The organism is Vibrio aquaticus, assembly GCF_003970385.1.
GTDB lineage: Bacteria > Pseudomonadota > Gammaproteobacteria > Enterobacterales > Vibrionaceae > Vibrio > Vibrio aquaticus.
Genome location: NZ_RXZH01000001.1, coordinates 1 through 115,343, shown reverse-complemented (window position 1 = coordinate 115,343; position 115,343 = coordinate 1). Strand labels below are relative to the sequence as shown.

The window sequence follows — 115,343 nt, the reverse complement described above, 5'->3', positions numbered from 1 at the left end:
TCTCCTCGCTCGCGCTATACAGGCTTTCTATGACATTCCAATCGTCTTGAGTTTGGGCATTAATGTTCTGATTAGGCTGTTCAAGTACCCACCTAATCGTCTCTTCATCTAATGAGTAAACCGCCAAATGGATTGGGGCAACCCCCGTTTTTTGCACCTCATCAATCTTTGCCCCCAGTGCCGAAAATAATTTCGCAGACAGAGCTTCACCCGACTCAAGAGAAATTGAAAGCAGTGTTCGTCCGTCTTCATCGACTTGATTTATGTCTCCCCCATAGTGAACAAGCATCTCCACGGCATTTAGACCTGAGTAATAATAGGCTGCAAAAATAGGGTACATGCCGTATTCATCATCAAATGTGTTGATGTCTGCACCACTCGCCACCATCGATTCCGCTTTAGTAAAGTCGCCATCGACAAGTTCATCTAACCAACTCGCAGATGCACAGAATGAAACTGTGATGAGTAAAAAGGAAACAAATTTGGTGATGTGATTCATGCTTCAATCCTTAAAGTATGTGAATCGTGGCTTAAAACACGGCGAAGTCTGTATCTAAATTGTAACTTCGAGTTGTTGGTTTCTGTTGGCCATTGGTAAGCCTCTGAACTTCTGCGTATGTGTACGTACGAAGCTCTGAAGTACTAATACGCCCATCTTGATTGGCATCAGCCGCCTTGTTCTTCAAAGCATCCAGTACCGCTGAAGTAAATACCCCATTAGCTATATTGCTTTTCTCTAACGCAAACTCGTATCCCCCCGAAGCGCTGATGACGACGGCACCAGTAGAGGCCCTCAAATCAACAAACGAAGTTTGAAGCTTTTGATACGACTGCTCTAAACCATCTTGGGCCGTTGGCTTACGAGATTTAACCTTAAAACCACGCCCGGTGACTCCTGCAGTAAGTTTGGTGTTGTTTAACGATGCGAATTGGTTCACTTCACCCGAATGACAGGTATCTAGCATCAAGAGCTTGTACCGAGAGGGGGAAGCGGCCAATAAATCGCTGATTGTTTTATAGCTAATACCGCGATTCTCTGGATTCTCCGGCGTAATATCGTGCGAACCAAAATAGTAATTGTCTTGGCTATCTAAAAACCCATGCCCTGCAAAGAACACGATCACACGATCATTTGGCTTAGCCTGACTTAGGAAGGCGTTCACCTTACCCATCGATTCTTGGACGACTTGCTCATCATATAAGGTGAGTTGCTCAACCCGATGAAACTCTTCACTTTGCGATAAGAGTGTACTGAGGTCTTCGGCATCTTTTTTCGCATAGTTAAGATTGAGCGATGACTTCTGATAATCAGAGACACCAATACTCACTGCGTAAAGGGTAGGCTTTTGTTGAGGAGATACCCGATAGTAACTTAGGGTTTGGCTGCGAGTTTGCTGGCCCTGCTCGTCTAACGCATAGACTCTGATAGTATTAAGGCCACTCGAAAGCTCTATCTTGATGTGACCACTACTTGCTGAGATCGCTCTGCCTTGCCCCCCATACAGAGGGGTTTCATTAACCGTGACGTGTAGCTGCCCTTTCAATAGCAGGTCGCTTTGCCAATCGAGTGTAACGGTATCCTTTTGCACAAATGGCCGACTGCCCGTTACCTTAAATTGATAGTCCGATTTGGTTTCAAATGAAAGCTTAGGTGAGAACCCTGGCACTCGGCTCTGACGTGCCCTAACAATATCTTGCCACATTGACAACTGTTTCTCGGAGGCAAAGCTAAGCCTCTCAAGCACAAGGTCTGGTCTATTCAGCCACAAGTCATAACGGCGATAATCAAACAAGGTCTCTTTGTTGATGAAACTTGCTTGGTGAATCCCTTTTGGTGTTCCCCAGTAATAGCCTTCTGGAGTACTGGCAACCATCTCATTGTCTTTATCAACCACCAGCGTCAACTCTAACTTACTCTGCCTATTGCTAATATCATGCTGTAACAATGGGACCGAAACCCGTAATTGCGGATGAAGAGGGGGTAGGCTGGGAGTGTTCAGCTGCCAAAACTTAATCTCACCCATCTGCGATGCCGTTCCGATAATACTCTCACTCACTTCGAATATTGCGATCACTCGGCCACTATGGGCGGTAAAACTTTCAGTCAACACACCAGATTCAATATTTCGGATGGTGACCATACCTGAATCGTCACCAAGCCATAACTGCCCTGCGTTGCTCACCCATTGCGCTGTTGGTGTCCCCCATGTCGCTTCTAATGTATCTTTCTGTTGCCCATCTCGATCAAAACGGCTAACCAGTGGAATACTGTTGTTGTAGAACGAGCCAAGCTCATACAAACCCGTAGAGAGAAACTCACCTTCTTTACTTGAACGAATCAACGAGCGGTGTGGTGCATTGCCATAGCCAATCTGTACGATCTTATCCGTGTCAGAGAAAGCGAGTCGGCTTTTTGCCAACATAACGACATAGGTGCTTCCTTTAGAATCTAGCGTTAGCAACTCATAAACGCGTTCCCCAAAGTCTTTGATTAATAATTCTTTTCCGGTAGAAATCGTATGCTTGAAAAGCTTACCACTGTCATCAACGTACAAAATTCCATCATCAATCCATTGAACGTCCGTCAGATTTTTTGTAATGCTAACTGGAGGAAAACGTTGGTCTAAGCTGGTGACCATCGTTATGTTATCTGCCATGAGCAACATCCGATCTTGGTTCACTGATACCCGTTTAGCAATAAATGGTAACTGCGTAACGCCCGTTTCAAACGTGGCTAAATCAACAATCCGAATGTCTGTACGATTGGCAAGGATATCGTTGGAAATCAGGAATAGCCCTGATTGGTATTGGAACACATCATCAAGGTGAGAAACTTTGGAGGTAATCCTGTCCACTACCTCTCCATTCTTGCTGTCGAGCAGCTCGATAACGGGTTCAAATCGACCTTGGTTATTACGCTTCCCACCAACAAAAACAAGCTCTTGTTCATCCGCCACATCTTGAGCTCTGCTGCTCACTAGTAACCAACTATTAGCGTATTGAGTTATCCACTTCCCGTTTAAATCGAACACACCGCTTCGCGTGATGACATATTCACCATCGTCACTAAAGTTTAATTGAGTGGCACTGAGCTGACTGGCTGTTCCAGTTTGGTAGTCTAGCACTCCGCATTTGCGCAGCTCTTGTGTACAATAGATCGCTTTAGGTTGATTTGGATGAAGTGTCAGGGAGTCAATAGTAATGGAGTCTGTTGTCTTAACGTCATCACCCCATAAGTTCTCGACCTTAATCGACTCTAAAAATTCGAATTCAACGTCCGGTTTTTCACACCAAGCTTCGGTGAAATCTGTTTTGGAACCACAAGGTTCGTGACTGATTGATAGTTGATAGAGATTTAATTCCCCATCCTTACTGATGGTCAGTACGCGTCCATCATTATTAGCTGCAACTTGTTGTGCCGACTGCAACTGCTCTTTCAATGTTATACGCGAGCGATAACCTGTATTAAGAAGTTCTAACTCTCTGCTGTCATTAAGAACTATGGTGTAACGGCCAAACGCAGCCGCTGATTGTACCGAACGTTCTGGGTCAAAGTCGGCAAATTGACCAAAGGGGATAAAGCGTCCTCCTATAGGGATATAGTTTTGAACAAGCCGATTCTTATCGACAGATGCGAGTGTTTTTCCATCCTCTGACAGCGTTAACTGCGCGCCACTTGAACGTTTGGTAAACAGAGTTTTTCGCTGAGCCAGATCCCAAAACGTTAACCAGCTCGTTTCTGAACCTGTCCCACCTTGACTGATGTACGCCAGCAACCCCGCTTCTGGCATAAACTTCATTGCAGTGACATCACCTTGAGGATGCACACTGATGATTGGTTCTGGGGAGAAAGCACTGATCGATTGACTGGAGTATGAATAACTCAGCCTTTCAATGACGTAGCCCGTGACCCAATTTGGAGCGCCACCCAAAGAAACATCACATGAAAAAATCACATCGGTGATTTTGCCACTTTTGGTAAATGCGCTAATTTTATACTCGCAAGGGCTAAGAAGTTGTTTATCACCAAACTGCTCTAACGCTATCGTAAACTCTGCTACTTGAGCACCCCATTTTTCCGTCACTCGACTTAAGGTAACTTTGGCGCTTTTACCGAGTTTCTCACTCAATGAATCCGGTAAAGAAACTGGCTGGTTTAGGTTATAGGCTTGAAAGGATAACGCTTTAGATAGGGTGCTATAAAAACTATTTTCGTTGATGGTATTAATAAAGCGGTCTCGATCTTTATCATCATAACCATCAAGAATTTCCTCACCTGGGTCTTCTTCAATGACTTTCCAGCCTGACTCTGACAAGCTCACAACAGCGCCCGACCCCATCAGCCTATTATGTTCAAACTCCATATTGAAGTTCTGACCTTTTCCCCGATAGTTCTCTAGATACTTCACTTCCCACCGTTGCTTTTCATTCTGCTCTGGTGGTTTACGTAACACAAATCGTACAAACCCTTCTTCTTGTACTTGGTGGTAACGATTATGTTTTCCTTCATGTTCACGTAGAGTCAGTTTTTTGCTGTGTAACGTTAAATAAGACTCTCCTACTTCAAACGTAGCCTGAGGGATACTGACCGTTTGGGAAGCAAACACACACACTGGAGCAAACGACATTAGCCCCCATACTCCTATACCAAAACCTCGGTTAGCCTTGTTTGCTGCTGTACCCATTTTGCTTCCTTGTCTTTGTTAGATAAATCAGCGTAACTACGCTACACAATCAGCCTACATATCACTCGTTCAAACACTTTATTTCGAGGTCGGAATCTCCGCGCATGCCGAAATTTTGATAATCACCAGCACGAACGGCACTGCTCTTCTGACAGGTCAAATCGAGCGTCTCTTCACTCAGTCGAACCGAAGTTCTAGGAATCCAAACCAAACCAATTCTGCGCAATTTTACCAATACCCGGTTTTTATCTTGATCTTGCACCTTGATCGGTGGAGACGGTATGTTATCCGTAGCTTGAATAACCCAGTCCCCCGTAAACGTTTGGTATTCAACAACAGGCTCTAACCACTCCTCGATCACTAACGCTTTCACGCTAAACGACAAACAAAGCAATGCCAGAAGTACAAAAACTATAGGTTTACTCCTCATGAGTATCTCCTTCCTCAGAGACACCGTATCGCTCATCGACTTGCTGCAAGAGCTGAGTTCCAACCCAGCCTAACGCCAGTATCGAGATCCAACTAGAAGGTGCGTAATTGAATAGACCAAACACAATGCCAAGCACTAGTACAATAAAGATAGCGCTCATCAACCATAATCGTTCATTCACAGGTATTAGCCATGGGTAGCAATGGGCATAGTTTCGGATTGCTACCAACAAGGTGATATAGAAAAGCCAAATTGTGAAATTTACATGGTCGACATTGTCATCTTCGCGTGTATATCGGTCGCCAAAAGTGATCAGGTTGTCTAACGCCATCGCATGGAAAAAAACACCAGGTAACGCGCCATGTACAGGAGATACAACATAATCATGAATGCCTTCAATTTGTCCTCCAACCAGAACAAGGGTGTTCTCTAGCATCTCACTAACACGTTCACGATCTTGTGGGTTCGGAGAACGTACTAGGGTCATCAATTCATCAGCGTAGAGTACTCTCTGCGGAGGGCATAGCTGCAACGATTCTTCCTCTTCTAACCACGGAAGAATGTTTTCAACAACCGACATGACCACGCGTTGCATCACATCAAAGACACGACCAAGCTGCCTACACTGTTGGCTTCGGTGCGGTACCATCACAGTTGCAGGGTTTGCGTTCCACCTCACACTCATGGGGGCTAAGTAGTTGTTTGGGTTGGAATCACAACGTGTTTTCTGACAGTACTCTTGGTACAACTGCATGGCGGCGGTGGGCGAACCTTGAGCGACGAATAAGGGGTAGAGATCACCTTCACCTTGCCAACCATTGACCGCAAGTTGGGCGACTTGTTTTATTTCTTTCTGCACAGTTTGATCCATAGACGAATCGACCGTACCACGCGCAAAATAGAGCGGCACAAGGGTCTTCTCTTGCATTGCTTTGAGTTTGGCGAATGCTCGAGGGTAGCTTACATCGAGCGATCGTTGCTTCATCCACATCACGTCATAAAACACAGCCATTGGTTTGTGAGTCATAATGGCCGAAAGCAGGTTCACTTGATCACTATAAGCTAACGGCCAGTCGTTAGACTCCCATAAATATGGGTAAAGGTTGTCGATTGACCGATCATTAAACAGGACAACAAGAATATTAGGTTCACTAACCGAGGAATCATACTGGCCCGACACCAAACGATAGATCGCCCTTTCCCCTGCTCGCTCACTCGCACTGCCTAAGCCATAAGGATCGCCATAAATCAACCAAGCCCCTAGAGTCGCCATAAACAACCACTGAGCGATAAACGTAAATCGTAGATAGAATCGTTTGAGCCAATGGTGAGCCCCTAACATTGTTCTCATCCGTTATCTCAACCTCACCATCATTCAGTTTTCAGCCGGATAACACTGATGCTCGCATTGCCAGACGACTTATCGCGTTTAACAAACGCACGTTGCATGGGTAAATCTCCGAGAGCTTGCGCGAAGACATCTTGGTAACTGTCACTGCTAGAGCGTGATTTGCTGGTAGTTCTCTGCTCAAAAACACTGCTGTCTAATGGCTCTTGCTGAAGATGAGCTAAAGACGTCTGAGGCGCATCTCGACTTGAAGGAATCGCAATCACAACAAACTGCTCCTCCCCTTTACTCTCTTCATTGCTCACTGTCCCTTCGAACTCTGCGAACTCTCCAGCAAAAAGTCGGCCGCTGAATCCAATCTCTGGGAAAATCTGGGTAATCCCTAATCCGCTATCAATGAACATCACCGTTAAATCAACAGGCTTTCGGCTTTTGTTAACGAAGCTCATGTAGAGATCATCTCCGTCTTTTGCCGCGATGAGTTGGTCAAGACCTAACGGATTGTCATTCAAAAATACTTCTGACATAACACTTGAGGTGCCCGTCATTTTGACGGCCAAACGTTTTAGATTATGTGCCCGAATAACCCTTTGCAATCCATTATTGAGTATAGCTAATGGCGTTTGTTGAGCAACATCCAAAGACAGGTATGTGTCATTACCGCGGGTAGGTTGACATTCCGTTTCACTAACCAGCTCACAGGGCAAATCCACATCACTCACGGTAAAGAAATACACTTTATTGTCTGTAACATAGAGGGAGATGTCCGCAGGTTGATCTGAGTCCACCCAATCGATGGTTCGTTGTAAGAACAGGTTTTCTTCTAATTGTGTTTCAAGTGCTGTTTGCCATGCCTTGGGTGGCGCTTTCTGCCATTTAAACCTAACTTTAGCGGGATAAGCCGGACTGTGTAGTTGAGCAAACGCCTTTTTAGTCGCGAACTCACCCGTTTTGAGCGACGCCTCACTGCTCGCTATTTGGCTATCAGTGACTTCAAGCACCGCTAAAGGTTCTTCTGAGGCGACATCCGCAAAAACTTCGACAACCGCTCCCTCTTCAAAACCATTCAACTGCCCGGCTTGAATGAAATAACGCCCTTTCTTCTTGCGAACTGGATACCGTGTTACGACATCACCGTCTCGGTGGAAAATCGGTTTGTCTAGGGATTCGCCTTCAAATAACGGCGTCGTTCGATACCAAGGTAAGCCGTTATAAGCAGACAAAATCCCCTGAGCCAATTGGCGATAACTCATATTGGGATTCTGACTGATCAAGGAAGTCAATGTGTAGGTAAATAGGCCCTGTGGTGAAGGTCTGTCACCATTCGGCAGTGCCATTTCTGGCGCTTCTTCATTGCTCTGAGCCGCGCCAAAACTGATCAAACTTCCTGCACCTTCGGCTAGAGCAACTGGTTTAAGTATTTCAATACTGTCATGCTGTTCGGGAATTGGACCCGCAGTAGGAGTTCCAGCCTTGAGCTGTTCAAAATTCACATTTCTTGATCGAAACTCTTGGCCGTTAACACTTCGTGTCATGGTTCCAGAGTGACAAGAATCGAAGATCGACCATACATCCGCACCTTTATTGCGTAAACGGTTCGTGAGAATATGCACTTCGTTATCAGTTAGACTATTCGGTACTTCCCCTTTAGCTTTCGACCACAACTGGACGTCTCGTGGCAAAAAGATTTCGTCTAAACCATCTGATGATTCACTTTTATCTTCGTTTCCTTGTACAGGTTGCTGACTACCATGCCCAGAAAAATGAAGATAAACAAAGTCACCTTTGGCCAGTTGATTCTCTATTTCAGTGATCGCATCAATGATGTTTTGTTTGGTCGGCAAAGGTGCGCCCTCAACACCATCAGCCAGCACTCGAATGTTCTTTTTATCGACCCCTTGCTGAAGTAGCATATTTTCGATTCTAACGGCATCATATTTGGGGCCGTTTAATGATAGAGTTTCGTCCAAATTTGGGTATTCAGACACGCCTACCACAACCGCATAATAGGTTGTGGCCCAAGCGCTTTGAGAGAACAGTATCCATAAAGCAAGCAATGCCACACGCATGAAATCTTCCTTGTGTTCATTAACGATAGGTGCAGACACTCCATCTGCACCTAGCTTTTAGTTCGTTAACAAGTCATAAGCGTTGTAAACCGAGCCATAGTTCTTAATGGTTATAATAAAATCACCATCAAAACGAGGGACCCAGTAACAATAGGTGGTATCTGTTGCGTCTGTATCTTCGCAGATCAGGTTTCCATTATGGTCATAAATATGAAGGTCAATATCCGTGTCTCCATCGCCAATTACCGCGACTTCTGCCACTTCTCTTCCATAAAAAGGAACAACATATGTATCTACTGCACCCGCTTCAACGCGGTCTGAGTGAATCGCATTACCTCCGATTCGACCTCTGGTCGATAGATTTTCAACTTGCTTGATGAGTGACGCATAAGCATCATTGTCGCCCGACCATTCTTCAGCATATTCAAGAAGTGTTTGCGCATCGTAACGAGCACGCTCTTGCTTGGTTGATTTAGTCCCACCTTCGGACTTTTTCTCTCGATCCTTTTGTTCAACACTATTCAGTTTTATCAATTTTGCTGATGTTATAAGCAGTAAAGGATCTTTATCTTCAACGCCCTTCATCGCTAAGTTATTTGCGACAATCAGGTTAGAGATTGTTGAATCTGGAGCTACCTTAGATTCTTTATCTATATTTTCTTCTTGGTCTGCAAGCGCATTGGGTGCGAGCACTACAGCCATTGCCAGCCATGCGATTTTAAACTTCATTGTTCCCCCTTATATCCTTGTTATATAGCCGATATTTATACTGCCACGTACGTAAGCCACTCTTAGTATAGTCACATAGACGACATTCACATCGTGATTTATTATAAATGCATCAATAATCTGTACGAATTGATAAATAAACTCATGCACAACCTTTTAGGTAAAATCAAGGAGAATGGAACATGTCCCATCGTCAAGTTAACTCTTCAAGACACCCCCCTTCCAATGTTTGGCGTAACATGATCCTGATACCACTTCTCTTATTCTTCTCATCAAACGTGGCAAGCCAAGAGTGCCAACCCTCAGATCAATTAGCAGAGCTATTACTGGGGAATGGAAATGTCAAAATCATTGATCAAGATGAGTCACCTTTCGCGTTAGCTAACAGCACGGAGCAACGTGACATGGTGCTATGGTTAACTAATGAGCCTATCGGGGCCGTGAAGATAGAAGCTCAAGGTAAAACACCCCTAACTGTGGTGGCTTTGCCCTGTCAAGCGGCGACTGTGGAGCTACAACAAGCTCTGATCGCAACACGATCTATAGTGGGCAACAGCATTGCTCTTTCGGACCGTAGCCACTTTATGAACGATCTGGGTTTATCGTTCGATCAAATTGTTCAAATTCAACATCATGCTTTTGAGTTGGTCGGGAAACAGCAGCCAGATGCCCTCTATGAAACCATTGGAGAGCTCGCGACATACTTAGCTTCTACGCCTAAACATCTATCCCGAAGTGTGTCTGAAAAGCCATTCCACATTCAAACGGTTTACTACGCAACGACTCGCTCTGTAGAAACGGAGCAACAGGGTGTTTTTTACAACGGTGATAGAGATATCCAGACTCCATTACACGTAGGAAAAGCTAATGTCTCAATTCCACGCAATCATCAAAAGGGTCAAATCGAACAGCCGTTACTTTCCTTAAAATGGCTAAAACAAGCCGACTCTCATGTTCTAATTCAATCCGTCAACGAATTAAGTCTCGATGATTATTGGCAATCACTACCGATAGAGAGTGGTAAGGGACAATGGCAAGATAGCGTTATCATCTACGTCCATGGTTATAATGTTGCCTTCCAATCAGCCATTAAACGTACCGCTCAAATGGCTTATGACTTCGATTTTTCGGGGGTTCCAATCCTTTTCTCTTGGCCTTCTAACGCATCATTACTTGATTATGCTTCAGATCGTGAAGACGCGATTTGGAGTGCGACATATTTCGCCCAATTCTTAACTCAACTAAAGGGGCAACACCCCAATGCGAATATTCATGTCGTCGCGCATAGTATGGGCAATCAAGTCTTGCTTAACGGATTAAACGAACTGGCACTAAGAAACCCAAATAAAACACTATTTAAGAGTATTATTCTTGCAGCGCCGGACGTTGATAGCCAGTGGTTTACCTATCAAATCGCACCGAGGATTCTCACACTCGCCTCTAACTGGGCGGTTTACACATCAGAAAATGATGGTGCTTTGATCGCGTCTGAGAAAGTGAATCAAGCCAAACGATTAGGTATGCCAGTTAGTTTGGCTGAGGGGGTAGATGTCATCGATACCAGCGGACTGAATGCTGCACCGTGGAGTATTCCGGAGTCACATTCATATTATGCAAATAAGCTCCCTGTCATCGAAGATCTCGTGTCTCATTTACGAGGTATTCCACCTGAAAAACGGGCACTTATTGAAGCGAATACCCAGCAAGGAAACTACTGGCAGTTGATTGAAGATGAGTGACGCTCCGTGTCGCATAAAGCGTTCAACTGCGCATAAGTGCAATAATCCACACCCACCATGCTAGGCAGTGCATTAGACCAGCCACAAACACTAGAACATAAGCTGTGGCTTCTTTTGTTGAATTCTGTCTCCATAAATGCAGCAACCAGTAGATGGGTAACGCAGGGATCGCGATAAGAAGAGAAGGAACCAGAACACCGCTCATACCCGGCCCTAATGTTACGAAAATAATAGTGTTTGCAATAAGCGTAATGGCAAGGAACAGTATGACTTTATTCCGAATATATTTCCGCTTTACATAAAGCCCGATAACCATCAAATACCCGATTATCGCGAGACATGGCAAGAACGTCAGCCCAAACTCAGACACTAATGCACTCGGAAGTAGGCCCCAAAGATTCATACACCACCACTCAACGATTATTATTCAACTGTACTTAAACAGATTGGTTTAAGAATACACAAATAATAAAGAAAAACAGCGGTATTGCTACACACTGTTTTTCTTGAGGGGTTACTTTAACTCATTCTCTATCGGCAGAACTTGTTTTACGTAATCTCCGGGGGCAGAGCGTAAAACAGGGAACTGTTCACTACCGACAGGGAATGGCTCGACTTTTTCCTTATCGTTGAAGGTTAACAACCATTCGTCCCAGTGTTTCCACCAAGATCCGTTGTTGTGCTGAGCATTCGTCAACCATTCATCCGCGCTGTCATCCAAGTTGTCACTTGTCCAGTAACCGTACTTCTCTTTACTTGGATGGTTAACAATACCCGCGATGTGACCAGACTCACCAAGCACAAATGTCTTATTACCACCAACATTCAATGCACCGCGATACGTGCCTTGCCACAATGCTATATGGTCTTCTTTGGTAGAGACAAAATAACTTGGAATTTTGATCTTATTGAGATCAATCCATACACCGCCAACTTTTACCCCTTTGTCTTGAACCAACTTATTGTTCAAATACAGCTCTCTGAGCATAAAGTTGTGAGTTTGTGCTGTCACATTGGTGCTGTCGCTGTTCCAATAGAGTAAGTCAAAATCAACAGGACTTGCCCCTTTTAGGTAGTTATCGACATAGTAGTTCCAGTACAGACTGTTCTCACGTAGCAGACTAAAGGTCACGCTTAATGAACGACCATCCATGTAACCTTTGGCATTGTTCTGCGCTTCAATCGCACCAATGATGGTATCGTTAATGTATGCGCCAACCTCTCCCGGCTGCGAAAAGTCCAGTAAGGTCGTGAAGAAAGAAGCACTCTTAATGCGCTTCTTCATTCGCTTGGCTGCATAGTACGCAATGGTGCTGGCCAATACCGTTCCACCAATGCAATAGCCTGCTGCATTGATCTGCTCTTGGCCGGTGATCTCTTCTATCGCGCTAACGGCTTTTGCAACGCCTTCTGTCACGTAATCACCAAATTCAACTTCTCGCTGCTCAGCGCCTGGGTTTCTCCACGAAATCATGAAGACAGCATGCCCTTGCTCTAGTAGCCAACGAACCATCGAGTTCTTTTCACGTAAATCAAGGATGTAGTATTTGTTGATAAACGGAGGAACAATCAGTAGCGGTGTAGCATTAACTTGTGGTGTTAAAGGTCGGTACTGAATCAGCTCAAACAATTCATTTTGATAGACAACATCACCGGCTGTGTTTGCCACATCTTCGCCAAGTCGAAACGCATTGTTGTTCGTCATGCGGATCTTAAGAATATCGGCGCTGGCTTCAGCATCGGCTTTGAGTTGCTCTAAACCCGTTAAGAGATTCTGACCATTTTGTTCCAGCGTCAATTTAAGTAACTCTGGGTTGGTCGCAATGTAGTTGCTTGGTGATAAGGCGTTGATCGCCTGACGTGAGAAGAAGCTAATACGCTCTTTGGCTTTTTCATCAAGGCCTTCAATACTGTCGATCGTCTCAAGGTACGTTTTGCTAAACAATAGATAGGATTGCTTGATGAAGTTAAAGAAGACGTCTTGTTGCCACTCCTCATTAGAAAAGCGCTTGTCTCCTTTTTCGGCTTTAACAACGTCTTCACTGCTGCCAATCAATGCGACATTTTGCCAAATCTCAAGTTGTTGCTGCCACCACTCTGCTTGGATTTTAAGCATCGCGGCTGGTTGATTTGCTGCACTCTCGAACAACTTGGTTGTGTCTTCAAGATTGATCTCTTGCATTGCTTTGTTTAAGGGAGTGTTTGCGGCTGCCCTGCTGAGTTCTAGATCTTCCCACCACTTTTGATTGGTTTCTTGGAGCTTAACAAGGTAGTCCGAAAAGAAGTTTTGTAACATGGTCTGACTCCTACGATCGGAAAAAAAGGCCGCCTTTCGGCGGCTAAATATGCAGTGTTATGCAGGAGTCACTGTCTTAAGGTTTTCCGATGTCATTTGTTCTACGTCGTCTTTAAACTCTTTCGCGACCGATTGCAGTTTATTGCTGTCGTCCATCATTTGTTGAGAGAGTTTGGTTAGAACACCCAACTGTTGGCTATTGAATGCCGTGAGTGAGGTAACGTCTTTAATCTCAGACGCCGCTTTCATTTGCGTTAAGCCCATTTCACTGTAAGTACGCATTGCGTTTAGCTGAAGTTCCGTTAGTACTTCTACGTTCTTAGTCACCAATTTGTTGAACTTTAGGTATGGTTCAAGGCTCTTTTCTGTTTGGTCGCTGAATGTTTTGAAGAAATCTGTGTACATGAGTAATACTCCTAAGTTAATTCCGTTTAGTAGATAGGTTATAAGTTACTTAATTGATTTAACGATCATCGCTGTGCCCATGCCGCCACCGACACAGAGTGAAGCAACGCCGTACTGCTCTCCTCGTCGATTAAGCTCATGAATCAGCGAGACCAGGATTCGGTTACCAGACGCACCCAGCGGATGGCCGAGCGCAATTGCACCGCCATTTACGTTGGCTTTGTCCATAATTGTCGCCACTGACACGTCGTGCTTCTCAGCCAATTGGTGAATCACACCGAGAGCTTGAGCAGCAAACGCTTCATTCAATTCATACAAATCTAAATCTTCGATAGATAAACCGGCCTTTTCGAGAGCAATACTGACCGCTTCAACAGGACCTAATCCCATAAGCTCAGGCTCTAAACCAGACTGACCATAACTTACGATTTCAGCAATTGGCTCTAACTGGTGCTGCTTGACGGCTGATTCGCTCGCGACAATAACGGCACTTGCGCCATCATTAAGGCCCGAAGCGTTACCCGCAGTCACTGTACCTTCACGGTCAAACGCAGGACGCAGTTTTTGCAGTCCACTCAATGTGACTTCAGGTTTAGGATATTCATCCGTATCAAATACGATGGTTTCACGTCGTTTTTTCACGTCAACTGAAACAATCTCTTGATCAAACTTACCCGCTTCAATGGCCGATACCGCTTTCAGTTGGCTGCCCAGAGCGTACTCATCTTGCTGATCTCGAGTAATCTGCACTTCTTTGGCAATGTTCTCTGCCGTCACACCCATGTGATATTGGTTATACACATCAGTTAAGCCATCATTGATGAGTAAGTCGGTAAGATTCATGCTGCCCATTTTGTGACCATCACGAATACCTGATGGAATGGTGAAAGGGATTTGCGACATCACTTCCACACCCGCAGCAACAACAATTTGTGCATCGCCCGCCTTAATATGGCTGGCTGCATCCATCACCGTTTTCATGCCGCTACCACAGACCATATTGACCGAATAAGCAGGCACATGATGAGGAATGCCAGCGTAGATAGACGCTTGACGACCAACGCCCATGCCTTGACCCGCACTAACAACGTTACCAACAATCACTTCGTCCACAAGACTTGGGGCAACACCACTTTCTGACAACGCGGCTTTGATGGCGATTGATGCGAGATTACCTGCCGATACATCTTTTAACGTGCCGCCAAATGAACCAATCGGTGTACGTTTAGCACTAACAATAAATACTCTTTCCATGTTCTTATCTCCTTTTAATGCATGTATAAGCCGCCGTTCACAGAGAGTGTTTCCCCTGTGATATAAGCGCCTGCATCACTAACAAGATAAGAAACTGACTGAGCGATTTCTTCTGGCGTCGCTAAACGACCCATCGGTATTTGAGCTTTAATCGCTTCTAGCACCTCTGGTCGCATCGCTTCAACCATTGGTGTACCTGTGTAACCAGGTGCAACTACGTTGACCGTTACACCACTGCGAGCACCTTCTGCCGCTAGCGCTTTAGAAAAGCCAATCATGCCCGCTTTCGCTGCTGAATAGTTTGTTTGACCAAATTGGCCTTTCAAGCCATTTACTGAAGAGATGTTGATGACTCGGCCGTTCCCCTTTTCGCACATTGCTGAGAATAAAGGCTGAGTGACGTTGAACACACTATTGAGGTTAGTTTCAATAACCTCTTTCCATGCATTTGGAGTCATCTTCTTGAAGGTACCATCGCGCGTAATACCCGCATTGTTGACAATAACATCAACGGTTCCTTCTTCCTCAAGCAGAGAAGCCAGTCTTTCTGCACATTGCTCTGTATCTGTCACATCAAGTTCAAATAGGCGAACCTGATCTTCATTAAATCGTTTTTCGTTAAACCAATCTAATGCACATTGATAATTACCGGTAAAATAGGTGGCAATGACCCGATATCCGTCATTTACCAATTGTTCAGAAATCGCAGATCCTATTCCGCCTTTCGAACCCGTGATCAAAGCAATTTTATTCATTAAAGGACTCCATTCTATACAGCAATATTTACAAGCAATAAGTTTTATTCACAATATGCTTATTAAGCATGAGCAAATGATATTTTTATTACGACCTTCCAGTAGCCGCCTGTTATTTAAAACTAACGGGTAAATATTACACTTCAAATATTTTCTGAGCCTAAGTGCATAAAGTTGAACAAGATCTCATACAGAATGAAATGTTATGACCTTGTTAACTTTTAGCAAGCCCTTGTTATTTAAGGAATAATCCTTATAGTCGCTTTAATCAATAAAAGCTAAACTTCTAATTTAAAACGATTTTTATTCCATTTGCGATGAATTACACAAAACTCACGAGAAGAAAGTTATCAATTAAAATCGATTATCAATTGCATCAATTTTAGTGAGCGAACTGTTATTTACCATTAAAACTTTAGTTTTATTAATAATATTTAGATTACCAATGCCAGTAATTAAATCGTCATAAGTTAATGATATTAAGTCCATTGATTCATTTTTTCTCACCCATACTTTCGTCGAAGACAAACACGCGAGGAAGTCGCTTTACTCCTGCTTAATATAAAGAATTTTGGATACAAAAAAGCCCGGAAAATTTCCGGGCTGGCATGGTTTTTATTGAATGTACTGTTAAGTTAGCTATTACATTATTGATTGATGATTTCGATGTTTTGAGTAGGCGACTTAATCGTTTCATTTAGCAGGCCTGCGTACAAGCCATTAAGAGCTAGCAACTGTTTATGGTTTCCTTGCTCGACGATCTCACCCTTTTCCAATACGAGTATCTTGTCAGAGTGCCTTACGGTACTCAGCCTGTGAGCAATTGCGATTACCGTCTTATCATTAAACAGTCGTTGCATCGCTTTTTGAATCAGAGATTCAGTGATGGAATCGACTGAACTCGTCGCTTCATCTAACATCATCACTTGGCCACCTTGTGCAACAGCGCGAGCAAATGAGATCAACTGAGTTTGCCCTACAGACAGGTTCGAACCATTCTTTTCAATTTTGAAATCATATCGCCCAGGGAGCTTATCGATAAAACGATTCGCGTATACATACTCAGACGATTGTTCTACATCCTTGCTCTCTATCTCTGGTTTGCCTAAAGCGATATTAAACTCGATACTCTCTTCAAATAAATGTACCTCTTGCATCATTAGCGAGAACAGGTGCATGGAGTCCTCTATAGCAATTTCAGACAACTCGATACCGTTTAATAGGATACTGCCTTCGTAGTTTAAATAAGTTCTAGAGATCAACCTAAGTATTGTCGACTTCCCTGAACCTGTTGACCCCACCAACGCTATTTGATGACCTTTTTCGAGTACAAAGGAGACATTATTTAATACGTATGGGGCGTCGTCCTTGTAACGGAAGCTCACATTACGAAACTCCAGTTTCTCGAACTGTGTTAGTTGACGTTTCACATCCTTAGTTGGCAATAACTGACGCCCTTCTTCCGCTGTAGGTTGAGCGAAGAGCTCTTCAATATGATCGAATGCAGCGAATGAACTCTGTATTGAGGCAATTTGAGAGGTGAAGTCACGTATCGGAACAAAGACTTTTTCCAAGGTATTGATAAATGCAATCAGAACACCAAGTGTCAAAGCGCCTTGTATCACTTGCTCTGAACCGTACCAAATCAGTAGAGCGATCGTCACCGAGGTGATACCAGAGATAAACGAAAACAGAATCGCATCATATTTATTGATCTTCTTCTGCGCATGCAAAAACTCATCAGTGTAGCTTTTGAACTTCTCTTCTACTTGTTCCTCTGCTCGATACATTTGAACGGTTTTCATGCCAAACAGGACTTCCTGCAAAAAGCCAACGCCTCTTGCTAATGCCGATCGAGTCAGTAGATACAGCTCTCGTAATCGATTTCTCACGTATATCGTTAAGTACATCACCGGCGGCATAACAATTAATACGATCAGAGTCAGTTGCCAATCAATCAAAAACATCATCACCAGCAAGGCAATGGTGTTCAACGTATCCTTCACTAAGCCCACAACCGATTGGACAAACGTCTCTCCGATGGTTTCTAAGTCACTGGTCAGCCGAGACAGCGTGACACCAATAGGCGTACTATCAAAATAGCTGCGGGGTAACTTTAATACGCGATCAAATAGAACACTGCGCATGTCAGTAACGGTATTTTGCCCCGTTTTTCGTAAGTTGTATGAGTAAGTAGTATCAACAACATAACTCATCACCAGAACCGCGACTAAATACGAGACATACTCAAGCAAGCCTCCCATGTCTCCTTGACTGAGGTGAACATCGATTATTTGTATGATCAACCAAGGAAACAATAAGCTCGTCAGCACAGTGAGCGGTAACATCGCGATGCCTAAAATCGCTGACTTTTTATACTTCTTAGCGAACTTAAAGAAGTGTTTAAGATATTTGACGTCGACACCTTTTAACATGCTGCTGCCTCCGTCTCATTTTGTTGAAGTTGCCAAGTTTCTAAATAGTAATCACACGTTTTGAGCAACGTTTGATGATCCCCTCGGGCAATAACTTCACCGTTATTCAAAACAACAATCTCATCCATATATTCAAGTGCATTAACACGGTGAGAGACAACCAAAACGGACTTATCGCCTAAATGTTTGAATAGATTCTCTAAGATTTTTCTCTCTGTTTCGTAGTCAACGGCAGAGAGTACGTTATCCATAATGATCAACTCTGCAGGCTCTAGAAGCGCACGAGCAATACTGAGCCTTTGCTTTTGCCCGCCAGACAACATAATGCCTTTTTCACCCACTAGAGTTTGGTCACCATGTTCAAAACGAGACACATCACCGGCCAGCTGACTGAGTTCTAAGACTTCATCGACTTGCGCTTTAGCCACCTTACTTTGACTACCAAAGCGGATGTTGTCTTCAACCGTTGCTGAAAACAAGTACGGGTCTTGAGTCACTGTTTTGATATAGCGACGCAAGTCCGAGCGAGAAAAAGAGGTTATGTCTCTATCGCCAATAAAGATACTTCCTGCGGGTACCTCAAGATGATGGTTTAAGCAGTTAACCAACGTCGTTTTACCTGCACCGATCCCACCAAGTACCCCGACTTTTTTTCCTTTCGGGATATCAAAGCTAACATTGGACAATACATTTTCATCATCCGCATCGTATTGAAAACTCAAGTTACGAACAGAGATGGTTTTCCCCGTGAGCTGTTCGACTTCAGGCGAAGAAAGTTTAATTTCATCCAACTCTGACATTTCAGCGTTCAAGATTGTTTGAGCGCTTTGAATGCCGACAATCCCTCGCTGGTAAATAGTCGCAATACGACCCAACTGCATTAGTGGCATAGCAAGTAACACTGAGTAAGTCAGAAATGCGGTTATCTCACCAAGAGTTAGCTCTTGCGCCATCAACATGTATCCACCTAGACCAAGAATAATGATCTTCATTAGGTCATTGGCGTAATCCAAAACTGGCATAAAGTAGACTTGTATACGCATGATTCTCATCCGGCAGCGCAGCAATTGTTGGTTTAACTTTTCTATCTCTGCTTTCACCCAAGGAGACATGCGCTGGCTCTTAATCAAGTCAATTCCTGACAAGTAATTCATCATTTTAGCCGACAGGTTTTGTAGCCGACTCATGTGCTCTAGGTGCAAAGTTTTCATGCGCGTAAAACCCACTCGAAATATGACGAAAGCAATAGAGATAGGAATGACAGAATACAAAGTCAGCTCAGGAGAAATACGCCACATATACAGAGGGGTTAGTGACAGTGCTAACAAGGCATTAAAAAACTGCAAAAATCCGACGCCGAATAACAGTCGAATTCCGTTAAGGTCATTATTGATAATTGAAATAAGGCGACCAGAGGCAAACTGCTGATGAAAGCTACTCGGTAAACGATTGAGCTTTTGAAGCAATGTATTTTTGAGTGCCGCTTCTGTAATCCTGCCAGGATTCAGTGCATAGATGCGAGATAAAATGCGTACGACCACCATCGCTATCGACATAGCGACCACAACACCAACGTAATTTTTAAGCTGCGCATGGCCTGTCACCGACGCATCGTCAATCAAATCAATCGCTAGTTGAATATAACGTGGGATTTCGACCTGAAGCCAGTTAACAAGAAAGATAAATACAATCGCAAGCAAATACGATTTACGATTCATGCGCACGTAATGCGCGAAAAACTCAGTTTTGGTCATACGACTCGTTCTTTCTAGAAAATTTTATTATGCGATTCAATTTAGCATTTCAGTACGAAAAGGTGGCGAGCACACGATAGGAAACGCGTTTAGGATAATGCTTACAGTGTTGTTTGAAGCTGACGATTTTACTCTCTTCAGCATGAAAAATCATCAGTTTGAGACGAGTTTACCCGTTCCCCACACACAAAAAACGTGATGAAAAAAGCCCGGAATAAATCCGGGCTGGCATTAAACGAATCGGTTTCAATCCTTGAATTATCCGGCAGTGGATGGTTTGATTCGATAGAAAATAGCGAATAAGACCGGTACAACAATCAGTGTGAGTACCGTAGCGAAACCTAAGCCCGCCATTATAGTTATCGCCATTGAGCCAAAGAAAGCATCGAATACCAACGGTATCATGCCCAAAATTGTTGTCAGTGCTGCCATACTCACTGGGCGTACGCGTGAAATTGCACTGTCGAATACCGCTTGGTAAGGATCTTTACCCGAGTCTAACTCACTGTTTATTTGATCCAGCAGTACGATGCCGTTTTTCAAAATCATGCCACTTAAGCTTAATAAACCTAAGAATGCAGTAAAGCTAAACGGCATATCGGTCGCGAGTAAGCCGATTGAAACGCCAATAATCGATAGCGGCACAGTCAGCCAAATCACTAATGGCTTTCTAAATGAGTTAAACAACAACATTGTGATGATAAACATCAACAAGTAACCCATTGGCAGTGAACCGAACAGAGCCTCTTGTGCATCTTTAGACGATTCATATTCACCGCCCCAAGTAATCACATAACCTTGCGGTAATGGAATCGCTTCAACGTGAGGTTTGACGCGGCTAAATAGGCTGGCAGGTGTTTCGTGCCCAAGTACATCATGGTCAGCCAACACGGTTAATGTGCGTTTACGGTCACGACGTTGGATTAAAGGCTCTTGCCAATCAAGCATTACGCCATCGATCACTTGCTCTACCGGCACGTAGCTTTGTAGTGTCGGGCTCCAAATCTTCACATTCGCTAACGATTCAAAATCAATACGCTCTTGCTCTGGAAGACGTGCGATGATCGGCAGCATATGTGTACCATCGCGAAGCAAGCCAATCGGCGTGCCGCCAAAAGACATCTGCAGCGTATTCGAAAGATCTTCTTGTGAAATGCCTAAACGGCGCGCTTTCGATTCATTAAACTGAGGCACAAGCTCTTTGGTACGTTCACGCCAATCATGACGAACGTTTCGCGCCCCAGGATCTTGAAGTAAGACATCCTCTACTTGCAGTGCTATGTCACGCAGAACTTGCGGATCTGGGCCCGTGATACGAGCTTCAATCTTAGAAGCCGGTGACGGACCAAACTCCATCAACTTAAACTGGAAGGTCGGTTGATTATATTTGACCGCTAGGGTTTCATCCAACTTAGTCAGTAGCTCGAACATGGTTTCACGGTCAGTGGTTCTCACCTGAAGTTGAGTATAGGCCTCATAGCTTCTTTCTGGCTGATACGTTAAAGCAAAACGCTGTAAGCCTTGGCCTGTGGTTGTTGATACAAACTCAACGTTATCTTGCTTACGGATAAATTGCTCGACCTTACTGGTTTCTTTCAAGGTTTCACGAATGTCCGTCCCTTCTGGCATCCACATATCTACGTAGAACATAGGCGTATTAGAAGGTGGGAAGAACTGCTGCTTGACCATACCAAAGCCCGCAACTGCAACCACCAATAGACCAAACATGCTTGCTACAGTGAACCAACGGAAGCGCAAGGCAAACTTAAGGCTTGCGCCAAAAATAGTAAATAAAACACCTTTGTAGGGATCGTCTTCTTCACCCTCTGACACTTTGTCTTCTTCTTTTAGAAACAATTCCGCTAAGAACGGAGTCAATGTCAGCGCGGTAATCCAGCTTAGGAACAATGAGTAACACAGAACCCAGAACAACGAGCCCATGAACTCACCCGTTGCGTCCTCTGAGAGACCGATAGGAGCAAATGCGGTGATCGCGATAACCGTTGCACCTAACAATGGCCACTGAGTTTGTTTTACGATATCCAGCGCCGCTTGAAGCTTGGTTTTGCCGCGTTTAAGGCCGACCAAGATACCTTCCACAACAACGATGGCGTTGTCCACCAGCATACCCAGTGCAATGATCAAGGCACCTAAGGAAATTCGGTGTAACTCGACATCGTTTTGCTTCATTAATATAAACGTGCCCATTACCGTCAGTAACAAGACAGCACCGATAATAAGACCACTACGTAAGCCCATTGCAAACAGCAGTACAATGATAACGATAGCGACAGCTTGACCTAAGCTGACGATGAAATCATCCACCGACTTTTCAACTTCAGCCGATTGGTTGTAGAAGTAGTTGAATTCAACGCCTGCTGGGCGAATAGACTCAAGTTGAGAAAGTTCTGCCTCTAGATGTTTGCCCACTTCAACCACGTTGACACCAGCACCAAAAGAGATCGCAAGGTTAATGGCTGGCTTTCCGTTAAACGTAATCACGTTCGATGGTTTTTCTTGAATTCCACGGCTGATCGTTGCAACGTCTTTAAGGCGAATAAGATTACCCGTGTCACGACCGTGAATAATCAGCTCTTCAAGCTCTTGTTCTGAGCTCATGGTTCCGTTTGGACGAATCGTTAACGTTTGACCATTCACCATCACTTCACCGGCAGATTGAACGCTGTTTTGCTGATTCAACAATCCAACTACAGTGTTCATATCTAGGTTCAATGACGCGAGTCGTTCTAAAGAGATTTCAACGAACAGTTGCTCTTGTTGATCACCTGCAATCGCGACTTTACCTACGCCATCAACCAGCTCTAGCTCTCGACTCAGATAATCGGCATAACGCTTGAGTTCGATGTAATCATAACCATCACCAGTGATCATCAGCATGATGCCGTAAACATCACCGAAGTCATCAATGATTTGAATTGAGCTTACACCACTCGGCAGATTTGGCTTTAGGTCATTGATTCTACGACGCATTTCGTCCCAGATTTGGGGTAGCTCATCTGGGCCATACTCCATCTCCATGCTGACCATGATTTGAGACATGCCGTTTGATGAAGTCGAAGTAATCTTGTCGATGTATGGCAGCTTACGGATCTCTTTTTCCAAAGGATACGTCAACTCCTCTTCCACTTCTTTTGACGTAGCGCCCGGGTAGTTGGAAATAATCATGGCATCTTTAATCGTAAATGCTGGATCTTCCAAACGACCTAAATCCATGAATGAGGTGTAGCCACCCACCGCTAGGATAACGAGAAACAGCCAACTGATGACTTTGTTTTTGATTGAGTATTCGGCAATGCTCACTGCTTCACTCCTTTAATTTCCATTCCTTCACGAAGCTTTCTCAAGTTTGAATTGATGAGAACATCGCCCTCTGTAAGACCGGCTGCGACCAAAGCGCCAGTACCCGTGATTTGATCGACAGTGATTGGGTAACGGTGCGCAGCACCATCTTCAAGCTTCCACACATGAAACGACTGTGTCTCTCTACCTGAATCAATGGCGGTCATTGGCAATTGATACGCTTGGTGGGTATTAAGCCCTGCTTTAATCAGATCGACCGTCACTTTTGCGCTTGTGCCCGGTAGAACTTTCTTATCGATTTGAGCCATTTTTAGCCAAACTTGATAAGTCTGGCTGCTTGGGTGTAATTCGCTGGTATGTTCTAAATAGCTCAACGAATAACGCCCTTCATGCCCTGAAAAGATTGCCGTTGGCTGATTTTTTTGAGCGTGACTGTTTGGGCTTAACATCGCCAGCACAGAATCAGACACCTCAATTTTTACGTAAACCTGATCATCCTGATAAATCGACACGACTTGTTCGCCTGGTGTTACGTTTTCAAACTTTTTCTTATCAACAGACGAGATAATGCCGCCAAACGGGGCTTTAAGCCGCATGTAACGCATCGACGACTTTGCGAGCCCGAGATTGGCTTCCGCTAGTTGTAAACTGGCTTGTAACTCATCGAGCTCTGCGCTTGAAATCATCTTGTTTGACTTTAGCTCTTCGCCACGTTTCGCTTGTTTCAAGGCCAATTCAAAGCGAACTTGGGCATCAATAAGCTGCTGTTTGCTCTTAGAATCATCCAAAATGGCAACCACCTGTCCTTTCTCAACCTTATCGCCTTCTTTCACCAAAATGGATGCGATTTCACCTTCCAGTCGAAAAGCGAGAGGCGTTAGCTCTGCAGGCATTACCATGGCGTTAAAGTTTCTAAATTGGCTTTCTGCGGCTTCTGCTACCGTAAATGTATCTACCATCAGTGGAGCGGATTGTCTGTGTTCAACTTCGGGCATACAGGCTGCTAACACTGACACACAAGCGAGCGTTAGAGGCATTTTAATAATATTGCGCACCTTAAATTCCCTCTTCTTTTTGCCATGCTTTCACTTGCTGACCGGCCATTAACTTCTCAACGCCCGCTTCAACGATCAAATCACCCGCTTTTAATCCATCAATCACCTTACCTTTGTCATCAAGGGCGACTTGAACAGCTGACAACGTGTGTGACTCTTGATCAAAACGATATAGAGAACCTTGTGTATCGGTTTTTGAAACCCAAGCGGTTTGGGTAATTGAAACACCACCAGCATTGCTTTCATTAAGGAGTTTTACTTGTCCAGTCATGCCCGGCAGTAAATTAATTTGGCTTGGGCGATCAAACGTAACGCTAGCGCTATAGCTGTTGGTGTCTTGATCTGCCTTGGTCGAAATTTCTTTGAATGTTGCAGGGATCTGCAAATCTGGATGGCTGTCTAAAACCACATGGACCGTTGAATTTGAAATATGCTCAAGTCCGTACTGCTCGGCATAACTGACAGGAACAGTAAACACCACATCCATAACGCTGTTGCTGATGATGTTCAGCACAGGCTGGTTGGCACCCACAACTTGATGTTCATTGCTAAACGTCAACGATACTACGCCATCAAAAGGAGCAACAATCTGTGTGTAGCTTAGGTCGGTTTCAGCTTGGGACAAGGCTGCTTGAGCCGCTTTGTACTGCGTTTCTGATTGATCGTAGGTATCGACACTGATGAGCTTCTTCTCATGTAGTTGAGCCGCGCGTGTAAACGCTGTTTTCGCCAAGTTGTATTCAGCGAGTCGAGCTTGATACGCCAAGCGATAGTCCGTTTGATCTAATCGAGCCAGCACATCGCCAGCTTTGACTTCACTGCCCATCTTGATAGTGAACTGTGCGATTTCGCCCGCAACTTGAAAAGACAAAGAGGCTCTATCCGTTGCATCAACATTGGCAATGAATGCGTCATAACGTTGGGTTGACGAGTTTGGGATTTCAATCAGTTTTACCGGCTTAACAACCGGTTCAGAAACTTCGGAGTTCGCTTGGTTACACCCTACTAGTGCAGTGGCAAGTAACCCAAGTGCTGCCATGCGAATAGTTGGTTTTATTCCATTAGTTGATGTGTTCATTCTCAATCATCTTGCTTTGCTACACACTCGTGCAGTATATGAACTTAATGAGCAAGATCAAGGTTTATTTACCAGGTGTGCAATATAATTTTTTAGTGTGCTATGCTGTTAATTCATATCCATGATGAAATGACGTGCATTTTCTGGTAGAAAGAAAGCGTTAGGAACAATCGAATAAAGTTATGACTGAAAAAAAGCAAGGGCGAAGAAGCGCACAAGACGCAGAAAAAACTAAATGCGAAATTATGCGTGTGGCGACCGATCTCTTTAGTGAGCTTGGCTACGAGCGTGTCTCGCTTAGAAACATTAGTGAAAAAGCGGGCGTCTCACACAGTTTGATCCGTCATCACTTTGGCAGCAAAGAGCAAATCTGGTACGCCATCAGTGACGGACTTCATCTGTATATGGAAAAGTACATGCGAACCATCATTGCCAATATGCCGCAAGACGTGGGATCGAATGTAAAGCTCTACCACTTTTCTGTTCGACTCCTTGCTCACATGCTGGACTGCAAGCAACCTATTCAGATCATCGCTGATGCCGTGCGCCAAGAAGACGCCCTATTTGATTATTTCATTGATAATTCGGGTGAAATTGAGCATCTGGTTAACAGCTTAGCTGAGCATTACAACGAAAACCATCCGGATACACCAGTAAGAATCTGGGAGATAAAATGGCAAATGATGATGTTTGCTCATGGCGCTGCAAGCTTAACCCCTTTCATGAAAGAAACGTGGGCCGATGAAACCAGTGATACCGACGTCTGCTTACTTAGACATTGGGAAATGTTCAACAACATGATGGCTTGTCGTTTCCAAGTGCCTAATGAACATATCTTACGCCCAGAGAAAGTGGCGGATTTAGTTTATGAGATCACGTGTGATCACGAGCTTCTGACGGAAGAGTAAGCTTTAGTCATCAAGCCGTGAGCTAAGATCTAAAAAGCGAGCTTCTAGAGCTCGCTTTTCTTTTTACTATTTGCAAAAAGTCTCGATGTACAGCGCTTCAACTTTTTCTCTCGCCCACTGTGTACGACGAAGAAATTTCAAAGACGACTTAATCGATGGATTGTTGTAGAAACAGTTGATTTGAACTTCGGCATCAAGCCCTTCCCACCCATAATGCTCTTGCAGGCGCACGAGAATTTTTTCTAACGTTAAACCATGTAATGGATTATTTGGTTGGTCTTGGCTCATTTGGGTGGTTCCTACTTAGTGTGAGCGCGGAGTCTAACAGATAAATCGCCGCAGTTCAGGTATTGACGGTTAAGAGACTCTATCCGCTGGGTGATTCACCCCATCGTTAGTGACAACGTCACCTAAATCAAACGGATTGACTCCTTCTAAACAACCAATGTTGAACCCATACTCAGTAGGATTAGAACGGCGTTGATGGTGTGTGTAGATGCCACAGTTTGAGCAGAAGTAATGCTTCGCCGTGTTGGTGTTGAATTGATAAAGCTTGAGTACATCTTCGCCCGACAGTATTTTAATACCACTAAGATCAACCGAGCCCACAATAGCGCCTTTTCTTCGACATATTGAACAGTCACATCGTCTCGGATTTTCAATCCCATTAGGTAGCGTTAACTCTAAAACAACCGAGCCACAATGGCAGGTCGCTTTATGTTTTGATTGAATCTCTGTGTTACCGACTTTCTTAATCATCATCTAACTCCCTTTGTTCTATTTGCTATAACTGCTTTTCCATAAGAAGAAGCGCCCAGATTTCTCCTTCAAACGATCGTGTTCCCATTTCTCGTGATGTCTGAACAAAGCCTAACGATTCGTAACAGTGCTTCGCCACTTGATTGTGTTCAAAGACCGCGAGCGACAACAAGCGAACCTTAAACTCTGCTTTGGCGAGTTTAATCAACTGGCTTAACATCGTTTTCGCAATGCCTTGTCCGCGGAATACGTTTGATACAAACACGCGACAAATGCGAAAGTGAGTATCTGACTCTTTGTAAAGTTCTACGTAGCCAGCGGCTTTCCCTTCGACGTCAAAAACGAAGGGGTGAACCTGTGGTTGAGAGCAGTGTTGTCTGATTTGATTAGTATCCAGTGGAAAGTCAAATTTTGGCCCACCCCACAAATAGTTGAGTTGCTCGGAATCTATCCAACCAATCAGCAAGTCATCGTCTTTTTCTTCAAAGGCCCTTAGTGTCATTTTATCCTCAGGTTAGCGCTGCTTCATAAATGCCACTGCCAGGCCAGACGATACGAACGTAAGCCCCGCACCAATATTTAACCCAGATACCAATTTAGGTTTGTTTCTAAACCATTGTGATAGCTGTGACGAGAATACTCCCATCAAACTAAAGCCGATGGCAGTCAGCATGGCAAACCAAACACCATAGCCGATCATTTGCGTGGTGACAGAGCCTAGACTTGGATTAACGAATTGAGGAACAAAGGCAAGAACAAACATGCCCGGCTTGGGATTGAGCGCTGCAGACAAAAATCCCGTAAAAAAGATCACTTTAAGCGATTGCTTTTTTGCGGGCTCTAATGAGAACAGATTTCGAGAGCGCAGCACTTTAACGCCCAGCCAAATTAGATAGGCTGCCCCCACCATTTTGACAACGTAAAAAGCGATTTCAGAGGTTTGGATAAGCAGAGTCAGGCCTAAACTAGCTGCAAGGACGTGGAACAAAATACCAGCCCCCGATGAAGCACCTGACATAATCGCAGCGAGTCGCCCTTGACTCAGGCCTCGGCCAATTGCGAGTAAATTATCAGGGCCGGGAGAAATGACCAGTAGTAGACATGCCAACGTATAGGTAACGAAAACCTCAAGTGGAAACATATAACCTCCTTGTTAGATGAGTCTCGCTGTGAACAACGAATGCATTCGTAGCCATTGACTTATAAACTACCCCAGAACGATTAAAAGTTCTCCAACAAAGTGACCTAAATGTTGAGAATTAGAACACTGAAAGCACATAAACTCCCAGACTAAACGTGTTTTCTTACCACTACTCAGGTCTGTCTTCTGGGTTGTCCCGATACCAGGCTTCAAGGAGTTCTCTTCCATAGATGACTTCCGTTTGCATGTGCATATACAACAGAAAAGCAGCTAACAAAAAGCTTATCCCGTTTAACCACATTTGGGCCCTTTTGCGCTCAGCATCATAGAAGAACATGCTGACACCGACGAGCAAGAAAGGATAAGACCCCATAAGCAGCAACAACCAGCCAAGGTAGCTTGAAATTGCCATTTCCGTCATTTCACCAGTCATTATCGCCATCCTATTGATAACTAAAACCTCTGTGGATATTAAAGGAACCAGTTAGTTATTCGGTGTTATCAGACGAGATTTCCGAGGCACTTCAAATTGGGTTTCAGAACTGCTGCATAGTGCTCTTTTTAGGAACGTTGGGAATTGCTCTTAAACGCTTTCAATACGATACTAAGTTTTAACCATTTTTAGCTTTATCATTTTAATACGATACGTATAATCCCTGCTCATTTTCTTACATCCCAAGTAAAGAGTATCAGCATGTCTAAGCTGTTTTTTAAAGGTCGAATTGAAACTCGACAAAACCACGTACTGTCAGGCTATAACGTTAATCGTGACATCAAAGCAGGGACAGAAGAAGCACCTATACATATCGTTGTGCCGACAGAAGTACGTAAACAAGAAGTCGAAGCCATCGCTCAAGAGCATTCGATTATCGCAAACATCACTGTAGATGAAAGCCAAGACGAAAACACGCTCGAGCTTGATACACTCTTGAACAAAGCAAAAACAACGGTATTTGAAAAGAAACCAAACAGAAACGATCCTTGTAGCTGTGGTAGCGGCAAGAAATACAAGAAGTGCTGCGCTTAGATTGCTCATACCGCCCTCACACGGCGGTATGACACTCTCTTAAGTAGTGAGGAACGCTGTAATATACCCGAACCTAACGCACCGCAAACACAAAACCCAGCGATAGAGCGAAGAATGCCAAGCGTTACGAGCCTGTGTTAACCGCTTTTGTTATGAGTTTACCTGAGTAAATCGCTTAGATAGCACCTCTGACTTGCAATAACCCAGTGCTAGAGGATAAGCCTGATTACTTTCTGAGACATAGAAAAGCGCTGGGAACCCACTGACTTGTAATTGAGCGGCTAGATGTAAATGCTCCTGAAACTGCTGCTCTATTTCTTTCGATTTTAATTTGAGTTCAAACTCGCTGTCACTCAAATTGAGTAACTGAGCGCAGTCAATCAGTGTTTGATTTAACGACGGATTTTTTGCTTCAGAGTAGTATGCAGATTGAATAGCCTTGACCATTTTCTCGGAGCTACTTGCTGCCATGTTCTCTGCGGAGATCACCGCCCTACACGCTTGATACGTTGAACGATAAGGTGTGTTCAATTCCCAGTAACTATGATTAAACGTTACGTGAGATACCTTCTCTATTTGATGCCAATAAGAAGAAATGGTCTGCTTGAGGTTTTCATCCATAGGCTCGTTATTATCAGGAGCCAGACCACCCATTATCCAATCGACTTCTGCTGTAGGGTGCTGTTCCAAGAAGTGTTCTAACTCGGGCTGAAAGGCAAAACACCAAGCGCACATCGGATCCATGACATAGATAAATCGCACAGTATTACTCTCCTTTTTGTGGCAAGACCTCAGACAAATGAGAATGAGCTACCCAATACCACCCCTGCATCTTACTTTAAACAAAAAGCGCTACGCCGCATACCGTTAAGCTCTTCCCTAAAAAGGTCTTATTTATGATGTTCTTTACCACGTAGGTGCTCGGCATACTTTTTGGAAATGAGTTGATGTATATGAAGCCCTGTTTTACGAACAAGATACCAATCTATAGCAGCTAAAACGACTAAGCCTATTATAGTTCCCATCTAAAACTCTCCTTGCACATCGAGTCATCACTCTATCAAACCACTGATAAATTCGATAAGACAGAAGACAATTTTTGTAGGGTAACGATGATTTTCAATGAAGTTAGAATCTATTACGGAATAAAAACCGCATTTCTGATGCAGATATTATGCGGTGATAAGCCAAAACGTGTGCTAACCAGCGATGTGCAAATCATTTAAATACACCATAAGAACGCCACCCCGTAACAACTTTGGCATTGTCAGAATGGTGGCCAGAGTCCTCAAAGCATCGGTATTCTTGGGAGAAGGTACACGACTCCATCACGTTAACGCTCCAGTCTTAATAGAGTTCTTATTCAAATCCTGTTACTTTTGAGCAACGAAATACAGGGAACGGGCTCCACATGAAACAGAAAACAAAGCACGCCTTAGTCGTCGAAGGTGGCGCAATGCGAGGGATATTTGCAGCTGGCGTTTTAGACGGCTTTATCGACCACGGCTACAACCCTTTTGATTTTTGTATTGGTGTCTCGGCTGGTTCAACCAATATCGCCTCTTGGCTTTCAAACCAACGGGGTCGAACCTATACCATCATCGCTGACTATTCTTGCCGCCCTGAATTCATTAACTTCCGCCGTTTTGCCAAAGGTGGACACTGGCTCGATCTCGATTGGTTATGGGATTACATAGCGATACATAACCCCTATGATATGCAAGCCTTTGCCAAGCAGCCTATTCCCTTTCATATCGTTACCACCGATGTCTCGACTGGTGAACCCGTGTATACCCTTGGGCATGAAAGTAATTTAGAGATGATTCTAAAAGCGTCGTGTTCACTGCCTATGGCTTATCGTACGCCAATCAATGTTGAAGGAAAAACACTGATTGACGGAGGTGTCGCAGACTCCATTCCCGTACTGGAAGCCTACAACCGAGGCGCAAAGGAAATCACCGTGATCCTTTCACAGAAGCCGGGCTATACGAAGCGACCGCCAAAAGCGCCTTGGTTATTGCGTCGACTAATGAAAAACACGCCCCACCTCGCTGATGCAATGGTCAATCGATCCGAGCAATACAACGAAACCTTAGAGTTTATTAACAATCCTCCTCAAGACTGCACTGTTCACGTTATCGCCCCAGAAGATAACTTCGCTGTAGGAAGGCTCACAACCAACAAAGCCAAACTCGATGCTGGGTATCAAATGGGCTTAAGCGCCGCAAAGCAGGCCGTCCAACAAGTACGATAACATTCAAACATGGCGATGGAGGCCGTAAAGCCGGAAACGAGCCCCACTTAAGGTAACGGAGCAAAGAGTAGATATACCGATAAATACCCCATCATTACGGCGACAAGGCCATCAAGAACGCGCCACGCATGTGGGTTACGAAACAAAGGAAGCAACACTTTTGCGCCGTAGGTAATAGCAATAAACCACACGACACTGGCTGACATCACACCCACGGCAAATTTCCACTTTTCTGCTCCGGCATACGGCATCGATAAGCTGCCAATCATAAACACCGTATCAATATACACATGCGGATTTAGCCATGTTAGCGCAAGGCAGGTAAAGATTACCGTCTTAAGCCTCGGTGGCTCATCGCTAGACGGATCCAATTGGCTATTGCCGATCCACGCTTGTTTAGCCGATGAAAATGCAACCCAAGCCAAAAACACCACACCGGCATAACGGACGATATCCATCAAATTTGGCCAATGGTTCACTAACTTTCCTAACCCTGCGATACCCGCTGAAATCAACAAGATATCGCTTAGAATACAGATAGCTGCAACCGCAAACAGATGCTGCCTTAGCAAGCCTTGTTTAAGTACAAATGCGTTTTGTGTACCAATACACGCAATCAGCCCCATACCTGTTGTGAAGCCTGTAATGGATGATGCCATGAACAACCCTTTCCTTTTGATGATTTCGTTTAAGCTGCAGTGTGTGGGTTTTATAAGATTTAGAAAAACGATATATTCTTAATCAAGTTAAGAAATTCTTAAGATGGATTTTATGAGTTTACTCTCCCCGCAAGTCGTTGCCTTTATCGCAGTCGTTGAAGAAGCCAGCTTTGAGCGAGCAGCTAAAAGGCTTTCAGTCACACCCTCCGCTATTTCACAGCGGATCAAGCAACTTGAAGACCGAGTTGGGCAGTTGCTCATCATCAGGCAATCTCCTTGTAAACCAACCCCTGCGGGCAATAAACTGTTAGCTCGCGTAAAACCGATGTCGGTTCTGGAATCTGAAGTGATGGATGATTTCCTGCCAGATGATCCAACCACAAATCGTTCGACCAAGTTTGCCATCGCCGTTAATGAAGACTCTTTCTCGACTTGGCTCCTCAATGCGTTGGCGCTGCTGCATCAACAATATGATTATCAGTTTGATGTTCGTCTCGACAATGAAGATTTCACCTTGGAGCACTTAAAGAATGGGCAAGTTATTGGCGCATTGACCTCTGAACGTAAAGCACTGCAAGGCTGCGTGGTGCATGAACTTGGGAAAATGCGTTACCGCGCAGTGGCCACACCTGCCTTGTATGAGCGCTATTTTAGTAACGGGCTCACTGTAGAAGCGTTTCAACAAGCACCAATGATTGATTATGACCAAAAAGACTTTTTGCAAAAACGCTTCATTAGGACAGTGACCGGGCAAGAGATTGATCCCCTCAATGTTCATTACCTTCCGAGTGCATCGGGTATCGTTGAGGCGGCTAGGCTCGGAATGGGTTGGTGTGTCACCCATGAAGGGCTACTCGGTGATTTAATCGAGACCAAACAATTGATTCATATTGCTCCTGATAACTCGTTGTATGAACCCTTGTATTGGCAACACGCAGGAATTCGCTCACGAGTGTTATCTCAGATCACTGAGTCTTTGGTTACAGAGTCGTCTCGGGTTTTGTATTCCTAAAATTTACCGTTCGATTCCTTTCCTCTTTAACTAAGTCACTACAAGTTTCATAATTAAATAAAAACATAAATATATTGACACTTTCTGATGGGTAAAAATCAGTTCCTGCGGATATACTGAATCCGAACTTAGACAAGGGAACACATCATGAAACTAATCACGAAAACAGTATTGGCAGTCGGTCTGCTTGCATTTGGCTCAGTTCAAGCATTCGAGCTTACAAGTAAAGACATTCAAGAAGGTTATCCGATGGCGAAAACCTTTGAATACAACGGCTGGGGTTGTAAGGGCGATAACCAATCTCCTCACCTCTCTTGGAAAGACGCACCTGCAGGCACTAAGAGTTTTGCAATCACAGCCTATGATCCTGATGCGCCGACAGGCAGTGGCTTTTGGCATTGGGTCGCGTTCAACATTCCAGCAACAGTGAACGAACTACCACGCAGCGCAGATATTCAGAAGCTGGGCGGTAATGAAGCTCGGATCGACTACGGCACGGTTGGATTTGGTGGCGCTTGTCCTCCAGAGGGAGACGGCATGCACCGCTATCAATTTACGGTGTGGGCGCTACCAAGTGAAAAGTTAGATCTAGGTGAAACCACACCACCAGCCGTTGTCGGTTTTACTTTGAATAGCATGGCGCTCGGCAAAGCCACACTTACTTCAACGTATGTGCGTTAAGAATCATTAATTAAGGGGGAATGATGAGCCATCAATACAAAGTCTCTATCTTTCGAGCAGAACAATCTCAGAAACTTAGAAATGTAAAATTGCATTCCCCTAGCCTTATTCAAATCATCACTGGCAGTAAACGCCTGCATTGGCGTGATAGCGCTTTAGATGTGTCTCACTCAGAGCTAATATTCTGTCAGGCATCAGAATCGTTAAGCTTTGAAAATCTGCCTCAAAAAGGACGTTTTCTTTCCCGTGTGTTCAGTCTGTATCTTGTACCAAGCGAGGCGATGATCGAACTGAGTAAACGGAACGATCAAAAAAGGCATTGTCCGGTATTAAAATCCAATAGCGCCTTAGAAGCTACGCTCAATGCCCTCTACTTATTTGAGCAACATAAGATGAGTAAAGAAACACAGTCTTACTGGGTCAATGGTCTGTATCAACAACTGGCGGAACAAGGCGTATTGCATGGCCTATTCAGTAACGTAAGTACCACGTTTACTCAGCAACTAAGCCGTTATTTGGCAAACGACCCAAGTAGTGAGCATCCGTTAGAAGAGGTTGCTAAGGACTTTGCGATCAGCCGCTCTACTTTGATCAGAAAGCTCAAACATGAAGGAACACAATACCGACAAGTGTTAGTCGATGTGCGGCTTAATCATGCTTTGGGTTTGATGCAAGATGGGCAAAATAACGTTGCGCTACTTGCTCAGTTATGTGGTTATCAGTCTGAAGAACGCTTTAGCCAACGTTTCAAAGGAAAGTTTGGCCTTACGCCGAGTGATTACATCAAAACGGTGACTCAATAAGCGCTTACACGTCCTCTACTTTAGTAAGTAAGTCATTTGAACTCGCTTTTTCTGATTTATAAACTATGTTGCTATCCAAAGCAAAGAGTAGTAGCCTTTGTGCAGGCCGGTTGGATGCCTACCTCGCAAAAACGATAGTACCAACGCATAGAAAATTTATAGCAAGCATGTCACTTGCATATCATCCCGTCACCGATAGCGAGTAGGTGGAGTAAAAGGAGGACGATATGTGCCATCAAAATAATTCCGATCTTCAACTTTGGCTTCGAGAAGCAAAAGTCTTACAAAAACTCGCCCAATCGACGTCACTGTCTGACGCATTGCCTGTGCTGAGGCGTTTACTCAATTCAAACGTGTTAACCAATATCTCGTTGGTTGAACTCAAAAAGAACACTTCAATTATCCAACGTAAGCATTTGTTGCAGATGTTGGCTGCGGAAAATGGTGCCAACTGTTGGGCTGACTTCAAGCGAAAAGTCGTAACTGCTCCCGAGGGCTCAATTCTACCCAATAGCATCGAACTGCGTGATGGGGGCTACCCCGTGCATTGGTTTTCCAATACCACGGAAGCCACCGCCTACTCTGACCGTCATGGTGGCAAAGTGGTTAAGTTAGGTAACCAAGCAGCCGTAGTGCCACAGCAATGGGAACAATAACGATCATTGTGACTAACGGTCGCATGCCAATCATGGATAGTTTGAAAAGGATTGAAACATGGCTAGGTTAATTCTGGTTTGTGGCCCTACTGGCGCAGGTAAAACCACCTACTCGATGGGATTGTGTAAAAAGATTAAGGCCGTTAAGTTTTCTATCGACCCCTGGATGCAGACACTGTTTGCAAAAGATATGACCTCACTGGATTTTTCTTGGATGATGGAACGAGTGAACCGTTGCCATGATCAAATCTGGGAAGTGAGCGAACAAATTCTTTCATTAGGTGGAAACGTCGTACTTGATCTGGGTTTTACTACCAAATCGCAACGAGACATCTTTGTAGATAAAGCTCTCCGTTTAGGCATAAGCGCTGAGCTTCACTATCTTGATGTGCTGACTGAGACTCGACGACAAAGAGTCGCTAAACGTAACATCGAAAAAGATCCAACCGTCTACGCTTTCGAGGTTACAGACATGATGTTCAACTTTATGGAACCGAAATTTGAGGTGCCTGAAGAAAGTGAAGTGGTGAATGGATGTAAGATAGTCGAATAACATCGAGCAATAAACAAAAAAGCGAGCCACTTGGGCTCGCTTTTCACTTTCTCACTTAAAACGCTATTACAGAAGTTCTACCGACTGCTGTGCGATTACAAACTCTTCGTTGGTTGGGATAACCATCGCTAATGCGTCTAGCATTTCTGATTTTGCGATTACGCCAGCGTTACCGAAACGTGCCGCTTCGTTGCCTGCTTCATCTTCAACAAAACCGAGAAGTTTTAGGTTGTTTAGGATTTCACGGCGAATTGGTAGCGAGTTTTCGCCGATGCCGCCCGTGAAGATCACTGCGTCTAAGCTTGAAAGTGGGATTAGGTAAGAACCGATGTATTTTGCAACACGGTACGTGAATACCTCAAAGGCTAGCTTAGCGCCCTCATGACCAGATTCCATCGCTTCCAGGATGCCTCGAGCGTCTGATGTAAGACCAGAAACACCTAAGAAACCAGACTTCTTGTTCAGCGTTTCGAAAACTTTTTCAGTCGTCCAACCTTTCTTGATTAGGAATTCAATCACGCCTGGGTCTAGGTCACCAGAACGTGTACCCATCATAAGACCTGCTAGTGGAGTAAAGCCCATAGATGTATCAACCGATTGACCGTTTTCAATCGCACACACTGATGCGCCATTACCTAGGTGAACTGAAATGAAGCTTGATTCTTCGATTGGCTTGTTGATCATCTTCGCAGCTTCACGGCTTACGAAGTAGTGGCTAGTGCCGTGGAAACCGTATCGACGGATGCCGTATTCTTTGTAAAGTTCATTTGAAATCGCACCAGTGAAGGCTTTTTGAGGCATTGTTTGGTGGAAAGCCGTATCAAACACAGCGAACTGAGGTAGGCTTGGGAAAGCTTCCATCGCTGCTTGAATGCCTTTTGCGCCTGCTGGGTTGTGGAGCGGTGCCAGATCAGACAAGTTTTCAATTTCTGCTAGAACATCTTCGTTAATACGGACCGTTGAAGTGAACTTTTCACCACCGTGAACGATACGGTGTCCCACAGCAACAAGATCTTGAGTGAAACCTAACGTTTCCATTAGTGCTACGATTCGATTAATAGCATGCTGGTGGTGGTTATCTGGTGCATCAATGGCTTCTTCTGTTTTTTCGCCTTGATACTTCCAGCTAATTACCGCTTCTGGCAAACCAAAGCACTCACCTAAGCCACTAACAATTGCGTCACCAGACACTGAATCGATAACAGCAAATTTTAGTGATGAGCTACCAGAGTTGATGACCAGCACAAACGAATTCGACATGGGTATGTTCCTGTTTCAGACTATGTAATGAAGCCAAACGCTTCTGTTGTAATACTGCGCCCATTATTCAATATTTTTTGAATGTTTCAACTTTTATTTGAAATGTTCAACAATCTAAATAATTTTTATTGATCTACAGCAAGGGATGATTTAATTCACCCGCAAAAATTCATGACAAGCTTATAAATTAGAGTTTATTGGCTAAAATTGACATTAGCGTATGTCTACGCTTGCTTCTCTAGCTGTTCCAATTACAATTAAACAATACATCATCCCGAAAGAGTAAATGAGTTGTTCTCACTAGCAGCATTACTAATCGTCACAGGCATCGTGTTTTTATGTCTCGGACTCAACAACGCCAGAAAGATTTGCGTGAAAACAAAACGTAAAGGATGGCAACTTCTTAGTGCGTTGATTGCAAGCTTTATTGCTGGTTACTCCCTTGTTTTAGGCTCTCTCTTGCTTGATGGCAGTGTCGACCCTGTACTGTTTGTGCTGTCTGTTATTCTGTTTTCGGGCAGTCTTTTCGTCTTTATCGTTACGAAATTTAGTTTAGCAACCATTGAACAGTTAGACGCTCTAGCTAAAGAAGAAAAGTACAATTCTCTACATGACTCATTAACCGGGCTCCCTAACCGTAAACATTGTATTGAAACGATAAATGTCTTGATTGAACATCATGTGCCCTTTCATCTCCTGTTACTCGATGTCGTCAATTTCAAGCAAGTTAATGATGGAATGGGACATTTTTCCGGCGACCAATTACTTATCCAAATCGGAAAACGGATGGAAAACCACCTCGCCCGTGGTGATTTTCTTGCACGCATCGGCGGTGACGAATTTGTGATCATTCTGCCCAAACGAAAAGAGCGCGCTTCAAAAGAGTTCGCTCGAGCGATTAACGCATCATTAAAACAGCCCTTTTTGATTAACGGCTTTGAGCTCACAAGCGGCGCTAAAATTGGCATTAGTCATTATCCAGACCAAGCAAACGACGCCGATCAAATCATCAATGCTGCTGATATGGCTATGTACTGGGGCAAAGCTGCTGAGCACGACGTAGCGGTTTTCTCTTCGGAAATGTATCAAAACAACCGCAAAAGGCTGTCGATTTCGAATCAGATTGATCACGCACTAGAGCACAATGACATCAATGTATATTATCAACCTATTGTTGGTGCCAAAAGTAACAAGGTGGAAGGTTATGAGGCTCTGATTCGTTGTTATGATGAACACGGTGAGATGATTAACCCCGCTGAACTGATTTCGGTTGCAGAGCAGAGCCATAAAATCACATCGATCACTCAGTGGATGCTCGACAAAGTAGCGCAAGATATCAAAACCCTCCGAAATCAGGGACTGGCCCACTGCGCGATCCACGTCAATCTATCCGCTAAAGACCTCATGAGCCAAAACATAGAAAACCAACTCGGGCAGCTGGCCTCTAACGATCCTAACTTCGCCAATATGGTTTGCTTAGAAATCACTGAAACCACGGCCATAAATCGTTTACGCAGCCCAGAGAAGTTACTCAAGAGGCTCAAAGAAATGGGTTTTCGAATTACTTTGGATGACTTTGGGACGGGTTACTCGTCTCTATCATTACTGAGAGACTTACCCGTTGATCAAATAAAGATCGATAAATCCTTCGCTTATCAACTAGACCAGAATGAAAGAAACTTTTCGATTGTTGAAAATGCCATTTCTCTGGCACACGGATTGGGTTATACCGTTGTTGTTGAAGGGATTGAGTCTCGAGAGGTAGAAAGCTTAGTGAAGAAAAGTGGCAGTGACTTCATGCAGGGTTACTACTACAGCGCAGCGCTACCGTTAGAAGACGTTATCAGTTGGACGTTAAGCCGTGACAATATTGGCTACGCATCGCCTTCAAAAACGGACATAAAAAAAGCTGCCCCTTAAGGGCAGCAAAATGCTCAAAAAACAAATGGAAAAATTAAAACTGGTAGGCTGCTGAAAGCTTAAAGTTACGCCCTGGTTCATAATCATCGGCTCTCACGTCACCCACTGCCCCCGTCTTAGAGGCATGAGAAGCGTAAGTCGCGTCAAAGATGTTATCGATGCCAAATGTGACTGATAAGTCTTCAACCTGAGATGGAATCCATTGCGCGTACAAGTTGTGTACATCGTAGCTTTCTTTTACTGGCGCTCCATCAAGTACGTTGTCCTCTTCTAGCACCACAATCGATGTCCAACCGAAGATCGTGTCAATTTCATCGGCTTGATAGTCGAGCGTTACAGCAATGCTATCACCTACGTCTAGGCTTCGTGCTGATCGACCCACCGTATCTAACACCGGGCCACCGTTGGTTTTGTCTTCATTATCCGAACGTGAATACGACACCTTAGATTGGAAGTTTTGGTAACCATAACTCGCACTCAACTCTAAACCACTGAACTCAACATCGCCTAAGTTGTAGATCTGATAACCTGCACTTGCAAAGTCATACTCTGAAACGATGTAGTCGTCGATTTCAGTTTTGAATACCGTCAAGTTTGCACTTAGGAAGTGTTCATCAATCTGCTTATCAAAGCGAATACCACCTTGCGTGTTTTGGCCGGTTTCGGCTTTAATGTCATCCGCTAGGTATGCCACCGTTTGATACTTGATGAATGACTCAAGTAACTCAGGGCCTTTGAATAGACTGCGAGTGCTCGCAAAGAGCGTCCAGTCCTGCGCTACGCTCCACTCACCAGAAAGTGACCACGTCACGTCACCAAAGTCGTTTGTGCCTGTTTCGGCTTCGCGTTTAAAGTCATCAAATCGAATACCGGCAGTTACACTTAGGTCAGATGTTAGGAACAGTTGGTTTTCAACAAACACAGCGGTACTTTTCGCAGTTTCATCTGCGTACAGCACTCCGCCATAAATGCTCTTACTGTTCTTATCCATATAATCACCGCCATAAGTCACGGTATTATCAAGATTCGCCACCTGGTAATCAGTCTGGAACTGAACGTTTAGGCCAGTATTGCGGTTCTCTGCACTATTGACTGACAATCGGTCTGTTGGCCAGCGGCTGACAACATTAGTTTCATCACGTGTAATTTCTGTCTTGCTGCTGTATAGCGCAACTTTGCCTCGGTTTGTGTCACCTTTCAGCTCATACGACAAAGTTATCGTATCTCGGTCATAGTCTGTCGAGATCAGCTCATCTTCCGAGCGAGATTGGTTGGCATCCACCGACCAATCTGGACGAGGATTATAGTCGCCGCTGTCGCGATATAAGTCATAAGCCAGTTCAAATCGGTGTAACTGAGAGGGTTCAAATCCAATTTTACCGAGCACGTTATAAGTGTCGCCTTCAACACCAATCGTTTCTACTCCACGACCATCTTCGAAGTTGTCTCTACTTAGCATATGTCCATACAGCATCGCGTCGACCTGCTCACTCAGTAGGCCATAGACGGTAAGCGATCCTTGTTGACTAGCGTTAGACGCATACCCCCCATAAACGCGAGTTCCAAACTTTTCATCGTAGCGAAGCAGATCTTTAGCATCTTTGGTCTCAAACAACACCGATCCACCTAGCCCATTTTGCGTCACTGAGTTGTTACCGACTTGAATGTCAGCACTTTTTAGAATGTCAGGGTTAAGCGTTAAGTTACCAATATGATGGAACATATTGGCGTGCTGAGACGCACCATCCAAACGAATGTCTAAGTCCGTTTCCCCCAAACCACGAATGTTGATACGTTGGTTGACACTATGCGTACCGCCTACATCGACACCTGGGATATCTCTCAACAAATCAGACATATGATCCGCTTGCTTAAGCGACATGTCACCTGCTCCAAGAGACTCTGAGTTACTCGATACTTTCGTACCCCATACCACGACATCTTCTAAATATGTGGTGTCTTGAGCCTGAGCTTGTGCCACCAGCGCTGTGCACACTGCGACTGCCATTACAGATAAACGTTTGGGGTGCTGCTTAACCCTTTCCATGCTGCATTTCCTAAATGTAAATGATAATAATTCGCAGGTATGATATGGTGCAGAACGATTGACGAAAAGGACAATAGGTTATGCAGAAATGCTGATCGCTTATGAGGAAACACCGCATGACAACCGACACGCTTTCTAGCCCTCGATTAAAGAAAGTCGCGATTACTCAAAGAATTGAGGAGTCAGAACGCCAACTCATTGTCGGTGAAACTCGGCAAGGACGCTCAGCGTTAGTCGAAGGAAAGTTCATCTCTCATCGGATTGGTAACGATATCTCAATTCATGGATGTGATGGATTAGAGCTTCAAGACTCGCACGTTGTTTCGATGGCGCCAGCCTCAATCATCATGACGATTCTCATCAAAGGAGAGCTTGAGTTCGCCTATGATGACTTAGAATTTCATATCGGCCCTAATAGCCTGAACCGTATTACCTTGGTCAATCTTGCGCAGCCCTCAAGTTTCAGACGCAAGATCAGTAAAGATAACAACGTCTTTAAGCTCAACATTATGATGAACAACCAATGGGTCATGAGTCGAATCAATGGGAATTGCACTGTCAGTCAGTTTGTCGCACAACATAAGAACTCCCTCCAACTGCCCTTAAGTGACGAATTCAACAATTTAGTCGCTCAAGCATTCAAACTTCACAAGGTCGAAACGTTTCTCGAAAAAGTGGCGTTAGAGTCTATCGCTATGCAAATCATAGAGCTTGCGTTTAGCCACTTAGAATCCAGTCAGATTGAGTCGCCTAAAGAAGCCCAACAAAAAATGAATCTCACCTCAATTGAAGAGATTATTTGCTACATTGAGGCCAACCTGAGTGAGTCACTCTCCATAGCCGAACTAGCAAATAGATTTGCGATGAGCAGATCTAATCTACAACGTAAGTTTAAACAGCAAGTCGGATTAACCATCAATGGGTACATTCGTAAAAGACGTTTAGAGGTCGCTAAACAACACCTAGAAAAAGGCTTGGTGACAATCACAGAAGCGGCTTATGAGGCCGGTTACAACCACCCTGCCAACTTCACTAATGCATTTAAAAAGGAATACGGTGTGCCACCTTTTAACATTTCTAGTGCCAATGAGTAAGCACGTCGCCTGTTAAATCAACTTAATAGAGCAATCTTTATCATTGATCTCAGAGATAGTAACACTCCATTTACAACCCCAGTAAATAACTGATTATTCGATTATTTTTTAACACGCACGCGACATATTCAGCGTGCTTATTCTAAAAAATAGCAAATCATAAAAAAGACTAATGTAACGAATCGTTTCAATCCTAAGCTACTGAATTTACGCAACTTAATTCCAATTTGAACGTTTTACCTTATTTTGTAACCTTTATGTTAAAAACCCATATAGAGTCTGCCACATCGTTAAAACACGAATGACAAAAAGCCTGTCGGCTCATATATATGGACTTTACTATGAAAAAAACGATCTTAGCTGCTGCTATCGCGACTCTTTCTACTTCTGTTTATGCGGTTGAACTGTACAACCAAGAAGGTACGACTTTCTCAATTGGCGGCCACGTGTCTGCAAACCTAAATGGTTCTGAGCAAGGCGATACAGATATCGGCACTAACTCTCCACGTATCAACTTTAATGCGACACAAGATCTTGGCAATGGTTTCACTGCTGATGCAAAAGGTGAATGGGCGCTTAACTACCTAGATGGCGGTGACAATGCATTCACTACTCGTCTTGGTTACGTTGGCCTAACACATGATCAGCTTGGTCGTGCAGTTGTTGGTACTCAGTGGGCACCATACTACGATGTTGCTGGTGTAGCGGATATGCCTATCGCTTACGCGAACGACTTCATCTACGACAACCACGGTGCTCTAGGTACAGGCCGTGCAGACAAAATGCTAAGTTACCGTAACGGTTTTGAGTTTGGCGAAGCGGGTGCACTTTCATTCGGTCTTGGTTGGCAAGGTGCGAACGATGAACGCACAACTGAAGACAACCAAACAACAGGCATCAAGTACGATGATCGTATTCAAGCAGCAGTAAGCTACTCTATTGCCGGCGCTACATTGGGTTACACATACAATACAGGTGACTTCGCAGATTTCGGCGCGTCTAAGAGCACAGCTGAATCGCACCTAGTATCGGTTAAATACGGTACTTACGGTAAAGGTCTTTACCTAGCGGGTGTTTACGCTGATAACGAGAACATGAACAACATCGGCACAACTCTTCTAGCAGAAAGTAACGCATACGAAGCTCTAGCGTCATACGCATTGGATAACAGCCTAAACCTAATCGTTAACTACGAAATGGTCGAAGGTAAAGTGTCTAAGTTCTCGCAAAAAGAAACAGCACGTGAAGAACTAGCACTGCAAGCTGAGTACAACTTCACGCCTAAGTTTGTTGGTTACACTGCGTACCAGTTTGACCTAAACGATGCAAACAACAACCAAACAGATGACAAGTGGCTAATCGGCGCTCGTTACTACCTATAAGCTATTACTGTCCCAATTGCTGAGTTATTCAGCACCGCCCACCTCTTTCGAGGTGGGCTTTTTATTTTCAATCGCCTCATGGTAGCGAAAATGCTGCAAAACTCGTTACAATAGAGGTTAGACACTCTAATCCCTATTTTGACTTGAGCTTGAGGATCGACACATGAACATCGGCGCTGTATCAAAGCTGACTGGACTATCGAGTAAGTCTATTCGACTTTATGAAGACAAAGGGCTGATTACGCCTCCTAACCGCAGTGATTCGGGTTATCGCGAATATTCGGATCAACACGTACAAGAACTCAATCTGATTTCACGAGCTAAAAATGCCGGTTTCTCTCTTATCGAGTGCAAAGAGTTTGTGCAGCTTGCTTCGAATCCAAATCGAAAAAGCAGTGAAGTAAAAGCGAAAGCGAAAGAAAAGCTGTTGGAAGTGGAAGTGAAGATAAGAGAGCTCAGAGAGATTGAGCGACAACTCAAAAGTTGGGTATCTTCTTGTCCGGGCGATTCTGGGAGCCAATGCCCGATTATTGAAGATCTCACGAAGTGATAAAAAAATGCCTTGAAGATATTCAAGGCCTTTCGTTTATTAGTAGTAGGTACACATACGTTTACCATCGACTTCAATGATGTTAAACGGTGTCTCGTAGATGCTTTCTAGAATGTCAGATTGAATCACCTCTTCCACTTTACCCTGTGCAACTACCTTGCCTCTTTTAAGAGCAATGATCTTATCGGAATAACAAGCGGCAAAGTTGATGTCATGAATCACTACCACAACCGCTTTATTCATCTCACGAGCTAAACGACCAACATTGCGCATAATTTGCAGTGAATGTTTAATATCTAGGTTGTTTAGTGGCTCATCCAAAAAGACATAATCTGTGTCTTGAGCCATCACCATCGCAATGAAAGAGAGCTGTCTTTGACCGCCACTTAGCTCATCTAAATATTTGTTCTGAATATCGACAAGATCCAAATATTCAATCGCCTGGTTGATGATCTGGTTATCTTCCTCATTCAGCTTACCTTGCGTGTAAGGAAAACGACCAAACGAGATCATCTCACGTACCGTAAATCGCATCGTGATATTATTTGCTTGGCGCAACACCGCTAGACGCTTAGCGAGATCTTTGGTGTCCCATTCGCTCAGCTCTTTGCAGTCAATGTACACCTCACCTTCATCTTTGCTGACTAGGCGACTCGCCATTGATAACAGGGTACTTTTACCCGCACCGTTTGGGCCAATAATCGAAGTTACTTTGCCTTTCTCAAACTCCGCACTTGCGCTATCGACCACTTTTGATTGACCAAACGCTTTGGTCAGGCTTTTTAATGAAATCATAGAAACCTAGACAATTTTGTTGCGCAGCAACATGGTTAAGAAATAGATGCCGCCGACAAAGTTAATCACGACACTGATGGTGGTAGAAAAGCCAAACAGGTTTTCTACGATCCATTGTCCACTCAATAGTGAAGCCACCGAAAGCAATGAAACGCCAATCAGCAAGACTCGATGTTGGAATGACTTAAACAGCTCACGAGCCAGGTTGGTCACCAGTAAACCAAAGAACATGATTGGCCCGATTAACGCCGTCGAAATGGCAATCAGCGCAGCGCTTAATATCAGCACTTGTAGGGTCACTTTCTTTACGTCGACACCCAAACTGGTTGCGTTGTCTTTGTCTAACCAGAATACATCTAGCGTACGGTGTAAGCGGAACAGCAAAAAGCTAATACCGAGGAGAAGCGGCGCACATAGGTAGACGAGCTCCACTTTTACATTATTGAAGCTAGCAAACATGTTAGCTTGAACCGCAGCAAAATCGTTCGGGTCTAACAGCATAGTGAAGAACGATGAGATGCTTGAAAACAACTGACCGAGTATGACGCCCAACAGCAGTAGCACCATCAAGTTTTGTCGCTCACCTCTGAAATAGAAAGCAAACAACAGCACAGAGAAGCCCAGCATTGCGCCCACTGACAAGCCGAAGTTAAGGTATGCATTGAGTGCAAAGCTGCTCATACCACCAAACAAAACCACAACCAACACTTGGGTGAACATATACAGCGAATCAAAGCCCATAATACTAGGCGTTAAAATTCGGTTGTTGGTGATGGTTTGAAACACCAATGCCGATTGCCCAATTGCAATGCCTGCGATGACAATTGCGAGTACTTTAGGCACTCGGCGTGACAGAAAATACTGGTAGTTGTCTGCGTTTAAACCAAGACCAATAAACAAAAAGCAGAAGACACTCGCCGTCACCGCTAACAACACGAGTTTGGTTCTATCTTGCATCTTTCTGCCCTTTCAAGATAAAGAAAATAAACACAGAACCACCTAAGATGCTGATAATGGTCGAAATTGGAATTTCATAAGGGAAGATGATCAAACGGCCTGCCAAGTCACAGCACAATACAATCAGGGCACCTAGAATCGCCGTCAGTGGAATATTGCGTCTTAAGTTATCACCGAAGAAATGGCTAACAAGGTTTGGCACAATTAAGCCAAGAAACGGGAGCATGCCGACAATCATCACAACAGAAGCAGACATCACAGAAACCAGCAATACACCAATGATCAGTACCTGTTGGTAGTTCAAGCCAAGGTTGGTCGCAAAGTCTTTGCCTAGACCCACCGCTGAAATACGTGCTGCATAAAGGTAACTGAAGATCGCAAATGGAATCGCTATGTAAAGCAACTCATAGTCACCTTGTAAAAGGTTGGCGAAGTTGGCCACTGTCCAACTTGAAAGGTTTTGCAGCGCGTCGTACTTATAGGCAATGAAGGTTGCCAGTGAATCAACGACGTTACCGAAAATAATCCCGACGAGAGGAACAAAAATGGCGTTTTTGAACTGAATGCGATTGATGAACTGAACAAACAGCAGCGTACCGGCCATTGCAACACCGAACACTAACCAAAGCTGCTCACTGCCAAACAAGACTAAGCTCAAGATGTAGCCCAGCATGGCACATTCGATCGTGCCTGACGTAGACGGGGACGCAAATCGGTTTTGGCTGATTTGCTGCATGATAAGACCCGCGATACTCAGCCCAGCACCTGCAAGTAAAACGGCAACCAAACGTGGAATACGACTGGTAAAAAGAAGATGCCAGTGCGCCACATCACCAGCTAGCAGCGCAGCGAAATTGAGCTGACCTACTCCAACAAACAACGACGCTAAACTTAATACCACCAGCGCCAATAATAACTTTTTCACTTTTGCCTCTCAGCACAAAAGCCTCAAGAGAACTTGAGGCTTATACTTAGTTGTTTTTATTTCTGCTATTAATTCAAGGCTGAAGCCGATTTGACGTCAGAAATCATCTGCTCTGTCGCTCGCATACCAGAGATAGACAAATACCATGCGTTAATATCTAAGTAAGCCATTTTCTTGTTTTGGTAAGCGTCAGTTGCTTTCACCAAATCATTTTCAAAGTCACGTTTCACCGTGCTTGGTTTTCCCTTATTGATCAGTACATCTTTATCGATGATCAGTAGCGTGTCTGGGTTCTTTTCGCGAATAAATTCATAAGAAACCAGGTCACCATGACGGCTCTCTTTAATGCCTTTTACTGTTTCAGTAAAACCAAAGTCTTTGTAAATCGCAGAGAAACGAGACTGAGTGCCAAATGCAGTGATGTTGCCACCCGCGCTCATCACTGTAAGTGCGTCAGTGTTTTCGTTCTGGTTCGCTTGGCTGATCGCCTTGAACTCGCTGTCTAGCTGTTCAATTTTGTTTTCTACGAATGTCTCTTTTTCAAACACTTTCGCCAGATTACGCCATTGCTGCTGAGTGCTCTTCCAGTAACCTTGCGTTGCATCCGATGCGTAAACGATCGTTGGTGCGATTTCAGACAGCTCTTTGTACTTAGAAGCTGCGCGCGTGCCGATGATGATAAGATCCGGTTTCTGAGTGTAAATCGTTTCAAAGTCTGGTTCGCTTAAACTGCCTGCCGAGACAAATTTGTAATCACGGTATTCAGCTAAATAGTCCGGGAACATGCTTACTGTTGAAACCGCCACAGGCTCTACGCCAAGTGCTTTAACCGTATCGAGTGGACCTAAGCCGATGACAACGACACGTTCTGGATTTGATTCAACACTGGTCGTCCCTTGCATGTGTTCAACTTCGACCATTTTTGCTTGTACAGAAAACGTCATTAGACCTGCAAGAAGCGCAACTGCTGATACCTTCATTATTTGACTCCATAATTACAAATGCAATGCATTATCATTTAGATTTGTAACCAAGTCACTCTACATTTACGTTTTTTACATTCCGCACTATTTCTCCGGTCTTTCTATCTCCTTGCGCTGTACAAAATAAAAAAAGGGAGGCAATCAATGCCTCCCTCTACGTTGTTTGTTATCGTGACTTCTGTTAGAAGAAATCGATAGAACCACGACCATTACTGTTTTTTGGCTTGTCGCTTTTCTTCGTATCTTGAGTTGGCTTAGATTTCTTACCTGGGTTAGATGTCTTAGCTGAACTAGATTTCTTAGCCGATTTGCCCGCTTTTGAGTTCTTCTGCTTGTTTTTATTGTTGCCTGCGTTTTTCTTCGACTCATTGCGTGACGCTTTTGGAGCCGTTACTTTCTTTTCGCTCGGCTTGGTTTCTTCCTGTTCTGTCACAGGCGCATCGCACACAACAACGTAGTATTCTTGGTTAAACTCAAAGAAGTCACCGTCATACATTTTACGGCGCTTACGAGTTTCTAATTCACCGTTAACGGCCACATAACCCTCAGCGATAATGTGTTTTGCCTCACCGCCACCACCGACTAAGTTTGCAATTTTAAACACTTTATAGAGTTCAATGGGTTGCGAGGAAACCTCGATCCCAATCGCTTCAATCTCTATCTCTTCGCCTTGTTCATAGTCTTGGCTCATACCACACCTTGGGTCGATTCAATCACAAAAACCAGAGTCTAATCTCAATACTCGGATAAATAAACTAAAGTTATCAATAAGAATAAAATACTTCTAGGACATAACGGCTTGAAATGGATTCTTCTAACAACTGCGTTCACATCTGGTGTTAGCTACGGCTCCACACTCACCCCTGTCACAATCTACGGGGATGACAGTTATGCGCCATACAGCTACAACTCGTTTGGTCAAGCAAAAGGCATTTACGTCGATATCTTGAAAATGGTGTTTGAGAAAATGCCTGACTATAACGTGACTATAAAGCTGGTCCCTTGGAAGCGAGGACTGAAAATGCTTGAGGTGGGCCAAGCGTTCGCACTCTTCCCCCCTTACTACTACGACGATAAACGCTTTTACATCTCGCCCTATTCAAAACCAATTTTAAAAGAAGAAGTCACGGTCTACTGCAATAAAGCCATAGCACACAACAGCAACAGTAACTGGCCCAGTGATTACCTAGGATTAACCGTAGGCATTAACGAATCTTTTTCCCTTGGAGGACGTGAATTTTGGATTGCAGCAAGACGAGGAGACATCACCGTTAAGGAGGCAAAAGGTAACCAAGCCAATATTATCAATCTATATAACAAACAAACGGCCTGTTATATGAACGATCGTTTGTCTATTCTTTGGGAGATAAAGCAGCTTACGCAAACTGGAATGATCTCACCCGATTGGGAAGTCACCTCTGGCCCAGTCATTTCCGGAGAATACGGTTATCTTGGCTTTACAAATGTAGGTATAGAGAATTTTCCCTACAAAAAAGCCTTTATTACTCAATTCAACCAGCAATTGGAGCAAGTCAAGCAGAGCGGTAAGATCGAGGCCATAATCAAACGCTATTCGATTGAAAAGTAGACGCTTATTTACGATGCTCTGACCCTTTTTCCTTTTTGGAAAATATGCCTTTCCCCCTATTCCGTCAGTTATGTCTTACATTTACCTCGTTCAACAAATTCAGATAAAAAAGAAGGTAAAAATGACATCAAGTAAAGTGCTTATCATCGACAGCCAACCTATCATGCGTGAAGCGATCAGCCGTATCATTGAAGAGTGCACAATTTCAAGCCAAGTGTTTCAATCAGAATCAGCGTCGTTTGGTCTACAACTGCTTCACAACCATCAAATTGGTCTAGTCATACTCGATGTCGATCTGGGCCAATCTGACGGTTTTGAATTTGCACGACGCGCACGAGCTCATGGCTACAAAGGTAAAATTCTGTTTATCTCGACCAGCAAGCACCCAATGTATTCTGAAACAGCGCGTAAACTTGGGGCCAACGGTTATGTGTCAAAGTTTGAAAGTACCGCAGTGATTAAAGAGGCGATTGTCAGTGTGATTCGTGGTTTCTCTGTGTATAAGCGTGAAGAGATCAAACCAGCCAATCGTACTACGGCGCTGTCTAAGCGAGAAACGACTGTCTATACCTATCTTGTAAAAGGTTACAGCAATAAGCAGATCTCTGAGCTACTGTCGCTAAGCTCAAAGACCATCAGCACGTACAAATCACGCATTTTAGAGAAATACAAAGTCGATTCGATTGTTGAACTTATGCGTCTTGAACAACACGTTACGATTGATACTCCTGAGCTTAGAAGAGACGCCGCTTAAGTATTTCGGCCAACATGGTATGCAGTGGATTACCGTGATTCACTAACTTGTAATTCACGACTACCGCAGGTGGATGGTCGAGTTGAAGGTGCTCAGGGAGGAGCGTTACATCCAATGATGTTCTTGCAGTTAGGTGCCGAGTATGTGGAAATAGCGTTGCACACTCTAACTCTTTCAGCACATCAAATAGACAGGTAATATTATCGACCGTTGCGATTTTGTTGATGTGAACGCCATTTGATTCAAGCGCTTTCTTCGCCACCGCTTTTTGTTCCTGCCATCCTTTCATCTCTAACAAGACATAAGGCATATTGAGCTTTTCTTCTACACTTCGATTGCTGTATTTCTGATCACATACGATCGCGCTGTAATATCGGCCTATATGTTGCTGATAAATCGTCTTACTTTGTTCATCATTAAAATACTGCACCCCCACATCAATATGGTCGTCTAAGAGGCTACTCACCGAGGTATCATTCCACGTCGTGATGTGGATCTGTGATTTAGGGAATGTTTCAAGCAGTTCCAGTAGCAGCTCTTTCCCCATTAGATACTGAGCAAGTGAAGGCAACGCTAAAGTGATCGGCTTGTCGTACTGCGTCGGGTCAAAATCTTCGTGCTGAACCGCTTCAGAGATCAAGTTCAACCCAGAGGTGATTTTAGGTAACAACTTCTCTGTGTATTCGGTCGGCTCAAATTCATGCGCACCACGAACAAACAACGGGTCTCCAAGTTGTTCACGTAGCTTGGCTAAATGTTTACTGACCGCACTCTCGGTTTTGCCTAGCTCTTTCGCGACAGGTTTCAGCTGCCTATGTTTATTCAACAAAGGCAGTACTTTCAATAAATTGAGATCAAGCTGAGACTTCATTCCCACTCCGGGCGACTAATTCCATCGTATTTCCATTAATTAAATCAAATAAAACAAGTTGTTGCACGACCGGATGCGTATCTTTGTTAAAGATTTAACAATCAAGACGATTTATGACTTCTCATATTGTGATTTATAAAATATCAAGACTTTTGTTTGTTTGATGAGCTGCAGTTAATATTTTTTCATCATACGCACCAGTTACACCGTAATTTGGTAGCGAATGGGCACTATTTAAGGTATTAATCTATCTAACACTAATGCCGTAACCATTTTTAGGTAGTTCAACCACAATGTCTCAACCGATCAGTACAATTCAACCTAGGCCGACGTTTACCTTGGTTCCTGAATCCAGTGTTGAACATAACGGATCAAACGAGAGTGTTGGCTTAACCGGTGCTGAATTAGATGCTCTGATGGACAACCAATTTCGTCATATGATTGATGTGATGAACGACGGCATTTTCTATATGGCAGACAGCGAATACGTCTGCTTCTATAACCCCTCTTTCTACTCAAAGTTGGGAATCGATTCTGGTATCTCTTGCCTCAATGATTGGCTCAACCTTGTCCACCCTCTTGACCGTGACTCATTGAAAGTTCAAGTCGATGATCATATTCAAGACGATGAATCACTGGTTAAAACGGAATACCGCATTCGCTCTACATCCGGTCAATATATCTGGCTAGAAGGCTCGGCATTAACGAAAACCGTCAACGGTAAACGCTTTATGATCGGGTGCCACAAAGACATCTCTGATAGAAAGTTGATGGAAACCTATGTCGAGCAGGCATCATTTAGAGATGGTCACTCTGGCTTGGCTAACGAACAAAAGCTGGCGTTAGATTTAGATGGCTTGGATGCCACTCAAAGCTATCATCTAATGTATATCCAGCCCGGCGATACTCGTTCCCATCAAACGCTGCATGGCTCTGAAATCATGCGAGATATGCTAGCCTACCTCAATAGTGCGCTCAGTGAACTGCCGGATGAATTTATCGACATGTATCGTATTCAGTCGCACGACTTTGCGATTCTTGTCTTTGGCGAATACGATGAGCAATCTCTACACGATTTGGGTGAGCGAGTTTTCCGCGCGTATCAGGCCTCCATTAAGTCTATCGATTTCCTGTACGGCACAGACATCAGTATTGGTATTTACCCGAATATTTCTCAGCTTGCAAGCAAGATAGATGTTCTCAAAGTTGCCGCTCGCACTAGTCAATTTGCGAGCAATCAAAACGATCATTCTATTCGTGTTTATTCTGGCTGTACTAAAGCGAAAGTCGATCGTCATTTCTACATCGAGAAAGAGCTTGGTAACGCCCTGATCAACAAAAAACTGTCCGTTAAATTTCAACCCATCATTTGTGCTAAGACCAAATCGGTGGCCAGTTTTGAAAGTTTAGTGCGTTGGAAAAGCGAAGTTCATGGAGAAATCTATCCTGATGAGTTTATTACCGTTGCGGAAAAAAACGGCCTGATCTCTGAGCTCGGTTATTTTGTTTTTGAAAGTGCGTGCCAGTTTCTGAAGCAATACCAAGCTGTCCATTCGAATACTGCTCGTGTGAACATCAATGTTTCTGTGTTGCAGTTACTTAGCCAGTCGTTTCCAGACAAACTGATGCAACTGAGTGATCATTACGGCATTGATCGAACCTCTATTGTTTTAGAGTTAACTGAAACCATTAGCCTTGATGATAACAAGAGCGCTAATACCCAATTGAATCGCCTTAAAGATCTCGGATTCCGTTTATCGTTGGACGACTTCGGCGCGGGTTACAGTTCCTTAAATAGCTTTTTCGATTTGCCTCTTTCTCAGATTAAAATCGACAAATCGATCGCATGGCGTTCCATTGAAAACCCTGCCACATTCGAGTATTTGACCTTTATTACGAACCTTTGTAATGACTATGCTATTGATATTGTGATTGAAGGTATTGAAGATGCGGCTATGCAACGTTTGTTTACAGATATGGGCGCGTCTTATTTGCAAGGCTACTGGTTCTCCAAGCCTTTAACCATTGCCAGTGCTAGCTACTATACCAAAGTGTAACACCTCACCTCTCCCTCAAACCCAAGTCTCACATTTGAGATATATTCACCCCAAGAATAATTAGATTTGACTCTCCGTCTCATTTTATAGAAAATCCCATCAAATTTATAAAGGTGTCATCTTTTCGTTCATATTGACCTAAGGGTATTGGTTATTTTGAGCGACAAAGCGTATCACGGAGCGATACATCATTCGGTAGTTTGCCTGATGAGACAAGGACAATAGTACAGTTACCATTGCTCCGGAGATTCAAGTGCCTGTTCCATTTCGTCATCTAATCCATACCTTAATAACCTGTTCTGTGTTCGCTTCACCTCAGCTCATGGCTGCGGAAGTAAACCCTCTTTGGTTTCCAAGTACCGACATCAAACTGCCAAAAGTAACTACTGTTAATGCGCTTGATAACGGCTTGAGATATGTAATTTTGCCCACCTCGCGCAGCTCTAAAGAAGTATCGATTCGAGTACGTGTGGCTGCGGGCGTAGCACAAGAAACAGAGCTAACTCCCTCAGCACGTATTGCGGTTCTAGATACAATTCTTGGAACAGAATGGAAAGTCTCGACCGACTACCAACAAACCGTATTTAGCCTTGATCTCAATGAAGCGAGTGCCAACGACGTCGAACAAGCTCTTCACAGCCTAATGCAGGGCCTAGAGAAACCTATAGGTAACACTGAAGAGCCTAAGTTTGCCCAAGCCGCAGAAACGTCATTGGTCGATATCGATCAAATTATGACTCAGCAGCATTTAGAAAGTGTTTCTTATGGCCGATCTATTGCTTCTTTTGATGTGGAGTCAGTGGATCAAAACGCACAAAATGATGCGCAGCAGTTTAAAACTCGTCATTTTGCTCCACACAATGTAAGCATAGTGATCGCTGGCGGTATTACTCCTCGCCAAACGGCTAAAACGGTTCAGTCGCAATTTGGCTTATGGCGTGTTTTGGACGAACAACAAGAACACTTGCCAAGCCTTGATTTTCACGTTGAGAAAACGCACGTAGAACAGACATTAGTTTCTGTTGCCACACTCACTCACCTAGGTGGAAATAGTGACAGTAAGCTATTAAGAAAAGAAATCCTTAAAGCAACATTGGCTAACAAAATGCTTGAGCGCCGTATTCAGAACACGTTTGAGCAACAGCAAATTGAAGGATTGGTCAGTGTCGAGAATCAAGTATTGTTCAATCAAAACTTACTTTCTCAAGTGCGTGTGACTGGATTTAACGAGACACAACAAGAACTGGCTAATCAGATTATCGAGAGTGAAATTAAGCGCACGGCAGCGTCAGGTTTCAAACAAGCCGAGTACGAAATGGTCGTTAGTCAGGTTCGCAACCAGCTAGAGAAACAAACTCGCCTGCACAATAAAGAGAGCTATACTCGCTCGCAAGCAGACCGCATGGTGAAAGCAATTCACGAAGGCACGGTGTACACCGACCCTTCTTACGATCTCGATTTGCTTAACTTCCATGTAGCCCACTTGAACGAGTTTGATATTAGTAAAGAATTCGAACTCGTTTGGGGAACCCAAAGTTCAGCCACGTTATAAAGAATGGAAAGCGCCAAAGATTATCTTTGGCGCTTTTTAATTAAAGCAATGACAGTTCGACAAGCTGTTTGGTATAAGCTTGCTTGGGTTGCGTAAAGAGTTTGTGGGTATCTCCCTGTTCTACAATTTCCCCTTGCTTCATCACTATCGTGTAATGGCACAAAGAACGAACAACGCTTAGATCATGGCTGATAAACAAATAGCTCAGTTTGTATTTCTCTTGTAATGACTTGAGCAGATCCAATACCTGAGCTTGTACCGTGCGATCGAGTGATGATGTTGGCTCATCAAGTAAGATAAACTCGGGCTTTAGAATCAATGCCCTCGCTATTGCAATACGTTGGCGTTGGCCGCCAGAAAACTCGTTTGGGTATCGGTGTCTTGTCTCAGGATCTAAGTCAACTTCTCGCATCACCTCGCAAATGCGTTGGTCGATCTCGTCGTCAGTCAATTCTTGATGAACTCGCAGTCCTTCTCCAATCACTTGTGCCACCGACATTCTCGGATTCAGCGCTGAAAACGGATCTTGGAACACCACCTGCATTTTGCTTCGATAAGGCAACATTTCAGTGCGATCTAAACCTTGAAGTTCCGCGCCTTGATAGCTGACTGAGCCCTCTGATTTAAGCAGTTTCAAAATCGCCATTCCGGTGGTCGACTTACCGGAACCACTTTCACCAACTAAGCCTATCGAATATCCCTGTTTGAGGGTAAAAGCCATGTCGGTAACCGCCTTGACATGCGATACCACTCGTTTAAACAATCCGCCAGTGATCGGAAACCACACTCGTAAATTGTTGACGGTTAGAAGCTCTTCAGCCTGTTCATTCACAGGTACTGGAGAACCGCTCGGATCAGAATTAATCAGCTTAGTGGTATAAGGGTGTTTCGGTGACTGAAACAGCTGTTGGCACTCTCCCTGCTCCACCAGCTTTCCGTTTTGCATAACGGCCACACTATCTGCAATACGGCGAACAATACTCAAATCGTGGGTGATAAACAGCATGGCCATGCCGAACTCTTGTTGGAGCTCTTTCAATAAGTCTAAAATCTGCGCCTGAACCGACACATCCAATGCGGTTGTTGGTTCATCGGCAATCAGCAGCTCGGGTTCATTGATCAGCGCCATCGCAATCATCACTCTCTGACGTTCACCACCCGATAATTCATGAGGATAGGCATTCACTTTTTGCTCTGGATAACGGATACCCACCTTGCGAAGCCACTCAACAGCCAAGCGCTCAGCGGCTTTTTGCCTCATCCCTCGGTGAATCGATAATGTTTCTACAAGCTGCTTACCCACCTTATGAAGCGGATTGAGTGAGACCATAGGCTCTTGGAAGATCATCCCGATTCTTCCTCCTCGCACACCTCTCAGTTGCCGTTCAGAACAGCTCAGTATGTCGATCTCATCAAAGGTAATCGACCCCGATAGATAATGAGATGAGCCTTGAGGCAGAAGTTTTAAGATGGCATTCGCTGTCACCGATTTTCCTGACCCACTTTCACCAACAAGGGCAAGCGTTTCACCTTTTTTAATCGATAAGGATACATCGTGCGTGACGGCCTCGATGCTCTCTTTACGTCCGAAGCCAACGGAAAGACCATCAATGGTTAATACTGTTTTAGTCATGGTTATCGTCCTTGATGATGTGGATCAAACGCATCCCGAACCGCTTCACCGACAAAAACTAATAGGGTCAGCATCAAGGACAAGACGAAAAAGGCTGAGAAGCCAAGCCAAGGCGCTTGTAGGTTCGCTTTACCTTGCGCTAATAGTTCACCTAAAGAAGGAGAACCCGCAGGCAAACCAAACCCTAGGAAATCGAGAGAGGTCAAGGTAGTCACCGAGCCCGACAAAATAAACGGCATCATGGTCAGAGAAGCCACCATCGCATTCGGCAGCATGTGACGCAGCATAATACGCTTATCGGAGACTCCCATCGCTTGGGCGGCTCTCACGTAATCAAAATTTCGGCAACGTAAAAACTCTGCACGGACAATACCCACTAAGCTCATCCAACTGAACGCCACCATAATTCCGAGTAGCCACCAGAAGTTTGGTTCAACGAAACTGGAAAGAATGATCAGTAAAAAGAGAGTTGGCATGCCTGACCACACTTCGATAAATCGTTGACCTAATAAGTCGAGCCAGCCTCCGTAGTAACCTTGAGTTGCCCCGACCGCCACGCCGATAACGCTCGACACAATGGTAAGAACAAAACCAAACAACACGGAAATTCGAAAACCGTAAATCACGCGCGCGAGTACATCACGCCCTTTGTCATCCGTCCCTAACCAGTTAACACTGTCTGGTGCAGAAGGAACGGAGCCATTAATATTAAAGTTAATCGTATCGTAGCTGAATCGGATCAATGGCCAAATGATGTGACCTTGTTCTTCAATGAGTTCGATAACATATGGGTCGGTATAATCAGCTTCGGTTTCAAACTCGCCACCAAATTCCGTTTCAGCGTACTGTTGGGCAATAGGAAAATACCATTCGTTTTGATACTCGACTAACAACGGCTTATCGTTGGCGATGATCTCAGCAAACAATGAAACCACAAAAAGCACCGAAAAAATCCACAGTGACCAAAATCCACGTCGATTGGCTTTAAACCGAAGCCACCTCGCTTCATTAAGTGGGTTTCGTACCTTGTTCTTTTGCATTAACGCGCCTCAAAATCGATTCTTGGGTCAACCCAGGTATAAGTCAGATCGGAAATGATGCTGAGTATCAATCCCAATAGTGTCATGATGTACAGCGAACTAAACACGACTGGGTAATCGCGCTGAATGGTCGATTCAAAGCCAAGAAGCCCTATTCCCTCTAACGAAAACATCACTTCAATCAGCATCGAGCCAGTAAAGAAAATGCTGATGAAGGCAGCAGGGAAGCCGGCAATAATAATGAGCATGGCGTTTCTAAACACGTGCTTATAAAGAATATCGCGTTCATCCAGTCCTTTCGCTCGGGCGGTAACGACATATTGCTTGTTTATTTCATCAAGGAAAGAGTTTTTGGTCAGCATGCTCAGTGTGGCAAAGCCGCCAATCACCATGGCAAATATTGGTAACGCCAAGTGCCAGAAGTAATCAATAATTTGTTCATACCACACCAGTTGTTCGAAGTTGCTTGAGACAAGACCACGTAAAGGGAACCAACTAAAGTAATTACCACTCGCAAACAGGATGATCAAAATAATCGCAAACAAGAATCCCGGAATCGCATAGCCGACAATCACGACCGCGCTAGACCAAATATCAAAACGGCTACCATGATGTATCGCTTTGACTATCCCTAGTGGAATCGAAATCAGGTAAATGATCAACGTACTCCACAAGCCCAACGATATCGAGACGGGTAAACGCTCAACAATCAAGTCAATCACGTTACCGCCTTTAAAGAGACTTTCGCCAAAATTGAACGTGGCGTAGTTCTTTAGCATGTCCCAGTAGCGCTCAAGAAGAGGCTTATCAAAACCAAACTGCTTCTTGATCGCTTCGACCACTTCTGGATCTAAGCCTCGTGACCCTTTGTAACCTGCAGAACCGGCTTCATCACCACTGCTTAAGTCTACTTCACTGCCACCACCCGCAAAACGCTCCATGATGCCTGAGGTATGCCCTTCAAGTTGGGCAATCGCCTGCTCAACAGGCCCTCCCGGAGCAATTTGGATAATGAAAAAGTTTATCGTAATGATCGCCCACAGCGTTGGGATAACCAGCATCAGGCGTCTAAATATATAAGCTGCCATAACCCCTCTTTTAGCGGCGCTTCTCAGGAAGTTCGCTGGCTTTTTCTTTCGATACCCACCAAGTGTCTAAACCAAGATCATACTTAGGTAAAATCTCTGGTCGCTCAAACTTATCCCACATAGCGACGCGATACTGACTCACATGCCACTGAGGGATGATGTAGAAATTCCATTGCAATACACGATCGAGCGCTCGCCCTAACGTCAATAATGCTTGAGAGTCTTGCTGTTTCTTGGAGATTTCCATGGTGAGGAAGTCCACAACTGGGTCAGTGACACCCGCTGTGTTATAGGTTGAATCTAGGTAATTTGAGTTCCAAACAATCATCAAGTTTGGACTTGGATAAGCGTTAGCACTGTATGCTGATGACACCATGTCGAAGTCTCTATCACGCAGACGTTTGATGTATTGCGTGGTATCAATGGTGCGTATCTTCATATCTATCCCCATACGCTTGAGGTTTTTCTGCACAGGAATCGCGATACGTTCGGTGGTCGGGCTGTAAATGAGTAGTTCAAACGTCAGAGGCTCGCCAGTGGCTTTGTTGGTCATTACCTTATTATTTAGTTCCCAACCTGCTTCTTTAAGTAACGCAAATGCTGTCCGCATCTGGCTTCGGATTCGACCTGAACCATCTGTCATTGGCGGTTGGAACTGTTCGGTGTAGAGTCTTGGCGGCAGCTGTTCCTTGAATGGATCCAGCACCTTTTGTTCTTGCTCTGACGGTGTTCCTTTGGCTTCGTAATCGGTGTTTTGGAAATAGCTACGGGTACGAGTGTACTGACCGTAGAACATATTTTTGTTCATCCATTCGAAGTCCATCGCATAAGTTAACGCTTCACGAACTTTCGGATCACTGAATTTGTCTCGCTTGGTATTGAACACAAACGCTTGCATGCTCTCTGGTTTCTCATGGGCAATCTCTTGCTTTGATATATAACCCTTATCGAAGTTGACGCCTGTGTATGAATTGGCCCAGAATTTAGCGGAGTTTTCGAGCCTGAAATCGAACTCCCCAGCCTTAAATGCTTCAAGCATGACTGTGTCATCACGGTAGTAATCGTATTGAACGGTTTTGAAATTGTAGCGACCGACATTGACAGGAAGGCTGGCTGCCCAGTAATCGTCGACTAACGAGTACGTGACGCTTTGGCCAGATTTATAATCAGTAATTTTGTACGCTGAGCTGCCAACTGGAGGCGAAGAAAGTGGTTCTGAAAGGCTTTTATCATGCCAAAAATGTTTAGGTAGAACTCGAGTACCTTGAGTAAAACTAAACAGCTTTTCACGATTAGGGTTCACCATTTCAATTCGAACGGTGAGGTCATCTTTGGCAACAACGGATTTAATATCTTGATAGTAGACGCGGTACTGAGGCACACCTTCTGCCATAAACTTATCGAAAGTGAACGCAACGTCATGGGCTGTGATGGGTTGACCGTCATGGAATCTGGCTTTGGGGTTAATATCAACTTCAAGCCACATATAGTCGTCAGAATAACGAACACGTTCTGCAATAAGTGGGTAGTACGCGTCGATCTCATCACTTGGCGAGAACATTAGGGTGTCATAGAGCTCCCCTGTTGCCGCTGCGGCAACACCGCGTGATGCAAAACGGTTGAAGTTGTCGTAGGTGCCTACTCTACCGTAGGTGACCTTACCGTATTTAGGCGCGTCAGGGTTGACGTAGTCGAAGTGGCTAAATCCGTCTGCGTACTTTGCGTCTCCGAACCCAACCAGACTCGTGGTTTCAATCACTGCTGCATAAGCACCAAAGGTTGCACTGGTGGCGACTAACCCACCTAACGCCATTCTGCGCCACTTTCCCATAAACCGTTCCCTCAGTTGTTTTCTCAGCTCTCAGACAATATATTATTAATTCAATTACTTGGAAAAGTATAGAAGTCTGTAGCAGTTTGTGCGAAGCAATTTATGTGTTCGGTTGTTTCCGCTCCCTAAGATAACTGTTTTACAGCCTATAAACAGGATGCTATCCTGATGATATTACGCCTTAAACGGATTTTGAAATGATTCAATCAAATGGCTTATTTGAATTTGGCCAAATCGAGCTCAATGAACGAATAGAAATGTTGTCTCTAAGTTCAGAGACTCACCATCAATGGAAGTCGAAACTGAGTCAAAGTGAAGAAAAGCTTTTACGCGATAACATTTACCCTGCCTTGTTGAGTCACTTTGATCAAAGCGACACGCTAAGCCTCGTTGTTGGGCACTTTGCTGTTCATCAGGCGATGGAGCAATATTTCGATATTCTATTCAATCAGAACCTCAATCAAGACTATATCGATAGCATGACAAAGCATGCACTAAAGCTTGCCAATCATGGCGTAACGCTTAGCCTTTACTCCATCATTGCGTTTGAATTTAAGCGGCTAATTGTCAATCAATTCAGCGCGATTGTTCACTGTGAAAAAGCGATCGATTTACTTAACCGACGCATGCAGTTAGATATGATGCTGGTCATCGACTGCTTGCATCATAAAGAATTAGAAGACATTAAGCGCTACGCGTCACTGATGGACGTAAAAGACAGCCTGACTGACCTTTACACCTACAATACGTTTGTAGATGAAATGGATCGCATCATCGCACATTGTCAGCGTACACAATCCTCGGCTTTGTTACTGAAAGTGAATATCAAAGATTTGTCCGATATTAATGCCACTCATGGCTACGATGCTGGCAATGAAATCTTGCGTGCGTTTGCTCACTCAACTCAAGAACTCATTCGCAAATCAGATCTACTGGCTCGTGGTGAAGATGACAACTTTTTCCTTATCATGCCAGAGACGTGCAACAACGAAGCAAAACTGATTTGTGAACGCATTATCGAAGACTTTGAGCAACATTCAGAGCTGCCCGCGACGTTACGTTTTGGGGCAAGTTCGTTTGACCCGAAAAAGCGCACCTCTGTCGAACAAATGTTGTTTCTAGCCAACGAGCATTTGGATTTCGCTAGAGATCGTTCAAAGATCACTGACAAACATGAAGTCAGTGTTCATTTTTCTAACGAAAACAACATCATTCGGCTTATCAAATAGCAAAAAGCCAGCGACATTCTCGCTGGCTTTTACTTTCGAAAGTAAAGGTTAGATCATTTCTTTGGCGATAAGGTGCAATAGATAAGTTTCACGTTCGATACTCATGCCTTTTTTGTCACTCTCTGCCATGGTTTTCTCGTTATGAGCAATCGCTTGATGAATGTTCATCCATACCGCTTTCATCCCATTTTTGATTTCGTAATCTTCATAGTTAGTTTCGCCAAGTTCGCGATCAATTTTGCAACTATAGCAGTACGAAATCATGTGCATTACGTCAGCATCATCTTTATACCAAGGACGAAATTCTTCAAAGATACCAAACGGCTTAATCCCATGAATATTCTGTGCACCGGTTTCTTCTTCAAGTTCTCTTACCATTCCGGCGATAACGTCTTCGCCTTCATCTAAACCGCCACCTGGGATCGTGTAGTCATGGTAACGCTCTGTGTAGAGTAAAAGGATATCTTCGCCGTCAACAACAATGGCTCTTGCTGCATTACGTTTAAAGATAATCTTGTCGTCTAGATGCTCAAGATCAGGGTGTACAGTAGTCTTTAGATGTCTCATACGTTCGCTAGTGTTGATCAATACGCGGCGATTCTAACACTAGCGATACGATCGATTCCAATCGGATTCACGCTACGAAAGTTAGGCGAGTTTAAACTTGCCAATCATATTCATGAGATCTTCCGACACATGACTGAGCTCTTTGCCAGAACTCGCCATTTGAGCCGATTCTGACGATACCGACCCAGCCATGTCACTCAAGCTGACTACATTGCGGTTTATGTCTCCGACCGTCACCGTTTGCTGCTCAGCGGCAGTAGCAATGTGCTGAGCCATTTCTTCTATTTTGAGCACTTCTTGGTGAATGTTCTTCAAAGTCGTCCCTGCTTGAACAGACATATTTGATGCATCATCTGCTTTTCCTGCGCCGACATTCATCGCTGAAACGACGTTTTCTGCACCCGTTTGTAGCTTTTCAACGATCGTTTGGATTTCTAGCGTTGATTCCTGCGTGCGTTGAGACAGTGTTCTCACTTCATCCGCAACCACGGCAAAGCCTCTTCCTTGCTCACCGGCCCTTGCCGCTTCAATAGCCGCATTTAACGCGAGAAGGTTGGTTTGCTCCGCGACGCCTCGAATGACCTCTAAAACCGTATCGACATTTTTGGCATCCGCGGCGAGTTGTTGGACAACTTCTCCAGCAGAGTTGATTTTTGCTGCAAGTTCATTTGCCTGTGTAACGTTCTCTTGGATAATCGACTGACTACGCTGTGTTTCTTCTGAGGCAAGACGGCTTGCATCATTTGCTTCAACCGTTCGACCTGCCACTTCTTCGACCGTAGCCAACATTTCAGTCATGGCGGTCGCGAGCATATCGACGTCGTTTTGCTGCTGATTCAAACTGTCATCAATATGATTGACCGAACTCGTCAGCTGGGTTGCTGACGCCGACACTTGCGTCCCCGCATCATGAATATTCAGCATAATAGATTGGATCGAAGCCACGAACTGATTGAAGTATCGCGAAAGGTGAATGAGCTCTTTGCTACCTTCTTCTGGTAAACGTTGAGTTAAGTCCCCTTGCCCTTTAGCAAGATCTTTCATCGCAACCAAGGTTCGCTTCAAAGGAGAAGTAATGGTTTTAATAAAGAAGCCGACAACCACCGACAAGACAACTAAAATACCCACGGCATATCCTAAAGATGTCACTTCCGAGCGGTAAGTCACGGCTTGAAGCGCCTGCATATTCATCCCTGAGCCAATCATCCAACCCCATGGCTGAAACATCACTGCATAACTGGTTTTAGGATCAAGGGTTTCCTTGTCTGGGTTCTTCCAAAAATAGTCGACAAAGCCGCCACCATTCTGAGCAACACGGTAAAGATCTTTAACGAAGAACTTTCCATTACTGTCCTGCAATTCCATGATATTTGTACCAAGCAATGACAACACCCCAGTAGCAAGCTGTACGCCTTCCTTGTCACCAACAAATACATAGTTATCACCATCAAAGCGCATTGCACCGATTGCTTCTAATGCTTTTGCTTGCGCTTCATTTTTCGAATACGCTCCGCTCTCACTCATATCATGAAAATGCCCAATGACCCCAACGGCACTTTCCACCATCGTTTCTACACCGTGCTCATAGTTTTCACGCATATGTTGTCGTTGCGAGTTTATATTCAGTAAAGTGTTCGCCAATAAACTTAGAGCGAAAAGCCCAAGAATAGACCACGCCCTTGTCGCAATTGACACTTCCTTTAGTTTATTCCACATATCCATATTCCCTAGCCATGTCTTATTTTGCTCACTTACAAATAGCTCCCTCTGTTTGTGCCCACAGAGGTAAGGTGTGCAAGTCTTGTTTATACAAGCTAGCAGCCAAATCAACACGTTGCTTACCATATATATGAAATAAGTATCATTTATTTGGTATTAATAGATATGATATTTTAAGCACTTGATATATTCGTACCAACACCAGAAAGCGGAGCATAATATTCTGGTCAAAAATGAGACAAAGTGACGCGATTTTCTTGAGCGTGCTTCTGCTCTTTGCGGCGAAATAACTTAGGTCTATTCGTTCTTATTCTAAAATAGCCTTGATAAATTCATGGTTTATTTTTATCTGGAATCGGTATTCAATAGTGAATATTACTCTCCCGGCTATCTTTGAGAGGTTTTTATGATAGATGTCGCCGTATTCAGTTCTAAGTCTTACGATGAAGTTTCTTTTTCTCATCAAAATGAACAACATGGGTTCACGCTCCATTTCCATGAGTTTCCGCTAAACATTAAGACCGCCAAAATGGCGCATGGAAGCCAAGTCGTTTGTGCTTTCGTTAATGACGACCTTTCTGCTGAGGTGTTAGAAGCACTCTCTGAGCAAGGCGTTAAGCTCATTGCAATGCGATGCGCAGGGTTTGACCGTGTCGATTTAGAGGCCGCGAAAAAGCTTGGTATGCAAGTCGTCCGTGTTCCTGCTTACTCGCCAGAATCGGTTGCAGAGCATACGGTTGGCCTAATGATGAGCCTCAACCGTCGCTTCCATAAAGCGTATCAGCGCACCCGTGACGCAAACTTCAACCTTGAAGGTCTCGTTGGTTTTAACTTCTACGGTAAAACAGTCGGCGTGATTGGTACCGGTAAAATCGGTATTGCGACGATGCGTATTCTTAAAGGTTTGGGCATGAATATTCTTTGTCACGACCCTTATGAGAACCCAGCGGCTATCGAGATGGGCGCGACTTACTGCTCTAAAGAACAGCTGTTTAAAGAAAGTGACGTTATCACGCTTCACTGCCCGATGTTCAAAGAGAACTACCACTTACTTGATGAAGCGGCATTCGATCAGATGAAAGATGGTGTGATGATCATTAACACCAGCCGTGGTGGCTTGCTAGATTCGGCTGCTGCTGTGGAAGCGTTGAAAAAAGGTCGCATTGGTGCGCTAGGTCTTGATGTTTATGAACATGAAAAAGATCTGTTCTTCCAAGACAAATCTAACGATGTAATTGTTGATGACGTATTCCGTCGCCTATCTGCTTGCCATAATGTTCTGTTTACAGGCCACCAAGCCTTCTTAACCAATGAAGCATTGGGAAACATTGCGGAAACAACGTTGGGGAACGTGGACGCTTTCGCAAAAGGCGAACAGTCAGGCAATGAGATCATCGAATACTAAGTAGCTTGTCTCGCTTAACCCTTATAAAAAAAGAGCCCCACAATTGGGGCTCTTTTTATTTCTCTATTTTCTTAGTGCGTTCAGCTTAGTCTGAGCAATCCCATATATGGTATCAATCGGGTAACTGCCCTCTTCGGTTGGCGTACCGGCTGGCTTACCGGTAAAGAGTTCAATTGCCTCTGTGACATGGTCAATCGCCCAAATATGAAACTCACCTTTTTCTACGGCTTTAACAATATCAGGACGTAGCATCAGGTTGTGCATGTTCGAACGTGGAATGATCACCCCTTGACTGTCATTACGTCCTTTAATTGCACACACATCAAAGAAGCCTTCTATCTTCTCGTTCACACCACCAATCGGCTGCGATTCACCAAATTGGTTCATCGAACCTGTAATCGCAATATCTTGTCGGTTAGGCTGTTTAGAGAACGCTGACACAACAGCACAGAACTCGGCCATACTTGCGCTGTCACCATCAACCCCACCGTAAGATTGCTCAAACGTAATGGTGGTATTCAGTGGCACTTTGGCTGTTTTACCAAATACCGATGATAGATACGCCGATAAGATCATCACCCCTTTCGAGTGAATGCTGCCGCCAAGATCGACGCTACGCTCAATATCGATCACATCGCCTTCACCATAACAAGTCGTTGCCGTAATGCGGTTTGGTGCCCCGAACATATATTCACTGGTACTCAAAACCGACAGAGCATTGACTTGCCCCACAGCCTCACCTTCGGTATGAATCAAAGTTGTGCCATTGATGAAGCCTTCCATTACACTGTCTTTTAGTCGGCTCACACGTTGCTCTTGGTTAGCAAGCGCATCTTCAACGTGGCTCAGTCGAATCATATTTGAGTTCGCTTGTTTCGCTACGTAATTTGACTCTCGTAGAAGGTTAGCAATGTTCGCCGAATGCAGTGAAATCTTATTCTGGTCTCCGGCTAAACGAGAACTGTGCTCGATGATTCGTGCGATCGCTTTACGATCGCAATGCAGCATGTTGTTATCGTTCACCACGCTTGAGATGAATTTGGCGTACTGCAACTCAGCGTCAGCATCGCGCTTCATTTCATCTTCAAAATCCGCCGTGACTCGGAACAGCTCGCTGAACTCGGCATCGTAATGTTGCAGAAGTTGGTAAGTACGATAATCACCAAAGAGAATGATTTTCACGTCCAGAGGAATAGGTTCAGGGTCTAAAGAAACCGCTCCTGTCAGAGTCACTTCTTTCTCAAGCGAAGTAAAGCTCAATTGACGTGCTCTTAATGCTCTCTTAAGCCCATCCCATACGTAAGGCTGTTCAAGCACTTTCTGCGCATCCATCAGCAACACACCACCATTCGCTTTATGTAAGCTGCCTGGGCGGATGAGCGAGAAATCGGTAAATACGGTGCCTTTGAACGTAGCCGTTTCAATGTAACCAAACAACGTGTGATAGTTCGGGTTTTCTTCCACAACAATTGGGAACTCTTGATCTTTACGGCTTACTAAGACGTTAACCTTGTAACGGCGCGGTAGCTTTTTGTCTAGAGAAGCGGTTGCTGCTTCACCCTGCTCAGCACTTTGTTCAAGGAAAATATCGGCATTCTCAACAATGTCCGCTTGAAGCTCGGTCAGGTAAGTTTTGATCGCTGGGTAGCCTGAGTAATCCTTCTTAAGCTGTTTGATAAAGTGCGTAATTACGTCAAGCGTCACTTCATCATTAAGCTTTTTAATTTTTTCGCTGTACGCCTCTTCCCACTCGGTCAACTGGCGAACCATATTACGCAGCTGAACTTCGAGTTCATCAATAGTGCTGCCGAAATACTCTTGCTCTTTTTTGCTTAACTCATCAAACGACTCTTCACTGTGTAGCTCGTCACCATTCATCGCGACAAACTGATAGTCGCCCTGAGTCGTGATCGTCAGGCTGATCCCTTTCGCTTTTGCTTCTTTGGTGATCACGGCCAGTTCGGCTTCTTGCTTAGCGGCCAACTGATTTTTCAGCTTATCTGCGCGACTGTAGTAAAGCTCATTGTCGAACGCCAATGGCATTGCATTGAGCAGCTTAGAGATCAGTTTCTCGATATCCTGCTTCAACTTGCTGCCCACACCGCAAGGAAGTTTCAGCACACTTGGGGTACGAATATCTTCAAAATTCGCCACATAACACCAATCATAAAGTGCGTCGGCATCATGTTTATGGCGATTGAGATAACGAAGGATCATCGTACGCTTGCCTAACCCATTCTGGCCAATCGCGTAAATGTTATAGCCTTTCTCTTTAATCGACATCGCAAATTCGACGGCCTTCTGAGCTCGCTCTTGCCCAACGATTTCATCGATAGGCGGCAACTCTTTAGTCGACTTGCTTTCTAACTTCTCTAACTCAGCCGGTAAGTACAGCTGGTTTGCGTCAAGTCTATTAATCGTCATCACTCTATCCTTGTGCAAATAATGTATTACCAACAGTTTAGGTCATATTTATTTATATTTTAGTGACTTACAGCTAATTCGTGTTTAAGTGATTACTTTTCAAACAAAACAAGAAATAAATGATAATTATTTGCATTAGATAATGATTTGCATTTTAATGTGGGCATTGAGCGTTTGTGGAGAATATGGATATGACGTTAGAACAGTGTTGGGCTCACTACTTAAAAGCAGAACAGTTGTCAGAGCAAGGACATTGGCCAGAGGCCCATTACCTTTATGGTCAAGTGTTGGACCACCTTCCGAGCTATCTACAAGATGCACTTCACGACAATACGACTAAGCCTTGCCAGTTTAGCTGTTTAATTACCAGCTTAAGAGATGCGGCCATCTCTCAGTCTGAAATCTTAAATAAGATGGGGCAACAGAAGCAGGCGTTTGAGCTGCTTAACCAGACTCACGCTCAATTGCAGTTTTTATCTATCGAACACGATGATCTCATCCACGCCACTCAGCATATTCTTCACAAACAGTGTGACGAATTGCTTCGACATATGGGCGCCTTCTGTACTGCTCAACGAAGTGCTCAGTGGATGTTGGAGTTTGAACACGTCCAAAAAGCTCACCACTATTTTTCAACGCTCAAGCAATACAATGCTGTGATGGAACAGCCGCATAACATTAATTAATAAGGATATATCATGTCACAGACCCCGATTCTTAAGGTCAACAACCTTTCCGTTAGTTTTACGACTAATGATGGTGTCGTTGATGCGGTGAAAAATATCAGCTTCGAACTTCGTAACGGCGAGACACTCGCGATTGTTGGCGAATCTGGAAGTGGTAAATCCGTCTCGACCAATGCACTGATGCAACTTCTGCCTAACAACGCCATTGTTCATTCGCAATCCAGTATCGAATTTGAAGATCGTCAATTACTCGACTTGCCAGAAAAACAGATGCAATCCATTCGTGGCGACCGCATAGGGATGATCTTCCAAGAGCCAATGACATCACTAAACCCGTATGTCAAAGTCGGCCCTCAAGTTGCTGAAGCAATACTTTGCCATCGAGCGGTGAGTCGATCTGAAGCAAAGGCTAAGGTATTGGAATTATTTGACCTCGTACACCTTCCAAACATCGAACAGGCCTACACGAAATACCCTCATGAGTTTTCAGGAGGTCAGTTGCAGCGCATCATGATTGCAATGGCGTTGATTAATGAACCCGATATTCTTATCGCCGATGAACCGACCACCGCATTAGACGTGACTGTTCAAGCCGAGGTACTTAACCTAATTAAGGAAATACAATCTAAGCTTGGCATGTCGATCTTGTTCATTACCCATGATTTAGGCGTTGTGAAACATTTCGCCGATCGAGTGATTGTGATGTGCAAAGGTGATGTGGTTGAGACAGCTGAGTGCCATGCCCTATTTGACTCTCCTCAACATGACTATACCAAAATGTTGATTAACTCCATTCCCAAGGGCAGTAAAAAACCGATCGATGCGGGCGCGGTACCACTACTAAAAGCGGATGATATTCGCGTTAAGTTTTTGGTTAAGCCTCATTTCATGCCGAGCAAGAATCAATATTTCGAAGCGGTAAAAGGGATTTCTCTCGAGTTAAAACAAGGTGAAACCTTAGGTATTGTTGGTGAGTCAGGTTCTGGGAAATCAACGCTTGGCCGCGCGTTGATCGGGTTACTTCCCTCCACGGGAACGATCGCTTTTAAAGGTCAGAATCTAGATCAACTTTCGCAGTCAGAAAAGTTTCAGCTAAAAAAAGACATTCAAATGGTGTTTCAAGATCCCTACGGATCACTCTCGCCTCGAATGACTGTCGGTGACATCATCACTGAAGCGCTCACTGTCCACCAGCCGAACTTAACTCGTTCAGAGCGAATGGCGAGAGCGCGAAAGGCATTAGAAGAAGTGAGACTCGACCCGAGCTCGATTAACCGCTACCCCCACGAGTTTTCAGGTGGGCAACGCCAGCGTATTGCGATCGCACGTGCGCTCATCTTAGAGCCCTCTTTTATCTTGCTGGATGAACCCACATCGGCGCTCGACCGCTCGGTACAATTAACAGTGATTGAATTATTAAAAGACATTCAAGCGAAACACAACATCGGTTTTCTGTTTATCAGTCACGATCTGAGTGTGGTCAAAGCGCTTTCTGACCGCGTGCTCGTTATGCAGAAAGGCGAAGTTATGGAGCAAGGCAGTGCTGAAGATATTTTTTACAACCCAAAAAGTGATTATACAAAAAAGCTCATTGCAGCCTCATTTGACTTAGAAAAATCGACAAAAGTTGCCTAAGCTTACTTATATCGGTTTGGCCGCCGACACGAATGCCGATGCAAGGACGCATCGGCATTTTTTTGCTCGCGACATAGCACATGCGCTTAAATGCAACATTGTTTAACTTCCTCTAATGAACCTAATGTAACCAATGGATGATTCCGTTAGAGCTTTGTCGCAACTCTCTCTGTTTTTCATCCATTTATCAAAACGAAAGGTAATAATTTATAAAACTTACCCACTAAAGGAATGGTCATGGAACTTGAGATATTTATATGTGATGCGTTTACCTCACAAAGATTTAGAGGCAATCCCGCTGCCGTCGTTCCGGTTACTGAATGGCTCAGTGATAATATGATGCAGAGCATCGCTGCCGAAAACAATTTGTCTGAAACCGCCTTTGTTAAGCAGCTTGCCATGGATCACTATGAGATTCGCTGGTTCTCTCCTCTGTGTGAAGTGGATTTTTGTGGCCATGCAACCCTCGCGACTGCTCATGTTCTTTTCCAACATTTTGATGCCGGTGAAGTCATTCAATTTGACACACGCCTAGTGGGGCCACTCACGGTGGAGAAAGATCTCTCAGGCCGAATCTTAATGTGTTTCCCACTGCGTAAACCAACACCTTGCGATGCGCCTGCCGAGCTATTGGAAGGCCTCTCGATTCAACCAGTGGAAGTGCTTAAGAACCCACAAGCCTATTTCGCTATCTACGACAATGAGCAAGACGTCATTGATCTCAACACAAAGAATGATTATCTAAAACAGCTCGCGCCTTATGATGTGGTGGCCACTGCGCCGAGTGAACAATTTGATTTCGTTTCTCGCTATTTTTGGCCGGCCAATGGCGGAGTTGAAGATCCAGTAACAGGATCTATTCACGCTGGATTAGCACCATATTGGGCAGAAAAATTAGGCAAAGATAATTTAATGGCTTATCAAGCATCTAAACGCGGTGGTACGCTTTACTGCCATGTCGAACCTGAACAAGTCATTGTTTCTGGCGATGTCGTTCCTTATTCTCACGGCAAAATCTTCATTTAAATCAATCAATGTGCGTCTTTGATAACTGGTGGTTATGATCGAGATAAGCACCAGTTAATCGACCTCTACTCTTCCTCAACATACACTGCTCCTAACACAGAAACTCTAGTAACACTTCGTAAAACATGGTTACGATTCTGTCTTGGTCTAATAACAGGGCCCTGACAATTGCACGCTATGTTATCCGCCTACGAACACCGCTTAGGAAATGTCTATGAACAACATGCTTAAAACAACCCTTATTACCGCCGCTTCTTTGAGTTTACTGACAGGGTGTGTCACTCCAGGTGAAGACGATCCTAACGCAATGACCAAACAAGGTGCGGCAGGCGGTGCGTTGCTTGGACTCACTCTAGGGGCCCTTACCGGAGACGCAGAACTTGCGATGCAAGGAGCAATAGCAGGAGGTGTCGCTGGTGGTGTCGCTGGTGCATCCGCAGACATTCAAAACAACCGCGAAGTGAATCGTTCAAATAGCCGTGATGAGGCAATCGCCCAAATCGGTAATCAATCACAAAGTGCAGAAACGCAAAAGGCCGCTAACTGGGATAAGCTGGATAACTTCATTGGCGAGTGGAATGTAAACATTCAAACGCACAACCAAAAAATGGCTGACATTAAGCCTCTATCCGCTTCTGGAGGTTTAACCAAAACAACCGAAGCCAGTGTCGCCGTTAATAATGAGCAAGGCGTTGATCTCGCGATGCAATTTTCTTACAGCACCAATGATGGGTATCAATTGTCACTCGTCAACAATGGCACTGATGTCGCGGTTAACTTTGCTGGAGAAAAACAGTCTAACTCTGAGCGTTATAACTTCTACCCAACCAACCCAAGTGATGTGATCTATAAAGAGATTAACAGTGCAGATATTCATGTTGAACTCGGCTTCGCAGGCCCAAATGTGTGGCTGCTTGAAAGCTATGCTTATGTCGATGGCAATCAACAAAAACTGCAAACTTTCCGATTCACTCGTTCATAACCTTGTGAGAGCACCCCTATAAGTTACTGCCTCATGCCATGTATAATCAGCTGACACAGTTCAGCTGATTGTATTTATGTCATATCACGGAAGGAAAGATGAAAATAATCATTCTGCATGGTCTTTATATGCATGGCATGGTCATGCAGCCGCTCAGTCGAAAGCTACGTAAATTTGGCTATCGAACCAAAATTCTCTCCTATAACAGCGTTGCTATCAATGAGCAGCGCTTGTTCGCATCTATTGACCACGCACTTTCTGATTCAGAGCCTAATGTACTGGTTGGCCACAGTCTCGGCGGCGTGCTGATTAAACGCTATTTGCACACTCGCCCGCTCGATACTCAGACAGTGTCTCATGTCGTGACTATTGGCTCTCCTCTTAAGGGCGCTTCCATCGTCACTAAAATCCAAGATCTCGGTATGAGTGCGATTTTGGGTAACTCACCAGAATTTGGCTTAAAGCAACATGATAGCGTCTGGACGGTGCCACAAAAGCTCGGCAGTATCGCCGGAACCTTACCTCTTGGCGCACGTTCATTGCTTATGATGGATTGCCCAATGATGTCAGATGGTACCGTCACCGTAGATGAAACCAAATTGGATGGTATGAGTGACCATGTCGAGATTCGCACCAGCCATACAAGCTTAATCTATTCATCTTTGGCACCTAATCAAATCGATCACTTTATAAAACATGATTGCTTTGCCCATTAAGCCGAACCAATTCAACTCTGAAACTTAAAGGCTCAATACAAATAAAGCCAAGGCACTCGCCTTGGCTTTCGATTGTTCGCGACACGGGAGAGTCAGAGGTCAACCCGAGCTATTCGCTTGTCGTCTTTGTTATTCCCCTTTCGGTGATAGCACGTATTTAGTCTTAATCGAATCTACGCCAAATAGCTGCCCAATTCTTTGGTTCATGGCTTCTTGGGTGATAGATTGAGTGGTTCCCTCAATATCTTTGAGTGCATCAACACCATAGCCGTGAACCAAGTATCGAGCGTAGAACCATGAACGTTGAATGATATCCTCATCGAGTGGCTGCAGTGCAACAGACAATTGTTTGGCTACCATCTCAACATCACTTTGACTGACGCCTTTTACTAATTCATCAATCACTTTGTCCACCGCGACTTCCACTTTTCGAATATCACTTGGTGCGACTTGCGCTTCCACGAGCCAATCACTGCTTGGCTCGCCATCTATCGAAGTCGCATAGCTATCAGGCGCGTAGTCTAGCCCTAAATCTTCACGAATATGCTCCGTCAAACGCTTTGAGATCAAACGTTGAATCATGTCATCCATAAACACCGACTGCAGATTGCTTGGCGGTAACTGAGGATTGGTAAAACGAGCAATGTAATAGGTATTAGGCTCATTGTAGATGGCCAAGTCGATACGAGGCTTAGGTTCGAGAATATATCCAGGGTTAAAGCTCGGCGACGCCGCTGGTTCAAGAGGAATAGAACCGATGTAGTGGCGAACCATTTCACGCACGGTGCCAGCGTCTAGGTCGGCAACAATGACGAGTTTGTTGTTGCGATTCTTTGCAAATAGCTCGTGATGAACCTCTTTTATTTGTTCTGCGGTCACCAATGAAATATCAGGCGAAGATACGGAGTAATGGAAACTGTCCGGTAGATAGCTGTTGTGGTTGATCGCTTTGGTCCACTTGCCTATTGGCGTTGCCATGTAATTATTGATGTTTTCTATCGTTTCTTTTGACACCACTTGCAGCTGCCTTTCAGACACGTTTACATTCGTAGCGATGTTGTAAATCGTATTTAAGGTGTCTGCGAGTTTGTCTTTCGGCGCGCCTAACTCTAAGCCATGGTCAGTAAACCCAACGAACGGATACACTTCGATGTTGTTTCTTCTTAAATACGAATCAAAGCTCGCACCGTCAAAATCACCAATACCGCTGCGATTAACGGTGTTGATCGCCACGTGAGATGCTGCAAACAAATTCGGTGCGAGAGCCGCTTTTCCTCCTAGACTGCTGTAAACCAGTCTCGTTGACTCTCCCGCCTTTTCATCACGTTCAAACCACACCTCGATGCCATTCGATAGTGTCCATACCGTGAAACCATTTTCCATACTGATTTCACTGACGATCTTCCCATTTCCACCTGGCGCGGCAAGTTCTTGGATAGTCTCAGTCATTGCCAACGGCTTGGTTCCTGATTCGGCCAAACTGGCTTTCACTTTTGGTAAAGTCGCCATCAGAGGAGAAATGCGCTCCGCGTCTGCCGCACCTAAGATAACCGTATAGTCTTGGCTCAGCATCTGTTTAAGGTGTGCATTAACACGTTCTGATGATGCGTACTCAACAAACCCTTCTAAGCTCTGTTGGTAATCTTGCTTAGATTGAATCGGCTCATTTAAAGTAATGGAATCAACACGTGATTCTGCAATATCGACCGCTGTCAGCTGTTCATACTGCTGATCGACCGTCGTAAGTTGTTGATGGTAATACGCAATCGCGGCTTCAAGTTCTGTGTTGGTGACACCATAATCGCGCAAAGACGCCAATGTATTAGTAAACAAGCGTTGCGCTTTTTCTCGCTCTGTTTCAACAAAGCCTAACGAGAGCAAAGAGTATCTGCGATAGTTAATATAGTAGGAGGATGAATACAAGCTTTGAACGGGTAATGCCGCTTTGTTTAGTTCCGCATCCAAACGTTGCCAGATCAGTTGTTGCACGACGTCATCTAACCAAAACTCATACAATTGATCTCGTGTTTTAATCGCCGCATCACTTTGGTCAATCAAAATGGTTAGACTTGGAAAGTCATACTCTCCAATCTCTTCAACAAAATCGACCGGTTTGAGTTGTGTAATATCACGCCCCTCTATTTCTACATCACTCGATGCCTCCCAACTGCCAAAATGTTGTTCAATCATGGCTTTGCCTTGCTGCGCTGTGATTGCGCCAGTGACAACAATTTCAGTCAATTGAGGTTGATACCAGGATTTGTAGAACGCTCGGATCGAATCAGAAGTCGCGCTAGACACGGATTCTGTTGTTCCTAATGGATCTAAGTCCTCTAGCGGTGTTCCTTTGATAAGGTGATCGTAATATTTTTCAGAAAGGGATTTGTTTTCCGGGCGAGAGCGTCTCATCTCTCCTTTGATGACACCTTTTTCCTTTTCAATTTCAGATGATGACAGATTCAACCCATCAGCAATATCTCTCATCCAACGGATACCATTATCGACTTGCTTGGTATCGGGTAAATCGAGCTTATAAACGGTTTCATAGTAGGAGGTGTAGGCGTTGATATCCGCTCCAAACGTTAACCCCGAATGTTCAAATAGATCCACCACATCATTAGAGCTAAAATTGCGAGAACCATTAAACGCCATGTGCTCTAAGAAATGAGCGTACCCTTTCTGCTCATCCGTCTCATTGACGGAACCAGCGTGAACATACATGCGTAACGCGACGGCTTCTTTGTTATTTGGGTATATATGGTAGCGTAGACCGTTACTTAATGTCCCAGAAGTCCAACCTGGTTGTTCTTGGATCGGCGCATCATCTGGTTTATGTGTACATCCAACCAATAGAACTAAAATTAATAAGAATATTCTTTTCATAGCCATGCTTTTTAGTTATTAAACTTCTGTCAATATACGCTAAACCTATCATTTAATTTATAAATTATCTTGAGAATAGGTTTTAGTTTGTTGCAGTTGCAGAACTGATACGATGAGCGTATCATTAATCGTAATTAGACGATTAACGATTGAGTGATTAAGAATGGCAGAATCAAAGTGTAATGCGGTCAGTGCTCAAGCATTCGAAACGTCAGAGCAGCAAAAAGCTCAAGAGATTCAACTTGCCGCACAGGCTAAAGCGTTATCACACCCTGCTCGGGTACGTATCATCAAGATATTGATTAATTTAGAAAAAATGGGCGGTTGTTTAAATAGCGATCTCGTCTCGGAGTTAGGGCTTGCTCAATCTACCGTTTCAGAGCATCTGCGCATTCTTAAACAAGCAGGCTTTATCACTGCTCAGCCGATGCCACCTAAAGTGTGTTATCGAGCAGACCTGAGTGCAATCGAACAATTCCAGCTACTTTTTAGTAAAGTCTGTAGCTAATCAAATTTGCGATGGGGAGAACCTGCTCCCTATTTTTTGAAACGTTGACATCGTTAATTGACGATAAACGATAAACGAATATCTAAGGATATTGCTATGACAAAACAAGTCGCGGCGACCCCTAGTGCTGATTCTAGCGCAGCCAACAATATGAGCTTTTTAGATCGATATCTTACCGTCTGGATTTTCGTAGCCATGGCGATTGGCATAGGCATTGGTGTCCTCTTTCCTCAAGTCGCTGAGTGGAATGAATCCATGTCCGTTGGCAGCACCAATATTCCACTGGCCATCGGACTTATTCTCATGATGTACCCACCTTTGGCTAAGGTGAATTACTCGCTTCTTGGCAATGTTCGCCATGATAAGAAAGCCATCACTTTATCACTTGTGATGAACTGGATCGTAGGCCCTATCCTGATGTTTGTGCTTGCCCTAACCTTTCTTGGCGACAAGCCTGGTTATATGGTGGGGATCATCCTGATTGGTCTCGCTCGTTGTATTGCGATGGTCCTAGTATGGAATGACATTGGTGGCGGTAACAAAGAGTATGGTGCGGCTTTGGTCGCTTTAAACAGTGCTTTCCAAATCGTTACTTACAGTTTTATGGCTTGGCTGTTTATCAGTGTTCTTCCACCAGTCCTTGGCTATCAAGGGTTCGATGTTGATATCTCAATGTTGGACATCGCAGAAAGCGTATTCATTTACCTTGGTATTCCGTTCTTAGCTGGCTTCTTAAGTCGCAAGTGGCTGACAGCATTAAAAGGTGAGCAATGGTATAACGAGGTCTTCATTCCGCGTATTTCGCCAATGACGCTCATCGCTTTACTCGCAACCATCGTTCTAATGTTCAGCCTAAAAGGTGAAATGATATTGGAGCTACCAATGGATGTGTTCCGAGTTGCCCTGCCGTTAGCGATTTACTTTGTACTGATGTTTTTTGTAAGTTTCTTCGTTGGCAAGAAACTAGGCATCGAATATGACAAAAACGCTTCAATCGCTTTCACCGCCACTGGCAATAACTTTGAACTCGCCATCGCGGTCAGTATCGCAGTATTTGGTTTGAATTCTGATCAGGCTTTTGCCGGTGTTATCGGGCCTCTTATCGAGGTCCCTGTGCTGATTGCCCTCGTTAATGTGGCCCTAAGAATGAAAGAGAAGTACTACCCTAGTCGTTAGCGCACTCTCTTGCTCCATTGATACAAGAAACCCGGCTAATGTAGCCGGGTTTCTTTGGTTAATGATGAGCTTTGTGCTCTAGCAATTGGCAAACGTCTGCAAAAGGCATCGGTTTGTAAAAGTAGTAACCTTGAATCAATCCTATCCCTTGGTCAGAAATGAACTTCAGCTCATCTTCATCCTCCACACCCTCGACAACGATGTCTGCACCGGTCAGCTTTACTAACTCACTGGTTAAACGAAACATTTCGCGCCCATAGCGATGTTTTAGGTTTACAACCAACGAACGGTCGATTTTTACCTTGTCATAGTCGTATTTGGACAAATAACCAATAGACGAATACCCAGAACCGAAGTCATCCAACGCTATCTTAATGCCCTTTTCACGCAGTTCAGTCAACACCTGCCAAGTGGTATGTTCATCTTGTATCAATAAGTCTTCGGTAATTTCCAACTCCACTTGATTAAATTGCATCGCACTTTCTTCGATCATTTCAATGACTGTCTTAGCGAAATCAGGGACGAGGAAGGTTTCTGTAGAGACATTAATCGAAACACGAAACGACGGATTACCCGCAAAGACCTTTACCTCTTTAAGCGCTTTCTTGATGACCCAAAGATCCAGTTCGGACGTTAAACCAAGTTTGGCAAAACTCGACAAAAATATAGGCGGTGTTATTGTCCCATCATTGGCTCTGTGGCGAATTAGCACCTCTAACGAGTTTATCTTGCCTTCTTTCACATCAACTTGTGGCTGATAGAAAAGAACGAATTCACCGTTCTGTTGAAGGCTACTGATCAAACGCTGCGCTTCTAAGTTGCTGGTCATTTGTGGTAACAGCCCAGCTGAGCGATTTGAACCTATTTGTTCATAATTAAAAAACTCATCAGACGATACTTTCGTAAATATCGCATTCGCGCCAATCACCCTATCCATCTGTCTAAAAAACGGCATATAAATCAGTATGCCAACCAGCAGAATCACTAGCTGTAAGATTGAGCCGCTAACGCTTTCACCAGTAGCAAAATAGCCACTAATAAACGCGGGGGTCATCCAACTCACGAATTGCGTTATCGGCTCAACCAGTCCAAACGAAGTAGCAAAATACGCCATACAGATCGCCACCAGCGGGGTGATCAAAAATGGAATGATCAAGACTGGGTTAAAAATAACCGGCAAGCCAAACAAGACTGGCTCATTGATGTTGAAGACGCTTAACACCAACGTTGCCAATGCCAACGTTCGATAACCTTTGTTACGAGTGAACAGTAGAATACACAGCACTAAACTTAGTGTGTTGCCCGCCCCGCCCATTCCAGCATAAATGTCATAAAAATTGCTGGTTAAAATAGGCATCGACTGCCCCATTTCTTGGTACAGAGTGAAGCTATTCTGTGTTAATTCGTAAAGCTCAGCTTTATAAGGTGAAAAGATAATATGTCCATTAATCCCAATGCTCCACAGCACATTTCTGAGTAGCTCATACCACAGCGCATCAAAAAGCGAATGCAATCCGATACTTGGTACTAAAGAAGATACGTTACTGCAAGACTCAAACCAACGACCAAGGAAGTGCCCTACCATGGTGTAAAACGACACCAGTAATAAGGTACATAGAATCAAGTTGATTGATTGGTCTACCACATTTGGCAGCTCACTTCGGACGAACATTCGACGACGTGTCATACAACGTACAGAAAAGCCAATCAGCAAAGGCGTTAAAATGGCCAATGGGTAGTTTGCTGGTAACACAGATCCAACATGCAATAGCCCCCATTCATTACTCAGAATAACGTATATGAGCAGTGACGGCGTGATAATGATGGTTTTCGACACTTTATGCAGTGACGCAATAAATAAGCCGTAGTAAACAAGCAACAGGATCGGAAAAAGTTTCCAAACAAGTGTGCTGATAAACGATAGATGCTCTGAAATAGCGTGTAAGTTAACTAAAGCAAACAGGTTTCCGATCAGCATGGTAAATGCGGACAACAACGAAACCGGAAGTAACATCACAAAGACATTACATAAGCCATTTAAGTAAACATTTTCCGAGAAGTATTGGAACAGTCGGTAAAGGGGTGGATTCTTCATTAAGGTTTAAATAAAGCCATATAATTCAAGTAACAAACGTGGCTAGTGCACACGACTGTTGCCGAAATCACAGCGCGTCCTTAATGAAATGCTTATATCCTTTAGCTGCGATGGAGTTGAGTGACTAAGCTCATATCGGCAATGTCGCGCAACATACTCTTTTTATAGGCAAAGTTCGAATCAGATTGATTGTCGTGGCGACAACCAATCTTTATCTATATTCGAGCAATGGGGCTTCATCACTTTATATAATTAAGCATGATGAAACTTACTTTGGTGCAGACTGTTCTTCTGGAAATGACGCTGAGTAGAGAGCCATAAAGTCAGAGCGAATTTCTTGTTCTAGGTGGGTTGCTTTGTCGGTTGGGCAAAACAGCATAAAGTGGACAACTTGCTCACCCGTTGCACCGCTTGTGATGTGGATGTGAGGCTCTGCACCTGGTAGATCAACACCTGCGTGCTTTTCAATCATGGCGTTATAACGCTTGGCAACTTCATTGAAGTAGTTGGTATGCTCGTCAATCTTCTCTAGCATTGTCGGCACCAGCGGAAACAAATTCACAAACTTAGGCACGATAATCGCAAAGTCATGGTAGACGTAACGCTTCATGAAATTGAGGTTCTTCACTGGGTAGGTAAAAAACATGCTATTAGGCAGTGTGGCTGTTTTACCGGTATAGTGGTACTGCCCGTGGTGCAAATCAATTTCTTGGATCACCGTCGCCATCATATTGTGTTCAATCACTTCGCCACAGATCTTGCCCACTTCAATCCAGTCACCGATTCGAAACGAACGAGAACTTGCACGCTGAATAGAGCCAGTGAAACAAAGGATGATTTCTTTCGAAGCCACGACGATCGCAACGGCGATGGCGGTAACAGAAAGCGCAAATTCGTTGATTTCTGATTGCCACAACACAAAGAGAAGAAGAACGGTTATCGCAAAGGTGCCGTTCTTTGTCCGTGACATCCAACTGCGCTGATCTTCTGACACAAAATCAACATCACCACGAATCAGTGACAGCACTATCCGGCGAACGATGGCAATCATAGTGATGATCAACACCGTAAAAACTAATTTGTGAGTTAGAAGAAAATCAATGACGACCTGTGCTTTCTCCACGCTCTGCTCCTGCTTAAAATGTGAAAAGGGGCTATGCGCCCCCTTATGGTGTTATTCGCTGCTACCCGTTTCTTCGGGCAGTTCTCCCTCTTTGAACACAACAAATGCTCGCCTATTCAATGCGTTTGCGTCCAAATCTTGTTCTTGTGTAATCGGGTTTAACTCTCCGAATGACTTAACTTCCCATACAAATTGGTTCGGGTCTAGTTTGGTCTGCAAATATTGCAGTACCGATTCGGCTCTTCGCTCTGCTAACGTTTCGTTGTAGCTGAGCGAACCTTGATAATCCGTGTGACCCGCTATAAGCACTCGCCCGTTCAACCCCTGTAGATTGTTAGCAAATTCATCCAAACTTTTCTCATCGATAGGCTTGAGCTCAGACTTGTCAAAATCAAAATGTGACGTCATCGCAACGTAGACTTTACGCTTAGGTTCTGGGGGCTCACAAAAGACATTCTCTTGCTGCGTTTGGGTTTGCTCAAACACAATATAAGCTCTACGGTTTTGCGCATTCGCTTGAACACTGGTGCCATCTGCAATCGGCTTAGATTCACCGTAATGTTTAATTTCCCAATCATAACGGCTTGGGTCAAGCTTAGACTGCATATAAGCTTTCACCGCTTCAGCACGCTTTAACGAGAGTTTGATGTTGTAATCATCGCTGCCTTGATAGTCCGTGTGACCAACAATCGCAATTTGACCATGCAATTTGCGGATACTGTCGATCAATCGGTCGATGCTGGCTTGATCTTCCACTTTTAGTACAGACTTATCAAAGCCAAAGTGTGACGCCACCGCTATGCGAATATCACGCTCTGGAACGATACACTCGCGAATAAGGAACTTCTCAACTTGAGGGTCACCAAATTTATCAATGTTTTCTTTGCTCACATAAGTATCAGTAGAACATGCTGACATACCTAACACTGTCGCTGTTACCGCCAATACTTTCACTGCTTTTCTCATTATGAACCTCTAGATTTTACCCACTAGGTTGATGAAGACACCTTTTGCGTCGTAATCATCGTCGTTAGCTAGATTGCCATCAAAGCCCGAGAAGTTATATCCGATACCCACCTTGAAGTTATCAGATAGGTGTTTATTCACGGACAACAATGCTCCATGTTCTAATTCATCATTGAGGGTATCTGTCTTCCAATGATATTCACCGGTGATATCCCACTCTTTAATCACATGATATGACGTGCTTAACCCATAGAGATTAATGTTACTTTCTACAATTTCATTGCTACCCGAAGCACGTTCGAAGGCTTCTTTCTTATCTTTGTGCGCGTACTTAGCCCCAACATCAACTTTGGCGTTTACCGAGTAAATACCTTCCACTTCGATGATGTGTGATTCTTCATCACTGTAGTCAACTTCTCTATCCAAGTTGTCTTTATCCGCAATGAAGGTGTAACGACTCAGTAAATTAAGGCGATCATTGTAAATTGGTCGATAGGCTAGACCACCCGTCGCTTCGACAAAGCGTTGCAACGTTTCATCGGTCTCTTTACTGATCGACTTTGAGTAATTGAATTTACCAAACAAAGTGTACTCTTCGGTCAGGTTTTGCGTGTATCGGTTGGTGGTTACAAACTGATCCACTCGACGACGATTTTCATCGACATTTTCGTTGCCTTTATCGACTCGATACTCGACCTTGTGTTTTAAGCTCACATCATCAATGTCAATGTTGGCCGTAAAGGTTGCCGCTCGACGCTCAGTGACTTCAAGCTTACTTGGATCAAGGTCGTTTTTCTTCTCGATTTCACCTTGCTGGTAACCAATGCCAAAATCGACATCGTCTGTCATGTCGTAGCCAAAACCAAACGAGTCAATGCGGCCTTTGCCATTGTTCTCATCAACAAACTGGTTCTCTTGGTAGAAGTCCACACTCGAGGTTAGATCGGCACGTTGACCAACGATGACATTGTTCTGTCCTTCGTAATTGTCATCCGTGTACGTCACGTAGGTGGTGTAACTGTCGGTAATGTCATAACTTGCGGTTGCTTCTGTCGCGTCACCACGGTCACCTGTGGTGTATTCCGCACCCAAAGTTAAATCTTCAAACACTCGGAATTCGGCACCGACAGAGACGCTATCGTTATCATCGTATTGATCGGTTTGATCGACAGTCGTTTGGCCCTTCACGTAAACGCTGTTATCAGAGTCCCAAATGTAGTCAGCTCTTAGGCCCGCTAGCGTACCCTTACCTTTTTCATTTTCACGGTTAAGCTCATCAACTTGTTTACCTGCTGCCGATACCTTAATGTGGTCCGTCACCTTAAACTGAGCTTCTAACTCTGCTTGCTGTGTATCGGTTTGCTTAGTGCCATCAAGCTCGGTCTCTTCCATCGAGGTGTAGCGTGTCGCAAAGCTCAATCGATCCGAGGCTTGTAGTCGTAACTCTGTACCATAGGAAAGCTGTTCTAAATCGTCACTTTGACTGGCGTAGCTGTATCCAGCGTCTTTTTCTTTATACCAACCTTTTAGGTCATTACCGACCGCACCAAAGATATTCGGAGCTATGTCGTATAAGTTCGCCACACCTTTAACTTGTATCGAGTCACCCTTACGCTCTTCTAAATCATTCCCGACCGGTGTGAAGGTTAAACCACCATCGAACGAGACAAAGTTGGAATCGGTTTGACGACCTTCACTTTGGGCAAATTCAGCTTTAATGTACGTGCCTTCGGTGGCTCGTAAAGTCAGGTCGGTACCCACAGACTCATAATCTTGGCCATCTCGCTCTTCGGTTGCGTAATTGGCGCCGATTCCGATGTAATCGTTCGCCCAACCTTTAATACGACCGCCGTAGGTCAACGAGTCTTTAATGTCAGAGCCTTGAGGGACATATTCATAATCAACCGCGAGGTAGTTTTCAAAACCATCGGTGGGTGTGTCATCAATAACAGAGCCAAAACTGTCTGAGATAATGTTGCTTAGCGGTCGAGTCAGGATGATTCGACCTTGGTATGGGTCAATCTCATAGTCTCGGCCTGATTGTAGTGGAACTTCTTGCTCGGAAATGCCTGAATCTTTGTTGACGACCTTAACGTAGACCTTGTCACTTCCCGGCACCACTTCACCGTGACGTAAGAAGTAAAGTGAACCACCGGTTCCTAAAAACTCATCGTGTGCAAAGGCAGAATCAGCCGAAGCAGCAAAGCCAACAACGTTTAGGCGGTCTTCACCAAATTTCGTCGTTGATCGAGTGCGATAGTCCCCTTTGAAACCATACAAGCTGCGGTTGAAATCGTTGTTGTCGGTTCCGGTTAAGCCCGTGTTGTAGTTACCCCATAGAACTCTTGATTTGTCATATTCAACATCGAGGTAGACTTTACCTTTAGTGTTAACGACTTTATGAATGTTGGCACCATCGCCATAATCACCGTAATAGAGCTCATCGTCGTCTTCTAAAATGTCGAAAACACTGGAATCATCGGCGGCAAATGGGTGTTTGAAGATGTCTTTGATTTGACCATCTTTACTATCAAAGTGTGTCGTTACTCGTAGTTTGTCGCCAAATTTACCTTGGCTGAAATACGCGATTCGGCCTTGGTTATAAACGTCGTCTTGGTACTGATCATTTACGCCCAATGCACCGGTATCGCCTGTCACTCGGTTCTTACCGATGTACATATCCGCGAGACCAGCTTGTGCATAATAGGTATCAGGAATACGAACATAGAGCTGATAGCGGCGTTCATCACCGTTATCGAAGATCACTTTTGTCGGGAACACATAAGCATCAGCCGGAAGGAATTGCTCTGCGTAGAGCTCACCGTCTTCAATATCAAATTCATCTTCGCCAATCACGACTTTATCGACACCTTTTAAGCCGGTACCCATAAATTTCGCTAAGCCAGAGTTAGTAGGGATATTGTGACGCATCAATTTTGCACGGCCAAAACTGCGTGAGAGTTCATCTTCACTGTCGTTTCGGTCGATGTCGACTTCTGAATTTGGGTTAACAAGATCCATCACACCGATCGTTGTGATGTCCATGTTGCCGTCTTTATCCCACGCTTTGAAACGGAACTGCAGTTGGTTGCCGGTGCTAAATTGATATTCGACATCCGTTGAGCCATCCCATTCAACATCAATATCATTGGCGACTTCACTGCCTTCGATGATTTTCAGCGGTTGTGATAAAGAGCGATCATTACCTCGATAAATCTCGATTTGGTAACGATCCATGTAGTAACTGTAATTGGAGCTAATGGTGAAGTTTACGCTGTCTGAAAGCTGCCCTTCTTCCACTTCCAATTCGTCACCCACACTGACATCTAAGACAGGTTCAAAACGGGTGATATCACGGCTGGCCCAAATAGCCCCTTCTTCTAAATAGATACGAGAACTGTCTTCTTGCTGGTGCAGTTCAACTTCAATGCCTGTGGTGTCGGTATCTAACTTCTCAAGCTGGCTTGTGTCTTTCGCTGCGACTAGAAGCGGTGTTGCCGCCGCTACCGCTAAAGCGATCTTGCTTAGTTTTAGAGTCTTCATTCGTTTCTTTAATCTTGGCATGAATTACTCTCCGTCAACCGCAACACTAAAGTTAAACTTAGTCAGCTTATTTGGTGAAATGCGTTGAACGCGAGGGTTTTCACTGATCACTTTCATTCCTGTTGGTAACGAGTCAGTGTCAACTTTGACCAAGAAGTTCTTCCCTTTTTTATCTAGCACCCATTGGTCTGGAACGTGATAACGTCCATATTGGTCCGTTTCAATCACGATACCTTCTACTGTGAGAAGCCTTACACCAGGTAGACCATCCTCATAGATGCCTTTGTTTTCGATGATGATTTCCCATAAGTAATGATCACCATCACGATATAAGTTACGTGTGACATCCAGGTTCTCGGCCGATAGCTCGTCCTTCTTATCTCCCACATAGTGAGTCTCGATATTGCCTTGACGATCAAAGTTCAAGCGCGTACCGGATTGAGTCACGACACTGAAGTTGAATGCTTTGTCAGTACGCGTTTCAAATTGGAAGATGACTTTATTGCTACTCGGTAGTGTCCTGTTGTGAGACAAACCAAACAGCTCATCAATTTCATACCCTTTAACTAGCACTGAGTCGACTGGCTGTACCTTTTTCAATTGATTCGAGCGTCGATCATGAGAGTAATTGTGTGTGTTGGCACTCTCTTCAACCTTCTCTTCAATGTGTTTGATGTCTTTTAGTCGTACCTCTTTGCCATCTCTAATAATCACTGTCGAGTCAGCGATGTAATCACGATTTGGCACGTTGGCGATGATCTCAATGTCAAACGCTGTCGCATCTGCTTGGAATCCATCGCCATTGTGATCTTCAAAAACCTTACCAATGATCGATGCTGTATCGAATACTTTGTCTGGCAATACCTCGACTGTCGCCGTCGCGGTATTCGACTTCTCTTGAAGCGCTCCTGCGGTTTGACCTTCTGGCGGTGACATTGCGACAGCGCTATTCACATACTTACCAAATGTCGCCCCTACCGTGACACGAAGTAAGTAACGGATACGCACTTTCTCAGTGATAGTTTGTTCGCTACCACCGTAAGCAAGCATATCGCCGACATTGAAAGTCAATGTGCTCGTGACTGCAGGGTCGTCTACTTTGATGACATCATCACCTGTATCAAACTCCCCATCTGGGCCGCTGTTCACAAGTTCTGTAGAACCTTCGACATACGCAAAGCCTGACGGGTAGCGGTCAACCAGTTTGACGTTCTTAAATTCAGATTCATTGTTGTTGTAGATAGTCACTTCGTACTCAATGACATCACCCACTTGTGCATCTGTTTTAAGCGCTTCTTTCGTTACCAGTAGATCGCCTTCGTTGTCAGCGAACTTCTTAACGTGAATCGTTACATCATCAGAAGCGGTTGTGCCTGTCGCCGGATCGGTAACAGTAAAGGTATTAGTGATATTGTCGTCTAATCCTTTGTTCAGCTGACCTGTAATGGTAATTTCGTAACCGTTCCCCATATACGGCAGCAGGTCTAAAGAGAGCCCGCCATCAGGCAGTAATAAGTCTTTGTCAGTAAACTCAGCTTTCACTTGTCCGGTAGGCCACTCTTCAATGTTCACTTTCCATGACGTGAACAATGAGTTGCCATTGGCACCGACTAGCTTGCTAATTTCATCCACCATTTCTACACCAGTAATGGTCGCAGAACCTTCGTTGCTTACCTTAAGTAGATAAGTCAGTTCTTGATCATCATTGGTGTATTCAGCGTTCTCACCTTTTGTAGTGGTTTTATCGATAGCAAAGCTCACCGCTTCTGGGGTAATCATAGCACTCACGGTTTCGATAGAGGCATTACGGCTGTCACGGCTACCTGAAGCGACATTCGCTGATTCATCGATTTTATGCGTGGTATGAATGATTTCGCCCATCGCTCTTGGATCTGTTGTACCAGTAATTGCAATTTCTACAATGTCGCCTGGCGCAATATCTCCGGCAATGTTGATATCATTATTTGCAGAAAGTGACCCGACATTGATGTTACTGCGTGGGTCTTGGCTCTTCGCTTCAATGACCCAGTCAGTAAAGGCATCGACCACTTCTCTATCGCCTGTCGAAAGGTCTGGCTTAGTCTGTACCTTCATGCGGGAAATGACACTGTTGATCACAACATCATTCGCAAAGCCTTTACTGTCATTGTGTAGCGTCACTCTAAACGTTGCAGGCTGACCCGCTTTATAGATCGGGTTATCCGCTTCTTCCGTAATAATGACGTTATCGGGTTCTGGCAGTAGGCTCGCAACCGCCGTCATACGCTGAGGGCGACCTAAGTTCACAGACATAGTCGCTTTGTTGTCGATTTGTCCAATAGCGTAACTATTCACCTTACCCGTAATGACTAGCTCTAAAACATCATTTGGTGCAAGGTTAACCACTGAATCCACTTCACGATTAGCGCCGCTAGGATCAGGAGAAATCGTTGTTAACTCGTTACCTTTGTTGACTTTAATCGTCCATGACTCAAACGCAGGCTCACGCACGCCGTTTACCGTTTCAACATCCATTGAATTCAACAGATCTTTCAACTCGATACCAGCCACAAAGCCTTCGTTCAGGTTAGAGAGAACAACGCGGAATGTCGCATCTTTGCCTGGCTCGTAAGTCATTTCAGTATCGGTTCCGCTTTCACCGACAAACTTTTCTAGCTTCAAGGAAACAGGACGATGCTTAATCACAGCTTGAACGACTTTTTGAGGCTGAGAATCAAAATCGACGGTTGCCACATTGACAATATCTGTCGTTGCATAACGGTTCACAATGCCATCAATCGTAAACGTTACCGTGCTAAGAGGTGCAATATCCGCCACCGTATCGATGTCAGGATTTTTGCCGCTAGGAGTAACACTTAAAGTCGAGCTGATATCACTCAATTCAGTTTTTATACTCCAAGCTTCAAATGCGGTCCCTTCCGTGCCATCCACCAACGTCACTTTCACATCAGACATAATGTCTTTAATCGTGACATCGTTGGCAAAACCTTCGCCTTCATTGGATACCGTTACAACAAACTGGGCAGTCTCACCGGCTTGATAAAACTCCCTATCTGCCGTTTTCGTTACCGTGACTTCGGCTGGCTTAGGCTTAATGACCGCAGATACTTCCAGGTCCTTACCATCAAACTCCACTTTTGCGGTGTTATTAATATCGCTGATTGCACGTTCATCCACTTCACCCTGAATGGTAAATACGATGGTATCGTTCGGTGCGAGATCAATGGTGTTGTTAATGTCGGTGTTCCAACTCATGGTTGATGAGTCTACGCTCGTCATCGGGTCGTTGGCTTTGTAAGAGTACGTCCAACGGCTGAATGCTGGGTTGTCAGCCCCATCAACGGTGTCGACTCGAATTGTGGAAATTAAGTCTTGCAGCTTAATATCGTTTGCAAATGCCACATCTTGGTTCTCGATAGCAATTTCGAAACCATTAATAGATCCCGGTGTGTAGAATTCTTCAATTGGTGTCTTGGTGACTTTCAAAGAAGGAACAAGTGGAACACTGACCGCATCATCGCTGATGGATTTGTCGTCATAGTCAATAGAAACGGTATTGACCACATCACCAATAATTTCAGGCTTCAATGTTCCCTTAATTGTTACGGTCACGATGTCTTCCGGAGCAATATCGATGGTATTGTCGATGTAGTCTCCTGATAGCGATGGCAGCGTCGTTGTCCCTTTGTCTGACGTTGCACTGATCGTAATAGAACCAGGCTCGAACACTGAAATCGTGCTGCCGTATATACTCTCCGCACTGATACGGTCAACAAAATCTTGTACTTTGACGTCCGTTGCCCAAACACGTTGAGTGTTCGTTAATACAATCGTGTAGGTCAGTTCATCTCTGGCTGCGTATACGTCTTTGTCTACCGTTTTGGAGACTAATACTTCTGCATCAATAGGAAGATAAGTCGCACTGTCAGTTTGATCACTCATGTTATCAGCGGTCACCACAACAGTGTTGGTGATCTCACCGATGATATTGCTGTTTACTGTGCCTTCAAGGTGAAGTTGAATTTGAGAGCCAGGCGCTAGGTTGTAAACCCCTTTGAAGCTTTCTGCGCTGTCAAAATCGGTTTGAGATACCGTAAACGAGTTACTCGAACCAGAATCAACGATTGAAATGGAACTCTTAGATGCATCCCATTTCTCAAACACTTGGCCGGGTAAGAAACTGTTAACAACATCCGCTTTAAGACTTTTAACTAAGTCTCGAATTTCTACATTCTGCACGTAACCTACGCCAGTATTCTCAACCACAATATCGAAGCCAATTGAGTCACCAGGAGCGTATAGCGCAGGTGAAATCGAAGCGTCTTTCGTCACCGTAAGCTCACCCTGCTCTGGGTAGATGAAGTGTTCCTTTAGATCGAATTGCTTTCTATCAACGTAGAGCGTGTTACCAAACTTGCCGACGGCATCGTCACGAACTTTACCCACCACATCGATTTTCAGAACGGTTGGCTCTGTCGCTGCAGCTCCCAACTTAACTAACGCATTAATATCGCCAGAGCTTTGGATTGCACTTGCATCATTGTGCGTTGCGCCAATGTTTCCAACAAATTGCGCAGTCGTAGTCCACGATTGTAACGCGGTTTGCATGCTGCCATCCGCCGTTTCCACCATAAATTTCGAAATTTCATCCAGTACCGTTACGTCAGCGTTTGAGTCTGATTTATTCGCAATATACATGGTGTAGCGAACTTCACCTCCCGGCACATATGTTGGTGTATCGGTCGTTTTCGATGCAAGAATTTCAGCATCACCCTGCCCAAGTACCACATCATTGGAGTCAACATTATCGACCTTAGCGATGTTGGTAATCGTGCCCGTTGCATCACCATCTACCGTACCAGATAGACCAAACACCACTTTATCGCCCGGCATCAAGTCAATTTTTGCGTCTAACGGTTTAGCACCTTGGTAGCTTCCCGATATGTCAAAGCGCTCCGCTGGCGGCTGTTCTAGCACTGTTGTTGATACGCTGCTAAATGCCTTCACTCCCGTTGAGGTCACAATTGAATTCAACTTATCAACAACAGGAATGTCGTTTGCAATGCCTTCACCGGTATTTTCAATGGTAATGGTGTAGTTTACTTGCCCACTTGGGTTGTACTCACAACCAGCACCCGTATTCGATGGGAAGCTACAAGTGTTACTGTCAGCGGTAGTGTTTGTAACCAGTTTCTCGAATACTAAGTTAGGCGCAACAGGAGGAATTTCAGGCGTATTAACGTTCTTACCACCAGCACTCGCTTTGTTTGCGTCAATGTCGCCAAGCGCATCATCACGAATGGTGCCTTTGATGGTAAATTGAATCTCTTCCTTAGGTGCAATATCCGTTAGTACATCAAGATCACTACTAGCATCATAAGTTTCTAGATAGGTATCTACACTTGAATTTAGCCCTTGAGAAATCGTGTCGGCAATTGAGAACACACTAAACGCCTGCTCTTCTGCTCCACCTAGGACTTCTACGTGAATGTCTGACACGATATCTCTAATGCGAGTTTGATCTGTCCAAACTTTGGCATTGTTGTTCACATCTAATTGATAGATGACCTCTTCACCAGGCTTATAAGTGTCGCCACTAGAATATGGTCGACCGCCAATAGAAATGATTCGTTTTGCTACTTTAAGATCTTGCGTTTCTGGCTTTATCGTTGATTTCTGGAACACTGAGCCATTGTAGAATGGTTTTGCGATCACATTTTCTAAAGCATCATGGCGAATCTTGGTTTCAATCACAAAATCGATCCAACCACCTGCTGCAATGGAAAGTACGGGAATATCAATATCGATATTGGATCCACCAACAAACGATCCGACACTCGTTACTAGTTCTGGCGATTGAGTGACCGTTACGTTCCACCCAAACTCTTCAAAAACAGGGCCGGTTTGATCGTTCGCTTCACTCGCTGCTTCTTGTGCAAGTCGACTCTTAATCTTAGAGAACTCTTCTTTCAACGAAGCCGCATACTCAGTACCCTTACCCTTATTTTCAAGACGTAAGTGGTAAACCACTCGCTGGCCTTCTGTCGAAGGATCGAAGTTATAAGTCGTTTTTTGTGTCGCGAACGTGTTGTCGGTAAATGCTTTATGCGTTTTCTTCAGGTCAACCGCGAGCATGTCTGAACGTTCTGAGTCGAGAGTGTGCTTACCATCAACCCTCGCGCTGTTGCGAATTGGACCCACTGCTTTTTCTGATACTTTCGCAGTGATGGTGTATTTTACGAACGTGCCACCATCAGCAAAGCTGTTACCTGCGAGATCAAAATCTGTATCAATACTACTGTTGTCAGCGAACGTGCCTCCATTTGAAAGGCCACTTGAATCTACATCTGATTTGATGGTCCATGAATCAAACGCCTGCCCTGTTGTTCCATCAAAGTAATCGGTTGTAATGCCTTTGATATCATCGACGATAGGGACATTTTTCAGGTGAACATTATTTTTGTTCTCCAACAAAATTTCGTAAACAATGTAGCCGCCAGGGGTATAGCCACTCGACAATTCGGTTGTGCCATCTTGGTCGAGGTACTTAATTACGTGCTTCGAGAACGCATATTTTTCTGTATCAGCCTTAGACTCTGCACTCACGGTATCGCCATCAACTTTCAACAAGTTAACAATGTCACCCACGGCTTTTTCGTTGACTGTCGCTGTTACCTTGTAGTCGATGGTCTCACCGGCAGGAACGGAAATGTGCGTCTTGATATCTTCGTTATCTTTGATTGTACCGTCTAGGTCGACTTCCGCGTGCGGGTTACCCCCCGTCACCGTCGGCTCAATCGTCCACCCGATCGGGAAAGCAGGACCTTTTGTTCCATCGATCAGGTCAATTTCAATAATCGATAAGCTGTCTTCAATCGGAATATCGTAAGCATTGCCTTTACCATCATTCGTCACTGTTAAGTGGTAAGTTAAAGGCTCATTCGGTTGGTAGTTTTTCTGATCAACTGTTTTCTTGAAGACTAGATGGTAATCGTATGGCTCCACGGTAATGCCACCAATAGTGATGTCACCAGTAGCATCGCCACGCACAATGCCTTCGACGGTATAAAGGACATGATCTTCGCCAGCAACATCGATCATCGTATCGATATTCTTATCATCTTCGACAACACCATCTAAGGTGCCGTCAGTTGTACCATCACCACCGTTGCTGTCTTCTTTTTCCACTGCAACGCTAAATTTGTCATTAAACGGGTTAGCTTGTGTGCCATCTAATAGAAGTACCTCTACCCCTTTAATGTCTTCAAATACGCGATGGTTGTTGAAATAGCCTCGTTGGGAAGAGACTTTGATTTGATACGTCAACTTATCGCCTGGCGCATAGAAACGATTTGGAACACCATTGACCAGCAGTGTGCGCGTAACATCACCACCACTGTCAACACGCTCCATCTCATGGTGAGATACGTGCGATTGCTCCGTAACGAGTTTGTAGTCACGGAAGATATAAGCATCATTCGCAATCACTCGCTTAAAGCCACCAGATAGGTTAGACCCAATAACGTTATCTTTGATCTTCGCTTTGATTTTGAATGTACGAGTCTGCCCCGCATCAAGAGTAAAGCTCGTGTTATCCGCGCCTTCTGGATAGATCAAATCTTTGGTTGTCTGCCCTTGCCAACCAGCGCCATCGGCATAATCGAACTCCCAGTATTCGAAAGGCGATTGCTCTTGGAAGTCAGCGTATTGGTTGTTTTTTTCGTTTGCTAGAACTGAACGAATCTCAGTAAGTGGATCAACCAGCTTTAAGTTGGTCGCATCATTTTCACTGTTGTTCTGCAGTGTGATGAAGTAGGTCACCTCTTCACCAGGAACAAAGCGAGATTTATCGGCAGTTTTTAGAATAGAAACGTTGAGTTTTGAATCACCCCCATCTCCAATCTCAGCCGTCGCAGATTGATCAAGGTTATTGATCGGATCGTGGATTTCTACCGTGTTTGAGATCTCTTCTTCAGCATAATCATTACGCACTAAACCTCGGATCGTGTAGGTCACCGAACCCATGCCATCAGAGGTTTGTGGGTCGATATCAATGCGAGTATTGATGTTGCCGTTATCCGGGTAGTTTTCTTTCTTATCAGCATAACTTCCCGTTTTATAGGTCGTATTGTTGCTGTCTGTTGAGGATTTGATCGTCCATTCAGAAAACGCATTCATGCCTGCAATATCATCCGTCACACGAACTTCATTGGCATAACCCGCGCCTCGGTTATACACGGTTACATCAAACTCTACCCACTGACCTGGAACAAATTCATTTTCCTTGGACGTTTTCACCACCACCACATTGGGCGCTTTCGGGTGCACTCGAACAGTATCAGACGCACCAGATTGGGAATCAGAGTCAGGCGTTTCTACCGACACTGTGTTATCGAAGCGCTTGTAGATAATTTCATTGCTTACTGAGCGATCAATTTGTGCTGTGATCGTATAAATGACTTCTACGTTTGGTGCGATTTGCGCCGTAAGATCGATGTCTTTGTTATCTTCATAAAGACCAACATCGGTGTAAGTGCCATTGCCGTCTAATAGAGGATTATCTGAACGAATTTCTGAGCTAATCGTCCATGAGGAGAACACCTTTTTGCTGGCGCTATCGGGTTCTAAAAGGCCAGCAGTAATAGAAGAGATCGGGTCCGTTACCTTCACATTTGTTGCATAGCCGTTAGACTTCGCGTTTTTTAGGTGAATCTGATAGGTCACCTGGTTATCGAGTTTTGAGTAGCTAGCATCTTCGTCAACAAAACCGCCAGACGTCCCTACTTTGGCCGTTTTATTAACTTGAATGGTGAAATCACGAGGATCGGAGCCTCGATCGGCATACACTGATCCATCAACGGTGACACTATTTTGTATATGACCATTAGCATGAGGTTTCGTTTTTGCCGCAATGGTATAAATCACATAAGAGTGAGGTTCAATGGTCGCTTCTACATCCAAGATCGCTGGGCTGTCCAATGAACCGGTGATACCCGTATCCGTAGCGGTTGCAGCGCTGCCATCTTGGTGAAAGGCTTCCGCTGTAATGCTCCAACTATCAAAAGCTTTAATGACATTACCGTAAATATCCGTGGTTTCGACCAGCGTCAAGTCATCGATCACCTGAACTTGGTTCGCGAAACCATCACCATCATTGTCAACACGAATTGTATACGTCAGTACATCACCAGAAGAGTAATAACGACTGTCGACGTCTTTACTAGCACGCAGGTTATCTTCCGGCATCTGCACACCAGAGCCCTCTTCTGTGACATTATCAGAACACGCTGGGTTATCATCGAGGATCAACCCAACGCTTGAATCGTTCACCTCTGCTGTTAGCTTGTAGGTCACTGATTTTCCGGGCGCAATATCAGGTGACACTGTCACAGCCGAAGTACTCCAAGAACCATAGCTGTACTGACCATGATCGGTGCCTAAACTGTCCTCGGCACTACTTGGTTCAAGTTTCCAACGTTTAAACGCTTGGCCTTGGCCTGCACCACCCGCTTGCTCTGTTTGCACACACGTTAAGTCATCAACAACTTGAAGGTTATTGGCGAAATACTTAGAGGATGTATTCGAGACTTTGATTTCATACTCGACGGTATTACCCGGGATATACTGAGATTCCTTGGTGGTTTTCTCTATTTGTATCTCAGAGTCACCGACATTCAGCGTTCGCTCTGCTTCAAAGCTCCCGCTGATTTGCGCATCTTTTATAAGTCCGCCAGCAGTATCGAATACCCCTGCGTTAGCCCCTTGAACCGTACCGATCGCAACAGGTGAAATCGTTGCCTTAATTTCATATGAAATCGTTTCGCCGGGAAAGAGAGAGATTTCATCGTCAAAAACGATATCAGACTGCGGGCCAGCATCGTTAAACTTTGACAGAGATTTCGCCCCCAAATCGGTCACTTCAATGGTCCATGAGCCAAATGGGTTACCCGTTACGTCTGTGCTGTTGTGAGCTGGTTTTAAATCGTTACCAAGGCCTAAATTAGAAAGCAATTGGGAAATGTTTTGCTTCACATGGTAGCTATGAGCAATACCTGATCCGCTATTTGAGACTTCGACATTAAATGTACGTTGAGAACTGACTAGGTATGGATTTGATGAACTGATGCTGTGTTCAATGTCTAACACAGGTTGGGCAGGAGGAGTCGTCAGCTCTACACTGTTTACATCGCCATCTTTGGTATGGGCGACCGCAGATGTAATGATGTCGCCAACGGCTTGCTCAGAGACTACCGTAGTGATGGTGTATATCAACTTGCCACCGACAGCTATCGACGCGTTCTCTACACTAAGGTCGCCTGATTTAGAAAAATCACCGACATCACTTCCGCTGCCGCGTTTTTCTGCCGAAATATCTACCGAACTAAATGGTGAGATCAACGATCCGGCAGTACTTTCTACTTCTAGCGAAGCAAAAGGCTGATCAAGTTTAAGCCCTTGAACCTTGTAGCTGCCGGTATTCACCACTTCAACGGTGTAAGTGAGTGAAGTGCCGACTGCATATTCAGATTGGTCAACACTGACAGAAACTGTGTATTCGTAAGGGACCGGATTAAGCGTGCTTTTCGAACTTGGTGCAAATTGCTCTAAGCTACCATCACCATCGATATCCGCCTTAACCAGTGTTTCACCTAATTCAAGAACGCCTGTCGCTTCATCACTGACTTGGGCTTGGACCAAATATTCAAGTTTACCGTAGGCGAACAAACGGCCATTTTTTACGTCAAGATTGCTATCGCTTGACGAAAAAGAACCTGGATTAGAGCCCCAACTGTTACTAGGTGAAATATTTAGTCCGCTAAAGGCTTTGACTTGTCCAGACTCCCCAGACGTTGTCGTATCCCATACAGGATCACTTACTTCAACATTATTGAATGTTTTTGCTGTGGTATTTTTTATCGTGATGAGATAGTCAATTGTTTGACCGTTCTCGTAATCAGCGGTTGTTGGAGAGACCGTAACCTCGATGTCTGCAGCAAGTACCTGAAATGAAACTAACATCAGGAGGAACCAGCAAAGAGTTACGGTTTTTGAAATAATCGCTTTTAGCACAGCAAAAAGTCCTATATCACAATTGTTGTTGTCGCTGAATATCATTATTTTGTATGCGGTTAACAACGGTTGAGCAAGCCGAGCATTATTAGTTTGAGGACTAATAAATTGTCATTGTGTTGTCAGAAAATGTCTATTTATTGAAAAATACCATTAATAATCAGCTTCTATTAAGAAGCTATTCATAAACATCATACTTTTCCTACAAAATTCTACTTGTAACGAGCTGATGTTATAAACTGGCCAAATGTTTCACACCAAACAATAACCGTATTGTACTCATCGACATCAAAGCCTTGTGGTAAGTTGACCGTGAAGCGGTCAAAGCTCTTTACCTCTCCTACCCGAATCATCTGCTCTTTGTAAGCATTAAAGTCCGCTTCGGTCTCGATAAATGTCGGCGAGAAGTAGAGCTTGTAATCTGGCCCTGGCGCCAATTCACCCACGAAGGCAACCTGATCATTGCTAATAGAGACAGACCCTTCACCCCAGTGCAAAAAATCACTGTCTTGACGGTCTTTTTGAAAACTCGCGGTATACAGCGCGTTATTCGTCACTGTTTGGACGTCATCCATTGATGGAGAGGTAGGCTGAATGAGCACAGGAAGTGCATAAATTCCAAGAGCAAAACCCGCAGCAAGACAACCTAGATGAGTTAGAAGAAGAACAATCCTTTTCATGCCAATCCCTTCACTTAAAGTCATTGCAATTAAATGTATACGACTTTCATTGAAATATCAGCATTTTATCTTGTCGTTATTGGTATCAATGTCTGTTTTTTTGCCCTAGCACGACTATTCCCTTGTCACTGAGCTTAATTCCTTAGCTAGCAAGGCTCTGAGTGGTTTAAAAACGTCCACTCCACCTCATCAAATAGACGGTGAAGAACCCACTTCACCGCCCACATTATTTGTCGAAGAGTCGTAACTATGACAGGTACTCTTTTAGCTTCGGACTTCGCTTAACAATGAGTAAGTCAACCAGCATACAGGCAATTACCGCAACTCCAGCCAGTGGAAACAGCAAGCACAGCATCACCACGGTAGCGAGACCAACTCTCCATATTCCGTCTTGCTCAAATCGTGGAGGAACGCCCAAATTGTTTGGTCTCCGTACCCACCACATCCAAAATCCGGTTAGCGAAATCGCTATAAAAGTAAGACAAAACAACACGTTTAACCACTTATTCAACGCACTTAGATCTCCTTGGTGGAGCGAGACACCAGCAGCCATTGCCTTAGCGATAAGACTGTAGTCACTCCATGTCACTTCCATTAAAGTGTCACCACTGTACTGATCAATGTGAACCGTTCTATCTTGCCTTGGATCGGTCACATCGCCAGCCATTGAGTTGGCCGCGATAGTGTAAACGCCCGTATCAGATCGAGGTAAGAAAATTCGGTACTGAGGCAAGTTGAGGCTATTCGCATACTCAGCAATCTTATCCAGACCCACTCCCTGTTCTGAAGCACTATATTCACTCTGATGCGATATTTCGTGGCCATGATGACTAGACTCTGGCACTGGAGCCAATTCTAAGTTCCACGGCAGTTCTTCTTCTGAGCTGTGATTTAAGTCCTTATGGAGTGACTGAGGCTTCTCACCCCATGTGTAATAGGTGGGAAAGGTGTTCCACCCTTGCACCATTTTACCTCCCCATATTCCCGCCCAAGCAAGGCCAGAGAGTAAAAACAACAGCAGCACAATAGATAACCCACCGCCAAGATTTGCGTGAAGGTCTCTCATTAACACTCTTGTCGAGTGAAAACGTATTTTAAAGAAACCCGCGCGGGAAGCATTGTCTCTTGGGAGCCAGAGGTAAACACCTGTTACAAGGAGCAAAATCGATAGGCTCGCGGACATTTCAATTAAATAATCCCCCCATTTTCCTACTAATAGAGTGCCATGAATATCATTGGCAAGCTGATACCAACTTTCACTTCTATCTATCGTACCCAAAACATCAGCGGTATAAGGATTGACCGTTACGAATTGAGAGTTGCCATCCGGGCCTATTACATTGAAGCGACTCACACTGCTCTCGTCCTGCGCCACAATAACCTGAGTGACTGCAGAATCGGGGTAAGCGATTGAAACCGCTGATAGCTGTGTCGATAGAGGGAGTTTTTCCGCTTGCGGTTCGACATAGAGAATATCTTGATACTTTAACGCTTCAATCTCGTCATCGAACAGCATTACTATTCCCGTAATACTGAGCATGAGCATGAATGGTATAACGAACAAACCTGCATAGAAGTGCCAACGCCAAACGAGAAAGTAACGTGCTTTTCGTTTTTCTGTACCTGCAGTCTGCATTTTCGATGCACGTGCATCGCCCTTAGGTCGAGTCTTTGATTGACTACCCAACATTTTATTTTCCTTTTTGAGCATACAGCTTTGCCTCAAGGCCAGTGAAGCGATTGAGGATGCTGAAAAAACTTTACTTTGGCTTTTAGCCTAATTGTTATGAGTTGTAGTGCTTAGTAAAGATGCTAGGAGGAGCACGAGGGATAGCCGTAAAGGACCGAACACTTAGAGCCAAATAAGTGTATTGTCCCCATTCCGCTAAGCCGCTTTTTCGCGTGTTGGTGGGTGTTGGAATTGAATCGTGGTGAAAACTAGAAAAATGGCTAAATGGACAAGGTTTACTATGCTGAGTTTCAGGCTTGCCTTCCTCAACCTGAACAAGTTCAAATCCATTGATGGTACAGAGTGTTGCCCATACCCCAGCGTTAGCACCATGAGCATTAATGACGGGCATCAAGGTCACAAGCACCCAACTTAGGGCACTTGCAACTAGCATTGTTCTGGTGAAACTTGATCCGTTAAACATTATTGCTCTCTATCATTTGAGCGCAAATATATAACCAAATCACAACAAGCTCAGCCACTAAGCGTCAGAAATCTAACCGAGATCATGCTGTTTTATAAAACCAAGCTTATTTAGCCGAAGAGTTTGCTCCAAATGCTCGGATTACGCTTGTCGTGGTACTCCACACGAAGGTCATCGACTTTTCTAAGTTCCTCTTTCGCCGCTTGCATGTCACCACTTTCAAGTTCGACTTCAACCGCGTCCAACGCAAGTGAGAGCTGATTGAATCCTTCTAGATAAAGATCACTCTTTTCTGGCGGGTAGACCCCTGTCTTCGATTGCTCTACAAGTTCAGACAGATTCGTTACTGCCGCTTTCATCTGTTCAATCTCTTCAGACTGAGCAGCTTGTTTAAACTCAAACTTCATCTGTTTCATTGTCGCTTTCAGATCAAAATCTGCGGCGAAAGTCGTCGCTGAAAATACGAGTGCAGCAAAAGGAATCAGTTTTTTCATTTTATTATTTTCCATTTTCAAGGGGCGAAAAGTGTACTCAATTTCCTGGCTTTGTTGGGAAATAAATTTGTTTCAAGTTATATCGCCTCGCGCCAGGTTCGAAACTATGAACATGCCGGGCGGCATACTTTGCACTATTTCAAAAATACTCAATACTTAATGAATCACTTTGACATTAGGTGGCTTGTGAGCAAACAAAGATATCCATTAAGTCTTCATATCACTAGCTTATTTATGGTTCTGACTGCCTTGGTCGGGGCCGTACTCATTGCAATTAGCTACCAACATGCTCAACAGCTCCTCACAGGCAGTGCTAAAGAGCTCAGCAACGAGAACAGCCGAAAACTAGAGTCAGTATTCCAAGTGAAAACGGGACCGATCTTAACCACGCTTGATTTCATGGCGGTGAGTGATGCGATCAAAACTCATCGCTTTAACGACGCCACGAGAAAACTCCTTAACCCTTTGCAAATAATTTTTGAACACAATCCTGGTGTTGTCGCCCTTTACTACGCCAACACACAAGGTGATCTCACTGTGATTAGGCCACTAAGAAACAACACCGATAGAGTCCAGTTTAATGCCCCAGACAAAGCGACCATTATGATCAATCAGACATCGCTTTCAGGACTCAACCGCTTTCGATACCTTGATGGAAATTTTGAACAAGTGGGAAAGAAAGAGCTCAACGACAATACCTTTGATCCCCGAGGTCGGCCCTGGTTTGTCAACACCACCAAAGATGGCACCATCAGACTGACGGAACCCTACTATTTCTATTTTTTAAAAACCTATGGCGTCACCCTCTCTAGGCGTTCACCCAATGGCGATTATGTGGTCGGCGCCGATTTCACGTTAAGCTCCTTGTCTGAGCAGGTTTCTAAGCTTGGCTACTCTAACAACACAAAGTTGATGCTCTTTGATCATCAGTTCAAGTTACTCGCTCACCATAATGTCCCAGTACAGAAAGCAGAAGAAGAGCAACCCGTCACGCCAATCAATGGTCCGTACATCTTCAGTCCATTCATCGGAAAAAGTGCCACTCAGACTCTCTATGAGACGATCGAGAGTGATGGGCAAAGTTGGTCAATTACCCTCACACCAGTCAATCTAAACAAGCAAACTCGCCTTCTTTTAGCTGAAGCTACGCCTCAGGACGACTTACTTGCCTCGCTACTTTCTATGCGAGACAAGCAAGTGAAGGTCGCGATGAGTATGTTAGCGATGAGTTTTGTTATTGTGTGGTTTGTAGCGCAGCGTTTAGCACGACCACTCAATGCTTTGATGGCACAAACTGAAAACATTTCCCGGTTCAACTTTAAGAAGACTCGTTATAACAAGAGTGTGATTCGCGAAGTCGCTAACTTAACCAAATCAATAGAACTGATGGAACATACACTCTATGACCTTCTCCGCTTGTTAAGAGACACCGCCCAAAATCAAGACTTTTGCGTTCTCGCGAAAACTCTCGCTCACCAAACTTACCTAGTCACGAAGGCGGAAACCATTCACTTTTACACTTGGGATGAGCAAAGCGAGAAGTTTGTCTGTGCAGCCAACCATGCCATTATTCCGTTCAAAATTGATATTAACGAAATCATCGCCCATACCGCGTGGGTACATACCCAGTTGGAAAAAGGCGACCTTGTCCACCTCAACTTCAATGACAACGCATTGGCGAATTATCGTGACAAACTCTACAACTCAGATCTTTATCTGTTTCCTCTCCACAATCGCGAACACCAACTGGTTGGTTTGCAGCTTATTGGCTATGAACGTGCCATCACAGAGCAGCAACAAGATAAGCACGCCTTTCTGCAAGAGCTACTGAGCTTTGGTGCAATCGCGAAAGAGAACATTGACCGCATAGAGCAACAAAAAGAGATGCTCAATGCCTTTGTCGAATTGATCGCGTCAGCCATTGACACAAAATCTCCTTATACTGGAAGTCACTGTCAGCGAGTCCCTGAGTTAACTAAGATGATGGCAAAAGTAGCCCATGATGATGACTGCTTCTTTCCTGAATTTTCGCTAAACAAAGAACAATGGGAAGCGCTTCACCTAGCGTCTTGGCTCCATGACTGCGGGAAAGTCACCACACCTGAGTATGTCATCGATAAGGCGACTAAATTGGAAACCATTTATGATCGCATTCACGAAGTTCGCATGCGCTTTGAGCTCCTGAAATCTGACGCGGTAATGAATTACTGGAAAGCCATTGCTGAAGGTGAAGATGATGCACAGCTTAAAGACGCATTAGACAATAAACTGGCTCAACTCGATGCCGATTTCGAGTTTATCGCTCAGTGCAATATTGGCGGGGAATCGATGAGTGAACAAGATAAGGAAAGACTTGTCGCTATTAGTCAATATCAATGGACTCGGACTTTGGACGATCAATTGGGCGTCTCTTGGATTGAGCAAGAGAGGGCGGGTAAAAAAAGTCCTCTACCAACAGCCGAATATCTACTCAGTGACAAAGCAGTGCATCAAATAAAGTGGCCTGACAATGATCGCCCTCAAGATATTTGGCAAGACACCTATACTCTCAAGCCGAGTAAGTTTAAATACAATCGTGGTGAGCTTTACAACCTGATGATCAGCCGCGGAACGCTAAACAACGAGGAGCGATTCATTATCAATGACCACATCATCCAAACTCAAATGATGCTCAATACGTTGCCTTATCCAAAACATCTTCAATCGATTCCGGAAATTGCCGGAGGACATCACGAAAGACTCGATGGTCAAGGTTATCCAAGAGGATTGTATGAGGAACAACTGTCCGTTCCCGCACGAATCATGGCCATCGCTGATATTTTTGAAGCGTTAACATCCAGCGATCGACCGTACAAAAAAGCCAAATCTCTCAAAGAATCCATCTCCATCATGACCGAAATGGCCACTAGCGGCCATATTGACCCCAAGCTCTATTTACTGTTTTTACAAAGCGAACTAGATCAAGAGTATGCGAAGATGTTTCTAGCAAGTGCACAGATTATTGATTTCGACCGAGAGGCACATATCCGCAAAGTCAAAACCTTCTTAAAATCAAAATTCTAAGCCACCCACCAACTGAGTAATAACTCTAGGCATTTCGAACGGTCACTGCATGCCTTCCAACTCGAACTTTCAATGACTTAGCGTTAGATGAAGTCAATATTTAATCGATTGCCCTCTCAAAGGTTGATGTATGTCAAAGAGTCATAGACAATACGCTGCCAACTGAGTATTAGAACCTGTTTTTCAGTATCGAATCACTGGGCTCAGAGATGAATACGCTTTTTTGGTTTTGCCTATTAGTTTGATAGGCAGTAGCAGTTTTATTATTTGAGGAATGGTTGTTAGGGTTAGCTTCCTCCATGAGTGAATATCCTAGACACACGCTAACTACCTCGTTTTTAAGGGAAAGATGATGGTAATACCAGAAAACAGCAGCATCGTTATTTTTGGTGCTTCGGGTGACTTGACCTACCGCAAGTTGATCCCTGCTTTGTACCACCTTTATGCAGACAAGCAGCTTCCAGAAAACTTCGCTATTTTGGGTGTAAGCCGCACTGAATACAGTGACGAGTCATACCGAGAAAAGCTGAAGCAATCGCTTCAAGAAATGGAAAAAACGGAACCAGCAACGCTTGATGCGTTTATGAATCACCTTCATTACCAAGCGATCAACACGTTTGAAGTTGATGATTATGCGAAGCTTGCGACTCGACTTGACGAGTTAAATACTCAATACCAATTTGAGTCTGGCAATATCCTTTTCTATCTCTCAACACCACCAAGCCTCTACGGTATCATCCCTGCTAACCTTGCAGCTCATGGTCTAAATGACGAGTCAAACGGCTGGCGTCGTCTGATCATCGAAAAGCCATTCGGCTACGACTTAGAGTCAGCACAGAAGTTAGATAAAGAGATCCACGATCACTTCCAAGAGCATCAGATCTACCGCATCGACCACTACCTAGGGAAAGAGACAGTACAAAACCTACTGGTTCTTCGTTTCTCAAATGCGATGTTTGAACCACTATGGAACCGTAACTTCATTGAATACGTTGAAATTACAGGTGCTGAGTTCTTGGGTGTTGAAGAGCGCGGTGGTTACTATGATGGTTCTGGTGCTGTACGTGACATGTTCCAAAACCACTTGCTGCAAGTTCTTGCGATGGTTGGCATGGAACCACCAGCACAAATCAACGCAGATTCTATCCGTGACGAAGTGGTTAAAGTCCTTCAGTGTCTTAAGCCGCTTGAGGAAGAAGACTTACGCAAAGATCTCGTGCTTGGTCAATACACAGCATCTGACGTCCGTGGCCAACACCTAGTCGGCTACCGTGAAGAGAACGGCGTTGCCGATGACTCTCGCACCGAGACTTACATTGGCCTAAAAGCTCACATCAATAACTGGCGTTGGAACGGTGTACCATTCTATGTGCGTACAGGTAAACGTCTCCCAACACGTGTGACCGAAGTTGTGATTCACTTTAAGAACACACCGCACCCAGTGTTTGGTCAAGATGCACCAGAGAACAAGCTCATTATCCGAATTCAGCCTGACGAAGGCATTCAGATGAGCTTCGGCCTGAAAGAGCCTGGTGCTGGATTCAAAGCGCGTGAAGTGAAGATGAACTTCTCTTATGCGGATCTTCAAGAAACGAATATGTTAACGGCTTATGAACGTCTACTTCTTGATGCATTGAACGGCGATGCAACGCTATTTGCCCGTACCGATGCAGTAGAAGCGTGTTGGAAGTACGTTCAACCAATTTTAGATTTCAAACAAGATCCTCAAGCACTCTTTGGTTATGCTTGTGGTACTTGGGGCCCTCAAGAAGCGGATGAACTTCTTGAACGTGACGGCCGAGCATGGCGTTTCCCTTGTAAAAACCTAACAGATACGGATTACTGCGAACTATGATCAATCACAAGATTTTTCAAACCGCTGAGCAGGTAGTTGAAAGCCTAGCGAATGATATGAAAACCTTCAGTGAACTAGGCCGTCCTGTGCACATTTCACTGTCTGGTGGCAGCACACCAAAAATGCTGTTCAAACTTCTAGCGCAAGCACCATACGCAGAAGGCATTCAGTGGAACAACCTGCACTTTTGGTGGGGTGACGAGCGTTGCGTGGCACCTGATGATGCTGAAAGCAACTACGGTGAAGCGAATGCGCTTTTGTTCAGCCAAGTAAGCCTGCCAGTAGAGAACATTCACCGTATTCGTGGTGAAGATGAGCCAGCAGTTGAAGCGAAACGCTTTGCAGAAGAAATGGCAGCCGTGATTCCATGTGAAAACGGTACGCCAGTATTTGACTGGATTCTGCTAGGTGTTGGCGCAGATGGCCACACAGCATCACTATTCCCAGGTCAAACAGACTATCAAGATGAGAACCTATCAGTATTAGCGACTCATCCTGAATCAGGCCAAATCCGCGTTTCTAAAACCGCGAAAGTGTTAGAAGCCGCAAAACGAATCAGCTACCTAGTACTGGGTGCAGGTAAAGTTGAGATCGTAAACGAAATTCATACTACTCCGGCAAGTGAACTGCCTTACCCGGCAGCGAAAATCCAGTCTAAAACTGGCGAGACAGAGTGGTACTTAGATTCAGACGCAGCAGCAAAAATCGCTTAATGCGAGCGTCCATATAGGAAAATTGGAGAGAAACAATGAAAGGTGATATCGGTGTAATTGGCCTAGCAGTAATGGGTCAGAACCTTATCCTAAACATGAACGACAACGGTTTTAAAGTTGTTGCTCACAACCGTACTGCTGCGAAAGTAGACGAGTTTCTAGAAGGCCCAGCAAAAGGCACAAACATCGTTGGTGCATACTCTCTAGAAGAGCTAGTTGAGAAGCTAGAAGCGCCACGTAAAGTTATGCTAATGGTTCGCGCTGGTGCAGTTGTTGACACGTTCATCGACAACCTCATCCCACTTCTAGATGAAGGCGACATCATCATTGATGGTGGTAACACTAACTACCCAGACACTAACCGTCGTGTAGCGCATTGTCGTGAGAAAGGCATCCACTTCATCGGCACTGGTGTATCTGGTGGTGAAGAAGGTGCTCGTTTTGGTCCTTCAATCATGCCTGGCGGCGCTCCTGAAGCTTGGGAAGCGGTTAAGCCAATCTTCCAAGGTATCTCTGCAAAAACTGACGCTGGCGAGCCTTGTTGTGACTGGGTTGGTAACGACGGTGCTGGTCACTTCGTTAAGATGGTACATAACGGCATCGAATACGGTGACATGCAGCTTATCACTGAAGCTTACCAGTTCATGAAAGACGGTCTTGGTATGTCTGCAGATGAGATGCAAGCAGTATTCGCTGACTGGAACAAGACTGAACTAGACAGCTACCTAGTAGAAATCACTGCTGACATCCTTGGCTACAAAGATGAAGACGGTGAAGCACTTGTTGAGAAGATCCTAGACACTGCAGGCCAAAAAGGTACTGGTAAGTGGACTGGTATCAACGCACTAGACCTAGGTATCCCACTGACTCTAATCTCTGAGTCTGTATTCTCTCGTTGCCTGTCTGCTCTTAAAGACCAACGTGTTGAAGCGGAAGCTTTGTTTGAGAAAACAATCACACCAGTTGAAGGCGACAAGCAAGAGTGGGTTGATGCACTTCGTCAAGCTCTACTAGCTTCTAAGATCATTTCTTACGCTCAAGGTTTCATGCTAATGCGTGAAGCATCGAACGAAAACGGCTGGGACCTAAACTACGGTAACGTAGCGCTAATGTGGCGTGGTGGTTGTATCATCCGCTCTGCATTCCTAGGTAACATCCGTGATGCGTACGAAGCAAACCCAGACATCGCGTTCCTAGGTTCTGACGACTACTTCAAAAACATCCTACAAAGCAGCCTAGTGGCATGGCGTAAAGTAGCGGCGAAATCTCTTGAGTCTGGTATCCCAATGCCATGTACGATTTCTGCGCTATCTTTCCTAGACGGTTACACAACAGCTCGTCTACCAGCTAACCTGCTTCAAGCTCAACGTGACTACTTCGGTGCTCACACTTACGAGCGTACAGACCGTCCACGTGGTGAGTTCTTCCACACAAACTGGACTGGTACAGGCGGCGATACAGCGTCTACTACTTACGACGTGTAAGAAATAACTTAAAGGTGGAGTACGGTATTTATTAATACCCGGATCTCCTACTATAATTAAGTTGCATAAGGAGGATGCTTAGTTACTAAGCATCCTCTATTTTTTGAAACCTAAACATGGAACTGCATAACCTGCAGAAACGGTGACCGAATTAACCTGGATGGTTAGAAAAATCATAATTGAGGCTCTTGAGATGACTATTAATAAGTACTTTGTATTCGTTCCACAAACTGAGGAACAACACACTCCAAAGGACAATAATGTGGTATCAGAAAAGGAAACTCAACGTCAGGCTTTAGTAAAACAGGCGCAGCAACAAGGCGCATTAATCGGCTAGGTTTTAAAATTAAAGAGGAGCTAATTTAGCTCCTCTTTTCATTACGAGTTAATCACGTAACTGAGTAGCTCGACCACTTGCTCTGGCGTTTCAGCCCAAGCCATGGCAGCGGCATCCACCTCTTTGAGCGGATGTATCAACGCTTCGTCATGCAAAGTAATAAACGGTTTACCAAGAGCTGCTAGCGTACCCGCATCAAAAGCCGCATTCCACTGACGATATTTGTCGCCAAAGCGCACCACACCTATATCGCACTGCTTAATCAGCGTCGATGTTCGAATTGCATTGACCTTTGAAGACTGATGATCGCGCCAAAAGTTGGATTCATTCGCTCTAAGCAAGTCTCCTGCTGCGTCACTAGACTCGTGATCCGTATTGGCAGAAAAGAAATGAACATTAAGATCACGCGCCTTTGCACCCTCAATAATTCTTTCACGCCAATCGGTATGGATTTCTCCGCTCAGATACACTTTCCAAAGCATGCGCTTCTCTCCCTTTGTTATTTTTTGCTATTCATCATAACGACATTTGAACGAATGACCGATTGCTCAACAACAATATTGGCCAACTTTTCTCGGCTAGATAAATAATGTGGTGTCGTTTTGTGTTCAGCTAGCGCTTTTGAAGAATGATAGATTTCATAAAGATGGAATAACTGCGGGTTATCTGTGTCTCCGAGAACATCAAATTGTATACAACCAACCTCATTACTAACTGAAGATTTCGCGTTCTCCTGCATGATTGCTAGGTACTCCTTTTCTTTACCTTCCTTCACACGATTAGAAACTACTATACAGTACATACTCATCATTCTTCCCTGAACTGATTATCACGTCATTGCCATATCATGAAATTATTGTATACAATAATAAATAAAATTCAATACAAGGAAAAGTCGTCATGGAAAGACCAACATCGTTTTCGGGGATCAGGCATATCGCCTTGGTGGTGCAAAAGTTTGAGGAATGTGAAACGTTTTATACCGATATTCTAGGCATGAAAGTTCTACGCCGTGCGAGCAAGAATCTGATTTACCTGACTAACGGCTGCGACAACCTCTCATTAGGCCGTGCCACTGCGCAAAGAATATGCTCGCCTATTAGCGTCGATCATTTTGGTTTGATTGTGGATAGCAAAGAGCAATTACACGAATGGTATGAATACATGCAGTTTAAAGGCGTGACATTACTCGACGCCCCACACGACCATAGCGATGGCGCAAGAAGCTTCCATTGCAAAGATCCCGAGGGACATGTCATTCAACCGCTCTATCATCCGGCCATATCTGGTCAAACTATTCGTTAGACGGCAAAAGCCCCAACACTTTAAGCTTGCGATAGACAGTATTGCGACTCACGCCCAATACGCGTGAAACCTTACTTATATTGCCTTTATGGCTCTGGTAAGCCGTGATTAGGGTTTGATTTAATGTCGTATTGAGATCGGCTTCCTGACACTCATCTACGGCTTTCGCTTGGCTCATCAACGGCTGAGCAAAATGCTGCGGAATATGTTCTGCTGTCAGCTCGTCTTGTTCATTGGCAATAAGTGCTGTCACCTTAAGAAGGTTATCCAGTTCCCGTAAATTTCCCTTCCAGTGGTAGCTTAGCAGCCCTTCCATTAAAGCGGGGGAGATCGACTGATAGCCTTGCTTATACTTCCCGAAGATGGCTTGGATAAGGCTTTCTTTGTCTTGCCTTTCTCTGAGTGGAGGTAAAGTCACAACCAGACCGTTTAAACGATAGTACAGATCTTCTCTAAACTTACCTTGCTCGACCAATTGCTGAAGGTTCTGGTGTGTGGCGGAGATGACTTGGATATCGACACGATGGCTTTTTGCCTCACCAACCGGCATGACCATCTTGTCTTGTAAAACGGTTAGCAGGCGGCACTGCGCATCTAACGGCATTTCTCCGATTTCATCGAGGAACAACACCCCTTTATCCGCTTGCCTAATCTTACCCAAATAGCCATTTTTGCTCGCGCCCGTAAACGCGCCGGGAGCATGGCCAAACAATTCCGATTCGATGAGATCTTTAGGCAAGGCACCGCAGTTGACTGTGATTAACGCATGCTTCGCTCGGTCGCTTTGTTTGTGCAACGCTTTGACAAATTCGCCTTTGCCAACCCCTGTTTCTCCAAGGATAAGCAAATTAATATCACGCCCTATCACTTTGTTTGCCTGCTGCCAAGCAAGTTCAATCTTGTCTTCTCCATAATGGAGCTGACTGGATGGGGTTAAGCTCTTTTTCGGTAGCGTTCGCTTGCCGAGCCCCTTTTTGTCGAAGATGAGAGGTTGCGACCCCATATTAGATCGTTCAAAGAGCGTATCAATACTCGCCCCCACTAGTGTTACATCAGGGATTAGCTGCGCCGCCACTTGGTTATGAGCTAATACTTCACCATGCTCGTTAGCAATGACGATCCCTTGCCAGCCACTTTTTAATACCGATTCATCGTGAGCGACATTGATTTGAATCGCACCATCAGGCGTATGGGTCAGTAGGTGGTTTTCAATGAGCTGCACCATATTCTGCACCAGCACTTGCGTGGTCACATCATGTCGACTCTGCTCACTGGTAATATCAAGCACACCCACTAGCTGCCCTTCAGGATTAAACAAAGGGCTCGCAGAACAGCTGATAAAGCGATGCTGTTTGATAAAGTGCTGATCACCGATGATAGACACTGCCCTTTTCTCATATAGGGCCGTGCCAATTGCATTGGTCCCTTTCAGCTTTTCTTGCCAGCAACTTCCTGGCTCAAGTGCGATGGATAACAGACGTTCACGAAATCTATCTTGGCCCCAAGCGGCAAGTACTACCCCATCAGGGTCGGTTAAGATTAAGCGGCTATCACTATGAGCAAGCACTTGATTGAACAAAGGAAGTGCCGACTCTTTTACCGCCTCAATGACCGCTTGCGACGTGTAGCATCTCTCCTTCAACATTGAGTTAGGCAGGTGGATATCGTCAGGCTTTTTGATTTGTTTCAAGCCTGCATTGGAGCTCCTCTCCCAAGAAGAAGCGAGCCAACCATCTGTTGAGAAAGATTGTAATTCCATAGCTGTCCCAATATTGAACAATCAAAGTGTTCCAATTTTGAACAACTGAACAGTTACCTTTTGCTGTTCAGTCACTCCCTCTGTTTTAAACGCCATCTCGTAGCCTTTGAATACTCTAGCCTCAGATAAAAATTACAACAAGTTTTTAACATTTGGTCTGTGATTTGCGTTACCTACTTTGATAACTCGCGAATTGTTCACCGTCCATCGGTGACAAATTAGCGACTTAAAAACTCAAAGAAGTGAACACAATAAGGAAATTTTTATGATTTACGCGCAACCGGGCAGCCAAGGTTCAGTCGTTAACTTTAAGACACACTATGACAACTTTATCGGGGGAGAATGGGTTAAGCCTGTCTCTGGTGAATACTTTGACAACACGTCACCTGTTAATGGCCAAGCCTATTGCCAAGTCGCTCGCTCTGGTGAAGCTGATATTAATTTGGCGCTTGATGCCGCTCATCAGGTTCGCGCTAGCTGGGCAGCGACCAGCGTAACTGAACGTTCAAATATACTTCTAAAGATTGCCGACAGAATTGAGCAACATATTGAAGAACTAGCGGTTGCTGAAACTTGGGAAAATGGCAAACCAGTCAGAGAAACGCTAGCGGCCGATTTACCGCTAGTGGTTGACCATTTCCGCTACTTTGCAGGTTGTATTCGCGCACAAGAAGGCAGCGCGGCCGAGCTTGACGTCAATACTGCCAGCTACCATTTTCCTGAACCGATTGGCGTTGTAGGGCAGATCATTCCATGGAACTTCCCAATGTTAATGGCTGCTTGGAAACTCGCTCCCGCATTAGCCGCAGGTTGTTGTGTGGTACTCAAACCCGCAGAGCAAACCCCAACTTCCATTCTATTATTGATGGAAAAAATCGGCGATCTTATCCCGGCAGGCGTTGTTAATATTGTGAACGGCTTTGGTAGTGAAGCAGGCCAAGCGCTTGCCACCAGCAACAGAATTGCCAAACTGGCCTTTACGGGTTCAACAGAGATCGGTAACCATATTCTTAAATGCGCGGCAGACAGCCTAATTCCTTCGACAGTAGAGCTAGGCGGTAAGTCACCGAATATCTATTTCCCTGATGTGTTTGACCACGAAGATGAATATCTTGATAAATGTATTGAAGGTACTCTGCTGGCTTTCTTCAACCAAGGGGAAGTCTGTACCTGTCCTTCACGGGTGCTGGTGCATGAGTCGGTATACGATCAGTTCATTGCTAAAGTCGCAGAGCGCGCTAAGACCATCCAACAAGGCAATCCACTCGATACGGACACTCAAGTTGGTGCACAAGCGTCACAAGAGCAGTTCGATAAAATTCTAAGCTATTTAGAGATTGGCCGTCAGGAAGGCGCGAAAGTGGTGTTTGGTGGTGAGATCTCGCAACAGACCGGTGACATCGGTTCTGGTTACTACATTCAACCGACCTTGCTTGAAGGCAACAATAAGATGCGAGTCTTCCAAGAAGAGATCTTCGGCCCTGTAATTGCAGTTACTAAGTTCAAAGATGAAGCAGAAGCACTCGCCATTGCCAATGACACGGAATATGGCCTAGGCGCAGGTGTTTGGACTCGTGATGCGAACCTAGCGTATCGCATGGGTCGAAACATTGAAGCGGGACGAGTGTGGGTCAACTGTTACCATGCCTACCCTGCTCATGCGGCATTCGGTGGCTATAAAAAGTCTGGTATCGGCCGCGAAACGCACAAAATGATGCTCGACCATTATCAGAACACGAAAAACCTACTGATCAGTTATGACGTTAATCCATTAGGTTTCTTCTAACTCTCGATGGAGCGCCGCTAGGCGCTCTTTTTTTCGCTTTTTCTCTTATCGTTTAGATACAACATGCCGCTGGCGACTAACGCGATTAACGAAACCGTAAACAACGCGGGCATGCTTAACACCCATGCAAACGTCGCGGCAAGAAAAGCAATGAAGGTAATCATTCGGCTGCTCGACATCACTCTGCCTAGTTTTCTATCCATAATTCCTCCTACATCTGACAAGGTTCACTTCCAGGTTGAAGTGCCCTCTATTGGATGTATTCAGTATGCCAAGATCGAAGCTAAATTAACCTAAATTGAACTCAAAAGAGCTCGGCATGTGACCATGCTCAATTGCTCACTATTTGTTCTAAGCATAAGTATCAATAAAGAAATAAACCGTCATCACAATGCTCGAAAAACCCACAAACCCTTTGACGTATTTCTGCTCAATCTGACGCGATACACGTGCTGCTACGTAGCCACCAGATAAAGTGCCAAGCATCACCGCGACGCCTCGTCCCCAATCGATCGAGCCATCAATCACAAAGATAATAATCGCGACAATAGACACGCACGAAGAGATCAGCAATTTTAGGCCATTCATTTGGTTGATGTCGCGATAACCCGCCAAGACTAAATAACTTAATACCACCACACCAAGACCGGCATTAAAAAATCCGCCGTAAGCCGACACGACAACCAACATGATGGAGATCGCAGCCAAACCCAATTTTGAACCATTACTTGATGATTGAGATATACGGCTTAAGGCACTGCTAAGCGTCTCACCAAACAAAAACAGTAAGGTCGCGAAAAGTAAAAGCCATGGAATAGCCGTTAAGAATTGCGTTTCTGAAACGGTCAGGAGCAAATAGGCGCCAAGAGCACCACCGATAAGGCTCAAGACAATCGTCGGTGCCAATCGTTGTCCAGTGTTGGTAATATCGTCACGAAAGCCGTAAGTACCACTGATATAACCGGCACAAGCGGCAAAGGTATTCGTTGCGTTAGCAATAACAGGAGGCACGCCAACGAACATAAGAGCAGGAAAGGTAATAAAACTCCCTCCTCCGGCGATGCTGTTTAGTATCCCACCAAGGACGCCCGCACCAAACAATAGAATCCATTCCATTTTAATGACTGTGTTAGAAAACAATCCTTTACTCTAACCCGCCTTGGTGATTGTTCAAATAGTCAGCGATCTCATTTGTACGGATGTCTATAAAACAGATTGAGCCAGATCTTTCCAATCTTGCAACTCTTCACGGTAATATTCCGTTTGCTCATCCGTCATGGCGTTAATCACTTTCACCAAGTACTGATTACCAATTTTCTTATTGAACTCTATTTTTTTCTCTAGATGAGGCGGGTACAAACTGTCAGGGTTAAACATCAGCTTGTTAAACTGGGGCTGAAAGCTCGCGACATTAAGTCTGTGATCAAGCAAGGAGTTCACTTCGATACGCATATTGGTTTGATAGTTGATCCAATCCTCTGTGGTGACATAGAGCTCATCGACCCAATCATCAACTATCTTCAACTGATCTTGGGTTAAATCATCCATCCAGGTTTCGAGGCTATCGACGATGCGTTCTTTGTATCGCGCTTTCGTTTCGACTTCGCTGAGCTTTTGGTACTTTTTCTTATATTTAGTGTGCCGCACTCGTATGCTGTCCATCAATTCATCAACTTGGCTATCCGATAGCTCTGTCGCCAACGCGTACATCTCAGGGGCAATTCGAGCGACCAAACGAAGCGAGTGCTGCTGTATCTTATCTTGCTGCACTTGTAACTGCTCGATAGTGAAGCCCTGTGGTTCAATCGCTATGAGTTCATCTAGGTGAGCAATATAATTCGGGATCTCTTCTCGGCGGTGCCATTCACTTAAGACTTCAATCTTTCGTTCTACCAGATCTTCTTGCGCGTTATCGAGCTCGACATAATCTTCTAAGTATTCGACCAACAACCAATCCATATTGTTGTAGACGAACTTGGAACTACACCCGATAAGCGCACTACATATGATGAGTAATAATCCAACTTTCCTCATTTCCTTGTCCTATGCATCCACTGCCTTCAACGTTATCGTTATCCATGTCGCGATACCATCGACACTATTTAGACTAAGCAATTCAAATACCAAGTCCGTGATACCTAAATCAATACACGAAATATCAAGCAGTTAGATTTCCCCCCAACTCGACTCACCGATATAAATATAGCTCAATTGCCGCTTTATTCTTAGAGAGCGGCAACAGCTCATCGCATCAACTTTCTACAGATGAGCCGTTTTGTTGTTAATAAAAGGCGTTATTCTGACTTTGTTTTGATGTTGAACTCTTATGAGTAGTTATACTCGGTGCATATTCTGTTTTGTAGGTTACTTTTAATACATAACCGTCAGTTAACTATTTTGCCAAGGAGTTATCATGAATAAAGTATGGTTAGTTTCTCTAACAGCTCTCGCCACACTAGCCGGCTGCAGCCAAACAACACAGCCAGAGAAAGATCCCGCGTCAATCAGCCCGATGTGCCGCACCGAAGCACTTGCAGGTGGCTGGAGTGTTTCTGAGCTAACCCCAGAAGCTCAGCGTGCCGTCAATACAGTACTTTCTCAGATGAATACCGCATCAAAGCTAAAACAAGTCAACGAAGTCAGAACACAAGTTGTTAACGGCGTCAATTATGCCATTGAGTTCACTCTTGAGAATGGCGAAGTTTGGCATACGGTTGTTTATAGAAACCTGAGAAATGATTATATGATTGAAGAAGTCGCTCAACTCGGACCGTTGTGCCCTTAGACACCAGAAACGAAGCGCAATGACTATCTTTTACGGTGACTTGCTCGCTATAATGCCCGCGATATTACTAACTAGGTATAAACATGAAAATTTGTGGTGTTGAACTTAAAGGCAATGATGCCGTAATCTGTCTTCTTTCTCATGCGGATAGCGTAGTCCACCTACCGGATTGTCGCGTTGCTAAAATTTCTATTGGCAACGCAAATGACACTGAAGAAGTTCGTAAGTTCCAATTCTCATTCGCTAAGCTGGTTGAAGACTACCAAATTGAGAAAGTAGTCATTCGTCAACGCCAAACGAAAGGCAAATTTGCAGGCGGTGCCGTTGGTTTCAAACTCGAGGCAGCGATCCAATTGATTGCTGGATTGAACGTAGAGGTTGTTTCTACAACAGAAATTAAAGAAAGTTTGAAACGTAACCCGCTTGCTATTCAGTTTAAAGAGACCGGACTGAAACAATACCAAGAACAAGCATTTTCAACCGCTTACGCTTGTGCAATGAAGCGCGGTTAATGGTTGATGAAAGTCCAAGATTCCACTTGGACTTTCTATAACAAATGTATTCCTCCACACAATCACCTCAATTTGCCATTCAATACACTCCTCCTCGCCGTAATTATTTGCTGTAATAACTGAAGCAGACTAACCTTATGTAAAACAACATGCATATAGCTATTCAGGGGGTAACTGAATGAAATTTTCTCTGCCTTCACTATTTACGACCGAAACATCATCAACAAACAAACCTAGTGATTTTAAGAACAACGTTCTCGATACTTTATCTGATGGTATCGTCATCTGTGACGGTATTGATGACAGCCACAGCATGTTCTACGTCAACCCCGCTTTCGTTAGCTTTTATCAGAGTGATCACAAGAGCCTAATTGGTCAGAAGTTTCTCGAATTTTTCCATCATCGGTTGTCAGAACAGCACTACAGCAAACTTTGTAAGACCATCAGAACCAAGTCAGCAGCTTACATCGAAATAGCGGTTGAATCAGATGGTATCGATAAGACCATTCGGCTCCATGTAGAGCCAATGTA

90 protein-coding genes (1 of these 90 running past the window's edge) are annotated in these 115,343 nt (G+C 44.4%); 36 read left to right on the top strand and 54 right to left on the bottom strand.

All coding sequences use genetic code 11. The features are described from left to right. The 6 genes from EJ063_RS00450 to EJ063_RS00425 form a co-directional block, all read right to left on the bottom strand. Positions 1 to 499: the 5' end (the start) of a CHAT domain-containing protein gene (locus tag EJ063_RS00450; protein WP_126572042.1), read on the bottom strand. 8,420 nt of this gene lie to the left of the window's left edge; only the first 499 of its 8,919 coding nucleotides appear in the window; the start codon lies at positions 497 to 499; its stop codon lies beyond the left edge, outside the window. 31 nt (positions 500 to 530) lie between these two features. Beyond that, positions 531 to 4,685 (bottom strand): caspase family protein, encoded by a 4,155-nt coding sequence (locus EJ063_RS00445; RefSeq protein ID WP_126572041.1) that lies wholly within the window; start codon positions 4,683 to 4,685, stop codon positions 531 to 533. A 61-nt stretch (positions 4,686 to 4,746) separates the two neighbouring features. Continuing rightward, the gene (locus EJ063_RS00440) at positions 4,747 to 5,115 is read right to left on the bottom strand and encodes a hypothetical protein (RefSeq protein ID WP_126572040.1); all 369 of its coding nucleotides are present in this window, start codon (positions 5,113 to 5,115) and stop codon (positions 4,747 to 4,749) included. Beyond that, positions 5,105 to 6,466 carry a CHASE2 domain-containing protein gene (locus EJ063_RS00435; RefSeq protein WP_126572039.1) on the bottom strand — a complete coding sequence of 454 codons (1,362 nt, stop codon included), beginning with the start codon at positions 6,464 to 6,466 and terminating at the stop codon, positions 5,105 to 5,107. The genes EJ063_RS00440 and EJ063_RS00435 overlap by 11 nt, the downstream gene beginning before the upstream one ends. Positions 6,467 to 6,486: 20 nt before the next feature. Then, complete coding sequence (locus tag EJ063_RS00430; protein ID WP_126572038.1) at positions 6,487 to 8,571, bottom strand: caspase family protein; 2,085 nt, start codon at positions 8,569 to 8,571, stop codon at positions 6,487 to 6,489. A gap of 18 nt (positions 8,572 to 8,589) precedes the next feature. Continuing rightward, positions 8,590 to 9,261 (bottom strand): hypothetical protein, encoded by a 672-nt coding sequence (locus EJ063_RS00425; RefSeq protein WP_126572037.1) that lies wholly within the window; start codon positions 9,259 to 9,261, stop codon positions 8,590 to 8,592. A gap of 182 nt (positions 9,262 to 9,443) precedes the next feature. Between EJ063_RS00425 and EJ063_RS00420 the strand changes: the two genes are divergently transcribed. Further along, positions 9,444 to 11,000, top strand: coding sequence for an alpha/beta hydrolase (locus EJ063_RS00420; RefSeq protein ID WP_126572036.1), 1,557 nt, complete (start codon positions 9,444 to 9,446; stop codon positions 10,998 to 11,000). 22 nt (positions 11,001 to 11,022) lie between these two features. Here EJ063_RS00420 and EJ063_RS00415 read toward each other — a convergent pair whose 3' ends face one another. The 10 genes from EJ063_RS00415 to EJ063_RS00370 all read right to left on the bottom strand — a co-directional run bounded on the left by EJ063_RS00415 (position 11,023) and on the right by EJ063_RS00370 (position 25,353). Next, entirely contained in the window at positions 11,023 to 11,403 is a 381-nt protein-coding gene (locus EJ063_RS00415) for a hypothetical protein (RefSeq protein ID WP_126572035.1), read from the bottom strand. A 111-nt stretch (positions 11,404 to 11,514) separates the two neighbouring features. Then, complete coding sequence (gene phaC / locus EJ063_RS00410; protein ID WP_126572034.1) at positions 11,515 to 13,296, bottom strand: class I poly(R)-hydroxyalkanoic acid synthase; 1,782 nt, start codon at positions 13,294 to 13,296, stop codon at positions 11,515 to 11,517. 57 nt (positions 13,297 to 13,353) lie between these two features. After that, entirely contained in the window at positions 13,354 to 13,701 is a 348-nt protein-coding gene (locus tag EJ063_RS00405) for a phasin family protein (RefSeq protein ID WP_126572033.1), read from the bottom strand. A gap of 45 nt (positions 13,702 to 13,746) precedes the next feature. Further along, the gene (locus EJ063_RS00400; protein ID WP_126572032.1) at positions 13,747 to 14,955 is read right to left on the bottom strand and encodes an acetyl-CoA C-acetyltransferase; all 1,209 of its coding nucleotides are present in this window, start codon (positions 14,953 to 14,955) and stop codon (positions 13,747 to 13,749) included. A 14-nt stretch (positions 14,956 to 14,969) separates the two neighbouring features. Continuing rightward, positions 14,970 to 15,710, bottom strand: a complete 741-nt coding sequence (locus EJ063_RS00395) for an SDR family oxidoreductase (protein WP_126572031.1) — start codon at positions 15,708 to 15,710, stop codon at positions 14,970 to 14,972. A gap of 647 nt (positions 15,711 to 16,357) precedes the next feature. Beyond that, positions 16,358 to 18,145: an ABC transporter ATP-binding protein gene (locus tag EJ063_RS00390; protein ID WP_126572030.1), complete on the bottom strand. Its 1,788-nt coding sequence runs from the start codon at positions 18,143 to 18,145 to the stop codon at positions 16,358 to 16,360. Then, positions 18,139 to 19,899, bottom strand: a complete 1,761-nt coding sequence (locus EJ063_RS00385; RefSeq protein ID WP_126572029.1) for an ABC transporter ATP-binding protein — start codon at positions 19,897 to 19,899, stop codon at positions 18,139 to 18,141. Before EJ063_RS00385 ends, EJ063_RS00390 begins: the two co-directional genes overlap by 7 nt. Before the next feature lie 258 nt (positions 19,900 to 20,157). Continuing rightward, positions 20,158 to 23,220, bottom strand: coding sequence for an efflux RND transporter permease subunit (locus EJ063_RS00380; RefSeq protein ID WP_126572028.1), 3,063 nt, complete (start codon positions 23,218 to 23,220; stop codon positions 20,158 to 20,160). Further along, the gene (locus EJ063_RS00375; protein WP_126573077.1) at positions 23,217 to 24,257 is read right to left on the bottom strand and encodes an efflux RND transporter periplasmic adaptor subunit; all 1,041 of its coding nucleotides are present in this window, start codon (positions 24,255 to 24,257) and stop codon (positions 23,217 to 23,219) included. Before EJ063_RS00375 ends, EJ063_RS00380 begins: the two co-directional genes overlap by 4 nt. Before the next feature lie 19 nt (positions 24,258 to 24,276). Continuing rightward, on the bottom strand, positions 24,277 to 25,353 hold the full coding sequence (locus EJ063_RS00370; RefSeq protein WP_126572027.1) for an efflux RND transporter periplasmic adaptor subunit: 1,077 nt from the start codon (positions 25,351 to 25,353) through the stop codon (positions 24,277 to 24,279). 182 nt (positions 25,354 to 25,535) lie between these two features. On the opposite strand from EJ063_RS00370, the gene EJ063_RS00365 reads away from it, so the two are divergent. Further along, positions 25,536 to 26,261, top strand: coding sequence for a TetR/AcrR family transcriptional regulator (locus EJ063_RS00365; RefSeq protein ID WP_126572026.1), 726 nt, complete (start codon positions 25,536 to 25,538; stop codon positions 26,259 to 26,261). A 66-nt stretch (positions 26,262 to 26,327) separates the two neighbouring features. Here the strand turns inward: EJ063_RS00365 and EJ063_RS00360 are convergent, their stop codons facing one another. The 5 genes from EJ063_RS00360 to EJ063_RS00340 all read right to left on the bottom strand — a co-directional run bounded on the left by EJ063_RS00360 (position 26,328) and on the right by EJ063_RS00340 (position 28,582). Continuing rightward, positions 26,328 to 26,549, bottom strand: coding sequence for a VF530 family protein (locus EJ063_RS00360; protein ID WP_126572025.1), 222 nt, complete (start codon positions 26,547 to 26,549; stop codon positions 26,328 to 26,330). 69 nt (positions 26,550 to 26,618) lie between these two features. Further along, positions 26,619 to 27,017 (bottom strand): GFA family protein, encoded by a 399-nt coding sequence (locus tag EJ063_RS00355; protein ID WP_208640345.1) that lies wholly within the window; start codon positions 27,015 to 27,017, stop codon positions 26,619 to 26,621. A 28-nt stretch (positions 27,018 to 27,045) separates the two neighbouring features. Then, the gene (locus EJ063_RS00350; RefSeq protein WP_126572024.1) at positions 27,046 to 27,522 is read right to left on the bottom strand and encodes a GNAT family N-acetyltransferase; all 477 of its coding nucleotides are present in this window, start codon (positions 27,520 to 27,522) and stop codon (positions 27,046 to 27,048) included. 12 nt (positions 27,523 to 27,534) lie between these two features. Continuing rightward, positions 27,535 to 28,161, bottom strand: coding sequence for a LysE family translocator (locus EJ063_RS00345; RefSeq protein ID WP_126572023.1), 627 nt, complete (start codon positions 28,159 to 28,161; stop codon positions 27,535 to 27,537). Positions 28,162 to 28,330: 169 nt separating this feature from the next. Beyond that, a complete protein-coding gene (locus tag EJ063_RS00340; RefSeq protein ID WP_126573075.1) occupies positions 28,331 to 28,582 on the bottom strand; it encodes a hypothetical protein in 252 nt (83 codons plus the stop codon). Between the two features lie 273 nt (positions 28,583 to 28,855). Here EJ063_RS00340 and EJ063_RS00335 point away from each other — a divergent pair, with 273 nt between their 5' ends. Beyond that, a complete protein-coding gene (locus tag EJ063_RS00335) occupies positions 28,856 to 29,188 on the top strand; it encodes a PBPRA1643 family SWIM/SEC-C metal-binding motif protein (protein ID WP_126572022.1) in 333 nt (110 codons plus the stop codon). Positions 29,189 to 29,338: 150 nt separating this feature from the next. On the opposite strand, the gene EJ063_RS00330 is transcribed toward EJ063_RS00335, so the two are convergent. Then, positions 29,339 to 29,950 carry a DsbA family protein gene (locus EJ063_RS00330; protein WP_208640329.1) on the bottom strand — a complete coding sequence of 204 codons (612 nt, stop codon included), beginning with the start codon at positions 29,948 to 29,950 and terminating at the stop codon, positions 29,339 to 29,341. A gap of 649 nt (positions 29,951 to 30,599) precedes the next feature. On the opposite strand from EJ063_RS00330, the gene EJ063_RS00325 reads away from it, so the two are divergent. Then, complete coding sequence (locus tag EJ063_RS00325) at positions 30,600 to 31,442, top strand: patatin-like phospholipase family protein (protein ID WP_126572021.1); 843 nt, start codon at positions 30,600 to 30,602, stop codon at positions 31,440 to 31,442. Positions 31,443 to 31,489: 47 nt separating this feature from the next. Here EJ063_RS00325 and EJ063_RS00320 read toward each other — a convergent pair whose 3' ends face one another. Further along, complete coding sequence (locus tag EJ063_RS00320) at positions 31,490 to 32,101, bottom strand: LysE/ArgO family amino acid transporter (protein ID WP_244225122.1); 612 nt, start codon at positions 32,099 to 32,101, stop codon at positions 31,490 to 31,492. A 112-nt stretch (positions 32,102 to 32,213) separates the two neighbouring features. Between EJ063_RS00320 and EJ063_RS00315 the strand changes: the two genes are divergently transcribed. From EJ063_RS00315 to EJ063_RS00295, 5 genes are all read left to right on the top strand, one after another. After that, complete coding sequence (locus tag EJ063_RS00315; protein WP_126572019.1) at positions 32,214 to 33,113, top strand: LysR family transcriptional regulator ArgP; 900 nt, start codon at positions 32,214 to 32,216, stop codon at positions 33,111 to 33,113. A gap of 147 nt (positions 33,114 to 33,260) precedes the next feature. Beyond that, positions 33,261 to 33,794 (top strand): YbhB/YbcL family Raf kinase inhibitor-like protein, encoded by a 534-nt coding sequence (locus tag EJ063_RS00310; protein ID WP_126572018.1) that lies wholly within the window; start codon positions 33,261 to 33,263, stop codon positions 33,792 to 33,794. A 23-nt stretch (positions 33,795 to 33,817) separates the two neighbouring features. Then, positions 33,818 to 34,597, top strand: coding sequence for a helix-turn-helix transcriptional regulator (locus EJ063_RS00305; protein WP_126572017.1), 780 nt, complete (start codon positions 33,818 to 33,820; stop codon positions 34,595 to 34,597). Positions 34,598 to 34,824: 227 nt separating this feature from the next. Further along, a complete protein-coding gene (locus EJ063_RS00300; protein ID WP_126572016.1) occupies positions 34,825 to 35,253 on the top strand; it encodes a hypothetical protein in 429 nt (142 codons plus the stop codon). Positions 35,254 to 35,311: 58 nt separating this feature from the next. After that, the gene (locus EJ063_RS00295) at positions 35,312 to 35,806 is read left to right on the top strand and encodes a P-loop nucleotide/nucleoside kinase family protein (RefSeq protein WP_126572015.1); all 495 of its coding nucleotides are present in this window, start codon (positions 35,312 to 35,314) and stop codon (positions 35,804 to 35,806) included. Positions 35,807 to 35,872: 66 nt separating this feature from the next. Here the strand turns inward: EJ063_RS00295 and EJ063_RS00290 are convergent, their stop codons facing one another. Continuing rightward, entirely contained in the window at positions 35,873 to 37,066 is a 1,194-nt protein-coding gene (locus tag EJ063_RS00290) for an acetate/propionate family kinase (protein WP_126572014.1), read from the bottom strand. Between the two features lie 372 nt (positions 37,067 to 37,438). On the opposite strand from EJ063_RS00290, the gene EJ063_RS00285 reads away from it, so the two are divergent. Next, a complete protein-coding gene (locus EJ063_RS00285) occupies positions 37,439 to 38,986 on the top strand; it encodes a putative bifunctional diguanylate cyclase/phosphodiesterase (protein ID WP_341866932.1) in 1,548 nt (515 codons plus the stop codon). A 34-nt stretch (positions 38,987 to 39,020) separates the two neighbouring features. Here the strand turns inward: EJ063_RS00285 and EJ063_RS00280 are convergent, their stop codons facing one another. Continuing rightward, complete coding sequence (locus EJ063_RS00280; RefSeq protein WP_126572012.1) at positions 39,021 to 41,033, bottom strand: TonB-dependent siderophore receptor; 2,013 nt, start codon at positions 41,031 to 41,033, stop codon at positions 39,021 to 39,023. Positions 41,034 to 41,149: 116 nt separating this feature from the next. Between EJ063_RS00280 and EJ063_RS00275 the strand changes: the two genes are divergently transcribed. The 3 genes from EJ063_RS00275 to cueR all read left to right on the top strand — a co-directional run bounded on the left by EJ063_RS00275 (position 41,150) and on the right by cueR (position 44,059). Next, positions 41,150 to 42,127 (top strand): helix-turn-helix domain-containing protein, encoded by a 978-nt coding sequence (locus EJ063_RS00275; protein ID WP_126572011.1) that lies wholly within the window; start codon positions 41,150 to 41,152, stop codon positions 42,125 to 42,127. A 341-nt stretch (positions 42,128 to 42,468) separates the two neighbouring features. After that, on the top strand, positions 42,469 to 43,509 hold the full coding sequence (locus tag EJ063_RS00270; RefSeq protein ID WP_126572010.1) for a porin: 1,041 nt from the start codon (positions 42,469 to 42,471) through the stop codon (positions 43,507 to 43,509). A 163-nt stretch (positions 43,510 to 43,672) separates the two neighbouring features. Then, complete coding sequence (gene cueR, locus EJ063_RS00265) at positions 43,673 to 44,059, top strand: Cu(I)-responsive transcriptional regulator (RefSeq protein WP_126572009.1); 387 nt, start codon at positions 43,673 to 43,675, stop codon at positions 44,057 to 44,059. Positions 44,060 to 44,098: 39 nt separating this feature from the next. On the opposite strand, the gene vctC is transcribed toward cueR, so the two are convergent. From vctC to EJ063_RS00240, 5 genes are all read right to left on the bottom strand, one after another. Further along, positions 44,099 to 44,854: an iron chelate ABC transporter ATP-binding protein VctC gene (gene vctC, locus EJ063_RS00260; protein WP_126572008.1), complete on the bottom strand. Its 756-nt coding sequence runs from the start codon at positions 44,852 to 44,854 to the stop codon at positions 44,099 to 44,101. 6 nt (positions 44,855 to 44,860) lie between these two features. Beyond that, the gene (gene vctG, locus EJ063_RS00255; protein ID WP_126572007.1) at positions 44,861 to 45,811 is read right to left on the bottom strand and encodes an iron chelate uptake ABC transporter permease subunit VctG; all 951 of its coding nucleotides are present in this window, start codon (positions 45,809 to 45,811) and stop codon (positions 44,861 to 44,863) included. After that, positions 45,801 to 46,736, bottom strand: coding sequence for an iron chelate uptake ABC transporter permease subunit VctD (vctD, locus tag EJ063_RS00250; RefSeq protein ID WP_126572006.1), 936 nt, complete (start codon positions 46,734 to 46,736; stop codon positions 45,801 to 45,803). Before vctD ends, vctG begins: the two co-directional genes overlap by 11 nt. A 68-nt stretch (positions 46,737 to 46,804) precedes the next feature. Then, positions 46,805 to 47,716 carry a siderophore ABC transporter substrate-binding protein gene (locus EJ063_RS00245; protein ID WP_126572005.1) on the bottom strand — a complete coding sequence of 304 codons (912 nt, stop codon included), beginning with the start codon at positions 47,714 to 47,716 and terminating at the stop codon, positions 46,805 to 46,807. Between the two features lie 184 nt (positions 47,717 to 47,900). Beyond that, positions 47,901 to 48,410, bottom strand: coding sequence for an RNA-binding S4 domain-containing protein (locus EJ063_RS00240; protein ID WP_126572004.1), 510 nt, complete (start codon positions 48,408 to 48,410; stop codon positions 47,901 to 47,903). Between the two features lie 108 nt (positions 48,411 to 48,518). On the opposite strand from EJ063_RS00240, the gene EJ063_RS00235 reads away from it, so the two are divergent. Continuing rightward, on the top strand, positions 48,519 to 49,307 hold the full coding sequence (locus EJ063_RS00235) for a substrate-binding periplasmic protein (protein ID WP_244225121.1): 789 nt from the start codon (positions 48,519 to 48,521) through the stop codon (positions 49,305 to 49,307). A 121-nt stretch (positions 49,308 to 49,428) separates the two neighbouring features. Continuing rightward, on the top strand, positions 49,429 to 50,061 hold the full coding sequence (locus tag EJ063_RS00230; protein WP_126572002.1) for a response regulator transcription factor: 633 nt from the start codon (positions 49,429 to 49,431) through the stop codon (positions 50,059 to 50,061). Here EJ063_RS00230 and EJ063_RS00225 read toward each other — a convergent pair. Beyond that, the gene (locus EJ063_RS00225; RefSeq protein ID WP_126572001.1) at positions 50,042 to 50,932 is read right to left on the bottom strand and encodes a LysR family transcriptional regulator; all 891 of its coding nucleotides are present in this window, start codon (positions 50,930 to 50,932) and stop codon (positions 50,042 to 50,044) included. The two genes, EJ063_RS00230 and EJ063_RS00225, sit on opposite strands and share 20 nt — an antisense overlap. Before the next feature lie 293 nt (positions 50,933 to 51,225). Between EJ063_RS00225 and EJ063_RS00220 the strand changes: the two genes are divergently transcribed. Continuing rightward, positions 51,226 to 52,989: a sensor domain-containing phosphodiesterase gene (locus EJ063_RS00220; protein ID WP_126572000.1), complete on the top strand. Its 1,764-nt coding sequence runs from the start codon at positions 51,226 to 51,228 to the stop codon at positions 52,987 to 52,989. A 253-nt stretch (positions 52,990 to 53,242) separates the two neighbouring features. Further along, complete coding sequence (locus EJ063_RS00215; RefSeq protein WP_244225120.1) at positions 53,243 to 54,541, top strand: insulinase family protein; 1,299 nt, start codon at positions 53,243 to 53,245, stop codon at positions 54,539 to 54,541. A 40-nt stretch (positions 54,542 to 54,581) separates the two neighbouring features. Here the strand turns inward: EJ063_RS00215 and yejF are convergent, their stop codons facing one another. From yejF to EJ063_RS00195, 4 genes are read right to left on the bottom strand one after another with little or no spacing between them, the layout of a single operon-like run. Next, positions 54,582 to 56,174, bottom strand: a complete 1,593-nt coding sequence (yejF, locus tag EJ063_RS00210) for a microcin C ABC transporter ATP-binding protein YejF (RefSeq protein WP_126571999.1) — start codon at positions 56,172 to 56,174, stop codon at positions 54,582 to 54,584. A gap of 2 nt (positions 56,175 to 56,176) precedes the next feature. Then, positions 56,177 to 57,214 carry an ABC transporter permease gene (locus tag EJ063_RS00205; protein WP_126571998.1) on the bottom strand — a complete coding sequence of 346 codons (1,038 nt, stop codon included), beginning with the start codon at positions 57,212 to 57,214 and terminating at the stop codon, positions 56,177 to 56,179. Continuing rightward, entirely contained in the window at positions 57,214 to 58,302 is a 1,089-nt protein-coding gene (locus tag EJ063_RS00200) for a microcin C ABC transporter permease YejB (RefSeq protein ID WP_126571997.1), read from the bottom strand. The genes EJ063_RS00205 and EJ063_RS00200 overlap by 1 nt, the downstream gene beginning before the upstream one ends. A 10-nt stretch (positions 58,303 to 58,312) precedes the next feature. Further along, complete coding sequence (locus tag EJ063_RS00195; RefSeq protein ID WP_126571996.1) at positions 58,313 to 60,133, bottom strand: extracellular solute-binding protein; 1,821 nt, start codon at positions 60,131 to 60,133, stop codon at positions 58,313 to 58,315. Positions 60,134 to 60,330: 197 nt separating this feature from the next. On the opposite strand from EJ063_RS00195, the gene EJ063_RS00190 reads away from it, so the two are divergent. Next, a complete protein-coding gene (locus EJ063_RS00190; RefSeq protein WP_126571995.1) occupies positions 60,331 to 61,362 on the top strand; it encodes a GGDEF domain-containing protein in 1,032 nt (343 codons plus the stop codon). A 48-nt stretch (positions 61,363 to 61,410) separates the two neighbouring features. Here the strand turns inward: EJ063_RS00190 and EJ063_RS00185 are convergent, their stop codons facing one another. Both EJ063_RS00185 and EJ063_RS00180 read right to left on the bottom strand, forming a co-directional pair. Beyond that, positions 61,411 to 61,929: an NUDIX hydrolase gene (locus EJ063_RS00185; RefSeq protein ID WP_126571994.1), complete on the bottom strand. Its 519-nt coding sequence runs from the start codon at positions 61,927 to 61,929 to the stop codon at positions 61,411 to 61,413. An 81-nt stretch (positions 61,930 to 62,010) separates the two neighbouring features. Beyond that, complete coding sequence (locus EJ063_RS00180) at positions 62,011 to 63,645, bottom strand: methyl-accepting chemotaxis protein (protein WP_126571993.1); 1,635 nt, start codon at positions 63,643 to 63,645, stop codon at positions 62,011 to 62,013. Positions 63,646 to 64,054: 409 nt separating this feature from the next. Between EJ063_RS00180 and EJ063_RS00175 the strand changes: the two genes are divergently transcribed. Beyond that, on the top strand, positions 64,055 to 65,053 hold the full coding sequence (locus EJ063_RS00175; RefSeq protein ID WP_126571992.1) for a 2-hydroxyacid dehydrogenase: 999 nt from the start codon (positions 64,055 to 64,057) through the stop codon (positions 65,051 to 65,053). A gap of 63 nt (positions 65,054 to 65,116) precedes the next feature. Here EJ063_RS00175 and EJ063_RS00170 read toward each other — a convergent pair whose 3' ends face one another. Further along, on the bottom strand, positions 65,117 to 67,477 hold the full coding sequence (locus tag EJ063_RS00170; protein ID WP_126571991.1) for a Lon protease family protein: 2,361 nt from the start codon (positions 67,475 to 67,477) through the stop codon (positions 65,117 to 65,119). Between the two features lie 191 nt (positions 67,478 to 67,668). Here EJ063_RS00170 and EJ063_RS00165 point away from each other — a divergent pair, with 191 nt between their 5' ends. From EJ063_RS00165 to EJ063_RS00145, 5 genes are all read left to right on the top strand, one after another. Next, positions 67,669 to 68,163 (top strand): hypothetical protein, encoded by a 495-nt coding sequence (locus EJ063_RS00165; protein WP_126571990.1) that lies wholly within the window; start codon positions 67,669 to 67,671, stop codon positions 68,161 to 68,163. 12 nt (positions 68,164 to 68,175) lie between these two features. Continuing rightward, positions 68,176 to 69,798 (top strand): ABC transporter ATP-binding protein, encoded by a 1,623-nt coding sequence (locus EJ063_RS00160; protein WP_126571989.1) that lies wholly within the window; start codon positions 68,176 to 68,178, stop codon positions 69,796 to 69,798. A 237-nt stretch (positions 69,799 to 70,035) separates the two neighbouring features. Beyond that, the gene (locus EJ063_RS00155) at positions 70,036 to 70,824 is read left to right on the top strand and encodes a PhzF family phenazine biosynthesis protein (protein WP_126571988.1); all 789 of its coding nucleotides are present in this window, start codon (positions 70,036 to 70,038) and stop codon (positions 70,822 to 70,824) included. 214 nt (positions 70,825 to 71,038) lie between these two features. Further along, positions 71,039 to 71,806, top strand: a complete 768-nt coding sequence (locus tag EJ063_RS00150) for a YMGG-like glycine zipper-containing protein (protein WP_126571987.1) — start codon at positions 71,039 to 71,041, stop codon at positions 71,804 to 71,806. Between the two features lie 98 nt (positions 71,807 to 71,904). After that, positions 71,905 to 72,522, top strand: coding sequence for an esterase/lipase family protein (locus tag EJ063_RS00145; protein WP_126571986.1), 618 nt, complete (start codon positions 71,905 to 71,907; stop codon positions 72,520 to 72,522). Between the two features lie 129 nt (positions 72,523 to 72,651). On the opposite strand, the gene EJ063_RS00140 is transcribed toward EJ063_RS00145, so the two are convergent. Further along, the gene (locus EJ063_RS00140) at positions 72,652 to 75,405 is read right to left on the bottom strand and encodes a M16 family metallopeptidase (protein ID WP_126571985.1); all 2,754 of its coding nucleotides are present in this window, start codon (positions 75,403 to 75,405) and stop codon (positions 72,652 to 72,654) included. A gap of 163 nt (positions 75,406 to 75,568) precedes the next feature. Here EJ063_RS00140 and EJ063_RS00135 point away from each other — a divergent pair, with 163 nt between their 5' ends. Both EJ063_RS00135 and arsB read left to right on the top strand, forming a co-directional pair. After that, on the top strand, positions 75,569 to 75,913 hold the full coding sequence (locus EJ063_RS00135) for an ArsR/SmtB family transcription factor (protein WP_126571984.1): 345 nt from the start codon (positions 75,569 to 75,571) through the stop codon (positions 75,911 to 75,913). Positions 75,914 to 76,009: 96 nt separating this feature from the next. Continuing rightward, positions 76,010 to 77,089, top strand: coding sequence for an ACR3 family arsenite efflux transporter (gene arsB, locus EJ063_RS00130; protein ID WP_126571983.1), 1,080 nt, complete (start codon positions 76,010 to 76,012; stop codon positions 77,087 to 77,089). Positions 77,090 to 77,147: 58 nt separating this feature from the next. Here arsB and EJ063_RS00125 read toward each other — a convergent pair whose 3' ends face one another. From EJ063_RS00125 to EJ063_RS00085, 9 genes are all read right to left on the bottom strand, one after another. Continuing rightward, the gene (locus EJ063_RS00125) at positions 77,148 to 79,184 is read right to left on the bottom strand and encodes an EAL domain-containing protein (protein ID WP_126571982.1); all 2,037 of its coding nucleotides are present in this window, start codon (positions 79,182 to 79,184) and stop codon (positions 77,148 to 77,150) included. A 268-nt stretch (positions 79,185 to 79,452) separates the two neighbouring features. Then, complete coding sequence (locus EJ063_RS00120; protein WP_126571981.1) at positions 79,453 to 80,307, bottom strand: mechanosensitive ion channel family protein; 855 nt, start codon at positions 80,305 to 80,307, stop codon at positions 79,453 to 79,455. Positions 80,308 to 80,358: 51 nt separating this feature from the next. Then, positions 80,359 to 81,273, bottom strand: coding sequence for an OmpA family protein (locus tag EJ063_RS00115; protein WP_126571980.1), 915 nt, complete (start codon positions 81,271 to 81,273; stop codon positions 80,359 to 80,361). Between the two features lie 9 nt (positions 81,274 to 81,282). Continuing rightward, positions 81,283 to 84,816: a hypothetical protein gene (locus tag EJ063_RS00110; RefSeq protein WP_208640343.1), complete on the bottom strand. Its 3,534-nt coding sequence runs from the start codon at positions 84,814 to 84,816 to the stop codon at positions 81,283 to 81,285. Between the two features lie 24 nt (positions 84,817 to 84,840). Then, the gene (locus EJ063_RS00105; protein WP_126571978.1) at positions 84,841 to 95,835 is read right to left on the bottom strand and encodes a DUF11 domain-containing protein; all 10,995 of its coding nucleotides are present in this window, start codon (positions 95,833 to 95,835) and stop codon (positions 84,841 to 84,843) included. Between the two features lie 263 nt (positions 95,836 to 96,098). Further along, entirely contained in the window at positions 96,099 to 96,566 is a 468-nt protein-coding gene (locus EJ063_RS00100) for a DM13 domain-containing protein (RefSeq protein ID WP_126571977.1), read from the bottom strand. Positions 96,567 to 96,813: 247 nt separating this feature from the next. Beyond that, positions 96,814 to 98,256, bottom strand: coding sequence for a PepSY-associated TM helix domain-containing protein (locus EJ063_RS00095; RefSeq protein WP_126571976.1), 1,443 nt, complete (start codon positions 98,254 to 98,256; stop codon positions 96,814 to 96,816). Positions 98,257 to 98,350: 94 nt separating this feature from the next. Further along, entirely contained in the window at positions 98,351 to 98,719 is a 369-nt protein-coding gene (locus EJ063_RS00090) for a hypothetical protein (protein ID WP_126571975.1), read from the bottom strand. A gap of 110 nt (positions 98,720 to 98,829) precedes the next feature. After that, complete coding sequence (locus tag EJ063_RS00085) at positions 98,830 to 99,213, bottom strand: cytochrome b562 (RefSeq protein ID WP_126571974.1); 384 nt, start codon at positions 99,211 to 99,213, stop codon at positions 98,830 to 98,832. A gap of 186 nt (positions 99,214 to 99,399) precedes the next feature. Between EJ063_RS00085 and EJ063_RS00080 the strand changes: the two genes are divergently transcribed. The 5 genes from EJ063_RS00080 to EJ063_RS00060 all read left to right on the top strand — a co-directional run bounded on the left by EJ063_RS00080 (position 99,400) and on the right by EJ063_RS00060 (position 106,665). After that, entirely contained in the window at positions 99,400 to 102,276 is a 2,877-nt protein-coding gene (locus EJ063_RS00080) for an HD domain-containing phosphohydrolase (RefSeq protein ID WP_126571973.1), read from the top strand. Positions 102,277 to 102,628: 352 nt separating this feature from the next. Further along, positions 102,629 to 104,131 carry a glucose-6-phosphate dehydrogenase gene (gene zwf / locus EJ063_RS00075; protein WP_167469873.1) on the top strand — a complete coding sequence of 501 codons (1,503 nt, stop codon included), beginning with the start codon at positions 102,629 to 102,631 and terminating at the stop codon, positions 104,129 to 104,131. Further along, positions 104,128 to 104,844: a 6-phosphogluconolactonase gene (pgl, locus tag EJ063_RS00070; protein ID WP_126571971.1), complete on the top strand. Its 717-nt coding sequence runs from the start codon at positions 104,128 to 104,130 to the stop codon at positions 104,842 to 104,844. The genes zwf and pgl overlap by 4 nt, the downstream gene beginning before the upstream one ends. A gap of 35 nt (positions 104,845 to 104,879) precedes the next feature. Then, positions 104,880 to 106,328, top strand: a complete 1,449-nt coding sequence (gene gnd / locus EJ063_RS00065; protein ID WP_126571970.1) for a decarboxylating NADP(+)-dependent phosphogluconate dehydrogenase — start codon at positions 104,880 to 104,882, stop codon at positions 106,326 to 106,328. Between the two features lie 142 nt (positions 106,329 to 106,470). Next, positions 106,471 to 106,665, top strand: a complete 195-nt coding sequence (locus EJ063_RS00060) for a hypothetical protein (protein WP_126571969.1) — start codon at positions 106,471 to 106,473, stop codon at positions 106,663 to 106,665. A gap of 41 nt (positions 106,666 to 106,706) precedes the next feature. Here the strand turns inward: EJ063_RS00060 and EJ063_RS00055 are convergent, their stop codons facing one another. Beyond that, entirely contained in the window at positions 106,707 to 107,147 is a 441-nt protein-coding gene (locus EJ063_RS00055; RefSeq protein WP_126571968.1) for a YtoQ family protein, read from the bottom strand. Between the two features lie 17 nt (positions 107,148 to 107,164). Then, positions 107,165 to 107,467 carry a putative quinol monooxygenase gene (locus tag EJ063_RS00050; protein WP_126571967.1) on the bottom strand — a complete coding sequence of 101 codons (303 nt, stop codon included), beginning with the start codon at positions 107,465 to 107,467 and terminating at the stop codon, positions 107,165 to 107,167. A 98-nt stretch (positions 107,468 to 107,565) separates the two neighbouring features. Here EJ063_RS00050 and EJ063_RS00045 point away from each other — a divergent pair, with 98 nt between their 5' ends. After that, positions 107,566 to 107,970 (top strand): VOC family protein, encoded by a 405-nt coding sequence (locus tag EJ063_RS00045; RefSeq protein ID WP_126571966.1) that lies wholly within the window; start codon positions 107,566 to 107,568, stop codon positions 107,968 to 107,970. Here EJ063_RS00045 and EJ063_RS00040 read toward each other — a convergent pair. After that, the gene (locus EJ063_RS00040) at positions 107,960 to 109,729 is read right to left on the bottom strand and encodes a sigma-54-dependent Fis family transcriptional regulator (protein ID WP_126571965.1); all 1,770 of its coding nucleotides are present in this window, start codon (positions 109,727 to 109,729) and stop codon (positions 107,960 to 107,962) included. The genes EJ063_RS00045 and EJ063_RS00040 overlap by 11 nt on opposite strands. A gap of 265 nt (positions 109,730 to 109,994) precedes the next feature. On the opposite strand from EJ063_RS00040, the gene exaC reads away from it, so the two are divergent. Next, a complete protein-coding gene (gene exaC, locus EJ063_RS00035; RefSeq protein WP_126571964.1) occupies positions 109,995 to 111,515 on the top strand; it encodes an acetaldehyde dehydrogenase ExaC in 1,521 nt (506 codons plus the stop codon). A gap of 17 nt (positions 111,516 to 111,532) precedes the next feature. On the opposite strand, the gene EJ063_RS00030 is transcribed toward exaC, so the two are convergent. The 3 genes from EJ063_RS00030 to EJ063_RS00020 all read right to left on the bottom strand — a co-directional run bounded on the left by EJ063_RS00030 (position 111,533) and on the right by EJ063_RS00020 (position 113,549). Next, entirely contained in the window at positions 111,533 to 111,718 is a 186-nt protein-coding gene (locus tag EJ063_RS00030; RefSeq protein ID WP_126571963.1) for a hypothetical protein, read from the bottom strand. Between the two features lie 148 nt (positions 111,719 to 111,866). Then, positions 111,867 to 112,631 (bottom strand): sulfite exporter TauE/SafE family protein, encoded by a 765-nt coding sequence (locus EJ063_RS00025; RefSeq protein WP_126571962.1) that lies wholly within the window; start codon positions 112,629 to 112,631, stop codon positions 111,867 to 111,869. Positions 112,632 to 112,718: 87 nt separating this feature from the next. Further along, positions 112,719 to 113,549, bottom strand: a complete 831-nt coding sequence (locus tag EJ063_RS00020; protein ID WP_126571961.1) for a DUF6279 family lipoprotein — start codon at positions 113,547 to 113,549, stop codon at positions 112,719 to 112,721. Between the two features lie 379 nt (positions 113,550 to 113,928). Between EJ063_RS00020 and EJ063_RS00015 the strand changes: the two genes are divergently transcribed. The 3 genes from EJ063_RS00015 to EJ063_RS00005 all read left to right on the top strand — a co-directional run. Beyond that, positions 113,929 to 114,300 carry a cystatin domain-containing protein gene (locus EJ063_RS00015; RefSeq protein WP_126571960.1) on the top strand — a complete coding sequence of 124 codons (372 nt, stop codon included), beginning with the start codon at positions 113,929 to 113,931 and terminating at the stop codon, positions 114,298 to 114,300. An 83-nt stretch (positions 114,301 to 114,383) separates the two neighbouring features. After that, complete coding sequence (locus EJ063_RS00010; protein ID WP_126571959.1) at positions 114,384 to 114,812, top strand: DUF3010 family protein; 429 nt, start codon at positions 114,384 to 114,386, stop codon at positions 114,810 to 114,812. Positions 114,813 to 114,990: 178 nt separating this feature from the next. After that, the coding region (locus EJ063_RS00005) for a PAS domain-containing protein (protein ID WP_244225119.1) at positions 114,991 to 115,343 on the top strand (353 nt) is incomplete at its 3' end.

Coding starts and splice junctions, on each gene's coding strand:
- EJ063_RS00360 (WP_126572025.1), bottom strand. CDS start 26,549: ATGAGCCAAGACCAACCAAATAATCCATTACATGGTTTAACGTTAGAA.
- EJ063_RS00020 (WP_126571961.1), bottom strand. CDS start 113,549: ATGAGGAAAGTTGGATTATTACTCATCATATGTAGTGCGCTTATCGGG.
- EJ063_RS00335 (WP_126572022.1), top strand. CDS start 28,856: ATGTCTAAGCTGTTTTTTAAAGGTCGAATTGAAACTCGACAAAACCAC.
- EJ063_RS00100 (WP_126571977.1), bottom strand. CDS start 96,566: ATGAAAAGGATTGTTCTTCTTCTAACTCATCTAGGTTGTCTTGCTGCG.
- EJ063_RS00195 (WP_126571996.1), bottom strand. CDS start 60,133: ATGGGAAAGTGGCGCAGAATGGCGTTAGGTGGGTTAGTCGCCACCAGT.
- EJ063_RS00320 (WP_244225122.1), bottom strand. CDS start 32,101: ATGGCATCATCCATTACAGGCTTCACAACAGGTATGGGGCTGATTGCG.
- EJ063_RS00440 (WP_126572040.1), bottom strand. CDS start 5,115: ATGAGGAGTAAACCTATAGTTTTTGTACTTCTGGCATTGCTTTGTTTG.
- EJ063_RS00115 (WP_126571980.1), bottom strand. CDS start 81,273: ATGAGAAAAGCAGTGAAAGTATTGGCGGTAACAGCGACAGTGTTAGGT.
- EJ063_RS00445 (WP_126572041.1), bottom strand. CDS start 4,685: ATGGGTACAGCAGCAAACAAGGCTAACCGAGGTTTTGGTATAGGAGTA.
- EJ063_RS00180 (WP_126571993.1), bottom strand. CDS start 63,645: ATGTGGAATAAACTAAAGGAAGTGTCAATTGCGACAAGGGCGTGGTCT.
- EJ063_RS00125 (WP_126571982.1), bottom strand. CDS start 79,184: ATGAAGAATCCACCCCTTTACCGACTGTTCCAATACTTCTCGGAAAAT.
- EJ063_RS00385 (WP_126572029.1), bottom strand. CDS start 19,899: ATGACCAAAACTGAGTTTTTCGCGCATTACGTGCGCATGAATCGTAAA.
- EJ063_RS00010 (WP_126571959.1), top strand. CDS start 114,384: ATGAAAATTTGTGGTGTTGAACTTAAAGGCAATGATGCCGTAATCTGT.
- EJ063_RS00050 (WP_126571967.1), bottom strand. CDS start 107,467: ATGTACTGTATAGTAGTTTCTAATCGTGTGAAGGAAGGTAAAGAAAAG.
- EJ063_RS00030 (WP_126571963.1), bottom strand. CDS start 111,718: ATGGATAGAAAACTAGGCAGAGTGATGTCGAGCAGCCGAATGATTACC.
- EJ063_RS00365 (WP_126572026.1), top strand. CDS start 25,536: ATGACTGAAAAAAAGCAAGGGCGAAGAAGCGCACAAGACGCAGAAAAA.
- gnd (WP_126571970.1), top strand. CDS start 104,880: ATGAAAGGTGATATCGGTGTAATTGGCCTAGCAGTAATGGGTCAGAAC.
- EJ063_RS00420 (WP_126572036.1), top strand. CDS start 9,444: ATGTCCCATCGTCAAGTTAACTCTTCAAGACACCCCCCTTCCAATGTT.
- pgl (WP_126571971.1), top strand. CDS start 104,128: ATGATCAATCACAAGATTTTTCAAACCGCTGAGCAGGTAGTTGAAAGC.
- EJ063_RS00370 (WP_126572027.1), bottom strand. CDS start 25,353: ATGAACACATCAACTAATGGAATAAAACCAACTATTCGCATGGCAGCA.
- EJ063_RS00435 (WP_126572039.1), bottom strand. CDS start 6,466: ATGAGAACAATGTTAGGGGCTCACCATTGGCTCAAACGATTCTATCTA.
- EJ063_RS00205 (WP_126571998.1), bottom strand. CDS start 57,214: ATGCAAAAGAACAAGGTACGAAACCCACTTAATGAAGCGAGGTGGCTT.
- EJ063_RS00295 (WP_126572015.1), top strand. CDS start 35,312: ATGGCTAGGTTAATTCTGGTTTGTGGCCCTACTGGCGCAGGTAAAACC.
- EJ063_RS00190 (WP_126571995.1), top strand. CDS start 60,331: ATGATTCAATCAAATGGCTTATTTGAATTTGGCCAAATCGAGCTCAAT.
- EJ063_RS00350 (WP_126572024.1), bottom strand. CDS start 27,522: ATGACACTAAGGGCCTTTGAAGAAAAAGACGATGACTTGCTGATTGGT.
- EJ063_RS00055 (WP_126571968.1), bottom strand. CDS start 107,147: ATGCTTTGGAAAGTGTATCTGAGCGGAGAAATCCATACCGATTGGCGT.
- vctC (WP_126572008.1), bottom strand. CDS start 44,854: ATGATTTCATTAAAAAGCCTGACCAAAGCGTTTGGTCAATCAAAAGTG.
- EJ063_RS00375 (WP_126573077.1), bottom strand. CDS start 24,257: ATGCCTCTAACGCTCGCTTGTGTGTCAGTGTTAGCAGCCTGTATGCCC.
- EJ063_RS00280 (WP_126572012.1), bottom strand. CDS start 41,033: ATGGAAAGGGTTAAGCAGCACCCCAAACGTTTATCTGTAATGGCAGTC.
- EJ063_RS00405 (WP_126572033.1), bottom strand. CDS start 13,701: ATGTACACAGATTTCTTCAAAACATTCAGCGACCAAACAGAAAAGAGC.
- EJ063_RS00160 (WP_126571989.1), top strand. CDS start 68,176: ATGTCACAGACCCCGATTCTTAAGGTCAACAACCTTTCCGTTAGTTTT.
- EJ063_RS00400 (WP_126572032.1), bottom strand. CDS start 14,955: ATGGAAAGAGTATTTATTGTTAGTGCTAAACGTACACCGATTGGTTCA.
- EJ063_RS00175 (WP_126571992.1), top strand. CDS start 64,055: ATGATAGATGTCGCCGTATTCAGTTCTAAGTCTTACGATGAAGTTTCT.
- EJ063_RS00150 (WP_126571987.1), top strand. CDS start 71,039: ATGAACAACATGCTTAAAACAACCCTTATTACCGCCGCTTCTTTGAGT.
- EJ063_RS00110 (WP_208640343.1), bottom strand. CDS start 84,816: ATGAAGACTCTAAAACTAAGCAAGATCGCTTTAGCGGTAGCGGCGGCA.
- exaC (WP_126571964.1), top strand. CDS start 109,995: ATGATTTACGCGCAACCGGGCAGCCAAGGTTCAGTCGTTAACTTTAAG.
- EJ063_RS00015 (WP_126571960.1), top strand. CDS start 113,929: ATGAATAAAGTATGGTTAGTTTCTCTAACAGCTCTCGCCACACTAGCC.
- EJ063_RS00390 (WP_126572030.1), bottom strand. CDS start 18,145: ATGTTAAAAGGTGTCGACGTCAAATATCTTAAACACTTCTTTAAGTTC.
- EJ063_RS00135 (WP_126571984.1), top strand. CDS start 75,569: ATGGCAGAATCAAAGTGTAATGCGGTCAGTGCTCAAGCATTCGAAACG.
- EJ063_RS00220 (WP_126572000.1), top strand. CDS start 51,226: ATGTCTCAACCGATCAGTACAATTCAACCTAGGCCGACGTTTACCTTG.
- EJ063_RS00105 (WP_126571978.1), bottom strand. CDS start 95,835: ATGTTAGTTTCATTTCAGGTACTTGCTGCAGACATCGAGGTTACGGTC.
- arsB (WP_126571983.1), top strand. CDS start 76,010: ATGACAAAACAAGTCGCGGCGACCCCTAGTGCTGATTCTAGCGCAGCC.
- EJ063_RS00025 (WP_126571962.1), bottom strand. CDS start 112,631: ATGGAATGGATTCTATTGTTTGGTGCGGGCGTCCTTGGTGGGATACTA.
- EJ063_RS00040 (WP_126571965.1), bottom strand. CDS start 109,729: ATGGAATTACAATCTTTCTCAACAGATGGTTGGCTCGCTTCTTCTTGG.
- EJ063_RS00140 (WP_126571985.1), bottom strand. CDS start 75,405: ATGAAAAGAATATTCTTATTAATTTTAGTTCTATTGGTTGGATGTACA.
- EJ063_RS00425 (WP_126572037.1), bottom strand. CDS start 9,261: ATGAAGTTTAAAATCGCATGGCTGGCAATGGCTGTAGTGCTCGCACCC.
- EJ063_RS00095 (WP_126571976.1), bottom strand. CDS start 98,256: ATGTTGGGTAGTCAATCAAAGACTCGACCTAAGGGCGATGCACGTGCA.
- EJ063_RS00340 (WP_126573075.1), bottom strand. CDS start 28,582: ATGACGGAAATGGCAATTTCAAGCTACCTTGGCTGGTTGTTGCTGCTT.
- EJ063_RS00170 (WP_126571991.1), bottom strand. CDS start 67,477: ATGACGATTAATAGACTTGACGCAAACCAGCTGTACTTACCGGCTGAG.
- EJ063_RS00395 (WP_126572031.1), bottom strand. CDS start 15,710: ATGAATAAAATTGCTTTGATCACGGGTTCGAAAGGCGGAATAGGATCT.
- vctG (WP_126572007.1), bottom strand. CDS start 45,811: ATGCAAGATAGAACCAAACTCGTGTTGTTAGCGGTGACGGCGAGTGTC.
- EJ063_RS00090 (WP_126571975.1), bottom strand. CDS start 98,719: ATGTTTAACGGATCAAGTTTCACCAGAACAATGCTAGTTGCAAGTGCC.
- EJ063_RS00230 (WP_126572002.1), top strand. CDS start 49,429: ATGACATCAAGTAAAGTGCTTATCATCGACAGCCAACCTATCATGCGT.
- EJ063_RS00270 (WP_126572010.1), top strand. CDS start 42,469: ATGAAAAAAACGATCTTAGCTGCTGCTATCGCGACTCTTTCTACTTCT.
- EJ063_RS00415 (WP_126572035.1), bottom strand. CDS start 11,403: ATGAATCTTTGGGGCCTACTTCCGAGTGCATTAGTGTCTGAGTTTGGG.
- EJ063_RS00325 (WP_126572021.1), top strand. CDS start 30,600: ATGAAACAGAAAACAAAGCACGCCTTAGTCGTCGAAGGTGGCGCAATG.
- cueR (WP_126572009.1), top strand. CDS start 43,673: ATGAACATCGGCGCTGTATCAAAGCTGACTGGACTATCGAGTAAGTCT.
- yejF (WP_126571999.1), bottom strand. CDS start 56,174: ATGACTAAAACAGTATTAACCATTGATGGTCTTTCCGTTGGCTTCGGA.
- EJ063_RS00145 (WP_126571986.1), top strand. CDS start 71,905: ATGAAAATAATCATTCTGCATGGTCTTTATATGCATGGCATGGTCATG.
- EJ063_RS00200 (WP_126571997.1), bottom strand. CDS start 58,302: ATGGCAGCTTATATATTTAGACGCCTGATGCTGGTTATCCCAACGCTG.
- EJ063_RS00185 (WP_126571994.1), bottom strand. CDS start 61,929: ATGAGACATCTAAAGACTACTGTACACCCTGATCTTGAGCATCTAGAC.
- EJ063_RS00165 (WP_126571990.1), top strand. CDS start 67,669: ATGACGTTAGAACAGTGTTGGGCTCACTACTTAAAAGCAGAACAGTTG.
- EJ063_RS00290 (WP_126572014.1), bottom strand. CDS start 37,066: ATGTCGAATTCGTTTGTGCTGGTCATCAACTCTGGTAGCTCATCACTA.
- EJ063_RS00305 (WP_126572017.1), top strand. CDS start 33,818: ATGAGCCATCAATACAAAGTCTCTATCTTTCGAGCAGAACAATCTCAG.
- EJ063_RS00245 (WP_126572005.1), bottom strand. CDS start 47,716: ATGAAGGTATCAGCAGTTGCGCTTCTTGCAGGTCTAATGACGTTTTCT.
- EJ063_RS00310 (WP_126572018.1), top strand. CDS start 33,261: ATGAAACTAATCACGAAAACAGTATTGGCAGTCGGTCTGCTTGCATTT.
- phaC (WP_126572034.1), bottom strand. CDS start 13,296: ATGTTACAAAACTTCTTTTCGGACTACCTTGTTAAGCTCCAAGAAACC.
- EJ063_RS00045 (WP_126571966.1), top strand. CDS start 107,566: ATGGAAAGACCAACATCGTTTTCGGGGATCAGGCATATCGCCTTGGTG.
- EJ063_RS00315 (WP_126572019.1), top strand. CDS start 32,214: ATGAGTTTACTCTCCCCGCAAGTCGTTGCCTTTATCGCAGTCGTTGAA.
- EJ063_RS00155 (WP_126571988.1), top strand. CDS start 70,036: ATGGAACTTGAGATATTTATATGTGATGCGTTTACCTCACAAAGATTT.
- EJ063_RS00300 (WP_126572016.1), top strand. CDS start 34,825: ATGTGCCATCAAAATAATTCCGATCTTCAACTTTGGCTTCGAGAAGCA.
- zwf (WP_167469873.1), top strand. CDS start 102,629: ATGGTAATACCAGAAAACAGCAGCATCGTTATTTTTGGTGCTTCGGGT.
- EJ063_RS00275 (WP_126572011.1), top strand. CDS start 41,150: ATGACAACCGACACGCTTTCTAGCCCTCGATTAAAGAAAGTCGCGATT.
- EJ063_RS00085 (WP_126571974.1), bottom strand. CDS start 99,213: ATGAAAAAACTGATTCCTTTTGCTGCACTCGTATTTTCAGCGACGACT.
- EJ063_RS00345 (WP_126572023.1), bottom strand. CDS start 28,161: ATGTTTCCACTTGAGGTTTTCGTTACCTATACGTTGGCATGTCTACTA.
- EJ063_RS00225 (WP_126572001.1), bottom strand. CDS start 50,932: ATGAAGTCTCAGCTTGATCTCAATTTATTGAAAGTACTGCCTTTGTTG.
- EJ063_RS00240 (WP_126572004.1), bottom strand. CDS start 48,410: ATGAGCCAAGACTATGAACAAGGCGAAGAGATAGAGATTGAAGCGATT.